The sequence below is a fragment of the Sphingopyxis sp. GW247-27LB genome, from assembly GCF_002277025.1.
In the GTDB taxonomy this organism is placed as follows: domain Bacteria; phylum Pseudomonadota; class Alphaproteobacteria; order Sphingomonadales; family Sphingomonadaceae; genus Sphingopyxis.
The window spans coordinates 1-110,652 of the sequence record NZ_NIWD01000016.1 but is presented as its reverse complement, the minus strand read 5'-3'; the positions used below and the strand labels follow the sequence as shown (position 1 = coordinate 110,652).

At 67.2% G+C, this 110,652-nt stretch carries 113 protein-coding genes and 4 tRNA genes (1 of these 117 only partly in view); 56 read left to right on the top strand and 61 right to left on the bottom strand.

Going from position 1 to position 110,652, the window contains the following annotated elements; genetic code table 11:
* Together CD928_RS21765 and CD928_RS21760 are read left to right on the top strand one after the other, a co-directional pair.
* Nucleotides 1-336, top strand: the 3' portion of a protein-coding gene (locus CD928_RS21765) for a glycine zipper 2TM domain-containing protein (RefSeq protein WP_095389224.1). It extends 33 nt beyond the left edge of the window; the window shows 336 of its 369 coding nt (coding positions 34-369); its start codon lies beyond the left edge, outside the window; the stop codon is at nt 334-336.
* Between the two features lie 106 nt (nt 337-442).
* A tRNA-Pro gene (locus tag CD928_RS21760) sits at nt 443-519 on the top strand.
* A 45-nt stretch (nt 520-564) separates the two neighbouring features.
* Here the strand turns inward: CD928_RS21760 and CD928_RS21755 are convergent.
* Nucleotides 565-1,131 carry an SRPBCC domain-containing protein gene (locus tag CD928_RS21755; protein ID WP_176473666.1) on the bottom strand — a complete coding sequence of 189 codons (567 nt, stop codon included), beginning with the start codon at nt 1,129-1,131 and terminating at the stop codon, nt 565-567.
* Nucleotides 1,132-1,343: 212 nt separating this feature from the next.
* Between CD928_RS21755 and CD928_RS21750 the strand changes: the two genes are divergently transcribed.
* Nucleotides 1,344-1,715 carry a PRC-barrel domain-containing protein gene (locus CD928_RS21750; protein ID WP_095389188.1) on the top strand — a complete coding sequence of 124 codons (372 nt, stop codon included), beginning with the start codon at nt 1,344-1,346 and terminating at the stop codon, nt 1,713-1,715.
* Between the two features lie 2 nt (nt 1,716-1,717).
* The gene (locus CD928_RS23530; protein WP_095389187.1) at nt 1,718-1,885 is read left to right on the top strand and encodes a hypothetical protein; all 168 of its coding nucleotides are present in this window, start codon (nt 1,718-1,720) and stop codon (nt 1,883-1,885) included.
* Nucleotides 1,886-1,979: 94 nt separating this feature from the next.
* On the opposite strand, the gene CD928_RS21740 is transcribed toward CD928_RS23530, so the two are convergent.
* Nucleotides 1,980-2,267 (bottom strand): hypothetical protein, encoded by a 288-nt coding sequence (locus CD928_RS21740; protein ID WP_095389186.1) that lies wholly within the window; start codon nt 2,265-2,267, stop codon nt 1,980-1,982.
* Between the two features lie 156 nt (nt 2,268-2,423).
* A complete protein-coding gene (locus CD928_RS21735) occupies nt 2,424-3,797 on the bottom strand; it encodes a M28 family peptidase (protein WP_095389185.1) in 1,374 nt (457 codons plus the stop codon).
* A gap of 132 nt (nt 3,798-3,929) precedes the next feature.
* Here CD928_RS21735 and ettA point away from each other — a divergent pair, with 132 nt between their 5' ends.
* A complete protein-coding gene (gene ettA, locus CD928_RS21730) occupies nt 3,930-5,609 on the top strand; it encodes an energy-dependent translational throttle protein EttA (RefSeq protein WP_095389184.1) in 1,680 nt (559 codons plus the stop codon).
* Between the two features lie 5 nt (nt 5,610-5,614).
* Complete coding sequence (locus CD928_RS21725) at nt 5,615-6,064, top strand: PaaI family thioesterase (protein ID WP_095389183.1); 450 nt, start codon at nt 5,615-5,617, stop codon at nt 6,062-6,064.
* Nucleotides 6,065-6,074: 10 nt separating this feature from the next.
* Here CD928_RS21725 and CD928_RS21720 read toward each other — a convergent pair whose 3' ends face one another.
* From CD928_RS21720 to CD928_RS21710, 3 genes are read right to left on the bottom strand one after another with little or no spacing between them, the layout of a single operon-like run.
* Nucleotides 6,075-6,785, bottom strand: a complete 711-nt coding sequence (locus tag CD928_RS21720) for an NYN domain-containing protein (protein ID WP_095389182.1) — start codon at nt 6,783-6,785, stop codon at nt 6,075-6,077.
* The gene (gene putP / locus CD928_RS21715; protein ID WP_095389181.1) at nt 6,778-8,220 is read right to left on the bottom strand and encodes a sodium/proline symporter PutP; all 1,443 of its coding nucleotides are present in this window, start codon (nt 8,218-8,220) and stop codon (nt 6,778-6,780) included. The genes CD928_RS21720 and putP overlap by 8 nt, the downstream gene beginning before the upstream one ends.
* 50 nt (nt 8,221-8,270) lie before the next feature.
* Nucleotides 8,271-8,909 carry a carbonic anhydrase gene (locus tag CD928_RS21710; protein ID WP_095389180.1) on the bottom strand — a complete coding sequence of 213 codons (639 nt, stop codon included), beginning with the start codon at nt 8,907-8,909 and terminating at the stop codon, nt 8,271-8,273.
* A gap of 40 nt (nt 8,910-8,949) precedes the next feature.
* On the opposite strand from CD928_RS21710, the gene lipA reads away from it, so the two are divergent.
* Both lipA and CD928_RS21700 read left to right on the top strand, forming a co-directional pair.
* Nucleotides 8,950-9,912, top strand: coding sequence for a lipoyl synthase (lipA, locus tag CD928_RS21705; protein WP_095389222.1), 963 nt, complete (start codon nt 8,950-8,952; stop codon nt 9,910-9,912).
* Between the two features lie 2 nt (nt 9,913-9,914).
* Nucleotides 9,915-10,355 carry a type II toxin-antitoxin system RatA family toxin gene (locus tag CD928_RS21700; RefSeq protein ID WP_095389179.1) on the top strand — a complete coding sequence of 147 codons (441 nt, stop codon included), beginning with the start codon at nt 9,915-9,917 and terminating at the stop codon, nt 10,353-10,355.
* Between the two features lie 27 nt (nt 10,356-10,382).
* On the opposite strand, the gene CD928_RS21695 is transcribed toward CD928_RS21700, so the two are convergent.
* From CD928_RS21695 to CD928_RS21680, 4 genes are all read right to left on the bottom strand, one after another.
* Nucleotides 10,383-11,528 (bottom strand): cell wall hydrolase, encoded by a 1,146-nt coding sequence (locus CD928_RS21695; RefSeq protein ID WP_095389178.1) that lies wholly within the window; start codon nt 11,526-11,528, stop codon nt 10,383-10,385.
* A gap of 9 nt (nt 11,529-11,537) precedes the next feature.
* Nucleotides 11,538-12,458 (bottom strand): cysteine synthase A, encoded by a 921-nt coding sequence (gene cysK / locus CD928_RS21690; protein ID WP_095389177.1) that lies wholly within the window; start codon nt 12,456-12,458, stop codon nt 11,538-11,540.
* Complete coding sequence (locus CD928_RS21685) at nt 12,455-13,126, bottom strand: alpha/beta hydrolase (protein WP_095389176.1); 672 nt, start codon at nt 13,124-13,126, stop codon at nt 12,455-12,457. Before CD928_RS21685 ends, cysK begins: the two co-directional genes overlap by 4 nt.
* Before the next feature lie 129 nt (nt 13,127-13,255).
* On the bottom strand, nt 13,256-14,560 hold the full coding sequence (locus CD928_RS21680) for an MFS transporter (protein ID WP_095389175.1): 1,305 nt from the start codon (nt 14,558-14,560) through the stop codon (nt 13,256-13,258).
* A gap of 127 nt (nt 14,561-14,687) precedes the next feature.
* Here CD928_RS21680 and CD928_RS21675 point away from each other — a divergent pair, with 127 nt between their 5' ends.
* Nucleotides 14,688-16,433 (top strand): DUF885 domain-containing protein, encoded by a 1,746-nt coding sequence (locus CD928_RS21675; RefSeq protein ID WP_095389174.1) that lies wholly within the window; start codon nt 14,688-14,690, stop codon nt 16,431-16,433.
* Nucleotides 16,434-16,550: 117 nt separating this feature from the next.
* On the opposite strand, the gene CD928_RS21670 is transcribed toward CD928_RS21675, so the two are convergent.
* Entirely contained in the window at nt 16,551-17,843 is a 1,293-nt protein-coding gene (locus tag CD928_RS21670; protein WP_095389173.1) for an RsmB/NOP family class I SAM-dependent RNA methyltransferase, read from the bottom strand.
* Nucleotides 17,844-17,925: 82 nt separating this feature from the next.
* Between CD928_RS21670 and CD928_RS21665 the strand changes: the two genes are divergently transcribed.
* Nucleotides 17,926-18,132, top strand: coding sequence for a DUF1674 domain-containing protein (locus CD928_RS21665; protein ID WP_095389220.1), 207 nt, complete (start codon nt 17,926-17,928; stop codon nt 18,130-18,132).
* A 17-nt stretch (nt 18,133-18,149) separates the two neighbouring features.
* On the opposite strand, the gene CD928_RS21660 is transcribed toward CD928_RS21665, so the two are convergent.
* From CD928_RS21660 to CD928_RS21650, 3 genes are all read right to left on the bottom strand, one after another.
* The gene (locus CD928_RS21660) at nt 18,150-18,710 is read right to left on the bottom strand and encodes a cytochrome b (protein WP_095389172.1); all 561 of its coding nucleotides are present in this window, start codon (nt 18,708-18,710) and stop codon (nt 18,150-18,152) included.
* Nucleotides 18,711-18,723: 13 nt separating this feature from the next.
* Nucleotides 18,724-19,503: a SapC family protein gene (locus CD928_RS21655; RefSeq protein WP_095389171.1), complete on the bottom strand. Its 780-nt coding sequence runs from the start codon at nt 19,501-19,503 to the stop codon at nt 18,724-18,726.
* A 110-nt stretch (nt 19,504-19,613) separates the two neighbouring features.
* Nucleotides 19,614-21,038, bottom strand: coding sequence for an FAD-binding oxidoreductase (locus CD928_RS21650; protein WP_095389170.1), 1,425 nt, complete (start codon nt 21,036-21,038; stop codon nt 19,614-19,616).
* Between the two features lie 183 nt (nt 21,039-21,221).
* Here CD928_RS21650 and CD928_RS21645 point away from each other — a divergent pair, with 183 nt between their 5' ends.
* Together CD928_RS21645 and CD928_RS21640 are read left to right on the top strand one after the other, a co-directional pair.
* Nucleotides 21,222-21,752 (top strand): hypothetical protein, encoded by a 531-nt coding sequence (locus CD928_RS21645; protein ID WP_095389217.1) that lies wholly within the window; start codon nt 21,222-21,224, stop codon nt 21,750-21,752.
* A gap of 113 nt (nt 21,753-21,865) precedes the next feature.
* Complete coding sequence (locus tag CD928_RS21640) at nt 21,866-23,224, top strand: DEAD/DEAH box helicase (RefSeq protein ID WP_095389169.1); 1,359 nt, start codon at nt 21,866-21,868, stop codon at nt 23,222-23,224.
* A 43-nt stretch (nt 23,225-23,267) separates the two neighbouring features.
* Here CD928_RS21640 and CD928_RS21635 read toward each other — a convergent pair whose 3' ends face one another.
* Nucleotides 23,268-24,284 (bottom strand): NADP-dependent oxidoreductase, encoded by a 1,017-nt coding sequence (locus tag CD928_RS21635; protein ID WP_095389168.1) that lies wholly within the window; start codon nt 24,282-24,284, stop codon nt 23,268-23,270.
* A 95-nt stretch (nt 24,285-24,379) separates the two neighbouring features.
* On the opposite strand from CD928_RS21635, the gene CD928_RS21630 reads away from it, so the two are divergent.
* A tRNA-Ala gene (locus CD928_RS21630) sits at nt 24,380-24,455 on the top strand.
* Between the two features lie 68 nt (nt 24,456-24,523).
* On the opposite strand, the gene CD928_RS21625 is transcribed toward CD928_RS21630, so the two are convergent.
* Nucleotides 24,524-25,408, bottom strand: coding sequence for a DUF4349 domain-containing protein (locus tag CD928_RS21625; RefSeq protein ID WP_176473665.1), 885 nt, complete (start codon nt 25,406-25,408; stop codon nt 24,524-24,526).
* Nucleotides 25,409-25,482: 74 nt separating this feature from the next.
* Complete coding sequence (locus tag CD928_RS21620) at nt 25,483-27,795, bottom strand: ATP-dependent helicase (protein WP_255247294.1); 2,313 nt, start codon at nt 27,793-27,795, stop codon at nt 25,483-25,485.
* Between the two features lie 157 nt (nt 27,796-27,952).
* Between CD928_RS21620 and CD928_RS21615 the strand changes: the two genes are divergently transcribed.
* Together CD928_RS21615 and CD928_RS21610 are read left to right on the top strand one after the other, a co-directional pair.
* On the top strand, nt 27,953-28,414 hold the full coding sequence (locus CD928_RS21615; protein ID WP_095389166.1) for a hypothetical protein: 462 nt from the start codon (nt 27,953-27,955) through the stop codon (nt 28,412-28,414).
* A 120-nt stretch (nt 28,415-28,534) separates the two neighbouring features.
* Nucleotides 28,535-29,818, top strand: coding sequence for an MFS transporter (locus CD928_RS21610; RefSeq protein ID WP_095389165.1), 1,284 nt, complete (start codon nt 28,535-28,537; stop codon nt 29,816-29,818).
* Between the two features lie 110 nt (nt 29,819-29,928).
* Here the strand turns inward: CD928_RS21610 and rsmD are convergent, their stop codons facing one another.
* Together rsmD and CD928_RS21600 are read right to left on the bottom strand one after the other, a co-directional pair.
* On the bottom strand, nt 29,929-30,471 hold the full coding sequence (gene rsmD, locus CD928_RS21605) for a 16S rRNA (guanine(966)-N(2))-methyltransferase RsmD (protein ID WP_095389164.1): 543 nt from the start codon (nt 30,469-30,471) through the stop codon (nt 29,929-29,931).
* Entirely contained in the window at nt 30,468-31,316 is an 849-nt protein-coding gene (locus CD928_RS21600) for a pseudouridine synthase (RefSeq protein WP_095389163.1), read from the bottom strand. The genes rsmD and CD928_RS21600 overlap by 4 nt, the downstream gene beginning before the upstream one ends.
* A gap of 155 nt (nt 31,317-31,471) precedes the next feature.
* On the opposite strand from CD928_RS21600, the gene CD928_RS21595 reads away from it, so the two are divergent.
* The 4 genes from CD928_RS21595 (at nt 31,472) to CD928_RS21580 (ending at nt 34,981) form a co-directional block, all read left to right on the top strand.
* Nucleotides 31,472-31,909: a response regulator gene (locus tag CD928_RS21595; RefSeq protein WP_095389162.1), complete on the top strand. Its 438-nt coding sequence runs from the start codon at nt 31,472-31,474 to the stop codon at nt 31,907-31,909.
* Between the two features lie 73 nt (nt 31,910-31,982).
* Nucleotides 31,983-32,723 (top strand): DUF1223 domain-containing protein, encoded by a 741-nt coding sequence (locus CD928_RS21590; RefSeq protein ID WP_095389161.1) that lies wholly within the window; start codon nt 31,983-31,985, stop codon nt 32,721-32,723.
* 83 nt (nt 32,724-32,806) lie between these two features.
* The gene (locus tag CD928_RS21585) at nt 32,807-34,228 is read left to right on the top strand and encodes an MFS transporter (protein WP_095389212.1); all 1,422 of its coding nucleotides are present in this window, start codon (nt 32,807-32,809) and stop codon (nt 34,226-34,228) included.
* 9 nt (nt 34,229-34,237) lie between these two features.
* Nucleotides 34,238-34,981: a PLDc N-terminal domain-containing protein gene (locus CD928_RS21580; RefSeq protein WP_095389160.1), complete on the top strand. Its 744-nt coding sequence runs from the start codon at nt 34,238-34,240 to the stop codon at nt 34,979-34,981.
* A gap of 19 nt (nt 34,982-35,000) precedes the next feature.
* Here the strand turns inward: CD928_RS21580 and CD928_RS21575 are convergent, their stop codons facing one another.
* The 9 genes from CD928_RS21575 to purB form a co-directional block, all read right to left on the bottom strand.
* Nucleotides 35,001-36,317, bottom strand: a complete 1,317-nt coding sequence (locus CD928_RS21575; RefSeq protein WP_095389159.1) for a folylpolyglutamate synthase/dihydrofolate synthase family protein — start codon at nt 36,315-36,317, stop codon at nt 35,001-35,003.
* Between the two features lie 118 nt (nt 36,318-36,435).
* Nucleotides 36,436-37,287, bottom strand: a complete 852-nt coding sequence (gene accD, locus CD928_RS21570; RefSeq protein ID WP_095389158.1) for an acetyl-CoA carboxylase, carboxyltransferase subunit beta — start codon at nt 37,285-37,287, stop codon at nt 36,436-36,438.
* Nucleotides 37,284-38,072: a tryptophan synthase subunit alpha gene (gene trpA, locus CD928_RS21565; RefSeq protein WP_095389157.1), complete on the bottom strand. Its 789-nt coding sequence runs from the start codon at nt 38,070-38,072 to the stop codon at nt 37,284-37,286. The genes accD and trpA overlap by 4 nt, the downstream gene beginning before the upstream one ends.
* Nucleotides 38,069-38,449, bottom strand: a complete 381-nt coding sequence (locus CD928_RS21560; RefSeq protein ID WP_095389156.1) for an endonuclease domain-containing protein — start codon at nt 38,447-38,449, stop codon at nt 38,069-38,071. The genes trpA and CD928_RS21560 overlap by 4 nt, the downstream gene beginning before the upstream one ends.
* A 44-nt stretch (nt 38,450-38,493) precedes the next feature.
* On the bottom strand, nt 38,494-39,705 hold the full coding sequence (gene trpB, locus CD928_RS21555; protein ID WP_095389155.1) for a tryptophan synthase subunit beta: 1,212 nt from the start codon (nt 39,703-39,705) through the stop codon (nt 38,494-38,496).
* A complete protein-coding gene (locus tag CD928_RS21550; RefSeq protein WP_095389154.1) occupies nt 39,702-40,331 on the bottom strand; it encodes a phosphoribosylanthranilate isomerase in 630 nt (209 codons plus the stop codon). The genes trpB and CD928_RS21550 overlap by 4 nt, the downstream gene beginning before the upstream one ends.
* A 113-nt stretch (nt 40,332-40,444) precedes the next feature.
* On the bottom strand, nt 40,445-41,119 hold the full coding sequence (gene pyrF / locus CD928_RS21545) for an orotidine-5'-phosphate decarboxylase (protein ID WP_095389153.1): 675 nt from the start codon (nt 41,117-41,119) through the stop codon (nt 40,445-40,447).
* The gene (locus CD928_RS21540) at nt 41,116-41,457 is read right to left on the bottom strand and encodes a lipopolysaccharide assembly protein LapA domain-containing protein (protein WP_095389152.1); all 342 of its coding nucleotides are present in this window, start codon (nt 41,455-41,457) and stop codon (nt 41,116-41,118) included. Before CD928_RS21540 ends, pyrF begins: the two co-directional genes overlap by 4 nt.
* 72 nt (nt 41,458-41,529) lie before the next feature.
* Complete coding sequence (gene purB, locus CD928_RS21535; RefSeq protein ID WP_095389151.1) at nt 41,530-42,846, bottom strand: adenylosuccinate lyase; 1,317 nt, start codon at nt 42,844-42,846, stop codon at nt 41,530-41,532.
* A 201-nt stretch (nt 42,847-43,047) separates the two neighbouring features.
* On the opposite strand from purB, the gene CD928_RS21530 reads away from it, so the two are divergent.
* Entirely contained in the window at nt 43,048-43,635 is a 588-nt protein-coding gene (locus CD928_RS21530; RefSeq protein ID WP_095389211.1) for a calcium-binding protein, read from the top strand.
* An 83-nt stretch (nt 43,636-43,718) separates the two neighbouring features.
* Here CD928_RS21530 and rnk read toward each other — a convergent pair whose 3' ends face one another.
* Together rnk and radC are read right to left on the bottom strand one after the other, a co-directional pair.
* Nucleotides 43,719-44,123 (bottom strand): nucleoside diphosphate kinase regulator, encoded by a 405-nt coding sequence (gene rnk, locus CD928_RS21525; RefSeq protein WP_095389150.1) that lies wholly within the window; start codon nt 44,121-44,123, stop codon nt 43,719-43,721.
* 224 nt (nt 44,124-44,347) lie between these two features.
* On the bottom strand, nt 44,348-45,046 hold the full coding sequence (gene radC, locus CD928_RS21520; RefSeq protein ID WP_095389210.1) for a DNA repair protein RadC: 699 nt from the start codon (nt 45,044-45,046) through the stop codon (nt 44,348-44,350).
* Nucleotides 45,047-45,200: 154 nt separating this feature from the next.
* Here radC and CD928_RS21515 point away from each other — a divergent pair, with 154 nt between their 5' ends.
* From CD928_RS21515 to CD928_RS21480, 8 genes are all read left to right on the top strand, one after another.
* Nucleotides 45,201-48,353, top strand: a complete 3,153-nt coding sequence (locus tag CD928_RS21515) for a YdbH domain-containing protein (RefSeq protein ID WP_095389149.1) — start codon at nt 45,201-45,203, stop codon at nt 48,351-48,353.
* Nucleotides 48,350-48,565 carry a YnbE family lipoprotein gene (locus CD928_RS21510; protein WP_095389148.1) on the top strand — a complete coding sequence of 72 codons (216 nt, stop codon included), beginning with the start codon at nt 48,350-48,352 and terminating at the stop codon, nt 48,563-48,565. The genes CD928_RS21515 and CD928_RS21510 overlap by 4 nt, the downstream gene beginning before the upstream one ends.
* Before the next feature lie 64 nt (nt 48,566-48,629).
* Nucleotides 48,630-48,992 carry a YdbL family protein gene (locus CD928_RS21505; RefSeq protein ID WP_095389209.1) on the top strand — a complete coding sequence of 121 codons (363 nt, stop codon included), beginning with the start codon at nt 48,630-48,632 and terminating at the stop codon, nt 48,990-48,992.
* Between the two features lie 229 nt (nt 48,993-49,221).
* Nucleotides 49,222-49,560 carry an AtpZ/AtpI family protein gene (locus CD928_RS21500; RefSeq protein WP_095389208.1) on the top strand — a complete coding sequence of 113 codons (339 nt, stop codon included), beginning with the start codon at nt 49,222-49,224 and terminating at the stop codon, nt 49,558-49,560.
* 47 nt (nt 49,561-49,607) lie between these two features.
* Complete coding sequence (locus CD928_RS21495) at nt 49,608-50,390, top strand: F0F1 ATP synthase subunit A (protein WP_095389207.1); 783 nt, start codon at nt 49,608-49,610, stop codon at nt 50,388-50,390.
* A gap of 41 nt (nt 50,391-50,431) precedes the next feature.
* Nucleotides 50,432-50,662 (top strand): F0F1 ATP synthase subunit C, encoded by a 231-nt coding sequence (locus CD928_RS21490; RefSeq protein WP_067108963.1) that lies wholly within the window; start codon nt 50,432-50,434, stop codon nt 50,660-50,662.
* Between the two features lie 90 nt (nt 50,663-50,752).
* A complete protein-coding gene (locus CD928_RS21485; RefSeq protein WP_095389147.1) occupies nt 50,753-51,250 on the top strand; it encodes an ATPase in 498 nt (165 codons plus the stop codon).
* A complete protein-coding gene (locus tag CD928_RS21480) occupies nt 51,243-51,779 on the top strand; it encodes a F0F1 ATP synthase subunit B (protein WP_095389146.1) in 537 nt (178 codons plus the stop codon). Before CD928_RS21485 ends, CD928_RS21480 begins: the two co-directional genes overlap by 8 nt.
* A gap of 92 nt (nt 51,780-51,871) precedes the next feature.
* Here CD928_RS21480 and CD928_RS21475 read toward each other — a convergent pair whose 3' ends face one another.
* Nucleotides 51,872-52,300, bottom strand: a complete 429-nt coding sequence (locus tag CD928_RS21475) for a surface-adhesin E family protein (protein ID WP_095389145.1) — start codon at nt 52,298-52,300, stop codon at nt 51,872-51,874.
* A 200-nt stretch (nt 52,301-52,500) separates the two neighbouring features.
* Here CD928_RS21475 and uvrC point away from each other — a divergent pair, with 200 nt between their 5' ends.
* From uvrC to CD928_RS21440, 7 genes are read left to right on the top strand one after another with little or no spacing between them, the layout of a single operon-like run.
* The gene (gene uvrC / locus CD928_RS21470; RefSeq protein ID WP_095389206.1) at nt 52,501-54,435 is read left to right on the top strand and encodes an excinuclease ABC subunit UvrC; all 1,935 of its coding nucleotides are present in this window, start codon (nt 52,501-52,503) and stop codon (nt 54,433-54,435) included.
* A gap of 12 nt (nt 54,436-54,447) precedes the next feature.
* Nucleotides 54,448-54,840: a PaaI family thioesterase gene (locus CD928_RS21465; protein ID WP_095389144.1), complete on the top strand. Its 393-nt coding sequence runs from the start codon at nt 54,448-54,450 to the stop codon at nt 54,838-54,840.
* On the top strand, nt 54,828-55,565 hold the full coding sequence (gene recO, locus CD928_RS21460; protein WP_095389143.1) for a DNA repair protein RecO: 738 nt from the start codon (nt 54,828-54,830) through the stop codon (nt 55,563-55,565). The genes CD928_RS21465 and recO overlap by 13 nt, the downstream gene beginning before the upstream one ends.
* A gap of 48 nt (nt 55,566-55,613) precedes the next feature.
* Entirely contained in the window at nt 55,614-56,660 is a 1,047-nt protein-coding gene (gene leuB / locus CD928_RS21455; RefSeq protein WP_095389142.1) for a 3-isopropylmalate dehydrogenase, read from the top strand.
* A gap of 13 nt (nt 56,661-56,673) precedes the next feature.
* Complete coding sequence (locus CD928_RS21450; RefSeq protein WP_095389141.1) at nt 56,674-57,882, top strand: PLP-dependent aspartate aminotransferase family protein; 1,209 nt, start codon at nt 56,674-56,676, stop codon at nt 57,880-57,882.
* A gap of 17 nt (nt 57,883-57,899) precedes the next feature.
* Nucleotides 57,900-58,301 carry a Co2+/Mg2+ efflux protein ApaG gene (gene apaG / locus CD928_RS21445; RefSeq protein WP_095389205.1) on the top strand — a complete coding sequence of 134 codons (402 nt, stop codon included), beginning with the start codon at nt 57,900-57,902 and terminating at the stop codon, nt 58,299-58,301.
* Nucleotides 58,298-59,092 carry a LysR family transcriptional regulator gene (locus tag CD928_RS21440; protein ID WP_095389140.1) on the top strand — a complete coding sequence of 265 codons (795 nt, stop codon included), beginning with the start codon at nt 58,298-58,300 and terminating at the stop codon, nt 59,090-59,092. Before apaG ends, CD928_RS21440 begins: the two co-directional genes overlap by 4 nt.
* Before the next feature lie 3 nt (nt 59,093-59,095).
* On the opposite strand, the gene CD928_RS21435 is transcribed toward CD928_RS21440, so the two are convergent.
* The 4 genes from CD928_RS21435 to parE form a co-directional block, all read right to left on the bottom strand.
* The gene (locus tag CD928_RS21435; RefSeq protein WP_095389139.1) at nt 59,096-60,409 is read right to left on the bottom strand and encodes a serine hydrolase; all 1,314 of its coding nucleotides are present in this window, start codon (nt 60,407-60,409) and stop codon (nt 59,096-59,098) included.
* Nucleotides 60,409-60,990, bottom strand: a complete 582-nt coding sequence (locus CD928_RS21430; RefSeq protein WP_095389138.1) for a hypothetical protein — start codon at nt 60,988-60,990, stop codon at nt 60,409-60,411. The genes CD928_RS21435 and CD928_RS21430 overlap by 1 nt, the downstream gene beginning before the upstream one ends.
* Nucleotides 60,987-61,511 carry an RNA polymerase sigma factor gene (locus CD928_RS21425; protein ID WP_217983812.1) on the bottom strand — a complete coding sequence of 175 codons (525 nt, stop codon included), beginning with the start codon at nt 61,509-61,511 and terminating at the stop codon, nt 60,987-60,989. Before CD928_RS21425 ends, CD928_RS21430 begins: the two co-directional genes overlap by 4 nt.
* An 81-nt stretch (nt 61,512-61,592) precedes the next feature.
* On the bottom strand, nt 61,593-63,572 hold the full coding sequence (parE, locus tag CD928_RS21420; RefSeq protein WP_095389204.1) for a DNA topoisomerase IV subunit B: 1,980 nt from the start codon (nt 63,570-63,572) through the stop codon (nt 61,593-61,595).
* A 171-nt stretch (nt 63,573-63,743) separates the two neighbouring features.
* Here parE and CD928_RS21415 point away from each other — a divergent pair, with 171 nt between their 5' ends.
* Complete coding sequence (locus CD928_RS21415) at nt 63,744-64,565, top strand: outer membrane protein (protein ID WP_095389136.1); 822 nt, start codon at nt 63,744-63,746, stop codon at nt 64,563-64,565.
* Nucleotides 64,566-64,829: 264 nt separating this feature from the next.
* Here the strand turns inward: CD928_RS21415 and CD928_RS21410 are convergent, their stop codons facing one another.
* Nucleotides 64,830-65,192 carry a PaaI family thioesterase gene (locus CD928_RS21410; RefSeq protein ID WP_255247293.1) on the bottom strand — a complete coding sequence of 121 codons (363 nt, stop codon included), beginning with the start codon at nt 65,190-65,192 and terminating at the stop codon, nt 64,830-64,832.
* A 32-nt stretch (nt 65,193-65,224) separates the two neighbouring features.
* Nucleotides 65,225-65,905, bottom strand: a complete 681-nt coding sequence (locus CD928_RS21405; protein WP_095389134.1) for a GcrA family cell cycle regulator — start codon at nt 65,903-65,905, stop codon at nt 65,225-65,227.
* Between the two features lie 125 nt (nt 65,906-66,030).
* Between CD928_RS21405 and CD928_RS21400 the strand changes: the two genes are divergently transcribed.
* Entirely contained in the window at nt 66,031-66,903 is an 873-nt protein-coding gene (locus CD928_RS21400; RefSeq protein ID WP_095389133.1) for an ABC transporter permease, read from the top strand.
* A 66-nt stretch (nt 66,904-66,969) separates the two neighbouring features.
* On the opposite strand, the gene hspQ is transcribed toward CD928_RS21400, so the two are convergent.
* Nucleotides 66,970-67,302 (bottom strand): heat shock protein HspQ, encoded by a 333-nt coding sequence (hspQ, locus tag CD928_RS21395; protein ID WP_176473668.1) that lies wholly within the window; start codon nt 67,300-67,302, stop codon nt 66,970-66,972.
* Between the two features lie 243 nt (nt 67,303-67,545).
* Here hspQ and CD928_RS21390 point away from each other — a divergent pair, with 243 nt between their 5' ends.
* A complete protein-coding gene (locus tag CD928_RS21390) occupies nt 67,546-68,151 on the top strand; it encodes a Yip1 family protein (RefSeq protein ID WP_095389131.1) in 606 nt (201 codons plus the stop codon).
* A 136-nt stretch (nt 68,152-68,287) separates the two neighbouring features.
* Nucleotides 68,288-68,848: a peroxiredoxin gene (locus tag CD928_RS21385; protein WP_095389130.1), complete on the top strand. Its 561-nt coding sequence runs from the start codon at nt 68,288-68,290 to the stop codon at nt 68,846-68,848.
* A gap of 4 nt (nt 68,849-68,852) precedes the next feature.
* Here CD928_RS21385 and CD928_RS21380 read toward each other — a convergent pair.
* Nucleotides 68,853-68,942, bottom strand: a tRNA-Ser gene (locus CD928_RS21380).
* A gap of 104 nt (nt 68,943-69,046) precedes the next feature.
* On the opposite strand from CD928_RS21380, the gene CD928_RS21375 reads away from it, so the two are divergent.
* From CD928_RS21375 to CD928_RS21355, 5 genes are all read left to right on the top strand, one after another.
* Nucleotides 69,047-70,225 carry a CaiB/BaiF CoA-transferase family protein gene (locus CD928_RS21375; protein ID WP_095389129.1) on the top strand — a complete coding sequence of 393 codons (1,179 nt, stop codon included), beginning with the start codon at nt 69,047-69,049 and terminating at the stop codon, nt 70,223-70,225.
* A 72-nt stretch (nt 70,226-70,297) separates the two neighbouring features.
* Complete coding sequence (yghU, locus tag CD928_RS21370; protein WP_095389128.1) at nt 70,298-71,179, top strand: glutathione-dependent disulfide-bond oxidoreductase; 882 nt, start codon at nt 70,298-70,300, stop codon at nt 71,177-71,179.
* Nucleotides 71,180-71,383: 204 nt separating this feature from the next.
* Nucleotides 71,384-71,824 (top strand): TadE/TadG family type IV pilus assembly protein, encoded by a 441-nt coding sequence (locus CD928_RS21365; protein WP_095389127.1) that lies wholly within the window; start codon nt 71,384-71,386, stop codon nt 71,822-71,824.
* Between the two features lie 5 nt (nt 71,825-71,829).
* On the top strand, nt 71,830-73,458 hold the full coding sequence (locus CD928_RS21360; protein WP_095389126.1) for a pilus assembly protein TadG-related protein: 1,629 nt from the start codon (nt 71,830-71,832) through the stop codon (nt 73,456-73,458).
* Between the two features lie 83 nt (nt 73,459-73,541).
* Complete coding sequence (locus tag CD928_RS21355) at nt 73,542-74,423, top strand: PAS domain-containing protein (RefSeq protein WP_095389125.1); 882 nt, start codon at nt 73,542-73,544, stop codon at nt 74,421-74,423.
* Here CD928_RS21355 and CD928_RS21350 read toward each other — a convergent pair.
* A complete protein-coding gene (locus tag CD928_RS21350; RefSeq protein ID WP_095389124.1) occupies nt 74,420-75,496 on the bottom strand; it encodes an MBL fold metallo-hydrolase in 1,077 nt (358 codons plus the stop codon). The two genes, CD928_RS21355 and CD928_RS21350, sit on opposite strands and share 4 nt — an antisense overlap.
* A gap of 178 nt (nt 75,497-75,674) precedes the next feature.
* Between CD928_RS21350 and CD928_RS21345 the strand changes: the two genes are divergently transcribed.
* Together CD928_RS21345 and CD928_RS21340 are read left to right on the top strand one after the other, a co-directional pair.
* Nucleotides 75,675-76,868, top strand: coding sequence for an acyl-CoA dehydrogenase family protein (locus CD928_RS21345; RefSeq protein WP_095389123.1), 1,194 nt, complete (start codon nt 75,675-75,677; stop codon nt 76,866-76,868).
* A 106-nt stretch (nt 76,869-76,974) separates the two neighbouring features.
* Nucleotides 76,975-78,114, top strand: a complete 1,140-nt coding sequence (locus tag CD928_RS21340) for an acyl-CoA dehydrogenase family protein (RefSeq protein ID WP_095389122.1) — start codon at nt 76,975-76,977, stop codon at nt 78,112-78,114.
* A gap of 33 nt (nt 78,115-78,147) precedes the next feature.
* Here the strand turns inward: CD928_RS21340 and CD928_RS21335 are convergent, their stop codons facing one another.
* From CD928_RS21335 to CD928_RS21320, 4 genes are all read right to left on the bottom strand, one after another.
* Nucleotides 78,148-80,574: a TonB-dependent receptor gene (locus tag CD928_RS21335; RefSeq protein WP_095389121.1), complete on the bottom strand. Its 2,427-nt coding sequence runs from the start codon at nt 80,572-80,574 to the stop codon at nt 78,148-78,150.
* 1 nt (nt 80,575) lies between these two features.
* Nucleotides 80,576-81,514: a FecR family protein gene (locus CD928_RS21330; RefSeq protein WP_095389120.1), complete on the bottom strand. Its 939-nt coding sequence runs from the start codon at nt 81,512-81,514 to the stop codon at nt 80,576-80,578.
* Complete coding sequence (locus CD928_RS21325) at nt 81,504-82,133, bottom strand: RNA polymerase sigma factor (RefSeq protein ID WP_369679317.1); 630 nt, start codon at nt 82,131-82,133, stop codon at nt 81,504-81,506. Before CD928_RS21325 ends, CD928_RS21330 begins: the two co-directional genes overlap by 11 nt.
* A gap of 164 nt (nt 82,134-82,297) precedes the next feature.
* Complete coding sequence (locus CD928_RS21320; RefSeq protein ID WP_095389118.1) at nt 82,298-85,504, bottom strand: autotransporter domain-containing protein; 3,207 nt, start codon at nt 85,502-85,504, stop codon at nt 82,298-82,300.
* 145 nt (nt 85,505-85,649) lie between these two features.
* Here CD928_RS21320 and CD928_RS21315 point away from each other — a divergent pair, with 145 nt between their 5' ends.
* Entirely contained in the window at nt 85,650-86,330 is a 681-nt protein-coding gene (locus CD928_RS21315) for a hypothetical protein (RefSeq protein ID WP_095389117.1), read from the top strand.
* 43 nt (nt 86,331-86,373) lie between these two features.
* The gene (locus tag CD928_RS21310) at nt 86,374-86,799 is read left to right on the top strand and encodes a GFA family protein (protein WP_095389116.1); all 426 of its coding nucleotides are present in this window, start codon (nt 86,374-86,376) and stop codon (nt 86,797-86,799) included.
* 193 nt (nt 86,800-86,992) lie between these two features.
* Here the strand turns inward: CD928_RS21310 and CD928_RS21305 are convergent, their stop codons facing one another.
* From CD928_RS21305 to CD928_RS21295, 3 genes are all read right to left on the bottom strand, one after another.
* Nucleotides 86,993-87,553, bottom strand: a complete 561-nt coding sequence (locus tag CD928_RS21305; protein ID WP_095389115.1) for a CinA family protein — start codon at nt 87,551-87,553, stop codon at nt 86,993-86,995.
* A 46-nt stretch (nt 87,554-87,599) separates the two neighbouring features.
* A complete protein-coding gene (locus CD928_RS21300; RefSeq protein WP_141237225.1) occupies nt 87,600-88,022 on the bottom strand; it encodes a hypothetical protein in 423 nt (140 codons plus the stop codon).
* Nucleotides 88,023-88,191: 169 nt separating this feature from the next.
* Nucleotides 88,192-89,370: a bifunctional 2-C-methyl-D-erythritol 4-phosphate cytidylyltransferase/2-C-methyl-D-erythritol 2,4-cyclodiphosphate synthase gene (locus tag CD928_RS21295; protein ID WP_095389113.1), complete on the bottom strand. Its 1,179-nt coding sequence runs from the start codon at nt 89,368-89,370 to the stop codon at nt 88,192-88,194.
* 97 nt (nt 89,371-89,467) lie between these two features.
* On the opposite strand from CD928_RS21295, the gene dusB reads away from it, so the two are divergent.
* From dusB to hflX, 7 genes are all read left to right on the top strand, one after another.
* Nucleotides 89,468-90,466, top strand: a complete 999-nt coding sequence (gene dusB, locus CD928_RS21290) for a tRNA dihydrouridine synthase DusB (RefSeq protein WP_095389112.1) — start codon at nt 89,468-89,470, stop codon at nt 90,464-90,466.
* Nucleotides 90,463-91,560 (top strand): nitrogen regulation protein NR(II), encoded by a 1,098-nt coding sequence (locus CD928_RS21285; protein ID WP_095389111.1) that lies wholly within the window; start codon nt 90,463-90,465, stop codon nt 91,558-91,560. Before dusB ends, CD928_RS21285 begins: the two co-directional genes overlap by 4 nt.
* Nucleotides 91,557-92,972 carry a nitrogen regulation protein NR(I) gene (gene ntrC / locus CD928_RS21280; protein ID WP_095389110.1) on the top strand — a complete coding sequence of 472 codons (1,416 nt, stop codon included), beginning with the start codon at nt 91,557-91,559 and terminating at the stop codon, nt 92,970-92,972. Before CD928_RS21285 ends, ntrC begins: the two co-directional genes overlap by 4 nt.
* A 104-nt stretch (nt 92,973-93,076) precedes the next feature.
* Complete coding sequence (locus tag CD928_RS21275) at nt 93,077-95,368, top strand: ATP-binding protein (RefSeq protein WP_255247292.1); 2,292 nt, start codon at nt 93,077-93,079, stop codon at nt 95,366-95,368.
* The gene (locus tag CD928_RS21270) at nt 95,358-96,737 is read left to right on the top strand and encodes a sigma-54 dependent transcriptional regulator (protein ID WP_095389108.1); all 1,380 of its coding nucleotides are present in this window, start codon (nt 95,358-95,360) and stop codon (nt 96,735-96,737) included. Before CD928_RS21275 ends, CD928_RS21270 begins: the two co-directional genes overlap by 11 nt.
* A gap of 28 nt (nt 96,738-96,765) precedes the next feature.
* Nucleotides 96,766-97,356 (top strand): RNA chaperone Hfq, encoded by a 591-nt coding sequence (gene hfq / locus CD928_RS21265; RefSeq protein WP_255247291.1) that lies wholly within the window; start codon nt 96,766-96,768, stop codon nt 97,354-97,356.
* 8 nt (nt 97,357-97,364) lie between these two features.
* Complete coding sequence (hflX, locus tag CD928_RS21260) at nt 97,365-98,693, top strand: GTPase HflX (RefSeq protein WP_095389107.1); 1,329 nt, start codon at nt 97,365-97,367, stop codon at nt 98,691-98,693.
* A 1-nt stretch (nt 98,694) separates the two neighbouring features.
* On the opposite strand, the gene mazG is transcribed toward hflX, so the two are convergent.
* The 10 genes from mazG to CD928_RS21215 form a co-directional block, all read right to left on the bottom strand.
* A complete protein-coding gene (mazG, locus tag CD928_RS21255) occupies nt 98,695-99,480 on the bottom strand; it encodes a nucleoside triphosphate pyrophosphohydrolase (RefSeq protein ID WP_095389106.1) in 786 nt (261 codons plus the stop codon).
* A 67-nt stretch (nt 99,481-99,547) separates the two neighbouring features.
* Complete coding sequence (locus CD928_RS23180) at nt 99,548-99,727, bottom strand: hypothetical protein (protein ID WP_141237224.1); 180 nt, start codon at nt 99,725-99,727, stop codon at nt 99,548-99,550.
* A complete protein-coding gene (locus CD928_RS21250) occupies nt 99,724-100,488 on the bottom strand; it encodes an MBL fold metallo-hydrolase (protein WP_095389105.1) in 765 nt (254 codons plus the stop codon). Before CD928_RS21250 ends, CD928_RS23180 begins: the two co-directional genes overlap by 4 nt.
* Before the next feature lie 13 nt (nt 100,489-100,501).
* Nucleotides 100,502-101,278: a TatD family hydrolase gene (locus CD928_RS21245; RefSeq protein WP_095389104.1), complete on the bottom strand. Its 777-nt coding sequence runs from the start codon at nt 101,276-101,278 to the stop codon at nt 100,502-100,504.
* A complete protein-coding gene (gene metG / locus CD928_RS21240; RefSeq protein WP_095389103.1) occupies nt 101,278-102,876 on the bottom strand; it encodes a methionine--tRNA ligase in 1,599 nt (532 codons plus the stop codon). Before metG ends, CD928_RS21245 begins: the two co-directional genes overlap by 1 nt.
* Before the next feature lie 65 nt (nt 102,877-102,941).
* Nucleotides 102,942-103,919 (bottom strand): DNA polymerase III subunit delta', encoded by a 978-nt coding sequence (locus CD928_RS21235; RefSeq protein WP_255247290.1) that lies wholly within the window; start codon nt 103,917-103,919, stop codon nt 102,942-102,944.
* On the bottom strand, nt 103,916-104,545 hold the full coding sequence (gene tmk, locus CD928_RS21230; protein WP_095389201.1) for a dTMP kinase: 630 nt from the start codon (nt 104,543-104,545) through the stop codon (nt 103,916-103,918). Before tmk ends, CD928_RS21235 begins: the two co-directional genes overlap by 4 nt.
* The gene (locus CD928_RS21225) at nt 104,539-105,762 is read right to left on the bottom strand and encodes a D-alanyl-D-alanine carboxypeptidase family protein (protein ID WP_095389102.1); all 1,224 of its coding nucleotides are present in this window, start codon (nt 105,760-105,762) and stop codon (nt 104,539-104,541) included. The genes tmk and CD928_RS21225 overlap by 7 nt, the downstream gene beginning before the upstream one ends.
* Nucleotides 105,763-105,771: 9 nt before the next feature.
* Nucleotides 105,772-106,743, bottom strand: coding sequence for a septal ring lytic transglycosylase RlpA family protein (locus tag CD928_RS21220; protein WP_095389101.1), 972 nt, complete (start codon nt 106,741-106,743; stop codon nt 105,772-105,774).
* Complete coding sequence (locus tag CD928_RS21215) at nt 106,727-107,794, bottom strand: lytic transglycosylase domain-containing protein (RefSeq protein WP_095389100.1); 1,068 nt, start codon at nt 107,792-107,794, stop codon at nt 106,727-106,729. Before CD928_RS21215 ends, CD928_RS21220 begins: the two co-directional genes overlap by 17 nt.
* Before the next feature lie 167 nt (nt 107,795-107,961).
* Here CD928_RS21215 and CD928_RS21210 point away from each other — a divergent pair.
* A tRNA-Ser gene (locus tag CD928_RS21210) sits at nt 107,962-108,048 on the top strand.
* A gap of 210 nt (nt 108,049-108,258) precedes the next feature.
* On the opposite strand, the gene CD928_RS21205 is transcribed toward CD928_RS21210, so the two are convergent.
* The 4 genes from CD928_RS21205 to CD928_RS21190 all read right to left on the bottom strand — a co-directional run.
* The gene (locus CD928_RS21205; RefSeq protein WP_095389099.1) at nt 108,259-109,395 is read right to left on the bottom strand and encodes a zinc-binding dehydrogenase; all 1,137 of its coding nucleotides are present in this window, start codon (nt 109,393-109,395) and stop codon (nt 108,259-108,261) included.
* Between the two features lie 76 nt (nt 109,396-109,471).
* Nucleotides 109,472-110,215, bottom strand: a complete 744-nt coding sequence (locus CD928_RS21200; RefSeq protein ID WP_095389098.1) for a 3'(2'),5'-bisphosphate nucleotidase CysQ — start codon at nt 110,213-110,215, stop codon at nt 109,472-109,474.
* On the bottom strand, nt 110,208-110,486 hold the full coding sequence (locus CD928_RS21195) for a DUF2061 domain-containing protein (protein WP_095389097.1): 279 nt from the start codon (nt 110,484-110,486) through the stop codon (nt 110,208-110,210). Before CD928_RS21195 ends, CD928_RS21200 begins: the two co-directional genes overlap by 8 nt.
* A gap of 8 nt (nt 110,487-110,494) precedes the next feature.
* On the bottom strand, nt 110,495-110,652 hold a 158-nt coding region (locus CD928_RS21190), incomplete at its 5' end, for an adenylyl-sulfate kinase (RefSeq protein ID WP_141237223.1).

Genomic DNA, 110,652 nt, shown 5'->3' with positions numbered 1-110,652 from the left:
ATCAGCGCGGTGGCTGCGCTGCCCGCCGATGCGGAGGCGCGCGATCGGCACCACCGCCACTCCTCCTATTACGACCGCGATCATGATCGCTGGGATGGCCGCCGCGATTACCGCCGCAGCCATTATCGCGACGGCCGCCGCTATTACCGGTCGCGCGATCATTATCGCTGCCGCCGTTCGAGCGGGACGACCGGGCTGATCGTCGGCGGCGCGGCGGGCGCGCTGCTCGGCCGCGAGGTCGACCGCTATGGCGACCGCACGCCGGGCACGATCGTCGGCGCGGCCGCGGGTGCGCTGCTCGGCCGCGAAATCGACCGCGGCGGGCGCTGCCGGTAAGGGACCAGGCGCACGGGGCCCGGCTCCGTGCGCCACTCGTCCGCTATGCGGCGGGTCGCTTTCCGCTTGCCCTCGGCGGGCGTGAAACCTAAGGGCTGCAGCGGTTCGGGGAGTAGCGCAGCCCGGTAGCGCGCCTGCTTTGGGAGCAGGATGTCGCAGGTTCGAATCCTGTCTCCCCGACCATTTCTTCCCACTATGCGAAAGCCGTGCCGCCGGAAGGCGCCGCCGCTACGGCCTCGGGGCGGTCCAGTCGATCGGCCCCTCGGCGAAGCGCTTGTGGAGCTGCTGGAGCGACAGGCGGTTGCCTTCGCGGAAGAAGCCGATCAGCGCGTCGCCCGCCGGTCCCGCCGGATAGCCGCTTCCCGTCAGGCGAACGCGGGTCGCCGCGTCGCCGACCGGCGTCAGCAGGAAGCGGCTGGTCACCCGGACATAGGCGTCGGCATGGGGAAAGCCATCGGGCGTCCGCGTGGTCCGGAAGCTGACGCTATCGGGCGCCGCGCGTTCGATCCATTGCTGTTCGATCGTGGAGGCCGAGCCCGGCTCGGCCGCGGGGTCATAAGCGGTTTCGAAACGATCCGTAGAGCCCGACACCGCGCGCGCCAGCGGAACCGCCCATGTCCGCCAGCCCTCGATGGTGGCCAGCGCCGTCCAGACCTCCTGCTGCGATGCGGGGATCGTGACCTCGTGGACCAGCGTGCGCGTGCCGTCGGTCTCGACCTCCAGGGTCACGTCGACCTGCTGGGCGGCGGCGGGCGCGGCCGCGAGCAGCAGGAAAGCGGCAATCGCGCCGCGCATGCCGTACGCCCTGAAGGATCGCCGCGCCTGCATGGCGTCCATTGATGGCAGGATCGATCCCGAGTCAAGCGCCTTGGTGGGCTCGCCGGTCCCGCGAAGCCGTGGCGGCTTCGCGACGGGTCGAGGAACAATGGCCTTCATCGCCCGTTGCTCGGAAAGGTGGCGGTGCCACCTCCGTGGCGCCGCCCTCATCCCAGCAAGGAGAAGGAGCCATGACCGACACACTCGAAAAAACCGAAACCCACCGCCTGATCGCTTCCGACAAGGTCGAAGGCACCGCGGTCTATAACCCCGAAAACGACCGGCTCGGCACGATCGCCAATGTGATGATCGACAAGAGATCGGGCAAAAGCGAATATGCCGTCATGGAATTCGGCGGGCTGTTCGGGCTCGGCAGCGACCATTATCCCATTCCGTGGGACATGCTGACCTATGACACCGGCAAGGGCGGCTATGTCGTCAATCTGTCGAAGGACCAGCTGACCGACGCGCCGCGCTATGCGCGCGAGGATGCGCCCGAATATACCGACGATTACGGCCGCACCATCTATGGCTATTACGGCCTCAGCTATCCGATGCTCTGACGATGGAACGCCGCGACGACTCGGGGGCCGGCGGGCCCGTCTATCCGGCGCGCGACGTGCGCGGGGGAGAGATCATCCTCAGGACCCGGCGCCGCCAGCTGGTCTTCATGGGCGGGCTGGTCGCGTTCGTCGTTTTCGCGCTGATCGCGGCGCTGCTTGCTCCGCATTGAGCGAACCCGTCGCGACGGGCGTAAAAAAAAGGCGGCCTTCCCGAAGGAAGACCGCCTCTTTTTCGTTTCGGTCATCGCCCCGAAGGGCTGTGACTTACTTCTTTTCTTCAGCCGGAGCAGCAGCGGCGTCAGCAGCCGGAGCCGGAGCAGCAGCAGCGTCGGCAGCAGCCGGAGCGGTCGCAGCAGCGTCAGCACCGGTGGCAGCAGCTTCGGCACCAGCAGCAGCGGCGTCAGCGCCGGCAGCAGCAGCGTCGGCACCGGCTTCAGCGGTCGCGTCGGCGGCCGGAGCTTCGGTGGTGGTGGCTTCGTCAGCAGCCTTCTCACCGCAAGCGGCGAGGGCGAACATGCTGGCGGCAACGGCGATAGCAGCAAACTTCTTCATGATGTGTGGGCTCCCTAAAATGCCTTTCCGCGCTGGGGAAACTTTCCCGTCCCGCGAGCGGCGGGATTTAGTCCTTCCGCGTGAATCGTCAACAAAAATAATTGAGATGGTGCGCTGCGGCAGAAATCTGTCGTTTCGGCCGCGGCCCGCTTATCCTCAGGGCAATTCGCCGTCGCTGCTGTTGGCGAGCAGTGACAGAGTCGCGGCCCAAACCACGACATTATGGCGCAATTGCGCCGGATCGATCTTGTCGAGCGTATCGTCGGGCGTGTGGTGAAGATCGAAATAGCGGGTGCCATCCTGCTGCAGATCGACCGCGGGAACACCCGCCTGGATCAGTGCGCCGACGTCGGCGCCGCCGTGCGCCTCGCCATGCCCGGTCACGACTCCGAAGGGTGCGACTGCCGCGCCGATCCGCTTCCGGAGGTCCGCCGCGCTCTCGGGCAGCTTGAAATCGACTCGCCAGACGCGATCGGCGCCGAAGTCGGATTCGAGCGCGACGGCGTGCTTCTCCTTGCCGTGGGCGTCGAAATAGGCCTGGCCGCCGAACACACCGACCTCCTCGGCACCCGCCCACAGCAGGCGGATCGTGCGGCGCGGCTGGCCGGCGGTCATGACATGCTTCGCTGCCGCGGTGATGATGCCGCAGCCCGCGGCGTCGTCGATCGCGCCCGTGGCGAGATCCCAGCTGTCGAGGTGGCAGGCGATGATCACCGGGCTCGCCGCGGGGTCGCTGCCCGGCACCTCGGCGATGACGTTGCCCGAGGTCTGCTCGCCGATCATCTTGGGCGTGAGCAGCAGCTTCATCCTGAGCGGCCCGGTCGCGCGGCTGCGCTGGCGGACGAGCTGATCGGCGTCGGGGTTGGAGATCGCCCCGGCGGGGATTGGCGTCACGCCCTCGGCGAAATTGGTCACCCCCGCGTGCGGGTTGCGGTGGTTGTCGGTGCCGATCGAGCGGATGACGATGCCGATCGCGCCCTTCTTGGCGGCAACGGTGGGCCCTACGAAACGGCCGCGCCCGTAAAGCCCGTAGCCGCTGCCGTCCTGCGTCGGTTCCATCTGGTTGTCGATGAAGACGATCTTGCCCTCGACCGCGCTGTCGGGCGCGGCGGCGAGCGCGTCGAAACCGTCGAAATAAGCGACCTCGCCCTCGATGCCCTTGGGCCCGGTCGAGCCGCTGTTGCCGAGCGCGGTGATCGCGAGGGGCTGCGGCAGGAAGGGGCCGGTCAGCCAGGCCTTTTCCTCGCCGCGCTGCCAGACCGGCATCTGATAGGGCTCCTCGCGCACATTGGCGAAGCCCATTTGTGTCAGTGTCTTGAGCGCCCATTTGCGCGCCGCGGCCTCGCGGTCGCTGCCGGCGGGGCGCGGGCCGATCTCGGTCGTCAGTCCCTCGGTGATTTCCCACGCCGGATCGTCGCCCTGCTGGGCGAGGTCCGATGCGCTCGCCTGTTGAAAGGCAAAGGCGCTGGTCGCGGCTAGGCTGGCGGCGGCGAGCCCGGCAGGGCGGGCGAGGGTGCGGTGCTGTGTCATGGACGCCGTCCTAGCCAGCAAGCGCTGCAGGGGGCAAGCGTCGATTGCCAAGCGGGCGCCCATTCGCTAACCGGCGCCCAACTCAGACTCTCCCGGCCGCGCGTGCGGCCCAGCCATATCCGGAGCACATCGATGGCCGCCCAATATAGTTTCGTGATGAAAGGTCTGTCGAAGACCTATCCCGGCGCGCAAAAGCCGACGCTCAAGGATTTGAGCCTGCAATTCTACCCCGATGCCAAGATCGGCATCGTCGGCCCGAACGGCACCGGTAAATCGACCCTGATGAAGATCATGGCGGGGATCGACAAGGATTTCACCGGCGAAGCCTGGCCAGGCGAGGGGATCACCGTCGGCTATCTGGCGCAGGAGCCGCAGCTCGACCCCGCGAAAACGGTCAAGGAAAATGTCATGGACGGCGTCCGTCCCGTCGCCGACATGCTCGACCGCTTCAACGAGATCAGCACGCTGATGGCCGACCCACCCGAGGACGCCGATTTCGACGCTCTGATGGAAGAAATGGGCACGCTCCAGGAAAAGATCGACGCGATCGACGGCTGGACGCTCGACAACCAGCTCGAAATCGCGATGGAGGCCCTGCGCTGCCCGCCCGGAGACTGGAGCGTCGAGAATCTGTCGGGCGGTGAAAAGCGCCGTATCGCGCTCACCCGCCTGCTGCTCGAAAAGCCCTCGATCCTGCTGCTCGACGAACCGACCAACCATTTGGACGCGGAAAGCGTCGCGTGGCTCGAAAAGCATCTCGTCGACTATCCGGGCAACGTCATCCTCGTCACCCACGATCGCTATTTCCTCGACAATGTCGTGAACTGGATCCTCGAGCTCGATCGCGGCCGCTATTTCGTCTACGAAGGCAATTATTCGACCTATCTCGAAAAGAAGGGCAAGCGCCTCGAACAGGAAGCGCGCGAGGACCAAGGGCGCCAGAAGGCGATCAAGGACGAGCTCGAATGGATCCGGCAAAGCCCCAAGGCGCGCCAGGCCAAGTCGAAGGCGCGTATCAAGAGCTTCGACCAGCTCGTCGAGGCGCAGGAAAAGCGCACCCCGGGCAAGGCCCAGATCGTCATCCAGATTCCCGAGCGCCTCGGCGGCAAGGTGATCGAGGTCGCGGGCATCTCCAAGGTCTATGGCGACAAATTGCTCTTCGAGGACCTGTCCTTCACGCTGCCGCCGGGCGGCATCGTCGGCGTGATCGGCCCGAACGGCGCGGGCAAATCGACGCTGTTCAAGCTGATCACCGGTCAGGAGACCCCCGACAGCGGCGCCATCACTATCGGCGACACCGTCCGTCTCGGCTTCGTCGACCAGAGCCGCGACGATCTGAAGCCCGACAATAATGTCTGGCAGGAAATCTCGGGCGGTCACGAACTGATGACCATCGGCAAGCACGAGATGCAGACGCGCGCCTATGTCGGCGCCTTCAACTTCAAGGGCGTCGACCAGCAGAAAAAGGTCGGCCAGCTATCGGGCGGCGAGCGCAACCGCGTCCATCTGGCGAAGATGCTGAAGGAGGGCGGCAACGTCCTGCTGCTCGACGAACCGACCAACGATCTCGACACCGAAACGCTCGCCGCGCTCGAGGAAGCGCTCGAGAATTTCGCGGGCTGCGCGGTGGTGATCAGCCACGACCGCTTCTTCCTCGATCGTCTCGCGACGCACATCCTCGCCTTCGAGGGCGACAGCCATGTCGAATGGTTCGAAGGCAATTTCGAATCCTATGAAGAGGACAAGATCCGTCGCCTCGGCGACGACGCGACGCGCCCGCACGCGACATCGTACAAGAAGCTGACACGCTGACCGGCATGGCGGGCGAGGGGCAAGCACCGATTTCGTCGAGCACGATCCGCCTCGATACGGACGCGCTCAACGCCTTCATGGCGGAGGCCTTCCCGCATTCGCAGCCGGGGTCGCGCGGGCGGGTGGTCTCGGCCGCCCCAGGCCATGTCCAAGCGCGCCTCGACCCCAATGAACAGGCGCTGCGCCCCGGCGGGTTGATCTCGGGCCCGACCCAGATGGGCTTCGCCGACATGGCCGCCTATGCGCTCGTCCTCGCGCATATCGGCCCGGTCGCGATGGCGGTGACGAGCGCGCTCAATTACCAGTTCCTGCGCCCGTGCCGCCCGGGCCCGCTGTTCGCCGACGCGCAGATGCTGCGGCTCGGCAAGCGGCTCGCGGTGATGGACGTCCGCATCTGGACCGACGATGCGGAAAAGCCTGTCGGGCAGGCGAACGTGACCTACGCGATCCCCTGAGCGGTCGCGGCTATCGCACCCGCTTGACCCGCATCGGCCCGCCGTCGATGCGTTCGGTGACGAAATTGGGGATGTCGGCGATCATGTCCGACAATCGCGCATAGCCATAGCTACGGACGTCGAAGCTCGACCGGTTGCCCGCGATCTGCCCGACCTCGCCGAGCAGGGCATATCCCTGGTCGTCGCGTTTCGCCGCTTTCCACGCATTGCCCAGCAGTTCGACGACGTCGGGGTCGATTTTCTTTTTTGCTGCCGCCTTGGTGTCGGGGCCGGGCGACTGCCGCTCGGCGTCGATGAGCACGTCGACGTCGATGAAGCGCGTGCACGCGCCCTGAAAGCCCTCGGGCGTCTTGGCGCTGCCGAAGCCGTAGACCAGGATTCCGTCCTGCCGCACCCGCATCGCGAGCGGCATGAAATCGCTGTCGCTCGACATGATGCCGAGCCCGTCGAGGCGCCCGCGATAGAGCAGGTCCATCGCATCGATCGTCAGCTTCATGTCGGTGGCGTTCTTGCCCTTGGTCAGATCAAACTGCTGCTGCGGCTCGATCCCGAAACGATGAAGCTGGTCGACCCATCCTTTCAGCGCGGGCTTGCGCCAATTGCCATAGGCGCGGCGGATATTGACCGTGCCCAGCTCGGCGAGCGCGGTCAGCACCGGGTCGAGACCTGCGGGCCGCGCATTGTCGGCGTCGATCAGCAGCGCGACATTGCCGTCAGCCATGCGCCGCCGTCTCCGCTTGCGGGGGCTTCGTCACCAGGCTGACGATCAGGATGGCGAGCGTCGCGGCGGCGAAGCCGGGGAGGAGTTCGTAGACCGCCGTATCCCAGCCGCGATCGATCCACAGCATCACCACGGCGGCGCCGGTGACCATGCCGGCGAGCGCGCCCGCGAGCGTCATCCGCCGCCAGGTCAGCGCGAGCAGGATCAGCGGGCCGAAGGCGGCGCCGAAGCCCCCCCAGGCGTGGCTGACGAGCTTGAGCACGCTGCCGTCGGGATTTTGCGCGAGCAGCATCGCGATTGCCGCCACCGCGACGACCGACAGGCGGCCGACCGTCACGATCTCGCGCTCGCCGGCGTCGCGGCGGACGAAGAGGCGATAGAAATCCTCGGTCAGCGACGATCCGGTGACGAGAAGCTGCGCCGAAATCGTGCTCATGATCGCCGCGAGGATCGCCGAGAGAAGGAAGCCGAAGAGAAGCGGGTGAAACAGCGTCTCGCCGAGCAGGATGAAGATCGTCTCGGGGTCCGACACGGCCATTCCGTTGCTCTCGGCAAAGGCGCGGCCGACCAGCCCGACCGCGATCGCGCCAACGAGCGAAATCCCCATCCACGTCATGCCGATGCGCCGCGCGGTCGGAATATCCTTTACCGACCGGATCGCCATGAAGCGCACGATGATGTGCGGCTGCCCGAAATAGCCGAGCCCCCAGGCGGCGGCCGAGACGATGGCGAGCGCCGTCGTTCCGCCGAACAGGCTCGTCATATTGGGATCGATCCCGCGCAGGATCGCGCCGGCGCTGCTTCCCTCGGGCAATCCCAGCAGCGCCGCGACCGGCACGACGATCAGCGCCAGCATCATGATCGTGCCCTGCACGAAATCGGTCAGGCTGACCGCCAGGAAACCGCCGAGCACGACATAGGCGACCACGACGGTCGCGGTGATCCACAGCCCGGCATGATAGTCGAAGCCGAAGGCGGTCTGGAACAGCTTACCCCCCGCGACGAGGCCCGAGGCGCTGTAGATCGCGAAGAAGACGACAATGACCAGGCTCGCGACGAGGCGCAGCAGGTGGCGCCGGTCCTCGAACCGGTTGCCCAGATATTCGGGGATCGTCAACGCGTCGCCATAGCTTTCGGTTTGCGCGCGGAGCCGCGGCGCGACGATCAGCCAGTTGATCCAGGCGCCAATGAACAGGCCGATCGCGATCCAGCTTTCGGCGAGCCCCGACACATAGAGCGCGCCCGGCAGCCCGAGCATCAGCCAGCCCGACATGTCCGACGCGCCCGCCGCGAGCGCGGTCACCGCGGGGCCGAGGCTGCGGCCGCTCAGGAGATATTCGCTGCTGTCGGAGGTCGACTTGCGCCAGGCGTAGACGCCGATGCCCAGCATCAGCACGAAATAGACGCCGATGGCGAAAAGGGTCGCGTTGTTCATGGCCGACCGGTGTAGCGGCTTTCAGCGCGAACGGAAGATGCGATCGCCGCTCAGACGGGGGCGAATTCGCCCGTCGCCTCGTCGAGGACGTGCAACACGCCCTCGTTGATCGCGAAGAAGGCGCCGCGCAGGCTCAGCCGTCCGCGCTTCTCGCGCTCGGCGATGCACGGAAAGGTGCGTAGATTGTCGAGGCTGACCTTGACCCCGGCCAGCTCCATCGCGCGACCGGCGTCGCGGTTGGCGAAATCGGGATAGTCGGTTCGCACCTGAGCGCTCGCCTCGTCGAGCATCGCGATCCAGTCGGCGATGAAGCCGCCGCGACCGGGTTCGGCGCCCTCCATCGTCCGGTGGAGCGCGGCGTGACAGCCGCCGCACATGCCGTGCCCCATCACGACGATTTCCTCGACGTTCAGGAATTGCACCGCGAATTCGAGCGCCGCGGAGACGCCGTGGCGGCCGGGATTGGTCTCGAAGGGCGGAACCAGCGCGGCGACGTTGCGGACGACGAAGATCTCGCCGGGGTGGGTGTCGAAAATCTCGGCGGGCTCGGAGCGGCTGTCCGAACAGGCGATGATCATGACCTTGGGCGACTGGCCTTCTGCCAGCTCCTCCCACCGCTCGCGCTGCTGTTTCCAGCCATTGGCGCGGAAACGGGCGTAGCCGGCGAGCAGGTCATCGAAGTGAGTCATGGCGGCGACCTACGCCGATCCGATCCCATGCACAACAAGCATGGTTGAGAAGCGGCGCGCGCGCGCCTATGTGGGCGCGATGAACGCTCCCGCACCCAAACCGTCCGAACGCGCCCGCAAGCCCGACTGGATCCGCGTCAAGGCGCCGACCAGCCCCGGCTATGCCGAAACGCGCAAGCTGATGCGCGAGCTCAATCTGCATACGGTTTGCGAGGAAGCGGCCTGTCCGAACATCGGCGAATGCTGGACGAAGAAGCATGCGACGGTGATGATCCTCGGCGACACCTGCACCCGCGCCTGCGCCTTCTGCAACGTCAAGACCGGCATGCCGCGCCCCGTCGACCTGCTCGAGCCCGAACATACCGCGATCGCGGCGGCGAAGATGGGGCTGACGCATATCGTCATCACGTCGGTCGACCGCGACGACCTGCCCGACGGCGGCGCGAGCCAGTTCGTCAAGGTCATCCAGGCGCTGCGCCGCGAGACGCCGCAGACGACGATCGAGATTCTGACCCCCGATTTCCGCAACAAGCCCGAAAGCGCGGTCGCGGCGATCGTCGATGCGCGCCCCGACGTCTACAACCATAATCTCGAAACCGTGCCGCGGCTCTATCCGACGATCCGCCCGGGCGCGCGCTATTATGCGTCGCTGCGCCTGCTCGAGAGCGTCAAGCGCCGCGACCCGTCGATCTTCACCAAGTCGGGCATCATGCTCGGGCTCGGGGAGGAGCGGATGGAGGTGCATCAGGTGATGGACGACATGCGCAGCGCCGACATCGATTTCATGACAATGGGCCAATATCTCCAGCCGACGCCCCGCCACGCCAAGGTGATCGACTTCGTGACTCCGCAGGCCTTCGACGCCTATGCGCAGATCGCGCGCGCCAAGGGTTTCCTGCAGGTCGCCTCGTCGCCCTTGACCCGCTCCAGCTATCACGCCGGCGATGATTTCGAGCGCATGCGCGCCGCGCGCGAAGCGCAGCTGGCGCGCGCCGCCGACTGACCTTGCCGCGCCACCACGAAACGCGCGAGCTGCCCTACAGCGCCGAACAGATGTTCGCGCTGGTGACCGATATCGCGCGCTATCCCGAATTCCTGCCGTGGGTCATCGCGCTCCGCGTCCGCAGCGACGGCGAGGAAGAGGCGATTGCCGACATGGTCGTCGGCTTCAAGGGGCTGCGCGAGAGCTTTTCATGCCGCGTCGAAAAGCAGCGACCGAGCCATGTCGCGGTCCATTATATCGACGGCCCGATGCGCCATCTCGACAATGAATGGCATTTCACGCCAACGGAAGGCGGCGGCTGCCGCGTCGATTTCCTGGTCGATTTCTCCTTCCGCAACCGCCTCTTCGAAACGCTCGCCGGGCAGATGTTCGACAAGGCGCTGCGCCGCATGATCGCGGCGTTCGAGGAACGGGCGGCAGCGCTTTATGGGGTCGCGGCCTGAGGACGCGACGGCGGCAGGTGCCGGTCCCTACCGCTTCATGCACTGGCGCGCGTCGTCGCGCTTATACTCGCCGCAGTTCCACAGCGCCTTCTCGAACCCCGCCTTGTCGTCGCGAAGATAGGAAAAGCTCATCGCGGCGCGCTGGGTTTCGCTCATCGCGTCGCTTGCGGGCTTCAGCGTCGGGTTGGTCCAGCCCATGAACTTGCAATAGGGCTTTTCGCCGCACAGCCGCAGCGCGAGGGTCACGAAGCTTTCGGGCGGCGCGCGGCGGTCGAGTTCGACATAGAGCGTGTCGCGCCCGGTCGCCTCGCCCGCGCCGGGAACGAGACGCACTTCCTTGGCGAGCGCGTCGGCATCGGCGAGCGCGGTCGGTGGCCCCAGCGCGAGCGCGTGCAGCGTCGAAATCGCCGCGAGCTTGGCGACCGGAGCGTCATGACCCGACACCGCGCCGCGGAACGCGCCCGGCGTGCCCCAATAGCCCGGCCAGCGGAAGAAGAGGTGGGTGTCGACGATCGCGATCTTTTCGAGGCTGTCGCTCCAATAGGGGCGCACCCAGTCGGTGTGGTAATGGGTCGCGAGCCCGACGCGCGGATCGGTGATCCCTGACAGCATCATCTCGGCGAGCACCTGGGCGCGGCCCCACGCCGCGTCGGAATAGCGCCGGCCCAGCGCGCCGTCGCAGGTAAAGGTGAACTGGCAGCCGGTCGCGCGTTCCGATCCCTGGAACACGACGCCGCAGATCGATTTGGGGAAGGCGGGGTGGCGCACGCGGTTGATCACGACCTGGCCGACCGCCTGCTCGCCCTTGGCGTCGTCGCCCGCCTCATAGAGCATCGCCGCGGCGAGGCAGTCGCGCGCGCGGCCGCGGTTCTCGGCGTCGCCGGGATAGGTGAAGGGGCGCGCCGCGGCGAAGCCCTTGATCACGAGCGGGATGCGCGCGTTGGCGGCGCGGGCGTCGTCGACCGTGACCGGCGCGAGCTCGGTCGGCAGCACTTCGGGCACCACCTCGGCGGGCGGCGCCACCGGATGCGGACGCGCGGCGGTGCCCGGTCCGCCACCAGGCGCGCTCGCGTAGAGAACGGCCGCGATGGCCGCGACCGACAGCAGGACGAACAGCCACCCCGACCATTCGCGCCGCAACGGCAACGTCCATTGGCGCGCGCGCAGGCGCATGACGCGAGGTCAGATCTCGGGCAGGAAGTCGGGCACCGACAGATAGCGTTCGCCGGTATCGTAGTTGAAGCCGAGAATGCGGCTGCCTTTGGGCAGGTCGGGGAGCTTCTGGGCGATCGCGGCGAGCGTCGCGCCCGACGAGATGCCGACGAGCATGCCTTCCTCCGACGCCGAACGCAGCGCCATCGCCTTGGATTCGGGGGCGTCGACCTTGATCACCCCGTCGAGCAATTCGGTATGCAGGTTGCGCGGAATGAAACCCGCGCCGAGCCCCTGGATCGGGTGCGGCCCGGGCTGACCGCCCGAAATGACCGGCGAGGACACGGGCTCGACCGCATAGACCTTCAGATTGGGCCAATGGTCTTTCAGGAATTGCGCGCAGCCGGTGATGTGCCCGCCGGTGCCGACGCCGGTGATCAGCACGTCGATCGGCGTATCCTTGAAATCGGCCAGGATTTCGGGGCCCGTCGTGCGGAAATGGACGTCGACATTGGCTTCGTTCTCGAACTGCTGCGGCATCCACGCGCCGGGCGTGGTTTCGACGAGTTCGATCGCGCGCTCGATCGCGCCCTTCATGCCCTTTTCGCGCGGAGTCAGGTCGAAGGTCGCGCCATAGGCGAGCATCAGCCGGCGGCGCTCGAGCGACATGCTTTCGGGCATGACGAGGATCAGCTTGTAGCCCTTGACCGCGGCGGCCATCGCGAGGCCGATGCCGGTGTTCCCCGACGTCGGCTCGACGATGGTGCCGCCGGGCTTGAGGCTGCCGTCCTTTTCGGCCGCTTCGATCATGGCAAGGCCGATACGATCCTTGATCGAGCCACCGGGGTTGCTGCGCTCCGACTTGATCCAGACTTCGGCGTCGGGAAACAGCTTGGCCACGCGGATATGCGGGGTATTGCCGATGGTTTCGAGGATCGAATTGGCTTTCATCGTCGCTGTGCACCTTCTGGATATGCGAACCGGGGATCGCGCCGGGCGAAGCGATGCGGCCAGTCCCCGGAGCGGGTCCAGAGCGCCTCGTCCGCGAGGGCGGGTGTTGGCGCGGGTTGTAACGATGCGAGCAGATACTGTCCATAAGGCCAGTCGCCGAGCGCCGAATCGGCGTTGATATGGCCGAACGGCCCCGCATTGACGAACCGCGCGCCCCAGTTGCGCGACAGGCGCCAGACATGCGCGGTGGTCGCATAGGGATCGTTCTCGCTCGCGACGGCGATGAAGGTCGGGCGCGGCATAAGCATCGGCGACTGGGTGAAGCTCGCGAGGCGCCCCTGGCGGGGCAGGCGCGAAAGGTCGGGCGGCGCGACGAGCAGCGCGCCGGCGATCTTGGCGCGGGCGAAGCCGTTGGCGGTCGCGAACCAGTGGGCGAAGGCGTGGCAGCCGAGGCTGTGCGCGGCGATGAGCACGGGCGCGTCCTCGGCATCGAGCGCGTCGGCGATCTGCGCAATCCATTCGTCCTGATCGGGGTCGTTCCAGTTGCCAAGCTCGACTCGCTCGGCGTGCGCGAGTTTCTGTTCCCAAAGGCTTTGCCAATGGGCGGGCCCGCTGTTGTGAAGACCCGGAATGGTCAGGATTTTATGGCGAATGCTGGAAGTCTGCATGGCGGTCGCTCCATATCGGAATGAAGGGAAAACCGCGGTGACGGGTGAGGTCGATATAATTCAACTAAAAAAATAGACAATGCTATTTTGACGAAGCGAGGCCGGGCTGCGGCAAGCGGTGGGAGCGGCCTATTTGAACTGCGGCTCGAAGGTCTTGGCGCGCCGCAGCTCGGGAAACAGCCACGACCAGAGCGCGGTGACGCCGACCGCCGCCGCGCCGCCGACGGCCACGGCGCCGACCGGGCCGAGCAGCGCCGCCATCGCGCCGGCGCGCATCTCGCCGAGTTCGTTCGACGCCGAAATCGCGAGCCCCGACGCGGCGCTGACGCGCCCGCGCATATGGTCGGGGGTGTTGAGCTGGATCAGCGTGCCGCGCACGAAGACCGAGAACATGTCGGCGGCGCCCATGATCACGAGCAGGCCGAGCGACAGAAAGAAATGGGTCGACAGGCCGAAGCCGACGGTGACCACGCCGAACACCGCGACCGCCCACAGCATCTTCACCCCCACATTGCGCTCGATCGGGCGGATCGCGAGGCCGAGCGCAACGGCCGCCGCGCCGACCGCGGGCGCCGCGCGCAGGAAGCCGAGGCCTTCGGAGCCGGCGTGCAATATATCGCGCGCATAGACGGGCAGCATTGCGGTAGCGCCCGCGAGTAGAACCGCGAACAGGTCGAGCGTGATCGTGCCGAGCAGGAAGCGCTCGCTCCACACGAACTGCAGCCCGTCGACCATCTCGCGCAGCGGATGGCGCCGCACCTCGGCGGGAGGCGGCTGGACCGGGCGGACGCGGCTGATGGTGAAGGCCGAGAGCGCGAGGAGGATGGCGGCGAAGACATAGACCGACGCCGGATGCGCGGCATAGATCAGCCCGCCCGCGGCGGGACCGATCACCGACGCCGACTGCCAGGCGATGCTGCTCATCGCGATCGCGCGCGGCAGCACCGCAGGCGGCACGATGTTGGGCGCGATCGCGCTCATCGCAGGCCCGGAGAAGACGCGCGCCACGCCGTGCAGCGCGGCGAGGCCGAACAGCAGCGGCAGCGTCAGGGCATCGTTCCGGGTGAGCCACCAGAGCGTCGCGGCGATGAGAAGGTCGATGAGATTGGAGAAGATCGCGACACGGCGCCGCTCGAAGCGGTCGGCCGCCCAGCCCGCGACCGGGGTGAGCACCGCGAGCGGCACGAACTGGAAGAGGCCGAGCAGCCCGAGCTGGAACGACGCTTCCTTGATCGACATGCCATAGTCGGTGCGCGCGGTGTCGTAGAGCTGGTAGCCGATGACCACGACCATCGCGATCGTCGCCATCACCGCGGTGAAGCGCGCGAACCAGAAATAGCGGAAATCGGCGAAGGCGAGCGGGGAGGGGGCCTTGCTGGGCTCGGCGGGCGGAAGCGCCGGATCGACCGACGGGGGAGGGGGGATGGTCGCCATGTGCCGCTCGCCCTAACGCGCTTTTTTGCACCGCACCAGATGCCAAAATCCGTCGTTCGTCGATTAACGGATGCGTGCCGCCGGCGCCAGTGGCAAGCTGCGCCATCGGACAGAGGGAGATCTTGATATGACACGTAAATTCGCCCGCTTCGGCGGCGCCGCGCTCGCGGGCGCGCTGCTCGTGCTCGCTGGCTGCAACGCCAGCGACAACAAATCGGCCACCGCATCCGCGACGTCGAGCGCCAAGACGTGGAGCGAGTTTCGCGACGCCTTCCTCGCCGGCTATTTCCCGCTCAACCCGACCTTCGCCGTCTATCAGGGCAAGCATGAATATGACGGCCAGCTTCCCGACTGGTCGCCCGAAGGTATCGAGAAGCAGGCGGCCTTCCTCGAAAAGACGATCGCCGACGCCAAGGCGTTCGACGGCGACATGACCGATGCCGAGAAGTTCGAGCGCGACTATCTGGTCCATGTCGCCGAGGGCCAGCTCTTCTTCCTGCGCGACACCGATTTCGCGCAGAAGAACCCCGCCTTCTACGTCGGCGCGCTCGACCCCAACGTCTATATCGCGCGGCCTTACGCCGACCCCGCGACGCGCATGAAGGCGTTTATCGCCTATGCGCAGAAGGTTCCCGCCGCCGCGGCGCAGATCAAGGCGAACCTCAAGCTGCCGCTGCCGGCGACCTTCGTGAAGTTCGGCACCGCGGGTTTCGGCGGCTTCGCCGATTATTATACCGGCGATGCCAAGGCGGCCTTCGCCGAGGTGAAGGACGCGGCGCTCCAGAAGCAGTTCGACGAGGCGGCGGCCAAGGCGGCGGCGGCGATGAAGGACCTCGCCGCCTATGTCGGGTCGCAGCCGGGCACCCCCGACGGCTATGCGCTCGGCGCCGACAAGTTCGCGAAGATGATCCTCGCCAACGAAGCCGTCGACACGCCGCTGGATGAGCTCGAACGCATCGGTCAGGCCGACCTCAAGCGCAATCAGGACGCGCTCAAGGCCGCCTGCGCGACCTATGCCGCGGGGGCGACGATCGCCGACTGCATGAAGAAGATGAACGCCGACAAGCCCGAGGGCGGCCCGGTCGCCGAGGCGCGGCGCCAGCTTCCCGAGCTACGCGCCTTCCTGGTCGAAAAGGACCTGGTGTCGATCCCCGGCACCGAGCAGGCGCAGGTCGAGGAATCGCCGCCCTACAACCGCCAGAACAGCGCCTATATCGATATCCCGGGTCCCTATGAGAAAGGCCTGCCGTCGGTCTATTACATCTCCCCGCCCGACCCGGCGTGGGACAAGGCGACCCAAGACGCATTCGTGCCGGGCAAGAAGGACCTGCTCTTCACCTCGGTCCACGAGGTATGGCCGGGCCATTTCCTCAACTTCCTCCATTCGAACCGCGCGGAGAGCATCTTCGGCAAGCTGTTCGTCGGCTATGCCTTCGCCGAGGGCTGGGCGCATTACACCGAGGAGATGATGTGGGACGCCGGGCTCGGCAATGGCGACCCCGAGACGCATATCGGCCAGTTGTCGAACGCGCTGCTGCGCGACTGCCGCTATCTCTCGGCGATCGGGCTGCACACCAAGGGCATGACGGTCGCGGACAGCGAAAAGATGTTCAAGGAGCAATGCTATCAGGACGAGGGCAATGCCCGCCAGCAGGCGGCGCGCGGCACCTATGACCCGCTCTACCTCAACTATACGCTCGGCAAGCTGATGATCCGCAAGCTGCGCGAGGATTGGACAGCCAAGAACGGGGGGGCGGGCAACCGGTCGAAGTGGAAGGCGTTCCACGACGAATTCCTGTCCTACGGCGGCCCGCCGATCCCGATGGTGCGCGCGGCGATGATGAAGGAGGAGGCGCCGAAGGCGGTGTTCTGATCCCTTTGTAATCGTCATTGCGAGGAGCGAAGCGACGCGGCAATCCAGAGTAGGTGTAACCCGCCCTGGATTGCTTCGCTCCGCTCGCAATGACGAAACAGAATAGGGAGCCTCAGCTCACCCCGGCGCGCGCAGCCGCGCGACGAAGAAACCGTCGAGCCCGCCGGCATCGGCGAGCATCGAGGGTAGGGTGCGGACGAAGCCGCTCGCGTCGGGGACGACGCCCCCGGGCAGTTCGCCGGGCCGCGCCGCCTCGATCGCCCAGCCCGGATGACCGGCGAGGAAGGCGGTGATCCGGTCCTCCCCCTCGGCGCGTTCGAGCGAGCAGGTCGCGTAGACGAGCGCGCCGCCGGGCTTCACCCAGCGCGCGGCGCGTGCGAGCAGTTCGGCCTGCAGCTCCGCCATCGCGCCGATCTGCGCTGGCTCGATCCGGTGCAGCACGTCGGGATGGCGGCGGAAGATTCCGGTGGCCGAGCAGGGCGCGTCGAGCAGGATCGCATCGGCGGCGGCATCGGGTTCCCATGTCCGGATGTCGCCCTGCGCGACCTCGGCGGAAAGGCCGGTGCGGGCGAGGTTGCTCTTCAGCCGTTCGAGCCGTTTCGCGCTCGCATCGACCGCGACGACGTCCCAGCCCGCGGCGGCGAGCTGCATCGTCTTGCCGCCCGGCGCGGCGCAAAGGTCGAGGACTCGCCGGCCGTTGCCGGGGCCGAGCAGGCGGGCCGGGATGCTCGCCGCCAGATCCTGCACCCACCAGCCGCCCTCCCGGAAGCCCGGCACATCCTCGACCGCCCGGCCCCGGGGCAAGCGGCGATGACGCGGCGCGAGCGCCGGAAGCTCGGCCCATTCGGCACCCTCGGGCTCGGCCGCGAAGCTGAGGTCGACCGGCGGCGGCCCGCTCCATGCCGCAGAAGCGGCCGCGGCCATGGCTTCACCCCATTGCGCGGTCCAGCGCGCGGCGACCGCGGGCGGCAGGCTCGCCGTCGCGGGCAGCGCCCACGCCTCCTGCTGCGCGCGCGACAGCAGCGCGTGCACCAGCCGCCGCGGCCCGCCGTCGACGAGCGGCAGCGCCGTCGCCACCACCGCGTGCGGCGGGCTTTGGAGCGCGAGCAACTGCGCGAGCGCGATCCGCAGCACGGCGCGCGACTTGACGTCCTCGGGAAGCGGCTGGGTGGTCGCGCCGTCGATCAGCGCGTCGATATCGACCATCCAGCGCAGCGCTTCGGACACGATGGCGATCGCAAAGGCGCGGTCGGCGGGCGCGAGCCCCTGCGTCGCGGCATGGGACGCGATGTCGAGCGAATCGCCGCGGCGCAGGATGGCGTCGATCAGCCGCAACGCGGCGCGTCGCGGCGCAGTGCCGGGCGGGTCGCCGGCATCGGCGCGGCCGCGAGAGCGGCGGCGCTCAGCCATGTCGCGCATGCTTCGGGTGGTTGGCGTGGGTGGGCAAAGACATTATCTGACTCTCGACATTCATTCTCATTCGGGACGGCCCATGACCAAGCAGAGCGAACCCACCATCGGCGGCACGCCGCGCGCCGCGAAGCGTCCCGCGCATGTCCGGGCGCCCGCCGACTGGTCCAACGACCCCGTGCCGGCGCCGAAGCCGCTCGCGGAGGAACCCGACGCCGAGCAGCCTGGCGGACGCAATCCGGTGCGGTATGGCGACTGGGAACTCAAGGGTCTCGCGGTGGACTTCTGACGCGCCGCGCGGCGCGATCAAAAGGGATTCATCCGTGCCGTGACCCCCGAGCGGTCGACGAACTGGTGCTTCAGCGCCGCCAATATGTGGATCACGACCAGCGCGAGCATCGTGAGGCCCAGCAACTCGTGCCGTTCGTGCATCACGTCGGCGAGCGGCTTGTCGGGTGCGACCAGCGACGGCACGGTGAACAGCCCGAAGAAATCGATCGGAGCATCCGCCGCCGACATCCAGACCCACCCCGACAGCGGCAGCAGGACCAGCAGCGCGTAGAAGAGGAAATGGACGATCTTGCTGAGCGGACGCTGCCACGCCGGAACAGCGGCGGGAAGCGGCGGCGCCTTGTGCAGCAGCCGCCAGACGATCCGCACCAGCGTGAGCGCGAGGATCGTGATGCCGAGCGCCTTGTGCACGCCCATCGCGGCGCGGTGCACGTCGCGCGGCATCCCTTCGGTCAGCATCGCAAGGCAGATGTTGGCGATCACCGCGAGGCCGATCAGCCAATGGAGCCAGATGGCCACCTTCGTATAGCGCGGTTCCGTGGTCGTTCCGACGAAGGCGCTTGCGGTGGTGGCCATATGCTCGGTCTCCTCAGGCGGTGGGGGCTTCCGTCACCAGCTGCATCTTGCCGCTTTTTACCTGTTCGGCAAACACTTCGCGCATCAGCTGCAACGAGAAAAGGTGCGCAAAGACCAGGCCGAGCATGCCGTTCTGCATCATCTTGCGCAGCACATCACCGCGCAGTTCGCGCAGCTTGGCCTCGTCGATCATCTGGAAACCGCGATAGATATAGGGCTGGCTGCTGCCCTCGGGCGTGATGCTGACCTCGCCGTCCATCAAAAGATCGGCCTTTTTCAGCTCCTCGATGAACATGCCGGTGCGCTGGCCCGCTTCCTCGAAATTCTTGCAGAATTCCAGGATGCCGTTGGTCGCCTCGGTCGGCTGGCCGTCCTCGAACAGCTTGTCGCCCTCGTCGAACTTGCCGATCGCGCCGGCGGTCGGGTCGAAACAGAGCGACAGCTCGTCCGAATCCGGGCGCAGACGCGCGAGAAGGAAGGGATAGCGGCGGATATAGGCGGGAACATAGACCGGATTGATCAGCTTGCCCTCGGCGTCGACGAAGGTGTTCATGCCTTCGTTCATGCCCATCAGCGCGAGCGGAACCGGATTGTCGCCCGCCGAGAAGACGATCGGGAAGAAGCGGCACGCCGACGAAAATTCGTCGGTCGTCAGCGGCACCGCATGCTGGTTGATCAGGAAGTCGGCGCTGTCCATCGAGCGCGCCCGGAAATCGGCATGGTCGACGCTCGAAAGCGGCGCGAGGTCCTTGTAGAAAAGCGGCAGATTGGCGTTGGCGGGCGCAGTGGCCATGATGAAGCTCCGAAACGGGGACCCGGACGCGGGCCCGAAAAAAGACAATGGGGCGCCTTATTGGCCCGCGCGCCGCGACGCAAGGGCCGATGCGGCTTTGCCCGCCCCCGTCAGTCGATCAGCTTGCCGGGATTGAACAGCCCGGCGGGGTCGAGCCCCGCCTTGACCCCGCGCAGCGCCGCGAGCCGCGCCGGGCTGTCGAGTTCGGCGAGCAGGTCGCGCTTCATCTGGCCGATGCCATGCTCGGCCGAAATCGACCCGCCGAGTTCGATGACATGGCGATAGACGAGGCGGCTGAGATCCTCGCCGTGCGTGGCAAGCCAGGCCTTGCCGTCGACGTCGGCGGGCGGCTGGACATGGTGGTGGACATTGCCGTCGCCGAGATGGCCGAAAGACAGCGCGCGCGCGCCGGGGAAGGCGGCGGCGAGGCGTGCGGGATTTTCGGCGATGAAGCGCGGCATCGCGTCGACCGGAACGCTGATATCGTGCTGGAGCGCGGGGCCTTCGGCGCGCTCGGCCTCCGAGATCGAATCGCGCAGACGCCAGAAGGCTTCGCTCTCGGCATCGTTCTTGGCGATCACGACATCGGCGATCAGGCCGGCCTCAAGCGCTTCGCCGAGCTGCGCCTCCAGCGCCGCGTCGAGGTCTTCACCGCCGTCCCCCGCGAGTTCAACCAGCGCATACCAGCGATGGCTCGCGGCGAGCGGCGCGCGCGTTTGCGGAATATGGCGCAGCACCGCGTCGAGGCAGCTATGCGGGATGATCTCGAACCCTTCGAGCTGGCGGTCCAGCGCGGCATCGAGGCGGCGGAGCAGCGTCAGCGCCATGTCGGGCGATTCGAGCCCGATCCACACCGTCGCGCGCGCGGTCGCCGCGGGCACCAGCCGCAGGCAGGCGGCCGTGACGATGCCCAGCGTCCCCTCGGCACCGCAGAGCAGATGCTTGAGGTCGTAGCCGCGATTGTCCTTCTTGAGCGGCGCGAGGCCGTCGAAGATGCTGCCGTCGGGAAGCACCGCCTCGATCCCCGCGACGAGCGCGCGCATCGTGCCGTGGCGCAGCACCTGCGTGCCGCCGGCGTTGGTCGAGACGAGCCCGCCGATCGTTGCCGACCCCTTGCCGCCAAGCGTCAGCGGAAAGCGCAGGCCGCGATCGAGAGCGGCGTGGTGGAAGGTCTCGAGGATCACCCCGGCTTCGACGACCGCAAGCCGCGCCGTCTCGTCGATCGAACGGATGCGGCTCAGGCGCCGGAGGCTGAGCAGAAGCTGGTCTCCGCTGGCATCGGGCGTCGCGCCGCCGACCATGCCGCTGTTGCCGCCCTGCGGCACGAGCGCGGCCCCTTCCTCGGCGCACAGACGCACGACCGCCGCGACCTCTTCGGTCGATGCGGGCGACAGCATCGCAGCGGCCCGGCCGTGATATTTGCCGCGCCAGTCGGTCAGCCACGGCGCCATGACCTCGGGATCGTCGCTGAAACCTTTGGGGCCGAGCAGGCTTTGCAGCCGGTCGAGCAGGCGAGGGGAAGGGGGCTGGGTCATGGTCGTCGGGTCCGATGGGTGACGCCCGGCTTGACAGCGGGCGCCGAAAGCAATTCATTTGTTGTTCAATCGCGGGCGTTAAAGGGGGCGATGGACGAATAGCATCTTTTCGTCCAGCCGGCATTGGGAGCCAAGGGTGAGCAGCTTTATCGGGATCGGCGCGAAAGGCGCGACATTGCGCGCGTGTTGACGGCGACCGCCCTGCTGCTCGCCGCCGCGGCGCCCGCGGCCGATGCGGATATTCCCGCGCCGCCGCCCCCGCCGCTCGTCGCCGTCGCGCCGCCGCTCGAACCGCCGGTCGCTCGCTATTGGCAGGTGATCATCGAGGAACAGATCATCATCCGCGTGCCCGCCAAGCGCACCCCATTGACCAATTTTTCCGCCAGCCCGGCGCCGCGAGCACGGATGCGCGACGATATGCCGATCGTGTGGAAGGAGAAGAAGGCCCCGAAATGCGTTGCCATGCGCGACATTCGGGGGATGCAGGCGGTGCAGCGCGACAGCATCGACCTGATCACCCGCCAGAACCAGCGGCTCCGCGCGCAACTCAACCGCGGCTGCCAGGCGCTCGATTTCTACGCCGGCTTCTACATGAAGGGGAATAAGGACGGGCGGCTTTGCGAGGATCGCGACGAGATTCACGCGCGCAGCGGCGCACGGTGCGAGATCGACAAGTTCCGCCTGATGGTGGCGGTGCCGCGCGACGACGACTGACGCGGTAATTCACCGCCTTCCTTGACTTTTCGTCGCGCTTTGCCCAAGGGCCGCGGCAGCAACGGCTGACGTGGGCGCCGTGCTGCCCCGTTTTTTCCGGACATGATGACCCTATGAAATTTGCCGACCTCGGCCTTTCCGACGAACTTTTGCGCGCCGTCACCGAAGCGGGCTATGACGAACCGACGCCGATCCAGGCGGGGGCGATCCCCTCCGTGCTGATGATGCGCGACATGATCGGCATCGCCCAGACGGGCACGGGCAAGACCGCCTCCTTCGTGCTGCCGATGATCGACATCCTCGCGCATGGACGCGCGCGGGCACGCATGCCGCGCTCGCTGATCCTCGAACCGACGCGCGAGCTCGCGGCGCAGGTCGCGGAAAACTTTGAGAAATACGGCAAGTATCACAAGCTCTCGATGGCGCTGCTGATCGGCGGCGTGCAGATGGGCGATCAGGTCAAGGCGCTCGAAAAGGGCGTCGACGTGCTCATCGCGACGCCGGGGCGCCTGATGGACCTGTTCGAGCGCGGCAAGATATTGCTCACCGGCTGCAACCTGCTGGTGATCGACGAGGCCGACCGGATGCTCGACATGGGGTTCATTCCCGATATCGAGAATATCTGCACCAAGCTGCCCGCGAATCGGCAGACGTTGCTCTTCTCGGCGACGATGCCGCCGCCGATCAAGAAGCTCGCCGACAAGTTCCTGTCGAACCCGAAGACGATCGAGGTTGCGCGCCCCGCGAGCCGCAACGAGAATATCGAGCAGTTCCTGGTCAAGACCAGCGAGCGCGGCAAGCGCGAGACGCTGCGCGATCTGCTCGACGCCGAGGACGTCAGCACCGCGATCATCTTCTGCAACCGCAAGACGACGGTGCGCGAACTCGCGAAATCGCTGCAGCGTTCGCGCTACGCCGCGGGCGAGATTCACGGCGACATGGATCAATCGAGCCGCATCGCCGAACTCGACCGGTTCAAGAAGGGCGACATCAACATCCTCGTCGCCTCCGACGTCGCGGCGCGCGGGCTCGACGTGAAGGGCGTCACCCACGTCTTCAACTTCGACGCGCCGTGGCATCCCGACGACTATGTCCACCGCATCGGCCGCACCGGCCGCGCGGGCGCCAAGGGCAGGGCGTTCACGCTGATCACACCGTCGGACGACGAGGCGATCGACAATATCCAGAAGCTGACCGGCTACACGATTCCGATCCACGACGCGGGCAAGGCCGAAGCCGCGCCTGCGAAGGACGAAGAGCGCGAGCCGCGCCGCGAGAAGTCGGAACGCGGCGGCCGCGGCAAGCCGAAGCGCGCTGAGGCGGCCGAGAAGCCGGCGGCGACGAAGCCCGCGAAGAGGGCCGACGATCGCAAACCGGCGCCGGCCAGACACCGCCAGCAGGACGATGACGGCCCCGACGACGGCTGGAACGGCCCGATGCCGGACTTCCTGTCGGTGGGTTTCGGAAGCTGACAAAATCCGTCGCCCCCGCCTTCGCGGGGGCGACGGACATATTCTACAACCGGACCAGCATCTTTCCGATATTGGTGCCCGCGAACAGCCCGAGGAACGCGTCGGGCGTCGCTTCGAGGCCGTCGTGCACCGTCTCGCGCATCGTCACCGCGCCGCTGGCGATCAGCCCGCCCATGTCGGCGTAGAATTCCTCCATGCAGTCGAAGAACTGGTCGGTGTAGATGAAACCTTCCATGCGGATGCGTGCGGGAATCGCGCGGATGATGTGCTTCATCGCCTGCGCCTTGCCGTCGTTGTAGACGTCGATCATGCCGCAGATCGCGAAGCGCGCGAAATCATTGGCGGCCCAGAAGGCCGCGTCGAGATGCTCGCCGCCGACATTGTCGAAATAGACGTCGATCCCCGGCTTGCCGAGCGCGGAAAGCGCGTCGCCGAGCCCGTCCAGCACCGGGCCGGTCTTGTAATCGACCACAGCATCGGCGCCCAATTCCTTGACCCAGGCGCATTTTTCGGCGCCGCCCGCCGATCCGATCACGGTCATCTCGCGCGCCTTGGCGATCTGTACCACCGCCGATCCGACCGCGCCCGCGGCGGCGGACACGAACACCGTATCGCCGGGCTTGGCGGCCGCGATGCGCAAAAGGCCGATCCAGGCGGTGCCGCCGGTCAGGCCCATATTGTGAAGGAAGGTCTGCGGCGGCATCCCCGCACCCAGCGCCTCGGCGGGTAGTTTGAAGGGCGACATGTCGAGCCCGATGATGCCGCCGTCGCGCCAGCCGCCCATATGGAGGATCAGGTCGCCGGGCGCGAAGCCGTCCATCCGGCTTTCGACCACCTCGCCGACCGCGCCGCCGGTCATCGGCTGGTCGAGCTGGAAGCTCGCGGTATAGCTTTTCGCGTCGTTCATGCGCCCGCGCATATAGGGATCGACCGACAGCCAGCGATTGCGGACGCGAAGCTGGTCGCGTTCGATCGGCGCGTCGGGTAGCTCGCGCAGCGCGAAATCGTCGGTCGTCGGCAGTCCTTGCGGACGATTGAGCAGATGCCAGGCCCTCGCCATATGTCTCACCCCCCACTTTTTGTCCGGCGGACGGCTCTTTGGTCAGAAAAGCCGTTGCCACTGTCAAGCTGGCTGGTTAAGAGGCCGCCGGTCGCGGGGCCGTAGCTCAGATGGGAGAGCGCTGCAATCGCACTGCAGAGGTCAGGGGTTCGATTCCCCTCGGCTCCACCACGACCCTTCTCCTCCATCGCCGAAGCGTGCCGACCGGGGACAGATTGCACCGTCCCCGGCCGCGGTCGTCATGTCGCGGGCGGCGTCGGCGTCTTGCTGCGGCCTGCGAACCAGCTGCGCACCCGCGCCATCGGTCCCGTGCGCCACAGGAAGAGCAGCAGCGCGAAGAGCAGCGCCCACGGCAGCACCGCGGCGCCGACCACGAGCACGAAGGAGAGAAGCAGGCTCCCACTGCGGACCAGCATGTTCGCCGCATCGCTGAACGGATTGCCATAGCCGATGCCGGGAAGGCCGCCGGTTCCGACATAATCGAAGGCCATCGGTGTCGTCGCGAGCATCGCCTCGCCCGAACGGCGCGTATCGCGCTCGCCGTCGAGCCGCTCGCGCAGCGATGCGATCTGCTGCTGCAGTTCGGTGCGCTCGCGGTCGCCGAGGCCGCCCTGCTTCAATCGCGCCTCGAGGCGCCCGATCTCCGCGCCGATGTCGGCGCTCCGCCGCTGCGAATCGCTGATCTGCGTCCCGACGTCCTCACCGCTGATCCGCGCCTCCGCCAGCACGCCCTCCGCCTTTTCGACGCTGGCGAGCGCGTCGCGGCCGAACTTGCGCGCGATCGCGGGGTCGAGCTTGAATTCCAGCCGCGCCTCGACCGCATTCTCGCGGACCAGCCGATAGGTCATGCCGGTGATGCGGCAGCGCGCGGTGCCGAGCGCCTCGCAGGCGGCGGCATGCTCCTCCTGCACCTTCGCGATGCGATGGTCGTCGAGGCGGAAAGCATAGGCGTAGTTGAAGGCGACGCCGGGCGCCGCGGTGACCGCAACGTCGGGGCCGCCCGCCGCGTCGGCGGCGACCTCGGCCATCGCCGGTGCCTCGCTCGACGTCGCATTGTCGGCGCGCTGTTCCGAGCAGCCGATCAGGGCGAGCGCCATCGCGCCCGCTAAGAGCTTGGATTTCATGAAGACTCTCCCAACACGCGACTCGTTGGCCGCATGGGACGGCATATCATAACTTATATAGTAGACAATAGGATTCAGGCGAGCCGGACGAAGCCGTCGAGTACGCGCTTGCTGCCCGCCTGCTCGAACTCGACCTCCAGCTTGTTGCCGTCGATATCGACGATTTCGCCATAACCGAACTTTTCGTGGAACACGCGCATGCCGATCGCGAGGTCGGCACGCGGCTTGGCGCCGACCGAGGCGGCGGGTGCCTTTTCGCTGGGCGCGGGCGCGCGGGTGATGGTCGAGGAGCCGGCGACCGCACGTTGCCATGCCGGGCCGCGCGTCATCGTGCGCGCCGGGTTCCGCTCGGCGACATGCGCGAAGGGATCCCCCTGCGCCGACCAGTTCGCGCGCCACAGGCTCTGCCCGCCGCCGAAGCTGTTTTCGCTGTCGACGAACTCGGGCGGGATTTCGGCGATGAAGCGGCTCGGGATGCTGCTCATCCACTGGCCATAGATACGGCGATTCGCCGCGTGATAGATGCTCGCGCGCTGCCGCGCCCGCGTGATCGCGACATAGGCGAGGCGGCGTTCCTCTTCGAGGCTCGCGGTGCCGCCCTCGTCCATCGACCGCTGCGACGGGAAGACCCCGTCCTCCCAGCCGGCAAGGAAGACATGGTCGAATTCGAGCCCCTTGGCGGCATGGATCGTCATGATGGTGACGGTTTCGCTGTCGTCGTTCTGGTCGCGGTCCATGACGAGGCTGACATGCTCGAGGAACGCCTCGAGCGACTCATACTCCTCCATCGCGCGGACGAGTTCGGACAGGTTTTCGAGCCGCCCCGCGGCATCGGCGCTGCGGTCGGCCTGGAGCATCGCGGTATAGCCCGATTCGTCGAGGATGAGCTGGGTCAGCTCGGGGTGCGGCAACTCGCTCGCCTTGCCCTGCCAGCCGCGCATCTGCGCGACGAAGTTCGCGAGCTGGCGCCGCGCCTGGGGTGTAAGCTCGTCGGTCTCGGTGATCCGCGCCGCGGCGTGGAACAGCGGCGCGCGCTCGTGGCGCGCGAACTGGTGAATCCGCGCGAGCGCCTTGTCGCCGAGCCCGCGCTTCGGGACGTTGACGATGCGCTCGAAGGCGAGGTCGTCGGCTGCCGACTGGACGAGGCGCAGATAGGCGAGCGCATCGCGGATCTCGGCGCGCTCGTAGAAGCGGAAACCGCCGACGATGCGGTAGGGCATGCCGATCGCGATGAAACGGTCCTCGAATTCGCGCGTCTGGAACTGCGCGCGGACGAGGATCGCGGTGTGGTCGAGCGAGACGCGCTTGCGCTGGAGACTTTCCAGTTCCTCGCCGATCCGCCGCGCTTCTTCGGGACCGTCCCACACGCCGACGACGCGAACCTTGTCGCCTTCGTCGAGCTCGGTCCACAGCGTCTTGCCGAGGCGACCCGAGTTCTGCGCGATCAGCGCCGATGCGGCGGCGAGGATCTGCGGGGTCGAGCGGTAATTCTGTTCGAGGCGGATCACCGTCGCGCCGGGGAAATCCTTTTCGAAGCGCAGGATGTTCGCGACCTCGGCGCCGCGCCACGAATAGATCGACTGGTCGTCGTCGCCGACGCAGCAGATGTTCTTGCGCGCCTGCGCAAGTAGCCGGAGCCAGAGATACTGGCTCGCGTTGGTGTCCTGATATTCGTCGACGAGGACATATTTGAACCGCTGCTGATAGTGTTCGAGCACGTCGCGGTGCGTCTTCAATATCACCAGCATATGGAGCAACAGGTCGCCGAAGTCGCAGGCGTTCAAAGTCTTCAGTCGCGCCTGATAGAGCGCGTAGAAATGCTGCCCCTTGCCGTCGGCATAGGCCTCCTTGTCCGCCGCATCGAGGTCGGGCGGGGTGAGGCCGCGGTTTTTCCACTTGTCGATCAGCCCCGCGAGCTGACGCGCCGGCCAGCGCTTCTCGTCGAGTCCTTCGGCCTGGATCAGCTGCTTGAGGACGCGAAGCTGGTCGTCGGTGTCGAGGATGGTGAAATTGCTCTGCAGCCCCACCAGTTCGGCATGGCGGCGCAGCATCTTCGCGGCGATGCTGTGGAAGGTGCCGAGCCACGGCATGCCCTCGACCGCGTCGCCGATCATCCGCCCGATGCGCTCGCGCATCTCGCGCGCCGCCTTGTTGGTGAAGGTGACGGCGAGGATTTCGGATGGCCACGCGCGGCGCGTCGCGATGATGTGCGCGAGGCGCGCGGTCAGCGCCGCGGTCTTGCCGGTTCCGGCCCCCGCGAGCATCAGCACCGGCCCCTCGGTCGTCAGCACCGCCTGCCGCTGCGGGCCGTTCAATCCTTGCAGATAGGGCGGGTCCGAGGGGTCCGGCGGCGGGATGTCGGGCGGCGAGGCGGGGAGGCTGTTCACGCGCGAACGATTAGGGAACGGCGGCCGTGCTGTCCAGCGCGGCGCGATGGGACGATGATGGGGTTGGGCGCAGGATGTGGGCGACTTTGGACCGGATTGCGGACGTTGACGAGATGGTGCATCTGTCGTTCGGGGAATGACCGCGGGAGAGGCGCCAATGAAAGTCTCATTTTGGAAGAATTTGCGGACCAGGCAGTTCTGGAGACCGGTCGCTCAGAGTCTTTTCCTGATGATAACGGGTGCTTGGCTACTCATTTCTTACATCGCTGCGCGCATGCCGTCGGTCGATCTATTGAAAGATGTGCGTTACGACGTTCAACTGGCATGGTGGATTTCATTTATCGCATGGTGCGCTACGGCGCCTCGTGACAAGCAGGCCTATAAGGACCCAAGCCCTGCGCGCAGCGGTACGGCTGTAGTGGTCGTTTGTGGCGTCGGTGCAGCGTTTTTTCTTTGGCGAGACGCTGGAGGTCGCCAGGGGTTCATCGTTCCGGGGTTGATCTTGCTTGGTACGGCAATCGCTGCGGTGCTTGTCTATCGCTACGCTTCGAGTCACGCCTTGGAAATCGGCGAGGCGCGCTTCGACACGGTGGCGACTTCTCAGCACCGGGATAGCTGATCGCATTTGCCTCAAGCCCTTCTCCCACCTCAAACCCACCCTACGCCTATTCCGCCTTGCGCGAAGCCGGGCAATCCGTCCAAAGCGGCGCCGACAACAGTTGGGAAGGGGCGATCACCCATGGATTTGGCACCCTATCGCGCGCACCGGCGCATCCTGGTCGCGAGCCTCGTCGGCACCGCGGTCGAATTCTACGATTTCTATATCTACGGCACCGCCGCGGCGCTGGTGTTCGGGCCGCTCTTCTTTCCGTCCGAGTCCGAATCGGCGCAGCTGATGCTCAGCTTCATGAGCTTCGGCCTCGCCTTTTTCGCGCGGCCCGTGGGCGCCGTCGTTTTCGGCCATTTCGGCGACCGGATCGGGCGCAAGTCGACGCTCGTCGCCTCGCTGATGCTGATGGGGGGATCGACGCTGCTGATCGCCTTTCTGCCGACCTATGCGATGGCGGGGTGGATCGCGCCGCTGCTGCTGTGCACCCTGCGCTTCGGGCAGGGGTTCGGGCTGGGCGGCGAGTGGGGCGGCGCGGCTCTGCTCGCGGTCGAGAATGCGCCGCCGGGATGGCGCGGGCGGTTCGGCATGGCGCCGCAATTGGGCGCGCCGGTCGGCTTCATCGCGGCGAACGGGCTGTTCCTGCTGCTCGGCCTGTGGCTGAGCGATGCCGAGTTCGCGGCCTGGGGATGGCGCATTCCCTTCCTGGTCTCGGCGGTGCTCGTCGGGCTCGGGCTGTGGGTGCGGCTGAAGATCCACGAAACGCCCGCCTTTGCCGAGGCGATGGAGCGCGAGCCGCCGGTCGGTGTGCCGCTGGGCGCGGTGCTGCGCGAGCATGGCGTGGCGCTGCTCGCGGGCACCTTCGCGGTCGTCGCCTGCTTCGCGATCTTCTATCTCGCGACCAGCTTCGCGCTCGCGCACGGGACGACCGCGCTCGGCTATCCGAAGGAACAATTCCTGCTGATCCAGCTCGGCGCGATCCTGTTCATGGCGGTGGGGATCGTGCTGGCGGGCTATTGGAGCGACGCCGCGAGCGCGCAGCGCGTGCTGAGCTGGGGCTGCACGGCGACGGTGGCGATTGGCTTCCTGTTCGGGCCATCGCTGGCGTCGGGGTCCTGGCCCGTCGTCGCGCTGGGGCTGTCGACGTCGCTGTTCGTGATGGGGCTGGTCTACGGCCCGCTCGGCGTGTGGCTGCCGGCGCTGTTCCCGGTGCGGGTGCGCTATACCGGGGCGTCGGTGGCGTTCAACGTCGGCGGCATATTGGGCGGCGCCGGCGCGCCGATCGCCGCGCAATGGCTGAGCGACCAGGGCGGGACGAGTTTCGTCGGCCTCTATCTGGGGGTGGCGGGGCTGCTGAGCCTGCTGGGGTTGTTGCTGGTCCGGTCGCGTATAGAGCCGTCATTGCGAGGAGCGTAGCGACGAAGCAATCCCCAGCCATCCTTTCGGGCATTGCGATAGCTGGAGATTGCTTCCCTCGGCTTTCGCCGAGGTCGCAATGACGGGTACGCGTTTCGTCGAAGTCGACTCTAGACGCGCCGCAGCAGAGTGAGCCGGGCCTTGCCGACCTTGCGCTCGGCATCGACTTCGAAACCGGCGATCTCGACCGCCTCCTTATCGGCCGTCTCGATCGAGACCCAGCTTTCGGGACCGACCCAACCGAGCCGGTTAAGCTTGTCGAGCGCGACGCTGCCCGCCCCGGTGCCATAGGGGGCGTCGAATAGCAGCAGGTCGAAGGCGCGCGGCGCGGGACCGAGACCCAAGACCGAACCTGCACGGACGTCGGCGCGGTTCGCCGCGCCGAGGGTGGCGAGATTCTTGCGCAGCGCATCGAGCGCATCGCGGTCCTGCTCGCCGAACAGGCAGTGGGCGGCGCCGCGCGACAGCGCCTCGATGCCGAGCGCGCCCGACCCCGCGAAGAGATCGGCGACATGGAGTCCCTCGAAGCTGCCGAGGCGGCTCGCGAGCATCGAGAAGAGCGTCTCGCGCGTGCGGTCGGCGGTGGGGCGGGTGGCGTCGTTTTTGGGCGCGAGCAGCTTGCGGCCGCGCCATTCGCCGGCGATGATCCTCATTTGTCGAGCCGGCGCCGGAACTGGAACAATTCGTCGCGCGGGACGATCTCGACCTCTCCGACCGCGAGGTCGCCGACGGTGAACTGGCCGTAGCGCGTGCGGATCAGGCGGCTGACCTGGAGCCCCAGATGTTCGAGAACGCGGCGCACCTCGCGGTTCTTTCCCTCGGTCAGCGTCAGCTCGATCCACTGGTTGCGCCCGGTACGGCGTTCGAGATTGGCGTCGATCTTGCCGTAACGGACGCCATCGATGGTGATGCCTTCGACCAGGTCCTCGAGCTGCGTCTGGCTGATATCGCCAAAGGCGCGCGCGCGATAGGTGCGCTCGACCCCGCTCGCGGGCAGTTCGAGCTGGCGCTTGAACTCGCCATCATTGGTGAGGAGCAGCAGCCCCTCGGTATTATAGTCGAGCCGCCCGACCGGCATCAGGCGCGGCAGCCCCTTGGGCAGGATGTCGTAGATCGTCTTGCGCCCCTTGGGATCGCGCGCGGCGGTCAGGCACCCCGAGGGTTTGTGGAAGCGGTAGAGGCGGGTCGAGACGGGTTTGGCGACCGGATTGCCGTCGACGGTCAGCCCGTCGAGTGACGACAGCAGCGGCGCGGGCTGGGCCACGACCTCGCCATTCAGCGCGATGCGGCCCTCCTCGATCATCCGCTCGACGTCGCGGCGCGAGCCGACGCCGGCGCGCGCGAGCAGCTTGGCGATGCGCTGCGGCCCTTCCTCGCGCTCGGGTTCGGCCGCCTTCGGCTTGCGCGGCGCCGCCACGCGCGCGGCGCGGCGGCCCTTCGGGGCATCGCGGTCGGGCGATGGTCGGGACGCGGATCGGGGCGGGCGACGGGTCGTCATCGGAACGGAAGCGCTTTCTTGTCGTTTTTCGGGGAGAAAAGTGTTGCGTTGTGATCACGCTCATAGCCGGAAAAGTGTCGCTTCGTCGATGGCAAGCAGAAGCGATATTGCAGGACGGACAGGAGCGCGTCATGGCGCGGTGGAACGGAGTTTCTATGCTCTTTGCGTCTCGCCCGTCGTGCATCAAGCGGCTGCTGGTCATCGAGGATGATCCGCTGGTCGCGTTCGATTACGAGCACACGCTGCAGCAGAGCGGCTACGCCGTCGTCGCGACGGTCGATTCGGGCGAGGCGGCAGTGGCGGTAATGGCGGCCGAGGCGGTCGACGCGATCGTGCTCGACCTGGGACTTGCGGGGCATATGAGCGGACGCGAGGTGGCGCGGCTGGCGCGCGACCGCGGCATCGCGGTGCTGCTCGTCACCGGCCAATGCCCCGAGGACGCCGCCGACATCGCGCTCGCCTGCCTGAACAAGCCGCACAGCACCGCGGCGCTCGTCGGCGCGCTGCGCGCGATCGAGACGATGATCTGCAAGAACAAGGCGCCGCGCAAGGTCAGCGGACTGCAGACCTATTGGCGGCCCGAGGCAGCCTAGGCCCCCGCTCTGGATTTTTCCGGTCCCCCGATGCTATCCGTCGCTTGCGACGGGGCGGACGGGAGATGACGGGATGAAAAGCCTGCTCGGCCTCGGAGGCGTGCTGCTCGCAGCGGCGGCGCTGCTTCTGGGCCTTTCGCACATCAGCGCGACCGCGAACCATGCGCCGGGCACGGCGCAGCGGCCGGTGCTGGTCGAGCTGTTCACGAGCCAGGGCTGCTCGTCCTGCCCGCCCGCCGACCGGCTGCTCGGCGAACTCGACGCGGCGGGCGCGGCGGTGGCGCTGAGCCGCCCGGTGACGAGCTGGGACGAACTCGGGTGGAAGGACACGCTGGCACGCGGGGGCAACGACCGGTTGCAGCGCGACTATGCGGCGCGCGCCATTCCCGGCAGCGGCGCCTATACGCCCGAGGCCGTCGTCGGCGGCGCGGCAGCGACAGCCGGAACCGACGCCCCGGCGCTGCGCGGCCTGATCGCGGCGCAGCGCGAGGCCGGGACGACGACGCTCGCGCAGAAGGGCGGCGAAGTCGTGGCCTCGGCCCCGCGCGCCAATGTCGAGCTGCGTTTCGTCGCGATCCGGCACAAGGCCGCGGTCAAGGTCGACAAGGGTGAGAATCGCGGGCGTACGCTCGGCTACACCAACGTCGTCCTCGCCGAGGAGATCGCCCCATGCGACCCATCGCTCGCCTGCCGCGCCCCATTCCCCGAACGCCTCGCGCACAGGAAAGGCGCCGATCGCTGGGCCGCGGTGCTGCAGGACCGCGACGGCGGCGCGGTGCGCGCGGTGCGCTGGATACGCCCGGCCGCCGATTAGCGGCTTCCAATTTGCTCGCGAGACTTTAGGCCTGTTGTCATGCAGAGGAGAGCCGTTCGATGGGGACGGCCGAGGGAGGAACGATGCAGCTTGGCCTCGACAGCCTGATCCTGGTGGCGGTGATCGCGGCGATCATTGGCCTAGCCTATGTGATCCCGTCCTTCGCCCCCTATCGCAAGCCGATGCCGATCGTCGCCTTTTTGCTCGGTATATCGAGCGGTTTCCCCCTGACCTTGCTTCTCGCGACGATGACATTCTGGCTCTCGAAGGTCGGCATCGACAAATCGACGATCGGCTTCGCGATCGGCCTGACCACACCCTATACGCTGAAATTCCTGTGGGCGCCGCTGGTCGACCGGTTGCCGATTCCCGTTTTGACCCGCCTGTTCGGGCAGCGGCGAAGCTGGCTGTTCGTGATCCAGGCGCTGCTGGTCGTCGCGATCTGGCAATTGGGCGCGAGCAATCCGACCAACGACCATCTGGCGCCCTTCGCGATCTGGGCGATCGTCGTCGCTTTCCTTTCGGCGACGCAGGATATCGTCATCGACGCCTACCGCATCGAGATATTGAGCGATGCCGAACTGCCGCACGGAACGGCGATGAACCAGTTCGGCTATCGCACCGGTAATCTGATCGCGGGGGTCGGCACGATAGCGCTGGCTTCGCCCGAGGGGTTCGGGCTCGGCTGGGCGGCCGCCTATGCCTTCACCGGCCTCGCGGTGCTGCCCGCGGTCATCGGCGCGCTTTTCGCGGGCACCGGACGCTTCCATCCGTCGCAGGCGCGCGGCGGCGCGCAGGGTTTCGGCGCGTGGCTTAATGAAACGGTGGTCAGCCCGTTCCGCGAATTTCTCGGACGCCACGGCGCGGTCCTGATCCTGCTCTTCGTGCTCATCTACAAGGTTGGCGATGCGATGGGGCAGGGAATGCTCAATCCGATGATCGTCGAGCTGGGGTTCACCGACACCGAATTCGTCGCGATCAACAAGGGCGTCGGCTTCGTCGCGCTGATCATAGGGTCGGCGTGCGGCGCGCCTTTCATCGCCTGGCTCGGCATGGGGCGGGCGCTGCTCGTTTCGGGCCTGCTGATGATGTTCAGCAACCTGCTGTTCGCGGCCCTGGCGTCGGTCGGCCACTCGCCGCTGATGCTCGCGCTGGCGGTGGGGACCGAGAATTTCACCAGCGGGATCGGGCTCACCGTCTTCGTCACCTATCTGTCGGGCCTGTCGAGCCTCGCCTATACGGCGACGCAATTCGCGCTGCTGTCCTCCTTCGCCGCGGTCGGGCGAACGTGGCTCGCGGCGCCGGGTGGCTATATCGCCGAGACATTGGGCTGGGTCGGCTTTTGGTTGTTTACCGTCGCCATCGCCGCGCCGGGCATGATCCTGCTGTGGCTGCTTTGGAAGCGCGGCTTCGTCGTCCAGACGGTGCGCCAGCCGAGCACCGAGGACGACGGGCACGAGGCCGCCATCCCGGAAGAGGCCAAGCCGAAACCGGCGGCGAGCTGAACGAAGCGCGTGCATTTCCTGATTATCTCGATCGCGCTGCAACTGCTCTGCATCGTCCATGTGTTCCGCACGGGCCGCAACACCGCGTGGATCATGGCGATCGCGTTTCTGCCACTGGTGGGTATCCTCGCCTATTTCATCGTCGAAATCCTGCCCGGTCTGCCGCGCGACCGGCGGGTGCGCGAAGCACGGACGAAGATCGCCGACCGGGTGGACCCCGAGCGCCACATTCGCGAGGCGCGCGATGCGGCCGAGTTCAGCGATACCGCCGGGCATCGGCTGGAATATGGCGATGCGTTGATGGCACGCGAGCGCTTCGACGAGGCGCTCCGCGAGTTTCGTGCGGCCGAGCGCCTGTCGCCGCACGTCGACCGGGCGATCGGGATGCGGATCGCCGAGGCGGCCTATGGTGCCGGCCGTTATGGTGAAGGGCTTGCGGCGATCGAACGCTTGCCCGAAACCATTTCCCGGACCGAACTCGACCGTCGCGCGCTGCTTCGCGCCAAGATCGCCGAGGCCGATGGTCGGGCCGACGAGGCGCTGGCGATCTATCGCGATATCGTCGGGCGCGTTCCCGGCGACGAGGTGCGTTGCCGCATGGCGGCGCTGCTGATCGCGGCAGGCGACCGCGCGGGGGCGAAGGCTCTCCTCAAGGAGGTCGTGCAGCGCATGAAGCGCACGCCGCCGGTGACGCTCAAAGCCGAAGTCGCGATGTACGATTGGGTCAAGCGGACGCTCGCCGAGCTCGGCTGAAGACGGCCCCCGTTCGGATTCATTCGGGAAGCTCGCCGTTGGCTTTCAGCACTTCGCCCGCGAGGTAGAGCGAGCCCGCGATCAGGACGATTTCATTGGCTGGGTCGACAGTCAGGCCGGCGAGTGCAGCCTCAACCGAGGTGGCCGCTCGCGCGTCGGGGCCGAAGGCGGCCGCATCATGGTGGTCGTGGCCGGGGACCGGAACCACGCTGATCGAGGCGAGGCGGGACGCGAGCGGGGCGAGGATCGCGTCGGGGTGCTTGTTCGCGAGCATGCCGGTGACAAGGTGGATGCGGCGGGGCTCGGTCTCGAAATGGCGCGCGAGCTGGATGCCCGCGTCGGCATTGTGGGCGCCGTCGAGCCACACGTCGGTTGCCGGAGGAAGCAGCGCGGTGAGCGGCCCGGTTTCGAGCCGCTGCAGCCGCGCGGGCCAGAAGGCGCCCGCGACGCCGTTCCTGATCGCTTCCGCGTCCGGCTTCGCGCCCGGCGCGAGGTGGAGCATGGCGATGGCGAGGCCCGCGTTGCGCATCTGGTGCGCGCCGGCCATGCGGGGGCGCAGCAGGCCGGGCAGCGCGCCGTCCATCGACGTCCAGCGGAACGCGTCGCCGACCGGCTCGACCGACCAGGCCTCGCCCTCGACGAAGGGGGCGACGCCGGCGGCTTCGGCGCGCGCCGCGATGACATGGCCGAGCGGCGGCGGATAGGCGAGGGTGGCGAGCGCGGCGCCCGGCTTGACGATGCCGGCTTTTTCCCACGCGATCCGCATCGCGGGTTCGGACGGGGTGCCATCCTCGGGCGCGAGCAGGAAGGCTTCGTGATCGATGCCGAGCGAGGCGATGCCGCACGCCGCGGGCGGCGGGATGATGTTGGTCGCGTCGAGGCGGCCGCCGAGCCCGACCTCGACGATGCAATCGTCGGCGGGAATGCGCGCGAAGGCGAGGAAGGCGGCGGCGGTGGTGACCTCGAAGAAGCTCGCCTGCAGGTCTGCGGCATTGTCGAGGACTTCGGCGAGGAGCGCGGCGAGCAGCGCATCGTCGATCAGCTCGCCCGCGAGGCGGATGCGTTCGTTGAAGCGGACGAGGTGCGGGCTGGTATAGGCGTGGACGCGGCGCCCCTGCGCCTCGAGGATCGCGCGGAGATAGGCGCAGGTCGATCCCTTGCCGTTGGTCCCCGCGACGTGGAAGGTGCGAGGCAGGCGCTCCTGCGGATTGCCGAGGCGCGCGCACAGCTCGGCGATGCGCTCGAGTCCGAGGATGTCGCGCCCCGGCGACAGCGCGGCTAGGCGGTCGAGCTGGGCCTGGACGGCGGGGTCGGTGCTATGGGCGTGGTCGGGCATGGCGGGCGGACCTAGCAGAAACTCGTCATTGCGAGCGAAGCGAAGCAATCCAGAGCGGGTTTATTCAGCTCTGGATTGCCGCGTCGCGTCGCTCCTCGCAATGACGATGCAGAAAAGTTTACGCCGCCTTTTCGGGCGCCAGATAACCGATCAACCGCCCCAGCGTCGCGGGCAAATCTTTCCGGTGCACGACCATGTCGATCATCCCGTGGTCGAGCAGATATTCGGCGCGCTGGAAGCCTTCGGGCAGCTTTTCGCGGATCGTGTTCTCGATCACGCGCTGGCCCGCGAAGCCGATCAGCGCCTTGGGTTCGCTGATCTGCACGTCGCCGAGCATCGCATAGCTCGCGGTGACGCCGCCCGTGGTCGGGTCGGTGAGGAGGACGATATAGGGCAGGCCGGCGCGGCGCAGGCGGGCGAGCGCGACGGTCGCCCGCGGCATCTGCATCAGCGACAGCGTGCCTTCCTGCATGCGCGCGCCGCCGGCGGCGGTGATCGCGACATAGGGGCAACCGCGCTTGATCGCCTGCTCGACCCCGGCGACGAACGCCTCGCCGACCGCGACCCCCATCGACCCGCCCATGAAGGCGAAATCCTGCACGCCGATGACGACCGGGCGGCCGTCGATGCGGCCGAAACCGTTCTGATAGGCGTCGCGGTCGCCGGTCTGCGCGCGCGCGGCCTTGATGCGATCGACATATTTCTTGGTATCGCGGAACTTCAGCGGATCCTCGGGCGCCGCGGGGGCGGGAAGGATTTCGTGGAGGCCCCCGTCGAACAGTTGCGCGAACCGCTCCTTGGCGCCGATGCGGTCGTGATGGTCGCAGCGCGGGCAGACATTGAGATTGTCCTCCCACTCCTTGACGAACACCATCTGCTGGCACTGGCGGCACTTGTGCCACAGATTGTCCGCGGTATCGCGCTTCGCGGTAAAGGGCAGGGCGTTGCGGACGCGGTCGAGCCAGCTCATGCGGCGATCTCCTTTGCGCCGTGGATAGCATCGGCGAGGGTGCGGGTGAAGGCTTCGACATGCGGCGCCGCGGCGTCGCCATGCTCGGCGATGATGTCGATGAAGGCCGATCCGACGACGACGCCATCGGCGACCTTCGCGATCGCAGCGGCCTGTTCGGGGGTGCGGACACCGAAGCCGACCGCGACGGGCAGGTCGGTCGCGGCCTTCAGGCGCGCCACCGCATCCTCGATGCTCGTCTGCGCGGCCTGCTGAAGCCCGGTGATTCCGGCGACCGAGACATAATAGAGAAAACCGCCCGCGCCGTTCAGCACGTCGGGCAGGCGCGCGGCGTCGGTGGTCGGGGTCGCGAGGCGGATGAGGTCGACCCCGGCGGCGCGCAGGCTCGGGCCGAGTTCGGCGTCCTCCTCCGACGGGATGTCGACGCAGATGACGCCGTCGACGCCGGCCTTCGCGCATTCGGCGGCGAACCAGTCGCTCCCCCGGATCGTCATCGGATTGGCATAGCCCATCAGCACGAGCGGAACGTCGGGGTGGCGCGCGCGAAAAGCGGCTGCGTGTCCGAAAATGTCGACGGTCGTCGTCCCCTTGCCGAGCGCGCGCAGGTTCGCGGCCTGGATCGCGGGCCCATCGGCCATCGGATCGGTGAAGGGCATGCCGAGCTCGATCACGTCGGCGCCCCCCGCGACCAGCGCGTCGAGATTGGCGGCGGTGTCGCCATCGCCGGCGGTGATGAAGGTGACGAGCGCGGGCCCCTTGGAAAAGGCCGAGGCGAAGCGAGTCATATAGCCCTCTCCCCTKMAGGGGAGAGGGTTGGGAGAGGGGGAGTCAGGAACACCATCAGTTGCTCCAGCACACCGTCCATATTCGTCAGCACGTCGCGGTTGGTAAATCTGATCACCCGATAACCCTGTTCTTCGAAATAAGCCGTCCTGGACCGGTCATATGCTTCCTGACCCGCATGGGTGTCACCGTCGATCTCTACCACCAGCATCGGCTCTCTGGACGAGAAATCGGCGATATACGGACCAATGACCTTCTGTCTGCGAAACTTGATTCCCTGAAAACGTGCCGCACGCAGTTCAAGCCACATGCGGGTTTCGGGCTCGGTCTGTTCGCGGCGCATCTGCTTGGCGAATTCGATCAGCCTTCGGTCCCGCATTCGTCCCCCTCTCCCAACCCTCTCCCCTGAAGGGGAGAGGGCTTTTAGAGTTCCACCCCCAGCGCATCCGCCACCGTGAAGATATCCTTGTCCCCCCGGCCCGAGCAGTTGACGATGATGATTTGGTCCTTGTCCATCGTCGGCGCGATGCGTTCGGCGGCGGCGATGGCGTGCGCAGACTCCAGCGCGGGGATGATCCCCTCCAGCTTCGTCAGCTTCTGGAAGCTCGCGAGCGCCTCGGCGTCGGTAACCGGCTCATACCGCACGCGGCCGATCTCGTGGAGCCAGGCGTGTTCGGGCCCGATGCCGGGATAGTCTAGCCCCGCCGAGATGCTGTGCGCTTCGGTGATCTGACCGTCCTCGTCCTGAAGCAGATAGGTCTTGTTGCCGTGGAGGATGCCGGGGCGCCCACCCGCGAGGCTCGCGGCGTGCTTCTTGTCGAGCCCTTCGCCCGCGGCTTCGACCCCGACGATCTCGACGCCGTCATCGTCGAGGAACGGGTGAAAGAGCCCGATCGCGTTCGATCCGCCGCCGACCGGGGCGATCAGCATGTCGGGCAGGCGGCCTTCGGCCTCCAATATCTGCGCCCGCGCCTCGTCGCCGATCACCGACTGGAAGTCGCGGACGAGCTCGGGGTAGGGGTGCGGACCTGCGACGGTGCCGATGATGTAGAAGGTGTCGTGGACGTTCGCGACCCAGTGGCGCAGCGCCTCGTTCATCGCGTCCTTCAGCGTCTTCGCGCCCGATTCGACCGCGACCACCTCGGCGCCGAGCAGCTTCATGCGGAACACGTTGGGCTGCTGCCGCGCGACGTCGACCGCGCCCATGAAGATGGTGCAGGGCAGGCCGAACAGCGCCGCGACGGTCGCGGTCGCGACCCCATGCTGGCCCGCGCCGGTCTCGGCGATGATCTTCGTCTTGCCCATCCGTTTCGCGAGCAGGATCTGGCCGATGCAATTGTTGATCTTGTGCGCGCCGGTGTGATTGAGATCCTCGCGCTTGAGATAGATTTTCGCGCCGCCGAGACTGGCGGTCAGCCGCTCGGCGAACCACAACGGGCTCGGGCGGCCGACATAATGCTTCAGCAGATAGTCGAACTCGGCCTTGAACTCATTGTCCTGCTGCGCGGCGCGATAATGACGCTCGAGGTCGAGGATCAATGGCATCAAGGTTTCGGCGACATAGCGGCCGCCGAACTGGCCGAAGTGGCCGCGTGCGTCGGGTCCGGAGCGGAGGCTGTTGGGTCGGTCGGTCATCGTCCCGCCGCTTTAAGGAACGCGGCGATCTTGTCCACATCCTTGACGCCCGGCGCGCTTTCGACGCCCGAGGAAACGTCGAGGAGCGGCGCACCGGTCGCGGCGAGGGCCTCGGCGGCGTTGGCGGGGGTCAGCCCGCCGGCGATGCCCCAGTCCATCGTGTGGCGATGGTTGACGAGCAGGGTCCAGTCGAAGCGCGTTCCGGTGCCGCCGGGCAGCGCCTGCGCCGGCGCATCGAACAGCAGCCGGTCGATGATCCCTTCATATTGCCGCGAGCGTTCGAGCGTCCCCGCGTCCTTGAGCCCGACCGCCTTCCACGCCTCGACCGGCACATGCTGCTTGACCGCCGCGATCCATTCGGGAGTCTCGGTGCCGTGGAACTGGATGATGTCGGGCCGCACCGCGCTATAGGCCGCCCCGGTGACTTGCGGCGACGCGTTGACGAGGAGCAGCGCGACCTTCACCGCCGACCCCGCGCGCCGGCGAAGCTCGGCCGCGGTCTTGAGATCGACGTGGCGCGGGCTCGGCTCGTAATGGACGAGCCCGATGTGCGTGGCGCCGAGCCGGATCGCGGCATCGAGCGTTTCGGGCGTGGAAAGGCCGCAGATTTTGACGAATGGGGGCATGGATTATCTCTGGTAACCCGTTCGCATCGAGCGAAGTCGAGATGCCCCTCGAACTTGCGCCGTTCCGATGGGTGTCTCGACTTCGCTCGACACGAACGGAAGTGGGAGGTGCCTTAAAGCGTCGCCTCGATCGCGCGCGCCGCGAGGTCGGGGTCTTCCGACTGGCTGATCGGGCGCCCGACGACGAGGATCGACGCGCCGTCGGTCATCGCCTGCGCCGGAGTGACGATCCGCTTCTGGTCGCCCGCGGTGCCGTTGGAGGGGCGAACGCCCGGGACGACGAAAAAGCCGCTTGGCCAGGCCTTGCGCGCCGCCTTCACTTCCTGGCCCGAGCAGACGATCCCGTCGAGCCCGGTTTCGCGAGCCAGCCCCGCGAGCCGTACCACCTGGTCGTGCGGCGAGCCGCCGACGCCGATGTCTTGGAGGTCGGGGGTGTCGAGGCTGGTCAGCACGGTCACTGCGACGACCTTCGTGTTCAGCCCCGCCGCAGCCTTCGCCTCCTCGAGCATCGCGCGGCCGCCGGCGGCGTGGACGGTCAGCACCGCGGGTTCCAGCGGGCGCAGCGCCTGAATCGCCTTGGCGACCGTGTTCGGAATGTCGTGCAGCTTGAGGTCGAGGAAGATCGGCAGGCCGAGCTTGCCCATTTCGTGGACGCCGTGATGGCCGTTGGCGCAGAAGAATTCGAGGCCCAGCTTCAACCCGCCGACATGGTGACGGACCCGCTGCGCCAGCGTCAGCGCGGCGTCGAGATGCGGGGTGTCGATGGCGAGATAGAGCGGCGATGTCATTGCGGATCCAGCGGGGAAGGAGGGATGTCGTTGACCGGGGCCGGCGCCGATGCGGGGGCCGGCGCCGGGTCGGTGGAACGGTTCGCCATCGCGCGCAGGTCGGCGAGCTGGCGCTCGCTGCTGTCGAGCCGCCGCTTCATCGACCAGCGCGCGGTGCGCAGGGCGATCCACATCGGCAGGCTGCCGAGCAGGAAGGCGACAACGATCAGCACCGGCAATTTGGTGTCGAGGACCTGGCCCGGCCAGATCGTCACCGTCACCGGGTTCCAGTTCGCCATCGCGAACAGGACGAGCACGATGGTCAGGAAGACCCAGATGATCGTACGCAGGATTCCCACTTGGCGTTGCTCCTCGTTCGGCCCCTCGCATCTCCTATGCGAGTTTCGCGCGGGTTTCCAGCCCAACCAAGCCTAGGACGTGCCGAATACGCGCGCGAAGATCGTATCGACCTGCTTCAAATGATAGCCGAGGTCGAACAGCTCGGTCAGCTGGTCCGCCGACAGCCGCGCGGTAACGTCGGGATCGGCCTTGAGCAGTTCGAGCAGCGAGAGCTGGCCGTCCGATTCCCACACTTTCATCGCGTTGCGCTGGACGAGGCGATAGCTGTCCTCGCGGCTCGCTCCCGCCTGAGTCAGCGCCAGCAGCACACGCTGTGAGTGGACGAGGCCACCCATGCGGTCGAGGTTCTTCTGCATGCGTTCGGGATAGACGAGCAGCTTGTCGACCACGCCGGTCAGCCGTGCGAGCGCGAAGTCGAGCGTGATCGTCGCGTCGGGACCGATGAAGCGCTCGACCGACGAATGGCTGATGTCGCGTTCGTGCCACAGCGCGACATTCTCCATCGCCGGAATCGCGGCGCTGCGGACCATGCGCGCGAGGCCGGTCAGATTCTCGGTGAGCACCGGGTTGCGCTTGTGCGGCATCGCCGACGACCCCTTTTGGCCGGGCGAGAAATATTCCTCGGCTTCCAGCACCTCGGTGCGCTGGAGGTGCCGGATTTCGACCGCGAGCCGCTCGATCGACGAGGCGATGACGCCCAGCGTCGCAAAGAACATCGCGTGGCGGTCGCGCGGGATGACCTGCGTCGAGACGGGTTCGATCGCGAGGCCGAGCTTCGCGGCGACGTGCGCCTCGACGCGCGGGTCGATGTTGGCGAAGGTGCCGACCGCGCCCGAAATGGCGCAGGTCGCGATCTCGGCGCGCGCCGCGAGGAGGCGCGTCTTGCAGCGCGAAAATTCGGCGTAGGCTTCGGCGAGCTTGAGGCCGAAGGTCACGGGTTCGGCGTGGATGCCGTGGCTGCGGCCGATCGTCGGAGTCAGCTTGTGCTCGACGGCGCGGCGCTTGATCGCGTCGAGCAGCGCATCGAGATTAGCGAGCAAAATATCGGCCGCCTGCGTCAGTTGCACCGCAAGGCAGGTATCGAGCACGTCGCTCGACGTCATGCCTTGGTGCATGAAGCGCGCTTCCTCGCCGACATTTTCGGCGACCCAGGTCAGGAAGGCGATGACGTCGTGCTTGGTCACCGCCTCGATCGCATCGATCGCATCGACGTCGATCGCCGGATTCGTCGCCCACCAGTCCCACAGCGCCTTGGCCGCCGACTTCGGTACCGTACCCAGTTCGGCGAGTGCGTCGGTCGCGTGCGCCTCGATCTCGAACCAGATGCGATAGCGATTCTCGGCCGACCAGATAGCGGTCATGGCGGGCCGGGCGTAACGCGGAACCATTGGATTTCCTTCCTTTTATGGCGACCTGTCGCGGAATAGGCGCGAAATCGCGACCAGCCGCCCCCTAGCAGGGGCCGGGCGCTTCGCCAATCACCCGGGATCGGCAACTTTCGGCGGATCGGACAGGTTGCCTCTATGCCCCTTCAAAAAGGTGGCGGGTCGCATCCGAGACAGCACCGCCATCGCTACAGGAGATACATGATGCTGAAACAGATGCTTTTGATCGGCGCCGCCGCGGTGAGCTTCCCCGCTCTGGCGCAGGAAACCCCGCCTGCCGGCGACGATCCGACGAGCCAGCCGGCTCCGGCGGATCCCACCACCGACACGGCCCCGGCGCCCGACAGCACGACGCCGCCCGCGCCGACCGAACAGCCGGCCCCGACGCCCGACACGTCGACTCCGCCGTCGGATACCGCCACCCCGCCGGCCGACACCACGACGCCTGCTGATCCGACCACGCCCACGGATCCGACCACGCCGACCGACCCGTCGACTCCCCCTGCGAGCGAGCCGGCTCCGGCCCAGGGCACGGCGGCGACGCCGGACCAGGTCGCGCAGATCGTGAACCAGGAGTTCCCGACCTACGACACCGACGCCAACAGCGAGCTCAACGAAACCGAGTTCGCGACCTGGATGAAGAAGCTCCGCACCGCGACCGACCCAACGGTCGATCCCGAATCGGAGCAGGTCAAATCCTGGGTGAGTCAGGCCTTTTCCGCCGCCGATGCCGACAAGTCGGGCGGCATCAGCAAGGAAGAGCTGACCGGTTTCCTGTCGCGCGGCGCTTGATCCCAACGGATCGACGCCCTTGACTGGGTGGTGCGGCCGTCGGAGCAATCCGGCGGCCGCATCCGCGATTCCCCGGTTTCATATTACGCCGCGCGCCGCACCTTGACGATCGACAGCCGGCGCTGCTGGCCGTCCCGGTCGGGCCACAGGATAGACTGACCTTCGCGCATCCCGATCAGGCCGGCGCCGACCGGGGTCATGATCGAGACCCGCCCCGCCGCGATGTCGGCGTCGGCGGGATAGACGAGTTCGACGGTGCGCGATGCGCCGTTCGCCTCGTCGACGAATTCGACCTGGGCGTGCATCGTCACCACATCGGCGGGGATTTTATTCGCGGGATGAATCTTCGCGCGGTTGATCTCTTCGATCAGAAGTTCGCTGACCACGGGCGAACGTTCCTGCTGGGCCAGCGCGAGGTCGGTCAGCGTATCGGCTTCGGTGTCGATCATATGGATGGGCGGCCGCTTGGCCGGGCTGCGGGTTGTCATCGTAGGGACTTTCGGATCGGGCAGGCGCACGCCTGCCGCATGGCGTTGATCAGGAGAAAGAAAGGCTGGCCCCGGGCTCGGGGCACGATGCGCCGGACCCGGGGCTAGAGGCCCGCGAGGCGTTGACCCGCATGCGAGTGGAGTCGGGACAGGGCGCGCAGCGTCGGCATCGCGGCATGATGTCCGCCTTGCCCGCACAAGTCAAATGGAGCGCGCATGAGACCTCAAAGCAGTCCGTGCGCGCGGAGGCTGCGATACTCCGATCCGCCGATGATGATATGATCGTGGACGACGATTCCCAGCTTGGCCGCGGCTTCGGCGATGTCGCGGGTGATCGCGATATCCTGCCGGCTCGGTTCGGGGCTGCCGCTCGGGTGATTATGCACGAGGATGATCGCCGCCGCGCCGAGTTCGAGCGCGCGCTTGATCACCTCACGCACATAGATCGCCGACTGGTCGATCGACCCCTCGCTTACCAGCTCGTCGCGGATCAGCATGTTGCGCGCGTTGAGATAGAGGACGCGAACACGCTCGACGTCGATCGGTCCCATATCGGCGCGCAGCCAGTCGAGCAGCGAATCCCAGCTCGAGAGCAGGGGCTTTTCGCGGAACTCGCCCTTCAGCATCCGAAGGCTTGCTGCCTGGACGATCTTCAGCGCCGCGATCGCGGTGTCTCCCATGCCTTCGACCCGCCGCAGCGATTCGGGGTCGGCACTGACGAGCTGCGCGAGCGATCCGAATTCGCGCAGCAGCGCCTTGGCGAGCGGCTTGGTGTCGCGGCGCGGAATCGCGAGCGCGAGCAGATATTCGACGAGTTCGTAATCGGCCATGCCCTCGACATCGCCGCCGAGCAGCCGGGCGCGCAGGCGGGCGCGGTGGCCCGCATGGTCGGGAAGGGGCGCGGGCGCGTCGGCATCGGCCATGCCCATGGGAATAACCGCCTTGTGGGGTGCACTCAACGGTCATAGAAAAGAACGACAGCGTTGCGGACCAATCTCCTGCGGCAAAAGGGGATTTCCGGGCGCGCGCTTGCGGGAACGGGTTTCGCGGTCGAAGGACGGAAAATAGTTGCAGGCCATGACCGACCCCGAAGCGCCGCCGCCGCCCAAGCGATTGTTCAAGAAGCGCTGGCTGACCGCGGGCGCCGTCGCCGCGCTGGCGCTGGGCCTGTGGCTCGCTCGCGAACCGATCGCCGATCGCTTCATTCGCGACCAGCTCGACAGCCGCGGTATTCCCGCGCGCTACACGATCGACGAGATCGGCTTTCGCACCGAACGCCTCAGCAATGTCGTGATCGGCGATCCGGCGCGGCCCGACCTGACCGCGAAGCGGGTCGAAGTGTCGCTCGGCTATGGCTTTTCGGGCCCCTATGTATCGGAGATTCGGGCCGACGGCGTGCGCCTCTACGGCCGCTTCGTCGATGGCCAGCTTTCGCTGGGCGCGCTCGACAAGTTCCGCGATCCGACCGACACGACGCCCTTCACCTTGCCCGACCTCTCGGCGGTCCTCACCGATGCCCGCGCGCGGGTCGAAACGCCGTGGGGCAATATCGGCGCCGTGCTCAATGGCGGCGGCAATCTCAGGAACAATTTTGCCGGCAAGCTCGCGCTCGTCGCGCCGACGCTGGCCGCTGCGGGGTGTGCCGCGGACGGCGTCAGCTTCTATGGCGACGTGCGGGTCCGCGACGTCCGCCCGACGCTCAAGGGGCCGCTGCGCGGGAAGCGCCTGACCTGCGCGGACGGCAGCGTCAGCGCGCACAGCCCGCAGATCGCGCTCGACGTATCGCTCGCCGAAAATTTGCAAAGCTGGCGCGGTACCGCCGATGCGAGCATCGCCAAGCTCGCCGCGGGTGCGGCGCAAGCCGACAGGCTGGGGGTATGGGCCCGCTTTACGGGCAGCGCTGCGCGCACCGACCTCGACCTTACCGCCGAGATGGCCGAACTGCGCGCGCTCGATTTCGCCGCGCACCGCGTCGACCTGTCCGCCAAGGCGGTGGTCGGCCGCGCGGCGCCGCAAGCCCAAGGCGAGATTCGCTTTGCCGAGGCAAGCGCGGGCACGGCGCTACGGCGTTCGATCGCCGCGAGTGCCAGGAGCCTCGACGGGAGCCCGCTCGGCCCGCTTGCCACGAAGGCGACCGCCGCCTTGTCACGCATGCTTACCGACACGGGCGGCAGCAGTTCCTTCGCGCTCGCCGGCGAGGGCAGGACCGCGCGCTTCGAACTGATCGCGCCGCAGTTCCAAAGCGAGAGCGGCGCGCGGATCACGGGCAGCGCCGACAGCCGTATCGCATGGCTGCTCGCGACGCCGAGCCCGGCGATGACGATCTCGGGCGACTGGACCTTCGGCGGCGGCGACCTGCCGTCGGGATCGCTTGCGCTCGATCGCAGCGCCGACGGAACGACGCGCGGCGAGGCACGCTTCGACGCCTATACCGCTGGCGGCGCGCGGCTGGTGCTCGATCCGGTCCGTTTCTCGGGCGGCCGCGACGGGATGGTGCGCTTCGCGACGCGCGCCGCGCTGTCGGGCCCACTCGCCGACGGCCGCGTCGAGGGGCTGACGATCCCGCTCGCCGGAGCGATCGCGCCGACCGGCGACATCGCGCTCGGCGGCGGCTGCACGCGCGTCGGCTTCGAGCGGCTCGCGGCGGCAGGCCTCCGCTTCGGCCGCAGCGGCATCGACCTGTGCAGCCGCCCCGGCGCCCCGCTGCTCAGCGCCGGGCCGAACGGCCTGCGCGGCATCGTCCGGATTCCGGGCATCGCGCTGCGCGGGGCGAGCGGCTCATCGCCCTTTGCCTTCGATGCGGGGCGGGGCGAGGTCGACCTCGCCGCGATGCGCTGGACGCTTGCCGGCGCCGATGTGCGGCTAGGGGAGGGCGACAGCGTCACGCGCTTCGCCGCCACGCGCATTTCAGGGCGCGGCACTGCGGGCGGCATGCAGGGCGATCTGACGGGCGCGAGCGGCAAGATCGGCGCCGTGCCGCTCAACCTCTCCGACATTGCCGGCCAATGGCGCTGGCAAGGCGGAGCGCTGACGCTCGACGGCGGGCTGCTGCTCACCGACGCCGCGCCCAATCCGCGCTTCTTTCCGCTGACGAGCGATGCCGCGACGCTTCGCTATGCGGCGGGCCGCATCGACGCCACCGCGAGCTTTCACGAGCGCAAGTCGGGACGGAAGGTCCTCGATACCGTGATCCTCCACGAGCTGGGCTCGGGCACGGGCCATGCCGACCTGAAAGTCCCCGAGCTGCGGTTCGACGAAGGCTTCCAGCCCGACCAGCTCACCCGGCTCGCACTCGGCGTCGTCGCCAATGTCCAGGGCTCCGTGGTGGGCGACGGGCAGATCGATTGGACCCCGGCGGGGGTCACCAGCCGCGGCACCTTCGCCACCGCGAACACCGACCTCGCCGCCGCCTTCGGCCCCGTCAAAGGGCTGACGACGACGCTGACCTTCGACGATTTGGTGGGGCTCCACTCGGCGCCTTCGCAGATCGCGACGGTGGCGGAAATCAATCCCGGCATTCCCGTCACGGCAGGGACGATCGAATATCGGCTGCTCGGCGACAACCGTGTCCGAATCGAGGGCGGGCGCTGGCCTTTCGCCGGCGGCGAACTGGTGCTCCACCCCGCGACGCTCGATTTCAACGCCACCGAACCGCGGCGCCTGTCCTTCGATATCGTCGGCGTCGAGGCCGCGGTCTTTCTGCAGCAGTTCGGTTTCGAGAACATCAACGCGACGGGCAAGTTCGACGGAACGCTGCCGGTCGAATTCGACGGGCTCGGCGGGCGCATCGTCGGCGGGCGCATCGATTCGCGCAGCGGCGGCGGGACGCTCGCCTATGTCGGCGAGCTGTCGAATCACAATCTGGGCACCATCGCCAATTTTGCCTTTGGCGCGCTGCGCAGCCTCCAATATGACGACCTGACGATCATCCTCAATGGGGACCTCGACGGGGAAATGGTGACCGATATCCGCTTTGGCGGCGTGGGGCAGGGCGAGGGCGCGACGCGGAACTTCCTGACCCGCCAGGTCGCGAAACTGCCCTTCGTCTTCAACGTCAAGATCCAGGCGCCCTTCCGCCAGCTCATCTCCTCGGCCAAGGGCTTCTATGACCCGACGCTGGTGATCGAACAGAATCTCCCGACCCTGCTGCGCGTGCAGCAACAGGTCGATGCCGCCAAGGCGGGCGCCGAACCGCCCGTTCAGCCCCCAGAAAGCGAGCCCGTGCCATGACGATATCCAACAAGGAAAGAAGGAGGCTGACCATCGGTGGCCGGTATCTGGCGATCCTCTGCGGGCTGGCGGGCCTTACCGCCTGTGTGCAGATCGACACGCCCGACAAGCCGATCGAGATCAACCTCAACATCAACATCAAGCAGGAAATCGTGTACAAGCTCGATGGTGATGCGAAGAAATTGATCGAGCAGAACGAGGATATCTTCTGATCGAGCGAATAGATGGGGTAGAATGACAATGCGTTGGAAACACTGGAAATCTGGCGGAATGGCGATGGCCGCGATCACGGTGACCGCCGCGATCGCCGTCGCGGTGCCTTCGGCGATGGCGCAGCGCGATCCGGCCTATGAAGCGGCGCGCTCGGCGGGGCAGATCGGCGAGCAGCCCGACGGCTATCTCGGCTTCGTGTCGAGCCCGACCGCGGCGGTGCGCGATATCGTCAACGACATCAACATCAAGCGCAAGGCGGCCTACACCTCCAACGCGCCGCAGGGCAGCACCGTCGAACAGTTCGCCTTCGCGACGGGATGCAATCTGATCGCGAAGACCAAGCCGGGCGAAAAATACAAGGCGCCCGACGGCCGCTGGCTGACGCGCGACAACGGCCCGCCGGTGCGCGATTCGCGCTGCCCCTAAGATATTGTTTTCAAGGGCGCCCGCGGGCGTCAATGCCGCCGCGCCCCTAAACGCGGCGGCATTTTTGTGCGCCCGCGGGCAGTCATTTTTGTGCACCCGCGCACAAGCATTGACTTCATGGGGCGGCATTCCTAAACGGGCCGCGCCTTAGGGGTCCCCCGATTTTTCGGGCCTTTTTTCGCAGGCAGAATCGGAGGTTTCCGCTTCTGTTTCAGGAGGATGGCGCATGATGACGGGGAACGGCAGCGATCCGGAACCAGCTTCGGAGGATTCGCGCCTGGTCTCGCTCGAAGAGCGATTGGACCGGGCCGAAGCCGCAGAAGCGAAACGGGCCGGGGTCGCGGCACCCGAATCCGATGCCAATTACCGGCTCGGAAACCGGGTGCTGGCGGAGCTGCTGGGCGGATTGCTGGGCGGAGCGTTGATCGGCTGGCTGATCGACCGGTTCGCGGGCACGTCGCCCTGGGGTTTGTTGGGGATGTTGGCCCTCGGGATCATCGTCGCCTTCCGGAATATCTTCCGGATCGCCAATGCCGCATCGCACGGCAAGGGCGGTTCGGAACCATGAGGTTCAGCCCCGCGGCCCAGGCCCAGGGATAATGTGGAGTGACGAGCGTGTCCGCTGAGGCCGGTAAATTCGACCCGATGCACCAGTTCACCGTCGAACCGATCGCGAAGCTGTTCGCGGCGGGCGGACGGGAAGTATGGCTGACCACCAGCGCCGTCTGGATGCTCGCCGCCGCCGTCATCCTCTGGCTGTTCATGCTCGGCGGCATGAAGCGCCAGCTCGTTCCGGGCCGCTGGCAGATGGCGGTCGAAGGCTTCACGGGCTTCATTTCGTCGATGATGTCGACGAATATCGGGCCCGAAGGGCGCAAATATACGCCCTACGTCTTTTCACTCTTCATGTTCATTTTGTTCTGCAACATCCTGGGAATGGTGCCTTTTGCCCTCGGCGGCCTGCATCCGCTGACGGTCACCAGCCACTTCACCATCACCGGGGTGCTCGCGGTCCTTTCCTTCGCGATCGTGCTCGTCGTCGGTTTCTGGCGGCACGGCCTGCACTTCTTCTCGCTGTTCGTTCCGCACGGCACGCCTTGGCCGATGATCCCCTTCATCGCGCCGATCGAGTTCGTGTCCTTCATGGTGCGCCCGTTCAGCCTCGGCCTGCGACTGTTCGTCGCGATGACCGCCGGGCACGTCCTGCTCGAAGTGTTCGCCAACTTCATCGTCCAGAGCTCGGGTGCCGGCGCCGCAATCGGCCTGCCGGTCGGCATCGCCAGCATGGCGCTGATGATCGGCATCAGCGCGCTCGAACTGCTCGTCGCCGGCATCCAGGCCTATGTTTTCGCTCTGTTGACCTCGCTCTATATCAACGACGCGGTCAACCTTCACTAATCCCGTTTAAAACCAAACGATTATATCAAGGAGTTAAATTCATGGACGCACAAGCAGCGACGCTCATCGGTGCCGGTCTCGCCGCGATCGGCGCCGGCATGGCCGCGATCGGCGTGGGCAATGTTTTCGGTAGCTTCCTGGAAAGCGCGCTGCGCAATCCGGCCGCTGCCGACGGCCAGCAGGGCCGCCTGTTCATCGGCTTCGCCGCCGCCGAGCTTCTGGGCCTGCTGTCGTTCCTGATCGCGATCCTGCTGTATCTGAAGGCAGCCTGATCCGGCGCCGCGCCGATCCCGGTTCGCGGGACGGCGCGGCATCGCATCCGGGTGCGGATTCCGGTCCAGTCGTCAAGCGAAAGAAGATAGATGCCACAGATTAACCAGCTGGCTGAAAACTGGTATTTTGCCTCGCAGCTTTTCTGGCTCGCGCTGATTTTCGGCGCGGTGTTCGTGGTGATCGGTCTGGGCATGTATCCCAAGATCGAAGCGACGGTCGATGCGCGCGATCGCAAGATCGCCGACGATCTGGCGGCGGCGAAGGCGGCGCACGCTTCAGCCGACGGGCTGGAAGAACAGTATCGCCAGCAGAGCGACCTCAGCCGCGCAGCGGCGCAGGCCGCGGTGCAGGACGCCAAGGACAAGGCGGCGCGCGACGCCGAGAAGCGCCTTGCCAAGGTCGACGCCGAGCTGGCGGACAAGCTCGCGGCTGCAGAGGCAGACGTCTCCGCGGCGCGCAAGTCGGCGATGGCCGAGATCGAGGCTGTCGCGGCCGAAGCGGCGGGCGACCTGGTCGCCAAGCTTTCGGGCGTGAAGGTCGCCGCGGCAGATGCGAAGCAGGCGGTGAAGGCGGTGCTCCATGGTTGAACTCATCCTCTCCGAAGCCGCGGGCGCGGCGCATGGCGGCGGCGCGGCCTTCCTGTCGTCACCGAGCTGGTGGGTCGCGCTCGCGATGACCATCTTCCTGCTCGTGCTGGTCTGGAAGAAGGCTCCCGCGGGGCTTGGTGCGATGCTCGACAAGCGCATCGACGAGATCCGCAAGCAGCTCGACGAAGCCGAGCAGCTTCGCCTCGACGCCGAATCGTTGAAGGCTGAGTATGAAGCCCGGCTCGCCGACGCCACGCGCGAAGCCGAAGAAATGCGCGCGCGTGCCACCACCGAAGCCGAAGCGTTGGTCGCCAAGGCGAAGGCCGACGCGACCGCGCTGATCGCGCGCCGCAAGCAGATGGCCGAAGACCGCATTGCAGCGGCCGAAGCAGGGGCGCTCGCCGAGGTCCGCACCGCGGCCGCCAAAGCGGCGACCGACGCCGCGGCGACGCTGATCGCGGCCAAGCACGACGCCAAGGCCGACAAGGCGCTGGTCGATCAGGCAATCGCGGCGGTCTCCAAGGGCTGACCGTCCGATATTGCCGGCACGAGACGCCCGCGGATTGCCGCGGGCGTTTTGTTATGGAGGTGCCCGGCTAACGGCGAATATCGCGCGCTGCCCTAGAAATTGGCCGCGGCATCGTCGAATGGATTGGCGACCTGCGTCCCGCCGGTGCGGTAGCAGACGAACTCCATCACCGCTTCGTTGATGCTGTCCGGCGCGGGCACCTTCTGCTCGTTGATCGTTTCCGACGCCTCAGTGTCGATATAGGCGCCCCTGGCGCCATAATAGCTGTACTGCAGCGTGCGGAAATAATTGCCGGTGCAATCGAATTCCTGCCGGATCTTCACGCCCCAGATGTCGCCGTCGAGCGGCGTCGAATAGACGCTCTGGATGTCGCCGATCATCTTGTTGTCGAGCGGACGCAGGCTCGAAAGATCGACATAGGTCCGGGTATTTTCGTTCCCCCCGACAAGATACCAGCTTTCGGCGGCCGCTTCGGTCGGAACGAGCGGCAACAGCGCGACGGCGGCCAACAGCAAACGCATGAGAATCCCCCCACTTGATCAAGCGCCCGCCGAACTCTGCCATAGGTGCGGGGCGGCGGGAAGAGGGCTGAACGGCGGCGCGAAGCAAAATTAATTCGGGGGTCCGACGTGACTGATATCGATCGCGCGGTAGCGAAAAGCAGCGGCGCATTACCTCCGACGCTATGGCGGCCCGCATTGCCTTCGCCTACATGGGGATCATGGTTCGCCCCAATGCTCCCGACCGGTTCAACGAAGAAAAAGCCACCTATGTGATCCGCGGCAGTGGCGAGGACGGCGACAAGCCCGACCTCGAACGCGGCGCGGGGGTCATTCGCGGTGTGGTGCGGAAGCTGCCCGTGCGTCCCGGCGTCTACCGCATGCTCGATGCGCGGGGCGACGTTCTCTATGTCGGGAAGGCTCGCGCCCTCAAGAACCGCGTCACCAACTACACCCAGGTCGCGCGCCTGCCGCAACGTCTCCAGCGCATGGTGGCGCAGACGCGGGCGATGGAGATCGTCACGACGAACAGCGAGGCCGAAGCGCTGCTGCTCGAGGCGCAGCTCATCAAACGCTATCGCCCGCCCTACAATGTCCTGCTGCGCGACGACAAAAGCTTCCCCTTCATCCTGCTGCGCATGGACCACGACTTCCCGCGGGTGCAGAAGCATCGCGGCGCGCGGCGCGCCAAGGGGCGCTATTATGGGCCTTTCGCGAGCGCCGGATCGGTGAACCGCACGCTCAACGCGCTGCAAAAAACCTTCCTGCTGCGCAGCTGCACCGACAGCTTCTTCGCCAACCGGTCGCGGCCGTGCCTGCTCTACCAGATCCGCCGCTGTTCGGCGCCGTGCGTCGATCGCATCTCGAAGGAGGATTACGCCGGACTGGTCGGCGATGCCCAGGATTTCCTCGAAGGCCGCTCGACCGCGGTGCAGAAGCGGTTGGGCGACGCGATGACGCAGGCGGCCGAGGCGATGGATTATGAACTGGCGGCCGTCCTGCGCGACCGGCTCAAGTCGCTGACTTTCATCCAGGGCAGCCAGTCGGTCCACGCCGACGGGCTCGGCGACGCCGACGTCTTCGCCCTCGCGGCGAAGGGCGGCCAGCTCTGCATCGCGGGCTTCTTCATCCGCGGCGGGCAGAATTGGGGGCATCGCAGCTTTTTCCCGGCGCATGTCGCGGGGGTTCCCGAGGAAGAGGTGATGGCGAGCTTCCTCATGCAATTCTACGAGGGCGTGCCGCCGCCGAAGCTGATCCTCGTCGACCGCGAACCCGCCGAATGCGCGCTGCTCGCCGAGGCGCTCGGCGAGACGGCGGGGCGCAAGGTCGAGATCGGCGTGCCGCAGCGTGGCAACCGGCGGCGCCTGCTCGAACAGGCAGTGCGCAACGCCGGCGAGGAACTCGACCGGCGGCTCGCCGAGAGCAGCAGCCAGGCGAAGCTCGGCCGCGAACTCGCCGAGCTGTTCGATCTCGACGAGCCGCCGCAGCGCATCGAAATCTACGACAACAGCCATATCCAGGGCACCAATGCCTTGGGTGCCATGGTCGTCGCGGGGCCCGAGGGCTGGATCAAGGGCGCTTACCGCAAGTTCAGCATCAAGCGCACCGAGACGCGGCCCGGAGACGATTTCGCGATGATGCGCGAAGTGTTCCAGCGCCGCTTCGCACGCGCGATCGAGGAGGACCCCGAACGGACGAAGGGCGAATGGCCCGACCTGGTGCTCATCGACGGCGGCAAGGGGCAGGTGTCGGCGGTGTCGGCGGTGTTCGCCGAGCTCGGGATCGACGATCTGCCCTATGTGGGGGTCGCCAAGGGCCCCGACCGCAACGCCGGGCGCGAGACCTTCTACCTGCCCGACGGGCGCGAGTTCACCCTGCCGCCGAACAATGCCGTGCTTTTCTACATTCAGCGGCTGCGCGACGAGGCGCACCGCTTCGCGATCGGCGCGCACCGGGCGAAGCGCGCGAAGGCGATGGGAAGCTCGCCGCTCGACGAGGTGCCGGGCATCGGTCCCGCGCGCAAGAAGGCGCTGCTCATGCATTTCGGCACCGCGCGCGCGATCCGCAGCGCGAGCCTCGAGGATCTGAAGCGCGCTCCGGGGGTCAGCGCGGGCGTCGCGCAGGCGGTGTATGATTTCTACAATCCGGGAAGCTGAGAGGAACGGGACATGGATTTCGCAGCCGCGATGCCGCTGGCAAAGACGCTCGGCGTCACCATCGACGAAGGCACGAAGGATCGCGTCGCGGGCACGCTTCCCGTGCGGCCCGACATCTGCACCGCGGGGAACATCGTCCATGGCGGCGCGATCATGGCCTTTGCCGATTGCCTCGGCGCGGTCGGCGCCTTCCTGACCTTGCCCGAAGGCGCGAGCGGCACGACGACGATCGAGAGCAAGACCAATTTCCTCGGCGGCGGACCGGTGGGATCGGTTCTCGTCGGTGAAGCGACGCCCGTGAAGATCGGCAAGCGGCTGTCGGTCTGGCAGACGCGTATCCGCACCGAGGAGGGGACCGAAGTCGCGCTCGTCACCCAGACGCAGATGGTGCTTTGGCCAGCCTGAGCACCGAGGCGATCGTCTGCGCGGTTCGCGCGCATGGCGAGCATGGTGCGATCCTGCGCGCGCTGACGCGCGACGCCGGGCTGGTTGCGGGCTATGTCCGCGGCGGACGGTCGCGGCGGGTGCGGCCGATCCTGGTGCCGGGCAACCTCGTTGCGCTCGAACTGCGTGCGCGCACCGAGGATCAGCTCGCGGGCGCCACCGCCGAATTGTTGACGAGCCGCGCGCCGTTGCTCGCCGAACCACTACCCGCCGCGGCGATCGACTGGGTGACCAGCGTGACCGCGGCGATCCTGCCCGAGAGCCAGCCCTATCCGGTGCTCTATACGGCGTTGTCGGCGGTTCTTGACGCGATCGGGGCAGCGGCGTCGGCGCGGCAATGGGCAGCCGCGCTTGCGCGATACGAACTGCTGCTGCTCGCCGAGCTCGGCTTCGGGCTCAACCTCGAGGAATGCGTCGCGACCGGATTGGAAACCGATCTCGCCTTCGTCAGCCCCAAATCGGGCGGGGCGGTGAGCGCGAGTGCGGCCGCCGGATACGAGGAGCGTCTGTTCCGTCTGCCCCCCTTTATTCGCGGCGCGGACAGCGACCCGGCGCTGGGCGACGTGCTCGACGGGCTGGCGATCACCGGCCATTTTCTCGACCGCGATCTGATCGAAGGACGCAACCGTGACTTGCTGACGGCGAGGGAAAGATTGGTGGGCCGGCTCAAGAGGGCGGTTGCGTGACTCGCCGCCGCTCCTTAAGCGGCTCGCGAGACACGAAAGGGCGAAGCGTTGAAAATCCTGCTGCTGGCTGGCGATGGTATCGGTCCCGAGATCATGGCGGAGGCCGAAAAGGTCCTCGCGGCCCTCGCGCTGCCGGTGACGCTCGACCGTGCGCTCGTCGGGGGCGCGGCCTATGAAGCGACCGGACACCCGCTACCGCCCGAGACGCTGGCGAAGGCGAAAGCGGCCGATGCGCTGCTGTTCGGTGCGGTCGGCGACCCGCGCTTCGACAATGTGGAGCGGCACCTCCGCCCCGAACAGGCGATCCTCGGCCTGCGCGCCGAACTCGGCCTGTTCGCCAATCTGCGCCCCGCCAAGCTGTTCGCGGGACTCGAAGACAGCTCGGCGCTGCGCCCCGAGGTCGCCTCGGCGATCGACCTGCTGATCGTCCGCGAACTCAACGGCGACGTCTATTTCGGCGAGAAGGGCACCCGGACCACGGCGAGCGGCGAGCGCGAAGGCTATGACGTCATGTCGTACAGCGAAAGCGAAGTGCGGCGGATCGCCCAAGTCGCGTTCAAGGCGGCGCAGGGACGGAACAAGCGGCTCTGCTCGGTCGACAAGGCGAACGTCCTCGAAACCTCGCAGCTCTGGCGCGACGTGGTGACCGAGGTCGCGGCCGACTATCCCGATGTCGCGCTCAGACACATGTATGTCGACAATGCCGCGATGCAGCTCGTGCGCAATCCGGGGCAGTTCGACGTGGTCGTCACCGGCAATCTGTTCGGCGACATCCTGTCCGATCAGGCGTCGATGTGCGTCGGGTCGATCGGGCTGCTCGCATCGGCTTCGCTTGGCGCGGGGCGGTTGGGGCTGTACGAGCCGATCCACGGCAGCGCGCCCGACATCGCGGGGAAGGGGATCGCCAACCCGCTCGCGATGATCCTGTCGCTCGCGATGCTGCTCCGCCATTCGGGCGGCGACGAGGCGAGCGCGGCGCGGATCGAGGCGGCGGTCGCGGCGGTATTGGCGGACGGATGCCGGGGCGCCGACCTCGGCGGTGACATGACGACGACCGCGCTCGGCGATGCGGTGGTCGCGGCCCTGAACGGATAGGCGGACGGAAACGATGAAGAAGAAGACGGGTTTCGATCGCGGCACGACGAAGAACTGGCACCCCGCGACACAGGCCGTGCGCGGCGGGACATGGCGCAGCGAGCATGGCGAGACGTCGGAGGCGCTCTTCCTGACCTCGGGCTACAGCTATGACAGCGCCGAGCAAGTCGCGGCGCGCTTCAGCGGCGACGCGCAGGGCATGACCTATTCGCGCCTGCAGAACCCGACCGTCCAGATGCTCGAAGAGCGGATCGCGTTGATCGAAGGCGCCGAGGCGTGCCGGGTGCAGGCGAGCGGCATGGCGGCGATGACCACCGCGCTGCTCTGCCAGCTTTCCGCCGGCGATCATATCGTCGCGGCGAAGGCAGCCTTCGGGTCGTGCCGCTGGCTCGTCGATACGCTGTGCCCGCGCTTCGGGATCGAATCGACCGTCGTCGACGGCCGCGACAACGACGCATGGGAAAAGGCGATCCGGCCCAACACCAAGGTCTTCTTCTTCGAGACCCCGGCCAATCCGACGCTCGACATCGTCGACATGGCGCATGTCTGCGGCCTCGCCCGCGCCCACGGAATCACCAGTGTCGTCGACAATGCCTTTGCGACCGCCGTGCTCCAGCGCCCGCTCGATTTCGGCGCCGATGTCGTCGCTTATTCGGCGACCAAGCTGATGGACGGCCAGGGCCGCGTTCTCGCCGGCGCGGTGTGCGGAACCGGGAAATTCATCAACGACGTGCTGCTGCCCTTCCAGCGCAACACCGGCCCCAACCTGTCGCCGTTCAACGCCTGGGTCGTGCTGAAGGGCCTCGAAACGCTCGACCTGCGCGCGCGGCGCCAGTCGGAGAATGCGCTCGCGGTCGGCAAGGCGATCGAGGGGCGCGTTTCCCGTATGCTCCACCCGGGACTCGCCAGCCACCCGCAGCACGGGCTCGCGATGCGCCAGATGGAGGCGTGCGGGCCGATCTTCGCCTTCGAGCTGCCCGGCGGCAGCGCCCAGGCGATGGCCTTCCTCAACGCGCTCGAACTGGTCGACATCAGCAACAATATCGGCGACGCACGCAGCCTCTGCTGCCATCCTTGGACGACCACCCACTATGGCGTCAGCCCCGACGTGCGGCTCGACATGGGGGTCGACGAAGGCCTGCTGCGCATCAACATCGGGCTCGAGGACGTGCGCGATGTCATCGCCGACCTGGAGCAGGCATTGACCAAGGTCGGGCTATAGGCGACGCTGTGGAGACGATGATCGACTCCTTCTTCCCCTTCGCGGCGACCACCGGGCCGGTCACGGTGCGCGTGTCGGTCAGCTATCTGCCCGAACAGTCGCACCCGGCGCTCGGGCGCTGGTTCTGGGCCTATCACGTCCGGATCGAGAATCAGGGCGAAACGGCGGTGCAGCTGATCAGCCGGCATTGGCGGATCAGCGATGGTCAGGGCCAGGTCAGCGAAGTCGAAGGCGAGGGGGTCGTCGGCGAACAGCCGCTGATCGCGCCCGGCGGCGCGTTCGACTATGTCTCGGGCTGTCCGCTGCCCACTCCCGAAGGGTCGATGGTCGGCAGCTATATGATGGAGATCGGCGACGGGTCGCAGATGCTCGTCGCCATTCCGCATTTCCCGCTCGTGGCACCGGCGACCGCGTCGTGAAGCGCACCCATCTTCCGCTCAACGCGCTGCGCGTGTTCGATGCCGCCGCCCGGCACCTGAGCTTCACGCGCGCCGCCGACGAGCTGGCGGTAACCCCCGCCGCGGTCGGGCAACAGATCCGCGCGCTCGAGGACATGCTCGGCGTCGTCCTGTTCCGCCGTACCCCCAAGGGGCTCGAGCTGACGGGCGAGGCCAATGCCGGGCTCGACGCGCTCCGCCAGGGCTTTTTGCAATTCGAGGAATCGGTGCGCGCGATGCAGGCGGGGCAGTCGTCGCAGTCGCTGACGATCGCCGCGCCGCGCGATCTGACCGCCAAATGGCTCGCGCCGCGCCTGGCGCGCTACAGCCAGCAGGCGCCCGACGTACGCTTCACGCTCGTTTCGGCCGACGGCGGGATCGATTTCACCGAGGCGAACCTCGACCTCGCGATCTTCTGGACCGACGGCTCGGGCGAGCATGAGGGTGTCGCGCTCGCCGAGGCGGCGATGGTCACCGTCGCGGGCCCGGGAAGCGACAGCGAGACGCGCATCGCCTGGCCCGGCTGCCCGGTCGAGGAGGGCGAACCCGCGTTGCGGCTCGGCGATGCTGGGCTGGCGATCGATGCCGCCGCCAACGGGCTCGGGCAGGCCAATGTCCCCGCGATGCTGGCCGAGGCCGATATCGCCGCCGGGCGCGTGCGCGTCGTGCGCGAACCCTTTGCCGCAAAGCGCGGCTATTGGCTGGTCGCCCCGACGCCGCAGTGGCGGCAGGCGAAGGTCAAGGCGCTGGTCGCGGCACTGACGGCGGGCTGATCGCTATCTAGCCGCGAGCGCGAGCAGGCGCGTGACCATCCCGTTCGGCGTTTCCGCCGCGACGTCGGCATCGGGATTGTTCCAGCTCGCGGTGACGACGAACCATTTCCCGTCGGACTTGCGCTGCCCGAGCAGGCTCATCGACAGTACGCCGAGTTCGGAGCCGCCCTTGTAGCCGAGATAGCGCCAGTCGGCCGACGCGGCGGGGCCGACCCCGTTGTTGATCGCCATCGCCGCCATCGCCTGCGGATCGTTTTGCGCCTTGAGGTCTCCGAACGCCCGCGCCAGATCGTTCGGCGTCGCGAACCATTCGAGGCTGTCGATGAAGCGCGGCTTGCCGCCGAAGCTGACCCCGTCGACATTGGCGAGCACCAACCGATCCGCGTTCGTATCGATCAGCCGCCGCTGCGCCGCGTCGTCGCCCGCGACGAACTGGGTGCGCAAGTCGGCGAAATTATTGCCCTTGAGCGCGAACGCCTCGACCGTGGTCAGGAAGGGGATGTTGCGCGACGGATCGCTGTGCCCCGCCGCGCGCATACGCGCCTCGATCGCCTCGCGCCCGAGCAGGTGGATCAGCGTATCGGTCGCGCCATTGTCGCTGACCGAGATCATCCAGTTGGCGAGCGTCTGCAGCGTGACGGGCATATCCTTCGGCCAGTTCGCCGTCGCCGCCGAAGAGAAGCTGAGGTGCGCGAGCGGGACGACGTCGGACCATTTGCGCTTGCCGGCCGCCACCTCGGCCGCGAGCTCGTCGAGGATATAGAGCTTGAACGTCGATCCGATCGCGAACTGCCTGTCGGCATTCGCGGCGGCGAGCGGCCTGATCGCCTGGCCGTCGAGTTCGACCACGAGGAAACCGGTCGTGCCCGGCAGCGCTGCCATTTCGCCGGCGATGCGGTCGAAGCTGTCGTCGGCCATGACGACGTTCTGGATGCGTAGCCCCTCAACGCGCCGATCGGTTCCCGCCCCCACGGCGAGCGCAATCGTGCCGACACCCTTTTCGAAGCGCAGTTTCACCATGCCTTGCCGGCCATCGGTCGAGCTGGCCGATTCGACCGCCACCGGCTGACCATATTGCGCGATCAGATTGGCGGTGATCGTCTTGAACTGCGCTTCGGGCACCGCCTGCTGGAACGAGAGGGTGAAATATTCGGCATAGGCGATCTTTCCGGTGAGCAGGTCGACGAGCTGCGCTGCGCGCATGTCGAACGCCGTTTCGCCCGCCTTTGCGGTCTCCGGCGTGGGCTGCGCCCATGCGGAAGCCGGAATTTGGGTCGCCGCGGCTGCGAGCAGGATCGCCGTCGGAAAGCGGGGCATCAGCTATCTCCTTTGGAAGAGGGGGTGTCGTCGATCCGCGCGATCTGGTCGCGCAGCATGGCGGCGGCGCGCCGGTTGAGCAACCAGATGCCGAGAAACACCAGGGCGTGGATCGCTGCCAGCGCCGCGAAGCCGAGCGGCGAGAGGGACGCGACGAACGCAATCCCCGTCAGAAAGACCGCGAGTCCGGGGATCAGCGGCGCCAGATACCAGCGTCCGACCCGTGCCAGCATATGTTCCTCGGTGACGAGGCGGGTGCGGTAATAGGTCCGGACGTCGGCCGCTTCGGCATCGGGATCGAGTCGCGAGCTACGGCGTGCGAGTTGCCAGCCGACGAAAAGCGCGCCGGCGATAACAAGCAGACTGCCGGTCTTGAGCCAATATCCGGGCAGGAAGATCGCATAGAGGCCGAACACCGCCGCCACGATGCCGATCGCGATATATTCGCGGCGGTTGCGGCGCGCGACGCCATCGCCCAACCTGCCGGCGCGGCGTTTTATCTCGGCAAGCGACAAAGGCGCGATTTCGGCAGCACCGCTCTGCCACAGCGCGTGCAGGCTCCGGTCGTCGGGCGGGCTCATACAGGCTCTCCTTCGCGCGCGAAGCGGCGCGTCAGCATGGATTTGAAACGGTGAATCCGGGTCGTCACCATATCGGGCGTAACGCCCGTGATCGCGGCGATCTCAGCGCCGGCAATGCCTTCCAGATAGAGAAGCAATATCTGGCGGTCGGGCGGATCGAGCCGCTCGACGATCGACAGGATCAGCGCCATCGCCTGGCCGCTTTCGGCAGCGTCGAAGGGGGAGGGCGCGGCATCGGCGATCTCGATGGCATCGAGGCTCGACCAGCCGGGCGCGTTGCGGCGGCGATGCGCCAGCATATGCGATGTCGCGCGATTGTGCGCTACGCGCCACACCCAAGTGCTCAGCGCGCAGCGGCCGTCGAAATGGGCGAAGCTCTGCCACAGCGCGACCTGTACATCCTGCTCGAGGTCGCGGCGGAGGTCGGGATCGGCTTCATAGCCACGCGCCATGCGGGCGAGACCGGGGCCGAAGCGCTCGATGGCTTCGGCAAAGGCGCGATCCTGTTCGCGTTCGTCCACATCGCGCTCCGGAATTTCGTGTCGCATGTTCCTTTAGTCGGCGGCGACGGAAACTTCTGACAGAGCGCGCGGAAATTTTCCTCAGGCGTCGATCGCCGCCTCGTCGAGCGTCGCGGCGTTGGCCTGGATGAACTGGAAGCGGTGCTCGGGGTGCTTGCCCATCAGCCGGTCGACCAGATCCTTGACCAGATGGCGCTCCTCATACTCCTGCGGCAGCGTGACCCGCAGCATCGAGCGCGTCGCCGGGTCCATCGTCGTTTCCTTGAGCTGGCCCGGATTCATCTCGCCCAGGCCCTTGAAGCGGCCGACCTCGACCTTCTTGCCCTTGAAAAGGGTCGCCTCGAGCTCGGCGCGATGCTCGTCGTCGCGGGCGTAGGCCGAGGTCGACCCGGCGGTCAGCCGATAGAGCGGCGGCTGCGCCAGATAGACATGCCCCTCGCGCACGATATCGGGCATCTCCTGAAAGAAGAAGGTCATCAGCAGGGTCGCGATATGCGCGCCATCGACGTCGGCGTCGGTCATGATCACGATCTTCTCGTACCGCAGCCGGTCGGCGTCGCAGTCCTTGCGCATCCCGCAGCCGAGCGCGAGCGCGAGGTCGGCGATTTCCTGATTGGCGCGGATCTTGTCGGCGCTGGCGCTGGCGACGTTCAATATCTTGCCGCGGATCGGCAGGATCGCCTGCGTCTTGCGGTCGCGCGCCTGTTTGGCGCTGCCGCCGGCGCTGTCGCCCTCGACGATAAACAATTCCGTGCCTTCGGGGCCGTCGTTCGCACAATCGGTGAGCTTGCCGGGCAGGCGGAGCTTGCGCGCGCTGGTCGCGGTCTTGCGCTTCACCTCGCGTTCGGCCTTGCGCTTCAGCCGCTCTTCCATCCGCTCGAGGATCAGGCCCAGCAGCGCGCGGCCGCGGTCCATATTGTCGGAGAGGAAATGGTCGAAATGGTCGCGGATCGCGTTCTCGGTGAAGCGCGCGGCCTCGGGGCTCGACAGCCGGTCCTTGGTCTGGCTCTGGAACTGCGGGTCGCGGATGAACACCGACAGCATCATCTCGCCGCCGTTGAACACATCGTCGGCGGTGATTTGCGTCGCCTTCTTCTGCCCGATCAGCTCGCCGAACGCGCGCAGTCCCTTGGTCAGCGCGGCGCGCAGCCCCGCTTCGTGGGTGCCGCCGGCGGGGGTGGGGATGGTGTTGCAATACCAGCTATAGCTGCCGTCGGACCACAGCGGCCAGGCGATCGCCCATTCGGCGCGGCCTTGCCCGTCGGGGAAATCCTGCCGTCCGGTAAAGGGTTCGGCGGTCGCGCATTCGCGGCTGCCGATCTGCTCCTTCAGATGGTCGGCGAGCCCGCCGGGAAACTGGAACACCGCCTCGGCGGGGGTGTCGTCGCCGATCAGTTCGGGCGCGCATTTCCAGCGGATTTCGACCCCCGCGAACAGATAGGCCTTCGAGCGCGCCATGCGATAGAGGCGCTGCGGCTTGAAGCGGCCATGCTCGCCAAAGATTTCGGGGTCGGGGATGAAGGACACGCTCGTGCCGCGGCGATTCGGCGTCGGGCCGAGCTCCTCGAGCCCGCCGAGTGGAGCCCCGCGCGAGAAACGCTGGCGATAGAGCTGCTTGCCGCGCGCGACTTCGATCTCGGTTTCGGTCGACAGCGCATTGACGACGCTGACGCCGACCCCGTGAAGCCCGCCCGAGGTCGCATAGGCCTTGCCCTCGAACTTGCCGCCCGAATGGAGCATGGTCATGATGACCTCGAGCGCCGATTTGCCCGGGAATTTCGGATGCGGGTCGATCGGCATGCCGCGCCCGTTGTCGATCACCGTCAGCCGGTTGCCGACGTCGAGCTCGATCTCGATGCGGCTCGCGTGACCGGCGACCGCCTCGTCCATGCTGTTGTCGATCACCTCGGCGGCGAGGTGGTGAAGCGCGCGTTCGTCGGTCCCGCCGATATACATGCCGGGGCGGCGGCGGACCGGTTCCAGCCCTTCGAGCACCTCGATCTGCGAAGCGTTGTAGCTGTCGGCGGCCGGGGTGCTGCTGTCGAACAAATCGTGACTCATGCCATGGCTATAGGGGGTGTCGAAGGCCGCTGGCAAGGGCGGTTTTCAGCGGCTTTGCGGCCGTTTGGCGCAAGAACGGCTCGTCCCGTTTTCCGCACGGGGAGGAACTTCGGCGCAAAGGGGCGGGTTTTCCGGAAGGCTGCAAGGCCATCAAATATCGGAGTAAAACATATGAAGTTCACATCTCTCCTCATCGCCACGGCCGCCGGATCGCTCGCCGTTCCCGCCATGGCCCAGGATCGTGACACCGCGGAGGATTTCAACGGCCCCTATATCGGCGTCGTCGGCGGATACACGATGCAACCGAATGACGGCCATGAAACGCTGACGTTCGACACAGACCTCGACGGCACCTATGGCGACCCCGTCAATACCGCGGGCGGCACCAACGCCTTCTCGCCCGGATTCTGTGGTGGCGGCGCCACGGGCACCGCGAACCGCGACTGCACCAATGACAAGGATGGCGCCGAATATATGGCCCGCCTCGGCTACGACAAGCGGATGGGCAATTTCGTCGTCGGCGCCGTTCTCGAAGGCGGCCGCAGCGAGGCGCGCGACCGCGTGTCGGGCTTCTCCACGACGCCTGCGAGCTACACGATGAGCCGTGAGGCCGACTGGCAGGCCGGCGCCCGCCTGCGCGCGGGCTACACCCCCGGCGGCGGCGTGCTCTTCTATGCCACCGGCGGCGGTGCCTATGCGAAGATGGACAACCGCTTCGCGACGACCAACAGCGCGAACAGCTTTGCCGACAACGGCAAGACCAACGCCTGGGGCTATTCGGCGGGCGGCGGCGCGGAAGCGATGCTGACCAGGAATGTCTCATTGGGCCTCGAATATCTCTACACCGACCTCAACGACGATGATTACACCGTCCAGGTCGGGCAGGGCACCGCGCCCGACGCCAACCCGTTCGGCGAAGACACCGACATCAAGCGCAGCGACCCGCATTTCCGCACCCACAGCGTGCGGGCATCGGTCAACTTCCGCTTCTGATCGATCGGAAACGACAGGGAAGGGCGCCGGATCGAAAGATCGGGCGCCCTTTCTTGTGGGGGTTTCGCCTGCAAATGTGTCCGCTTCCGACCGGTTGCGGTCATATCCGACATGTACCCCGGCGAAAGCCGGGGCCCAGGGCGTCGTCGCGCGGTGCTGGCTTTCTACTGCCCTAGACCCCGGCTTTCGCCGGGGTACACAATGGAATGGAAACGTCCACTCACCACACCCAAAACGGTCGCGCGGAGGAGCTATTCCACCGACCTACTGCCCCAGCGGCGCCGCGAAGATCGCGAAATTGCCGTTAGCGCTCGCGACCAGGCGGTCGTGCTGGAACAGGCGCGCGTCGATATTGGCGATCCGCTTGCCCCGATGAAGCACCGAAGCATCGCAGGTCAGCAGACCTTCGCCGACCCCGACATGGTAGTTGAACTTGATCTCCAGCGTCGCGCACCAGAGGTGGTCGGGCAACTCGCTGGTCAGCGCGCCGCCCATCGCCGTATCGGCGAGCGAATAGGCGACGCCGCCATGCGCGACGCCCTGCGGGTTGAAATGGCGTCCGCGTTCGACGTCGATCGCCATCCGGCACCGCCCGTCGCCGCGCTTGACCATCTGAAAGCCGAGCATGCGCGCGAATTCGAATTCCTGCCCGAACGGCCTCACCGCACGCGCGGTCCGCCGAAGGGCGGGGGCGGGGGCGGGCGACGCGTGCCGCGCGGCAGCTGCGCCTGATAGGCGCGGCCGCAATGCTCGACGCAATAGGGGAAACCGGGGTTCACCGCCTGCCCGCAGAAATGGAAATCGGGCTCGCCCGGATGCCCCATCGGCCAGCGGCAGATGCGGTCGTTGAGGTCGAGCAGGCTCGTCTTGTCGGCGATCTCGGGGCTCGGCTTCGCGGGCACCAGCCGGCGCGGCGGCGCGGGCGGAATCGGCGCCTGTTGGTCGCCGGGTCCCTGGCGGATGAAGCCGCCGGGGCCGATCGAAACGATGCGCGGCGCATCGGGCTTCGCGGGCGCAGCTTCGGCGTCGGCGTCTTCGGACGCCGCGTCGGGAGCGGTTTTGGGTTCGGGCCGCGGGGTCGCCACCGGGCGCGACGCGACGGGAGCGGCCGCACGCGGGGCCGGCGCGGCCGCCTTGGGCGTGGCGGGCGCCTTGGCGGGTTTCACGACCTTCTCGGTCGCCTTCACCGGCGACGGGCGCGATTTCAGCCCCAGGCGGTGCGCCTTGCCGATCACCGCGTTGCGGCTGACCCCGCCGAGCTCGTCGGCGATCTGGCTGGCGGTCAGGCCTTTTTCCCACATGCTGCGCAGCTGTTCGATGCGCTGGTCAGTCCATGACATGCTTCACATTCCTCATTGTCTCACGCCGCGGGCGGCGCAGCGATCCTTTCGGGCCGTTCCGGACGGATCGGCGCGGCGGCTGCCCAGCTTGCGGTAAGGTCGGGGAGGCGATAGGCGAGAACGCCATGAACGACCAGCCCCAAATTACGCGCGCCGACTCGGGCCCCGCCACCGCGACACCAGCCTTCGCCGAGCCGGGGGTGCCGCACATCCGCACGCTCAACGTGCCCGGTATGCAGGCCCTTTATGTCAAGGAGGTGCGGCGCTTTTTCAAGGTCCAGCTGCAAACAATCTGGGCCCCGGCGGTCACCACGCTCCTCTTCCTGGTCATTTTCACCGTCGCGTTGGGCGGGTCGGGGCGCACCGTCATCGGCGTTCCTTTCGCCGATTTCGTCGCGCCGGGCCTCATCATGATGGCGATGCTTCAGAACAGCTTCGCCAATGCGAGCTTTTCGCTGCTCGTCGGCAAGATCCAGGGCACGATCGTCGATTATCTGATGCCGCCGCTCGGTTTCGGCGAACTGATCCTCGCGCTCATCGGCGCCGCGATCAGCCGCGCGGTCCTCGTCGGGCTGGCGCTGTGGGCCGCAATGCTGGCCTGGCCCGGCGTTCATGTCGTGCCGCAGCACCCCTGGGCGGTCGCCGCCTTCGGCCTGCTCGGCGCGGCGATGATCGGCTTCCTCGGCCTCATCACCTCGGTATGGGCGGAGAAGTTCGATCATGCCGCCGCGGTGACCAATTTCGTGGTCACGCCGCTCGCGCTGCTTTCGGGCACCTTCTATTCGATCGACCGGCTCGCGCCCTGGTTCCAAAGCGTCGCGCACGCCAACCCGGTCTATTATGCGATCATGGGCTTTCGCTACGGCTTCATCGGCACGGTCGATTCGACGATCCACCATCCGGTGCTGACCGCGCTCCTCGCGCTCGTCGCCGTGAACATCGTGCTGGGCGCGCTGACCTACCGCCTGCTCGCGTCGGGATGGAAGCTCAAGGCCTGAGGCGGCTCATGATCCCCCTGTCACGCTGCGATGGGGAGGTGGCAGCTCGCCGGGTGCGTCGGTCGCTCAGTGGCGGTGAATGGCGCGGAGGCGGTAGCGCCCCTTGTCGAGCCCTTCGAACATCGCCTCGATCTGTGGATGGTCGACCGGGCCATGTTCGGAATCGCCGACCAGATTCTGCTGGCTGACATAGGCGATGTAGGAGGAATCGTCGTTTTCCGCGAGCAAGTGATAATAGGGCTGTTCCTTCGCGGGGCGGATCGCCTCGGGGATCGCTTCATACCATTCGTCGCTGTTCGCGAAGACCGGGTCGACGTCGAACACGACGCCGCGGAAATCGAACATCCGATGCCGCACGATATCGCCGGGCGCGAAGCGCGCGCGCTCGATCAGCGGCATGACGGTGCCTTGATCGCCCTTGGCGTGGAAGTCCGAAGAAGTCTTTGCTGTCATATCGTCAATTTATGCCCGTTTGCGGATGATTCAAGGCGTTATCGCCCTGTCTCGCACCGCGATTCCCGACCTTTGTTGTGATCTGCGCCATAGAATCGCGGCCCATTCCGCGTTAGTTTCCCCATACGACATCCGCCGAGGTCAAAGGGCGCGGATCGTCCGTTTTTCGCAACAAGGGAAAGGCGCAACATGACCGATATACTGCAGCGCGCGAAGGATATGATCGTCAAGCCGAAGGAAACCTGGGCGGTGATCGACGGCGAAACGGCAACCGTCCAGACGCTCTATATCCCCTATGTGCTGGCACTGGCGGCGATCGGCCCGCTCGCCCATCTGATCGGTGGCCAGGTCTTCGGCTATCATTTTCTCGCGATCACGGTTCACCCGCCGCTGGGCGCCGCCATCGCGTCCGCGCTGCTCTCCTATGTGCTCACGCTGATCGGCGTCTATGTCGTCGCGTTGGTGATCGACGCGCTGGCGCCGACGTTCGGCGGGCAGAAGAACCCGATCCAGGCGCTGAAAGTCGCGGTCTATTCGGCCACCGCAGGCTGGGTCGCGGGAATATTCGCGGTGGTTCCGGCGCTGAAGATATTGGGGCTGCTCGGGCTTTATAGCCTCTATCTCCTCTATCTCGGCTTGCCGCGCCTGATGAAGGCGCCCGAGGACAAGGCGGTCGCCTATACGGTGGTCGTCGTGGTCGTGGCGGCGATTCTCTATCTCATCATCGCCGCGATCGTCGGCGCGTTGGCGATGCAGCAAAGCTCCGCCCTGGCCGGCAGCGTCAGTCTGCGCTGACACGCGCGGCTGGTAAAAGCGCCGTAATTTTTTTATCATTCCGGCCCTCGATCGCAACCTTGCGGCGCGTGACGACGAATAGGGAGGAGGGACGTCCAGACGGCGTCCTTCCCCCCGTTCGAGTTGGGGGACCCCTATGAAAATCCAGAAGAAGATCGCGATGTCGTTGGGCCTCGGCCTGCTGCTGGCGACTATCCCGGCGCAGGGCATTGCGGCGCTCCAGCAGGGCGCGAAGGCACCCGACTTCACGCTGAACGCCGCGCAGGGCGGCAAGCCCTTCAGCCTGTCCTTGAAGCAGACGCTGAGGAACGGGCCGGTCGTGCTCTATTTCTTCCCCGCCGCCTTCACGCCGGGCTGCACGGTGGAGGCCCATCTTTTCGCCGAGGCGAACAGCCGATTCAACCAACTCGGCGCGCGCGTCGTCGGCGTCACCGCGGGCAATATCGATCGCGTCGCGGAATTTTCCAAGTCGGAATGCCGCAGCAAATTCGCGGTCGCAGCCGATCCGGGCGCCAAAGTCGCGGCGAAATACGACACCACGATGCCGGGTCCGGGGCAGACGACGCTCTCCGACCGAACGTCGTTCGTGATCGCGCCGGACGGGACCATCCTGCTCAGCTACACCGATCGCAATCCGCGCGCCCATATCGAAAAGACCATGGCGGCGGTTCGTGCGTGGAACGCCAGGCGCGGTTAAAAAATGGAGGAGAGTGAGGGATTCGAACCCTCGGTACCGTTGCCGGCACTTCGCATTTCGAGTGCGACGCTTTCGACCACTCAGCCAACTCTCCTCGCTGAGGCAGACGCCCCTAGCGGCGGTCCGCCGATCATGCAAGCCTCTCTTGGCAAATTTGCCGCCTGATTCGCGGGCGCGCCGAGAAGAAGAGGGGGCGACGTGCCGCTGACCGGACTGAAAGTGCTCGATTTCGGGCGTTATATCGCGGGCCCCTATTGCGCGGCGCTGCTCGCTGACTATGGCGCCGACGTGATCCGGATCGAGGCACCGGGCGGCAACGACGACCGCTACACCGTCCCCGTTGCCGCCGACGGGTCGGGCGCGATGTTCCTCCAGATGAACCGGAACAAGCGCTGCCTGACACTGAGGCCGGGCACCCCCGAAGGCCGCGAGATCGTGCGCCGCCTGGTCGCCACCGCCGACGTCGTCGTCGCCAACCTGCCGCACGATGCGCTGGTCAAGCTCGGCCTCGACTATGACAGCCTGTCCGCGATCAATCCGCGCATCATTCTGGCCGCGGCCTCAGCCTTCGGAAGGGAAGGGCCGCTCGCGGAACGCGTAGGCTTCGATGCGGTGGGGCAGGTGATGTCGGGCGCGGTTCATCTGACCGGTACGCCTGACCAACCCTTTCGCGCACAGGTCAATTATGTCGATTTCGGCACCGCGCTGCATTGCGCCTTCGGGGTGATGCTCGCGCTCCGCGAACGCGAGGCGACGGGGAAGGGGCAGTGCGTGTCGGGGTCGCTGTTCGCGACCGCGCTCGCCATGTCGAACGCGCTGACGATCGACCATGCGTTGAACGGCATCGAGCGCCAGCCGATCGGCAATCGCAGCTACAGTTCGGGGCCGACCGACCTGTTCCGCACCCGCGACGGCTGGATCGTCACCCAGATCGTCGGCGCTTCGATCTTTCGCCGCTGGGCCGAGCTGGTCGGGCGGCTCGACCTGATCGACGACCCGCGCTTCGCGAGCGACATATTGCGCGGCGACAATGGCGAAGAGCTGAGCGCGATCATGCAGGCCTGGTGCATCGAGCGGACCAGCGATGCGGCGATCACCCAACTCGCCGCCGCGCGCGTCCCGGCGGCGCCGGTGGTCAAGCCCGCCGGCGCCTTGTCGCATCCGCAGGTCGCCGCGATGGGGCTCGTCGAACCCGCGGCCTATCCCGGCACCCCCGCCCCCGCACCGGTCATCCGCGCGCCGGTGCAGCTTTCGGCGAGCGCCAAGGTGCCGCCCACGCGCGCGCCGCAGGTCGGGGAACATAGCGACGCGATCCTTGCGGAGTTGGGATATGACGCCGAAACGATTTCGGCTTTACGCGCGGCAGGGATTATTTGAGCCCCGACGGGTGGACGGCGTCGCGGCGGATGCTTAAATACCGATCAGTATGAAATTACGGGAGCTGCCGCGATGACCGACCAGAGCGAATATGTGCCGCCGAAAATCTGGACCTGGGACAAGGAAAGCGGAGGGCGCTTCGCCAATATCAACCGTCCCGTCGCCGGCCCCACCCACGACAAGGACCTTCCCATCGGCCTGCACCCGCTCCAGCTCTATTCGCTCGGCACGCCCAATGGCGTGAAGGTCACGGTGATGCTCGAGGAACTGCTCGCGGCGGGGCATGGCGGCGCCGAATATGACGCCTGGCTGATCAATATTGGCGAGGGCGACCAGTTTTCGAGCGGTTTCGTTGGCGCCAACCCGAACAGCAAGATCCCCGCGCTCGTCGATCGCAGCGGCGCCGAGCCGATTCGCGTGTTCGAATCGGGCGCGATCCTGATCTACCTTGCAGAGAAGTTCGGCGCCTTCCTGCCGACCGATTCCGCGAAGCGCGCAGAGACGCTGTCGTGGCTGATGTGGCAGATGGGCAGCACGCCCTTTCTCGGCGGCGGCTTCGGTCACTTCTATGCCTATGCGCCGACGAAGCAGGAATATCCGATCAATCGCTATGCAATGGAGGTGAAGCGCCAGATGGACGTGCTCGACCGCCGACTGGCCGAGAGCGAATATCTGGGCGGCGCCGACTATAGCATTGCCGACATGGCGGTGTGGCCGTGGTACGGCGCGCTCGCCAAGGGTCTGGTCTATGATGCGGGCGAATTTCTGCAGGTACAGGATTACAAGCATGTCCAGCGCTGGACCGACCAGATCGCCGCGCGGCCCGCGGTCAAGCGCGGGCGAATGGTCAACCGCGTGACCGGCGACCCCGCGAGCCAGCTCCACGAGCGGCACGATGCCTCGGACTTCGACCTGCGCACCCAGGACAAGATCGCGCCCGAGCCGGCGGAATAGCCGGCGAGCGGACTGATCGACCGTCATTCCGGCCTGTGCCGGAATCACGAAATTCGCGGAGAGTGAATGGCCATCGTTCCGTAACCAAGGCGCAACCCGGGTGGATTTCAGGGCTCCGCCTCGTTTCGACTCTTCGTAAAATACGCAAAACGGCGCGCTCGTCGCTGCGACCTGTCTTTTAGCCGAAGCCGTCATGCTGGCGGCATGACCTATCCGACCATCATAGCTTCGCCGCTGGCCATCGGCCGCCTCGCCCGCAACGCCCGCGGGGCGGCGATGGTGGAGATGGCGCTCGTCCTGCCGATCTTCCTCGCGCTGCTGATGGGCATCCTCGTCTACGGCCAATATTTCATGCTCGCGCACAGCGTCCAGCAGGCGGCGAATGACGGCGCGCGCGCCGCGATCACCGGACTCGACGCCGCCGACCGGCTTGCGGTCGCGACGCGCGCGGTCGACCGCAGTCTCGCCGGGGTGCGCGGAGTGTCGCCCGCGACCCGCTCCGTCGCCGTGTCAGAAACCGCCGAAGCGGTGACCGTCGCGGTGACCTTCACCGTGCCCGAGGGCGCCTTCATCCGGTCTTCGTTCGTGCCGTCGCCGGGCAATGTGATCCGCGCCGACGCAACCTTCGAACTGCCTGCGGAGTGACCAGCATGCCGCTTTCTTCCTTTCGCTCGCTCGCCGCCGACACTCGCGCCGGCATCAGCATCGCCAGCGCCTTCAGCCTGACCGCACTGATCGGGTCGGCGGCGCTCGCGGTCGATGTTGGTGCGCTCTACCTCGACCGCCGAGAACTCCAAGGCATAGCCGATGCCGCGGCGCTCGCCGCCGCTGCGGCCGATCCCGACCAAAAACGCGCGGCCGCCGAGCGGATCATCACGGCGAATTGCGACTGCGGCATCCGCATCGATGCGTTCACCGAGGGCAGTTACACCGCCGACGCCACGATCGCCGCCGAGCAACGTTTCGCCGCGGGCGGCGCGTCGCCCAACGCGGTGCGGATCACGCTGGCGCGCAGCCATCCGCTCAGTTTCGCGCGTCTCTTCGCCGGCAGCGATGCACGCGACGTCCATGCGACCGCGACCGGGGCGCGGCGCGGCTATGCCGCCTTTTCGCTCGGCTCGCGCGTCGCGGCGGTGCACGGCGGGGTACCCAACGCCTTGCTGTCGGCGCTGACCGGGAGCCAGCTCAACCTTTCGCTGATGGACTATCAGGCGCTTGCCAGCGCCGACGTCGACCTGCTCGCCTTTTCGGAAGCGCTTCGCACCCAGATCGGCGCCGACGCGCTGACCTTCGGCCAGACCCTCGACAGCTGGGTCACCATGCCGCAAATCCTCTCGGCACTGGCGAGCGCGAGCGACGGACAGGCGGCCGCGGCCGTCGGACAGATCGCCGAAAGCGCCGTGCCGACCAGTCTTATCCCCTCGCGCGCGATCGACCTCGGCCCACGCGCGTCGAGCATTCGCGCCGATGCCGCCAATCCGGTGAAGGTCAATCTGCTCAGCCTGATGCGCGCGATGCTGCTGCTCGGCAACGCCAACCGTCAGCTCGATCTGTCGCTTGCCAGCGATCTGCCGGGTGGATCGGGGATCGACGTCGCGCTGATTGTCGGTGAGCCGCCCGCGAACTCGCCGCTGATCGCGGTCACCGACGATCAGGTGGTGATCGTCCGCACCGCGCAGGTCCGGCTCAAGATCGGCACGCGCATCGCGACGCCCCTCGCAAGCGTCAATCTGCCGATTGTCGCCGAACTCGGGTCGGCCTCGGCGCGGATCACCGACATCGATTGCAGCAAGGGCGCGAGCGATGCGGTTGCGCTCTCGGTCACCACCTCGCCCGCGATGGTCGCGATCGGGTCGGTCGGCGCCGCCGATTTCCAGAATATGCAGCGCCCGCTCGAGCCGCGCCCCGCGCGTCTCGTTGGCCTGCCGCTGATCAGTATCGACGGCGGGGCAAAGCTCGATGCCTCCGATCTTTCCGAGCAGCCGCTCTCCTTCTCGCGCGACGATATTGCGGCCGGGACGGTAAAGACCGTCGAAAGCGGCGGCCTGGTTGCGGGCGCCGCCCAATCGCTCGGCAATCAGCTCGAACTAAAGGTCAATGTCCTCGGGCTCGGGCTCAACGCCAAGGCGCTGTCGACGCTGGTCGACACGACGGTGGGCGCTGCCGCGCCGGTGCTCGACGGCGTGCTCGAAAGCCTGACCGACGTGCTCGGCGTCCACCTCGGCGAGGCCGATGCACGCGTCAACGCGCTGCGCTGCGGCCACGCGCGGCTCGTTTGATCGATCCGCCCCGGCGCGGGAATGGACTGGTTTTCTGGCCGTAAGTGCGCCGACGCAGCCCATAAGGGACGCTGGAGGTGGGCATGGCATCGAAACATGATCCCCGGCGCGTCCCGGCGGCCGAATTCATCCGCGATTTCGCGAACTGGCGCATGCAGGCGGCGCGCGAGCCCGTCGTCGTGACCCACCACGGCAAGGACGCGCATGTGCTGATCTCGCTCGACGACTACCGCAAGCTCGATGGAAAGGAAGCCGCGACCGTAGATGTTCTGCGGGATTCGCAATCGGCCTTGCTCGACGCGGTCCGCGATGCCGTGCTGGTCGTCGACCGGCAGCGCCGCATCGTCGCGGTCAATCCCGCCGCGTCCGACATGCTCGAATGCGCCGCCCCGGCACTGATCGGCAACACGCTGACCAGCGCGCTTCCGGGCCTTGAGAGCAACCTGCTCTTCCCGCATGTCGCGCGGATGATCGACCATCGCCAGCGTTTCGCGGGCGAGGTGCCGGGGCTGCTGCGCCCGCGCCAATGGCTGCGCGCGGATCTCGTTCCGTTGCCGGTCGGCGGCGCGCTGATCCTGCGCGACGTCAGCGAGGGGATCGGCGACCTTGCCGAGCGCGATGCGCTGCGCGCGCTCGCGACCGCGATCGATGCCGACGGTGGCGTCGGTCATGCCCGCATCTCGGTTCGCGAGGCGATCGAGGCGGCCAGCCCCGCGCTCGCCGCGATGGTCGGCGTCGACGAGGCCGCGATGCGGCGGGTGCGCTTTTCGGCCTTGCTCGCACTCGGCGAGCGTCATGCCTTCGCCGAAGCGCTCGAAGACCTGTTCCGCACGGGCGCGCCCGCACGTATCGCATCCGAGCTCGTCACCCGCGAGGGTGCGGTGCTCCCCGTCATCCTGTCGATCGCCGAACGCCGGGGCGCTTATGCCAGCGACGGTGCGCTGATTCTCGTCACGCGACGCTAAAACCAGCTCCCGCGCTCGATTTCCCGGCTTCCTGCGGGCAAGGAGAAATATTGCCCATCCTCGCCGACGACGATCGGTCCATCGAAATGGCTCTCCGCCCCGTCGAGGAACGCCGCATAAAAGGCGCGCGAGGGCAGGGGCGGGACGATATGGCTCAGCACCAGCATCTTCACCCCTGCACGCCGCGCACTGTCAGCGGCCTGTGCGGGGCTGGCGTGATAATCGAGGATGTCGTGCATGATCTGCCCCGTCATCGGGCGCCCCGCCGCTTTCAACCGGTCGGAAAGCTCTTGCACCATCTCGGGCTGCAGCGCCTCGTGGATCAGCAGGTCGGCACCCTTCGCCGCGGTTTCGAGCGAGGCCGAAGGCGCGGTGTCGCCGCTGATCACCACCGACCGCCCCTTATAGTCGAAGCGATAGCCCACCGCGGGCTGCACCGGACGATGATCGACCGGGAAGGCGGTGACCTTGAGCCCATCGGCTTCATAGACGACCGTCGCCGCCGCCGGCATCGCGAAGGGCATGGCGGTCGCACCCGCCGCCGCCGGCGGAGTGACGACCGCGCCGTGATGCGCGGTGCGGTAACGGTTGTCGGCGGCATAGGCCGCGTTGAAGCCCCCGATCACCGCCTCGACGCCGTCGGGGCCGTAGACGGGAAGGGGCGCCGTGTTGCCGCTCGCGGTCCAGCGGAGCAGCATCATCGGGCCCAGCCCGTCGATATGGTCCGAATGATAGTGGGTCAGGAACAGCGCGCGGATCTTGCCGTTGGGCAGCCCCATCATGGAAATGTTGCGCGCCCCGCCTTCGCCCGCATCGACGACGAACATCGCCTTGCCTGCGATCACGACGGTGCATGCTCCCGCGCGATCGCGGCTCGGCAGCGGCGATCCTGTACCGCAGAGCGCGACATGCAGCCCGTCGGGCAGGTCGGCAAGCCGATCGCGCGCGGCAGCTTGCGCCGCTCCGCGCTCGAACAGCCAGAGGCCGATCGGCCGCTGGAACAACAGCACCACCGCCGCGACAACTGCCGCGAACAGCACGATGAACAGCGCGATGCGCCTGCCTTTGGTCATTGATCACCCCCCACCCGTTTCCGGCATCATGGGGAAGGGAAGGGCGCTGGACAAGCCGCGATGTTCGGCGCAATCTTTTCGCCATGTTGACACGCCGGAAGGTTGCGGGTCGCAACTTACCGTTTACGTAAACGTGAGTGCTTATTATAAGAGCCCATTGCCCAAGGGAGAATCGTCAATGGACATGGAGTTCAGCCCCGAAGACCTCGCCTTCCAGCAGGAAGTGCGCAGCTTCATCGCCGAAAACTACCCCGCCGAACTGCGCGGCAAGCAGGACGAGGGCGACGAGCTCACCAAGGAGGATTTCCTCTCCTGGCACCGCATCCTCCACAAGAAGGGCTGGGTCGCCCCCGCGTGGCCGGTCGAATATGGCGGCACCGGCTGGACCCCGACGCAGCGCTTCATCTTTTCCGAGGAAACCGCGCGCGCCGACTGCATCCGGCTGATGCCCTTCGGCCTATCGATGGTCGGCCCGGTGATCTACACCTTCGGTACGCCCGAGCAGAAGGCGCATTTCCTGCCGCGCATCCTGTCGGGCGAGGACTGGTGGTGCCAGGGCTATTCGGAGCCGGGTTCGGGTTCCGACCTCGCCTCGCTCCGCACCGCGGCGGTGCGCGACGGCGACGACTATATCGTCAACGGGCAAAAGACCTGGACGACGATGGCGCAGCACGCCGACTGGGGCTTTTTCCTCGTCCGCACCGACAAGGAAGCGAAGCAGCAGGAAGGCATCAGCTTCCTCCTGATCGACATGAAATCGCCCGGCATCACCGTGCGCCCGATCATCACGCTGGGCGGCGAGCATGAGGTGAACGAGGTCTTCCTTGAGGATGTCCGCGTGCCGCAGTCGCAGCGCGTCTATGAAGAGAACAAGGGCTGGACCTGCGCCAAGTTCCTGCTCGCGCACGAACGTACCGGCATCGCGGGCGTCGCGGCGTCGAAGCGCGGGGTCGAACGCGTCAAGGCGATCGCAAGGACCGAGCTCGACGGCGACCAGCCGCTGCTCGCCAACGCTTTCTTCAAGCGCAAGGTCGCCGAGCTCGAGATCGACCTGACAGCGCTCGAATTTACCGAATTGCGGGGCCTCGCGGGCCCCAACGCGGGCAAGGGGCCAGGGCCCGAGTCGAGCCTGCTCAAGATCAAGGGCAGTGAAATCCAGCAGCGACTGACCGAGCTGACGCTGGAGGCGGTCGGCCACTACGGCGCGCCCTATTTCAGAGGGTTTGGAGAGGGCGACAACGAGCATCCGATCGGGCCCGACTATGCCCATCGCGCCGCGCCGACCTATTTCAACATGCGCAAGACGACGATCTACGGCGGGTCGAACGAGATCCAGCGCAACATCATCGCGAAGATGGTTTTGGGACTCTGATGAGAGCGTCGCCCCCGCGAAGGCGGGGGACGCAATCGGCCTTGCCCATCACCGCAATATAGAACGACAGCGGCCCCCGCCTTCGCGGGGGCGACGGGGAAAAGAAATGGATTTCACCTACACCGAAACGCAGGACATGATCCGCGACACGCTGGCGCGCTTCCTGAGCGACACCTACGGCTTCGAGACGCGCCAGAAGTTCATCGACAGCGAGGTCGGGCGCGACCCCGCGATCTGGACCGCGCTGGCGCAGGACCTCGGCATGCTCGGCGCCTCCTTCGCCGAGGAGCATGGCGGGCTCGGCGGCGGCGCGCTCGAAAATGCGATCATCATGGAGGAACTGGGCAAGGTCATCGCGATCGAGCCCTATCTGCCGACCGTCGTAATCGCAGGCGGCGCGCTCAAGGCCGTCAGCGGCGCGCAGGCCGACGCGATGATCCCGGAGATCATCGCGGGCAATGCGATTGTCGCCTTCGCCTATGCCGAACCGCAGGGCCGCTACGACCTCGCCAACCTCAAGACCACCGCGAAGAAGGACGGCGCGGGCTGGGTACTCAATGGCCACAAGGGCGTCGTCTATGCCGCGCCCTGGGCGACGCACCTGCTCGTCACCGCGCGCACCGGTGGCAATCAGCGCGACAGGGATGGCGTGTCGCTGTTCCTGATCGACGCGAAGCTGCCCGGCATCGTTCGCCGCGACTATCCGACCGTCGATGGCAACCGCGCCTCGGAAATCTATTTCGAAAATGTCGCGATCCCCGGCGACGCGCTGCTCGGCGGCGAAGGAACGGGCTTGTCGCTTATCGAACAGATCGTCGACGAAGCCACGGTCGCGGTCTGCGCCGAGGCGACCGGCGTGATGCAGAAGCTCCACGAAGGCACGCTCGAATATACGCAGCAGCGCAAGCAGTTCGGGGTGCCGATCGCCAAGTTCCAGGTCCTCCAGCACCGCATGGTCGACATGTTCATGGAGGTCGAGCAGGCGCGCTCGATGACGATCATGGGCACGCTGAAGCTCGACCTGCCCGAGACGGAACGCATGGCGGCGGTGTCGGCGGCGAAAAACAAGGTCGCCCGCGGCGCGAAATTCGTCGGCCAGAACGCGATCCAGACCCACGGCGGCATCGGCATCACGCAGGAACTGGCCATCGGTCATTATTTCAAGCGCGCGACGCTGATCGAAGGCCTGTTCGGCAGCGCCGACTATCATATGGACCGCTACGAGCGGCTGGCGCTGGCCGACTGACGAAAAGCCCCTCCTCTTCGGAGGAGGGGCCCTTCAATAGGCCACGTCGACCGCGATCCGCAGCGTCCGGGGGCGCAGCGGGGTCAGATAGCCCGCGCTCCCCTCGACGAAGGGCGTGCCGAGCGCGAAGCGGTTGCCGCGGGCGTCGAACAGGTTCGTCAGCGTCAGCGACAAGCCGCGCCGCTCGTTTCCGATGCGCGCCGCGAGCCCCGTGTCGACATAATCGCCCTGGCCTTCGCCGAGGATCGGCCCGATCCCGAGCCGCGACGGCCCGACATAATGGGCCCAGCCGTTGACGCGGAAATCCTCGTCGCCGATCGGGATCGCATAATTCACCGCGCCGCGAACGGCGTAGCGCGCAATGTTGGGGATTTGCCCAAGCCGCGCCAGCAGCGCGGAAAACTGGGGCGCCTGACCATCGGCGGCAAATCGCGTCGCGATCGTCCGCAATTCGCCCGCGAACAGTTCATCGACCCGGCTGTGGTTGTAGACCGCGCCGACCTCCAGCGACAGCGACGGCAAAGGCTGCACCGCGAAGGCGCCCGAAATGCTCGTGATGCGCCCATCGCCGATATTGGCCGTGCTGGGGAAGCCGTTCGAATCGATGAAATCGGCCTGGATGTCGCGCCAACGGCTGTAGGATATTGAAATATGGGCGTCGAAGGGGCTCTGGCCCTTCTCGCCGAAGCGCACGCCGCCTTCCCATGTGCGGACCTGGTCGTTGCGGAATCGCCGCACGAAGCTGCTATCGATCGCAAGCCCGCCGGGACGGAAACCCTCCTGATAGCGGGCGTAAAGCGTGACATTGCGCACAGGCTTCGCGAGCACCGAGAAGGAGGGAAGAAGGTCGGTCTCGGTTCGGTGCGCGGTGATCGCCCGTTCGGCCATCGCGATCGCGAAAGGCACATCCTCGCCGCTGCCGCCGAGCCGCGCGTGCGAAACCCGGAGGCCGCCGGCGACGAGCAGCTTCGGCATCAGTTCGACCGTCGCCTCGCCATAACCGGTGAATTCGGTGATGCGGTTGGTCACCCCCGTCAGCGGTGCCTGGAAAGAGAGTTCGCCATATTCGCGCTGCTGGCGCGTCCTGTTGTCGACGAAGCTCGCGCCGACCACCCAGCCCAACCCCTCGTGGAAGGGCCGCGAGAGCCGCGTCTCGCTGACGAACATGCGCGTCCGGTTCGACTGGTCGAGCACGCGCGGCTCGCCATCGGCGCCGCTTGCGTCGAACCGCTCGAACAGGCGATGACTGATGAAGGCGTTCGACGACTGGAAGTGCAGGTCGCCCCAATCCTTCGCGACAACCAGCGTCGCCATGCCGTAGCGCGCGCGGGCGTTCTGCTCGACCAGCGAATAGCGGGTCAGCGGCGGCGCATCCTTGTCGGCGTATTGCGCGTCTTTCGAGGTCGTGGCCTGATAGACGCCGCCGAGATCGACGGTCCAGTCATCGCCCACGTCGAGGCGGAAGGTGCCGCGACCGCCGCGGACCTCGACGCGATTGACGTCGTCCTGGCCGCGCAGCGGATTGTCGATATAACCGCCGTCGGTCAGCATATAGCCGACGAGGCGCAGCGCATGGCGGTCGCCGACCGGCACATTGGCGATGGCGCCGAGGTCGCCGCCCGGGTCGCCGTGCTGGGTCACCGAGGCGCCGGCGATCGCCTGCAATTCCATCCGATCGGGGGTCGGCGCCTTCGGCACGACCCGGATGATGCCGCCGAGCGACCCCGCGCCATAGAGCGTGCCCTGCGGGCCTTCGAGAATCTCGACGCTGTCGACGTCGTAGAGGCGGAGATCGGGGTCGGGCGCGTTGTAGCTCAGGCGGATGTCGCCCAGATATTGGCCGACCGTCGACTGGGTCGGGCCGGTGAAGCTCGAATCGGCAATGCCGCGGATGAACAGCTTGTTGCGCCCCGATCCCAGATGGGTCGAGGAGACGGTCGCCATGCGCGCGAGGATCGATTCCATCCCGCGCTCGCCGCCGAACGCCAAATCGCCGCCATCGAGAACGGTGGCGACGCCCGCAAAATGCGAATGGGGAAGATCGGTCTTCGACGCGGTGACGATAATCTCGTCCCCAGGCGGCGCGACGCCATCAGGGGCCGGGCCCGGGCGCGTCGCGTGGCGCGGCGGCGAGGTGGCGCGGCGGGCCACGCGCGGCGAGGGCGGGCGCCGCTCGATGCGCCAGCTCGTTTCGCTCACGCGCACCGCGCGCGCATCGGAGCCCGCGAGCATGCGGCGGATCGCATCCTCGACGCTCATCCGCCCGCGCACGGCCTTGACGCGGCCGTTCCACAGGTCGGCGTCGGCGACGCTGATGCTGACCCCCGCCTGGCGGCTCAGCACCGGCAAGGCGGTCGACAAATTACCCGCCGGAACGTCGAACCGATGCTGCTCCGCCGCCTGCGCCTGGACGGAGACGCACAGCGCGGTGGCCGCGATCAGGGGAAAGCGGCCCGTCATCTCAGCGCGTCAACACCCAGCCGTCGCCCCGCCGTTCGGCGCGTGTGCCCGACAGGGCGGCGAGGTCGGCGACGGTGCGGCCGCGGTCCTCGGCGATGATCAGCGCGCCGCGGAAGGACAGATCGCTCGCCTCGGGCGCGATGCGGATCTCCATTCCTGCAGTGCGCCGCAGATCGTCGGCGACGTCGGTCAGCGGGGTTCCGTTGTAGACGAGCAGGCCGGTGCGCCAGCCGCCGACGTTGGCGACCTCGACATCATGAACCTTGGGCGCCTCCTGGCCATCGTCGGTAGCGTCGAGTCCCTGTCCGGCGACGACGCGGACATTCTCGCGCCGCGGATTATAGGCGACGACGCCTTCGGACACCGCCACCGACGTTCCCGCGTTCCGCCGGACGACGTTGAAAGCGGTGCCGAGGTCGACGATCTCGGCCTTGCCCGCTTCGACGACGAAGGGGTCGCCGTCGCGGTGGACGACATGGAACATCGCCTCGCCGCGTTCGAGCCGGGCGAAGCGTGGGCGATCGTCGTCGAGCGTCACCAGCGACGCGCCATTGATCTCGATCTTCGATCCGTCGGCGAGCGTGATGGTGCGGTGCTCGCCCGCCGCGGTCTCGATGCGGTTCGCATCGCCGAGCAGATTGAAGCTCGAAACGCTCACCACCGCGACGAGCGCGGCAGCGACCGCCCCGCCGAACCAGGCGCGGCGCGACGGACGGCGGCGCACCGGCGTTTCTTCCCACACGACCTGCGGCTTCGCGGCCGGGGGCAGCGCATCGAGGTCGGCGTCGAGGCTGGCGATCGCGTCATAGGCGTCGGCGTGGCCGGGATCCTCGGCCAGCCAGTCCGCGAAGGCGTCCCACTCGGCAAAGCCGGGGTCGCGCTGGCGGATCATCCAGTCGATGGCCCGCGCTTCGATGTCAGGGTGCAGGTCAGGGCGCATCGAACTGCCTCCTCACTGCGGCGAGCGCGGCATAGACCTTGCGCAGATCGGCCTCGACGGTGCTCAGGCTGATACCCATTTCGGCGGCGATTTCGCGCTGTTGCGCGCCGTCGACGCGAAACCGGCGAAAGATGCGCGCGGGGCGTTCGCCGGTCGCGGCGATCGCTTGTTCGACGAGTGCGAGCTGCTCGCGAGAGATCAGGGTGCTTTCGGCCGAGGGTTTCTGGACGGCGGCGCTTTCGCCCCACGCCTTGTCGCGCAGATCGCTCTGGCGCGCCGAGCGATAGCGGTCGAGCATGAGATTGTTCGCAGCGCGCATCGCATAGGCCAGCGGATCGGCGACCGGCCCCATGCGGCGCTCGGTCAGGCGCATCCAAAGGTCCTGAAACAGATCCTCCGCCGCATCGCCCGCGCCGCGCACCACCAGGAAACGCACGATGCGTTCACGGTTGGCGAGCAATACGCCTTCGATGCCTTGCGCGGCGTCGGTTCGATCGGTCGCCTGGGTCATGCTTCGCTTGGTTAGGAACGCCGTTCGTTGTGAGCCGGTACCCGCACCCCTGGCCCGGTACGTCCCCCTGATGGCGCCCTCATATAGCGGCTCGGCGAGCGCGCGCAACCGCGGCGCGGGAATGAAGGGGTGGGGGGAGGCTGCCAGAGCGAGCATCGGTCGATCTATCCAAAAGGGCCCTAGGCAAGGGGGAAGCAGGGTGAGGAGGGCTTCCCCCTTGCGGGCGGGACCGACCCGGGGGGCTTTGGGTCGATCCGCAGTTCGTGCCGGCCTTACAGGCCGACCTTGAGGCTGGCGCGGAACGACCAGCCGAAGTGGCTTTGCTGTTCCTCCGCGGAGACTTCGCCGCCAACCTGGAAAGCCGAGTTGCCGGCGATCGCGCGCAGGCGCCCGACCCAGCCGCTCGTGCGTTCCTCGGGAATCAGGGTGAAGGCGTCGCCGTCCTTGAACGAGGCGACCGTCGCGCCCAGCGAGCCGCCGACGAGCTGGCGCCGGCCGGCTTCGACCTCGAAGCGCGTCCAGCCGTCATATTCGTCGTTGCCGCCGAAATCGAGACCGACCGCGACCGTCCCGGTCACCGCCAGCTCGTCGCTGCTGCGGCCGAGCACATTGAGGTCGAGTGCGTCGCCGCCACCGGTTTCGGTGTAGCCGTCCTCCTTCAGCTTGTAATAATCGACCGCGACCATCGGGCGGAACGACAGGTTGCCGCTCGTCCGCGCGTCATAGGCCAGCGAGCCCGACGCCGAATAGAGCGTGCCGTCCCATTTCCCGCGCATCGTCTTGTCGATGTCATCGGCACCGGCTTCGGCGCGGAAGTTGCGGGTGCCCTTCATCTTGATTGGCGCGCCCGACACGCGGGCATTGGCCATGAAGCCGTCCGACCGCAGGCGCCAGTGCAGCGCGCCCTCGAACTGGCTCGTGCTCACCTCATTGTCGTTGCTGCCGTTGCCGTCCTTGCCGCTGAGGAAGGCGACCGAGCCGCCGAAATTGCCGAGGTCGGTCTTGATCTCGGCGCCGAGCGAGATGCCCCAGCCGGTGACGTCGTAGCTCGCGGTGTCGCCGATGCCCTTCGAGGTACCCCACACGGCCTGGTTCACCCAATAACCCCATTTGCCCTCGTCCTGGAACGGTGCGTTGGGATCCTGGAGGTAGCGCGCCAGCGCGCGTGAGCCGGTGGTGACGGTTTCGAACACGCCGCCCTCATGCTCGGGCAGCATCTGCTGGAGCTGGCCGCGGAACTGCTCGCCGTCGGCGATGCGCAGGAACACGCCCTCGATATCCTCGTCGGCGCCCAGCGCCTCGAACGCCGCGTCGAACGCGCTCGCTTCGGAGCGGTTGAGCCCGAGTTCGCTGACGCTCTTGCGCGACACGTCGACGACCAGCGTGTTCCCGCTCGCCGTCAGCTCGCCCTTGTAGAGGAAGGGGAGGAGCGTCGTTTCGGCGGTCAGATTGTCGGCGCCCGTCAGCGAGCCCGCCGACAGCACGACATGCTCGCCCTCGGCGCCGTCGATGCTGGTGAGCTGGAGCGCGAGCTTCGAATCCTCGTCGAAGCTCGCATTGCCGGTCACCGTCAGCGCGGTGCCGCCGTCGCCGCCGTCGAGCGTCACGCCCAGCACGCCCTCGCCGGCGACCGAAAGCGAGGAAATCGTCGCCGCACCCTGGACGTCGAAGACGCCGCCGTCGACGCTCACGCCAAGCCCCGCCGAATTGGCGAGCGTGCCCGAAAAGACCGATGCACCGCCGATGCTCAGCGTATCGCTGCCGCCGCCGAAATCGGCGAGCCCGGTGAAGCGCGACGAACCCTCCATCGCGATGCTGTCGTTGCCGCCGCCGAAGGTCGCGTTGCCGGTATAGGCGGCGTCGCCCGATAGTTTCAGCTGGTTGTTGCCGGCGCCGAAGCTCGTGTTGCCCTTCACTGTGCCGTCCGCGATATCGAAGACGTCGCTGCCGCCGCCGAAGCGAACGTCGCCGACGATGCTCGGCGCGGTCTTGCCTTCGCCGACCGCGATCTGCTTCACCGTCGCGCCGCCCGCATTGGCGACGAGGTCGATCGCGATATTGTCGGCGGCGTCCTTGCCGCCGGTGGCGCTGATCGCACCGCTGTTCTCGACCAGATCGACATTGCCCGACAGGTCGACGATCGCGCGCGCGGTGGCGTCTTCGCCGCCAACCTTGGCGCTGACCGTGCCGCTGTTGCGGATCAGGCCAACGTTGCTGCCGGTCTCGACCAGAATCGCGGTTGCGACCGAGTCAGCCGCCTTGCCGCCGGTGGTCGCGTCGACCTTGCCCGAAACGCGGATTTCGGGAACCGTCGCGCCCGCGCCGATTCGCATCGCGGTGGCCGAGGCATCCTTCGAAATCGCGTTCACCGCGCCGCCGACGCTGACGCCGCCCGAAATATCGACCGCGCCGCCAAGGCCGCCGATCTGGAGGCCCGTCGAATCGACGCCGGTGTAGACGCCGCTGCCGACGACCCCGCCATTGATGATCAGACCGAAATTGGTGCCGGTCCCGGCGACCGCGCCGATCGTGATGTCGCGGCTCGCCGAGCCAACCTGCATCGCCGGAGCCGACCCGAAGGAGCGCACGGCAGCCGAGCCTTCCTTGGCGTCCTCGATGCCGTCGTCATCCTCGTCCTTGTCGGTTTCGCTCGAGTCCTTGGGCGGGACCGACAGGATGATGCCGCCGGTCACGTCGCCCTCGATCGACAGCGCCGGGCCGCCCTGCAGCAGGTCGTCGGCGTCGAGCTTCGACGGGTCGGCGGGCGCGGTGGTGTAGCGATAGCCGCTCGCGGTCAGTTCGCCCTGCACCTCGAGCGCGCCGGTGATGTCGCCGGTGAGCTGCGCCGCCATCGCGTTCTCGCCGATCGCGGCAATCTTGCCGGCGAGGCGCACGTTGCCGGTGACGTCCTGCAACCCGACGCCAAGCGCATTGTCGCCGAGCACCGAGATGGTGCCGTCATTGGTGAATTTGCCGGTCAGCGGACCGCCAAGGCGGATACCCGCCGAATCATTGCCCTCGATCGTGATCTCGCCCGAATTGACGATGTTACCGGTGAAGGCGCCACCGGTCGCGATGCCGGTGCGATTGCTGCCGACCGCGAAGGGACCGTCGATGTCGCCGTCATTGTCGATGTCGGTCGGGGCATAGGGTTCGTTGATGATGATCTTGCCGGTCGCGGCGTTGGTGATCGATCCCGTCACGCCGGCGTTGGCGAAGATGCCCGTCGCGCCATTGACGTTGCCGATCTCGATCGTGCCTTCGTTGACGACCTTGTTGTTGCTGTCGATCGTGACCGCGGTCCCGCCGGTCGGCTTGATCGAGCCGTCCTTGGTGATCTTGATGTCGTCGGGCGCGCCCGACTTGATAGTCGAGGTCTTGACCGGCGTCGTCGTGGCGGTGGAGATCGTGGTCTCGGCGTGGGCGGGCATGGCGGCCATCGCGGCCAGGCAGGTCGACGCCAGCAAAGTCTTGCGCATGAAATTCCTCTTGTGATCGGTTCGGGACGTCCTCCCGGGGACAATCGCAAGACGGAGCCCGCGCCGCCGGGCCTTGAAACTATTTTGTCGGCGCGATGAAGGCGTCGTTCAGCGCATCGTCAGGCGCAGCGGCTAGGCTGGCGGCATGACGAACAGATTCCGCATCCGCGCCCGTCCTCTGGCCCTCGCGCTGCTCGCCGGCGCGCTCTCCGTTCCCGCCTGGGGTCAAATGGCGCAGGGCTCAGCGCAGGATTGGGAAATCGGCCCGATCATCCGCGGAAAGAATTATTCGGTCGGCATGCCGCTGCGTCCGGCGCAGGGAAGGGGACAGGGCTGGTCGTTCGATTTCCCCCGCGAGTCGGACGGGCGCGGGCGCGGCGGGCATGTCCATTATGTTACCTTCGATCCGGGCAGTCTCGCCGGCAAGACGAAGATCAGCGTCCGCTACCGCGTCGATGCCGCTCCCGGGGTTCGCTTCGTCCCCTTGCAATTTCCCGACCGCACCGCCGCCATCACCCTCTATTTCCAGCGCCGCGGCGACAATTGGACCGCGAAGGGCCGCTATCAATATTATCGCTGGTTCGCGCCGCCCGCGACCATGCAGACGATCGCGCCCGGCGTGCACGAGTTGACGGTGCGGCTCGACGATCCAAGCTGGGGTTCGGTGATGAGCCGAACCGCCGGCATGAACCCGCGCGAGTTTCGCGAGGCGCTGGGACAGTCCTCCCGCGTCGGGCTGGTGTTCGGATCGGTCGGCGGGCGCGGTCACGGCGTCTACGCGACGGGTCGCGCGCGCTTCACGCTGCTGAGTTTCCGCATCTCCTGAGCGCCCTATGTTCGCCCGCTGAGCGGTGATATGGGTCGTGGCGATGGAACGCCACGCCTCCTGCCATTGCGGCCAGCTCGTCCTCCGCTGCGCGGGCGAGCCGTCGAAGGTCTCGATGTGCCATTGCCTCGACTGCCAACGGCGAACCGGGTCGCTATTCAGCGTCGCCGCCTTCTTTCCGCGCGAACGCGTCGAGCGGACGGCGGGCTCGGTCAAGCGCTTCGTCCGGCCATCGGCGAGCGGCTTCGACGTCGCCTTCCACTTCTGCCCCGAATGCGGATCGTCGCTCTGGTGGGAGCCCGAGCGCATGCCCCATCTGATCGGCGTCGCGGCGGGCGCCTTCGCCGATCCCGGTTTCCCGATGCCCGAACAGACGGTGTGGTGCGAAGACCGGCACCCGTGGCTGGAGCTTCCACCCGCGATCGCCGCGCACGCCAGAAATCCGGTGAAAACCGCGACGAGCGAATGACGGCGGCCGACCGGTTGCGGCCATACCTTCTCCCCTCCCTTCTAGGGAGGGGCTGGGGGTGGGTAGCCGCCGAAGGCGGCGTTCTTTTGCGGGCTCGCTCCGCTCGCGCACCCACCCCTAACCCCTCCCTAAAAGGGAGGGGAATGGCTCAAATCCACCCCCAAGCCGACAAAGCGCTGTTCTTGCGCTGCCCTCAAGCCGGAAGCTCGATGTCCTCGGACGGCCGCAGCGAATCCTTTTCGGGCTGAAGCAGGTCGAGTGCGAAAAGCGTCGCTGCGTGGCGGATAGCGGCGCGATCGGTCGACTGGAACTGGACGCGCTGGGTGAAATAATCGTCGGGATCCTGCCCGCGCAGCGCGCGCGCGAAGACGACCTGGCCGACCGGCTTCTTTTCCGATCCGCCGCCGGGGCCCGCGATTCCGGTGATCGCGACCGCGACGTCGGCATCGCTTTTGGCGAGCGCGCCCGCGGCCATCGCCCACGCGGTCGCGAGCGACACTTCGCCGAAGGTTTCGAGGATCTCGCCGCTGACCTCGAGCTGGGTTTTCTTGGCGTCGGCCGAATAGGTGATGAAGCCCGCTGAAAACACGTCGCTGCTCCCGGCGATGTCGGTCAGCGCGGCGCAAACCATGCCGCCGGTGCAGCTTTCGGCCACCGCCACGCGCCGCCCCGCCACGCGGTTGTTGGCGAGGACCTGCGTTGCGAGATCGTCGCGCGACGCTTGACGTGATGCTTCGGTCGTTGCTTCAGTCATGGGGAAAGCCTTTGCAAAGCACATGTTTCTCCTGGGCCGCGGGCATCTAGCCCGGTTCGGCTTCGTTTCGCGCACAGCTGGCCATCTGCTTGTCGCCGCGCGCCGCCGCGGTCAGCGTGACTGCGATCAGATGGACCGTTTGTGCGGTACTCAGCGGGGCGAGCGCCTCGCTGATATCGTTGACCTCGGCGCAAGTGTCGGGCTTGATATCGATGCCGAGCGTCTCGACGAAGCCGTCGTCGACCAGCGACCGAAACGCCTCGTCGGACAGATTCTCGACATCCTTTTCGTCCGCGCCGCTGCCGATCTTGACGAAGCCCGATCGGGCGAGCGGCCATGCTGCGTCGGCCTGTTGCCGCAATTCGGCGGCGCGCGCGCCGAGTCCGGTTCGCAAATAGCTGGTCGGAGGCAGGTGCGAGCCGCAGGTTTCGACGACCCGATCGATCACCTGCGGAAGAAAATAGGCCACGAGACCGTTCATTTCGGCCGGCGTGATACAGGTTTTCGTCGCCGCTTGCCCCGATGTCGACCCCACCAACGCGACCACGGCCGCCGCCCCCACTGCCATTCGCTTCATACTGCCCCCTTTGCCCTTGGCTTTCGCATATTTAGCGTCATGCGCGCGCCCGTGCGAGCGCTCAATTCTCCGGCAGCGACAGGGTCGCGATCGCCTGCGCGGCGATCCCTTCGCGGCGTCCGGTGAAACCCAGCCGCTCGGTCGTCGTGGCCTTGACGCTCACCCGTTCGAGCCGAACCGACAGGATTTCCGCGATCCTCGCGCGCACCCGGTCCCGATGCGGGCCAATCTTGGGGGCCTCGGCAATGATCGTCAGGTCGACATGGTCGATCCGCCCCCCGGCTTCCTCCACCCGCCGCGCTGCGAAATCGAGAAAGCGCCAAGACGCGGCACCGCGCCATTCGGGATCGCTCGGCGGGAAATGGGTGCCGATGTCACCGTCGCCGAGCGCGCCGAGGATCGCGTCGGTCAGTGCGTGGAGCGCGACGTCGGCATCACTATGGCCTTCAAGTCCATGACTATGCTCGATTTCCAGTCCGCCGATCCATAAAGGTTTACCCGCGACGAGGCGGTGGACATCATAGCCCATGCCGACCGCGGTTCGCCTCATCGCCTTTGCCTCCAGCAGTCCTTCGAGGATGGCCCTATCCTCGGCATATGTCAGTTTGTGGAGCCGCGCATCGCCCGCGACCGCCGCGACGGGCACGCCGAGCCGCCGCACGAGCTGCGCGTCGTCGGTCGCGGTCTCGCCCGCCGCTGCCGCATGGGCAAGGCGTAGTGTGCCGAGCCGGAAAGCCTGGGGGGTTTGGACGCGCGCCAGCGCGCCGCGGTCGACCACATCGCCCGCCTCGTCGCCGGCCTGCCGGACTAAAGTATCAGGGACGGGCAGGGTGGGGATCGCGGCTTCGGCGCTGTCCAGCGCCGCGAGCAGGCGGTCGATTACCTCGGCGGTCACCCCGGGCCGCGCCGCATCGTGCACGAGGACGAGCGCCTCATCCTCCCAGTCCACGAGCGCGGCAAGGCCGTTCGCCACCGATTGCTGGCGCTCGACGCCCGGAGACGCGGAAATCCAGCCTTCGGGCAGAGGAAGCGCGGCCGCCATGACGTCATCGCCGGCTATCAGCGCGCCGCCGGACACGCGGGGATGCGCCGCAAGGGCATCGAGGCTCCAGCGCAGCACCGGCTTGCCGCCGAGCGGCTCGAGCTGCTTGGGCCGCGCAAAGCCGGCGCGCGTGCCGCGTCCGCCGGCGAGCAGAATCACGGCGACGCGCGGGGCTGGCGAAGGCGCGGACTCGGTCATAAGCCGCGCCGGTTAGCGCAGCATCGGCTTGCGGGAAAGCGCCTTAACGTGTAGGGGCTGCTCAAAATTTAGGCAATTTCGACGAAAGCTCCCCGCCATGGCGCCGCTGCGGCCCATCCAGATCGGCAATATCACCATCGCGGATCCCGTAATCCTCGCGCCGATGACGGGTGTCACCGACCTGCCGTTCCGCAAGATGGTGCGCCGATACGGCTCGGGGCTCAACGTCACCGAGATGATCGCGAGCCAAGCGGCGATCCGAGAAACGCGCCAGTCGGTGCAGAAGGCGGCGTGGGACCCGGTCGAGGAGCCGGTGTCGATGCAGCTCGTCGGCTGCACCCCCTACGAAATGGGCGAGGCGGCGAAGCTCAACGAGGATCGCGGCGCCGCGATCATCGACATCAACATGGGCTGCCCGGTGCGCAAGGTCACCAACGGCGACGCGGGGTCGGCGCTGATGCGCGACCTGACGCTTGCTGCTGCGCTGATCGAGGCCTGCGTCAAGGCCGTGTCGGTGCCTGTAACGGTCAAGATGCGCATGGGCTGGGACCATGACAGCCTCAACGCCCCCGAACTCGCGCATATCGCCGAGGATCTGGGTGCGAAGTTGGTGACGGTGCACGGCCGCACCCGCAACCAGATGTATCGCGGCACCGCCGACTGGGGCTTCGTCCGCCGGGTCAAGGACGCGGTGTCGGTCCCCGTCATCGTCAACGGCGACATCTGCTCGACCGACGACGCGCGCACCGCGCTGGCGCAGAGCGGCGCCGACGGGGTGATGATCGGCCGCGGTGCCTATGGCCGGCCGTGGCTGCTCGGCCAGGTGATGGCGGCGCTGCGCGGCGAGGGCGAGCGCCCCGATCCCGGAATCGACGAACAATATGCGATCATCACAACGCATTATCGCGCGATGCTCGATCATTATGGCGAGATGACCGGGGTCAATATGGCGCGCAAGCATCTCGGCTGGTACGTCAAAGGGCTGCCGGGCTCAGCCGAATTCCGCAACAAGGTGAACCAGATTCCGGACAGCCGTGATGTGCTCGACGCGCTCGAGCGCTTCTACGGCCCCTTCCTCAGCAGGGCCGCGGCGTGAACGCGCCGACGTCGAGCATTCCGGCCTTCGACCATCACGAACTCATCCAGTCGCATCCCGTCGCGACGCTGCTGATCGACCGCGGCGGCGTGATCCTGTTCGTCAACGCCGCCGCCGAGCAATTGTGCAACATGAGCCGTTCGGCGATGGTCGGCCGCGTCGTCTATGACGTCATCCGCATGGACCGCGGCTATCGCCAGCGGATGAGCGACCCCGCGACCTCCGCGCTGTTCGCGCACCGCGCCGAAATTTCGGTCGGCGATCGCAAGACGGTGTTCGCCGACCTGCAGATGGTTCCCTATGGCGCGAGCGGCCACCGCATCCTCGCGCTCGTCCCCTCGCAAAGCGAGGCCGAACTGATGGGCGGTGCGATCGGGCGGTCGGGCCGCGCGGCGGGGGCGGCCGCCTCGATGCTCGCGCACGAGATCAAGAACCCGCTCGCGGGAATCAAGGGTGCCGCGCAGCTGCTCGCGCGCAAGGCCGACGCCGATGGCGAGCGTTTCACGACACTGATCTGCGCCGAGGTCGATCGCATCACGACGCTGATCGACCAGATGGAGCATTTCTCGCGCGGTCAGCCGATCGTCTGCGACGCGATCAACCTCTACCAGCCGATCCACCAGGCGATGGAGGCGGCACGCGCGCGGCAGGACCATGGGGTCCGTTTCGCCGAGGATTTCGATCCGTCGCTGCCGCTCGTCCACGGCAATCATGACGCCATGGTGCAGATATTGCTCAACCTCCTCACCAATGCCTGCGAAGCGCTCGGCGGGCAGGGCGACGGAGTGGTTCGTATCGCGACCGCCTATCGGCACGGCCTGTCGATCGACAAGGACGACGGCCGCGGGCGTATCGCGCTGCCGATCGAGGTGAGCGTCAGCGACAACGGCCCCGGCGTTCCCGCCGACATCCGCGGCGACCTGTTCGATCCCTTTGTGACCACCAAGCGCGAGGGCAGGGGGCTCGGCCTCGCGCTCGTCGCCAAGCTCGCGCGCGACATGGGCGGCACCGTGCAGCACGTCCGCGACGGCGACTGGACGCGCTTCCGGGTGCATTTGCCCGCGGCGCCGGCGGCGAAGGGACGGAGAGCATGACCGGGGCCAAGACCATCCTGCTGGTCGAGGACGATCCGGCGATCGCGATGATCATCCGCGAAACGCTCGCCCCCGAGTGCGGCCGCCTCGCCGCGGTGACGAGCGTCGCCGAGCGCAACGCCTGGCTCGCCGACAACAACGCGGACCTGATCATTACCGACGTGGTCCTCCCCGACGGCGACGGGATCGACTCGCTGCCGGGGGCGGGCGTCGATCCCCGCACGCCCGTGATCGTGCTGTCGGCGCAGAACACCCTCGACACGGCGGTGCGCGCCACGGGCATCGGCAGCTATGATTATCTCCCCAAGCCCTTCGACCTCGACGAGCTGATCGCGAGCGTGCGCGCTGCACTCCAGCGCCGCGCCGAGCCGGTGGAGCCCGCCGATCCGGCGCAGGCCGACAGCCACGGGCTCGTCGGCCGCGCGCCGGCAATGCAGGCGGTCTATCGAACCATCGCGCGGCTCGCCTCCAACGACCTCGCGGTGCTGATCCTCGGCGAATCGGGGACGGGCAAGGAGGTCGTCGCGCGCGCGATCCACGCGACGGGCCTGCGGCGCTCGGGCCCCTTCGTCGCGATCAACATGGCGGCGATTCCGCGCGAGCTGATCGAGGCTGAGCTGTTCGGACACGAAAAGGGCGCCTTCACCGGCGCGCACAGCCGCAACGCGGGGCGGTTCGAGCAGGCAGCGGGCGGAACCTTGTTCCTCGACGAGATCGGCGACATGCCGATCGAGGCGCAGACGCGGCTGCTGCGCGTGCTCCAGAGCAATGAATATTCGACCGTCGGGGGCAGCCAGTCGCTCAAGGCCGATGTCCGCGTCATCGCCGCGACCCACCGCGACATGCACACGCTCGTCGCCGACGGACGCTTTCGCGAGGATCTTTTCTACCGCCTCAACGTCATCCCCGTCACTCTGCCGCCGCTGCGCGACCGGCGCAGCGACATCGCCGCGCTCGTGCGCCACTTCGTCGAAGCGGGTCGGCACTTCGGGCTGCCGGTTCGCGAATTCGCGCCCGCCGCCATGCAGATGCTCGAACGCCACGACTGGCCGGGCAATGTCCGCGAGCTCGGCAATGTCGTCCAGCGGCTCGCAGTGCTGTCACGCGACGCCGTGGTGACCGTCCGCGATGTCGAGGGCGTACTGCGCGAGCAGGGCGAGGGCGTCCCCGCCGGGCCCGCCGACCTCATCGCGCGCGCGGTCGACGACTGGGCGCGCGAGCAGCTTGCGGGCGCAGAGGCCGACGGCGACATCCACGCTCGGCTCGAAGCGATCGTCGAGGCGGCGCTGCTGCGCCGCACGCTACGCGAGGTGCGCGGCAACCAGCTCGAGGCGGCGCGACGTCTTGGCATCAACCGCAACACGCTGCGCAAGCGGCTCGGGCAGCTCGATATCGACCCCTCGCACCCCTGACGCGCAGGTCTTGGGGGCAAAATGAGCCGCAAAACGCGTTGAATCGTGATGGCACGCGATATTGTGTGTTCTCTATGCAACAGGTTTGTCGTATCGACGCAACAATGGCGAAGTCGGCTCCCCTGGCTCTCGATATCGATTCGGACGGTCAGGCGGCGCGCTCGGGGGTCTGGCGCTTTGCCGCCCCCGAATATTATACGCTGGCGCTGATCGTCAGCATCGGCATCGCCACCTATATCTTCGTCACGGGCGATGCACAGAGTGAGCGGCTGCTGACGCCGGCGCTGGTCGCGGCGATCATGGTCGCAAATCTCGTGCCCGCGATGGCGCTGATCGTCCTGATCGGCAGCCGCGTCGCGCGGTCGCGCGCCGTGCATTCGATGGCAGGGGGCAGCGGACGCCTGCACGTCCGTCTCGTCGCGCTCTTCTCGCTGATCGCGGCGGCGCCGACGCTCCTCGTGGTGATCTTCGCCTCGCTGCTGTTCCAGTTCGGGGTCGATTTCTGGTATTCGGACCGCTCGCGCGGCATGTTCGAGAATGCAGCCGGCATCGCCCAGGCCTTCTACGAGGACAGCCAGAAATCGCTCGGCGCCAACACGATCGTGATGGCGAAGGATTTGAGCCGCTATCTCGACGATTTTCCGATCGACAGCGACGCCTTCAACGACCGCTACCTTCAGCAGGTCGTGCTGCGCGAGATGAACGAATCGGCGATCATCGAGATCGGCGCCGACGGGATCGCGCGGACGCCGATCATGATGAACCCCGACAATCGCACTGCGGAGGGCCGTATATCCTCCGCGATCGTCAAGCGGTTGAACGCGGGGGAGCCGGTTGTCATCACCCGTCAGGCCGATCGGCTCGAGGCCGCGACGCGTCTGCCGAACCGGGACAACGTCTATCTTTACACCTCGCGCGGCGCGAACACGCTGGGTCTGGGGCAGTTCGACCGCGCCAACACCGTGCTTGCGGACTATAATGCGCTCTTCGATCGTTCGCAGTTGCTGCAGTTGCAGTTCAACGGCGCGCTCTATCTGGGGTCGCTGCTGCTGCTCGCGCTGGCCGTGATCGGCGCGATCGTCGTCGCCGACCGCATCGTCCGCCCGCTCGGGACGCTCGTCGGCGCGGCGCGGACCGCGGCGGGCGGCGACCTGTCGGTGCGCGTGACGCCGACGGCGCGCAACGACGAGATCGCGGTGCTGACGCGCGCCTTCAACCGGATGACCGAACAGTTGCAGGGCCAGACGAGCGCCCTCGTCAGCGTCAACGAACAGCTCGAGGCGCGGCGCGTTTTCATCGAGGCGGTGCTCAGCGGCGTCACCTCGGCGGTCGTCTCGGTCGATCGGAAGCATCGCATCCTGCTCGCGAACGCCGCCGCCGAGCGGCTGGTCGGCACCGCGGGGGAAAATCTCACCGGCAAGCCGCTCGTCGAGGTTGCGCCCGAACTCGAACAATTGCTCGCCAGCAACGAGCATGAGGCGATCGTCCAGCTCGCGCGCAAGGATGCCGAGCCCGCGACCTTCGCCGCCAAGGCTGTGGCGCAGGGCGACGGCTTCGTGCTCAGCTTCGAGGATATCACCCAGCAGCTCGCCGACCAGCGCCGCGCCGCCTGGTCCGACGTCGCTCGCCGCATCGCGCATGAGATCAAGAATCCGCTGACCCCGATCCAGCTCGCCGCCGAACGCCTCCAGCGCCGCTTCGGCGACAAGGTCGAGGGCGACGAGGCGACCTTCCGCCGGCTCACCGACACGGTGATCCGCCAGGTGCACGACATGCGCCGGATGGTCGACGAATTTTCGAGCTTCGCGCGCATGCCGAAGCCGACCTTCGGGGTCGAGGACGTTCGCGACATCCTGAAACAGGCGGTGTTCCTGTTCGAGGTGGCGAAGCCTGACATTCAGTTCGCGGTGACGGTCCCGAACGAGATCGAGCCGCTCGTCTGCGATCGCCGCCTGCTGTCGCAGGCATTGACGAATATCGTCAAAAATGCTGTCGAAGCAATTGAAGAACAATCGAAATCATCGGATGCTTCTCCGGCAGGACATATCGCGGCTTCGCTCGACATCGACCAGCAAAACGCGATCCGCATCCGCATCGCCGACGATGGGATCGGGCTGCCCGAAGCGCGCGACGCGATCGCCGAGCCCTATATGACGACGCGTCAGGGCGGCACCGGTCTCGGTCTCGCGATCGTCAAGAAGATCGTCGAACAACATTATGGCGAACTGGAATTTTCCGACAATCCGGCGGGACAGGGGACGTGCGTGACGCTAACCCTCCACCCCGACCGGTTGCGCCATCTGGCAGGGAAGGGGGGCGACGCGAGCGCGGGACAGGGGGAATCGGTCCCGGGCCGGATCAGGAATCGACAGGACAGGGAAGACCATGGCGCTTGATATTTTGATCGTCGATGACGAACGCGACATTTGCGAACTGGTCGCCGGCGTCATGGAGGACGAGGGCTATGAGGCGCGCACCGCGTCCGACAGCGACGCCGCGCTCGACGCGATCCGCCAGCGCCGTCCGTCGCTGGCGCTGATCGACGTCTGGCTGCAGGGCTCGCGGCTCGACGGCCTCGGGCTCGTCGAAGCGATCAAGGCGTTCGACCCGACGCTGCCGATCATCGTCATTTCGGGCCACGGCGGGCTCGATACCGCGGTCGCGGCGATCCGCCGCGGCGCGTTCGATTTCATCGAAAAGCCCTTCGAGGCCGAGCGACTGCTCCACCTCGTCGCGCGCGCGACCGAGAATGAGCGGCTCAAGTTCGAATATGAGCGCCTGCGCGAGCGTGCCGGCCCCGCCGACGAACTCACGGGGACCAGCGCCGCGATCAACAATGTCCGCGCGACGCTGAAGCGCGTCGCGGGTACGGGCAGCCGCGTGCTGATCACCGGCGCCCCCGGCGTCGGCAAGGAGGTCGCGGCGCGCGTGCTCCACGGCTGGAGCGGGCGGCAGAACGCGCCGTTCCGCGTCATTTCCTCGGCACGCATGGATCCCGAGACGGTCGAGGCCGAATTGTTCGGCGCCGAATCCGACGACGGATCGATCCGCGTCGGCCTGCTCGAACAGGCGCATGGCGGAACGCTGTTCCTCGATGAGGTCGCCGACATGCCGCTGACGACGCAGGGCAAGATCCTGCGCGTGCTGACCGACCAGAGCTTCACCCGCGTCGGCGGGCGCACGATGATCCGCGTCGACGTCCGCATCATCTCGGGATCGGCGCGCGAACTCACAACCGAAATCGCCGAGAGCCGCTTTCGCGAGGATCTCTACTATCGGCTCAACGTCGTTCCGGTTCATATCCCGCCGCTGCGCGAGCGCCGCGACGACATCGCGAGCCTGTGCGACCATTTCGTGCGTCGCTATGCCGCCGACCGCCGCGTGCCGCCGCCCGAGATCAGCGCCGAGGCGATGGCCGCGCTCCAGGCGCACGACTGGCCGGGCAACGTCCGCGAGTTGCGCAACGTCATCGAGCGCGTGATGATCCTCGCGCCGAGCGACCGGTTGAGCCGGATCGACGTCGACATGCTACCGGGCGAACTGGTCCGCGGCGGCGCCGATATCCTGCCGGGCGCCGAATCGATCACCGCGATCCCGCTCAAGGAGGCGCGCGAGAATTTCGAGCGCGAGTATCTACGCATCCAGATCAACCGTTTTTCGGGCAATATCTCGCGCACCGCGACCTTCATCGGCATGGAACGCTCGGCCTTGCACCGCAAACTGAAGCTTTTGGGATTGACCGATAATCCCGAAAGCGACGGGTGAAGGCTTTGCCCTAGACCTGTGCGGCGCTTTGCCGCATATTGCAGTCGCCAAGATGAACAGGAGCGGGGCACAAGCCCCGCCAAGCGGTATCCGCCGCCAAGAACAGGAGGCCAATGTGTCCGATAAAAACCAGAATCTCCAGGATCTCTTCCTCAACGCCCTGCGCCGCAGCAAGACACCCGTGACGATGTTCCTCGTCAAGGGCGTGAAATTGCAGGGAATCATCACCTGGTTCGATAATTTCTCGCTGCTGCTGCGCCGCGACGGTCAGTCGCAACTCGTCTACAAGCATGCGATCTCGACCGTGATGCCGTCGCACGACTTCGACCTCGCCTCGCTGGGCGATGATGTGCGCGACGCGCCGCCGAGCAAGGGCAAGGCGCTGCAGGACGTGTTCCTGAACGCGGTGCGGCGCTCGGACGAGTCGGTGACGATGTTCCTCGTCAACGGCGTGATGCTCCAGGGCGATATCGTCGCCTTCGATCTGTTCTGCATGCTGCTCGAGCGCGAGCGGCAGGTGCAACTCGTCTACAAGCATGCGATCTCGACGGTGCAGCCGAACGGCCCGGTCAATCTGACCGACAATGGCGATGGCGACGCGGACGGCGCCGACGCCTGACCGACCGTATGAACCCCGACGACGTGGAGGTGACGCGCGGCGCGCGCGCCGTGCTGGTCGTGCCCGAATGGCGCGGGCAGGGGCTTTCGCGCGACCTCGACGCGCGCGTTGCCGAGGCGGCGGGACTGGCGGTTGCGATCGGGATCGAGGTCGTCGCGGTGCATCCTCTGCGCCTGCGGCAGACGCGCGCGGCGACCTTGATCGGGGTCGGGCAGATCGAGGCGGTGAAGCCCGATATTGCCGAAAGTGCCGCGCAACTCGTCATCGTCGATGCGGCGCTCTCCGCGATCCAGCAGCGTAATCTGGAAACCGAGTTCGGGGCAAAAGTCATTGATCGAACAGGATTAATTCTGGAAATCTTCGGCGAGCGCGCGGCGACGGCCGAGGGGCGGCTGCAGGTCGAGCTCGCGCATCTCGACTATCAGGCGGGGCGTCTGGTGCGCAGCTGGACCCACCTCGAGCGCCAGCGCGGCGGCTTCGGCTTTCTGGGCGGACCGGGCGAGACGCAGATCGAGGCCGACCGGCGGATGATCCGAAACCGCATGGCGCGCATCCGCCGCAGCCTCGAGGATGCCCGCCGCACGCGCCAGCTGCAGCGCGCCAAACGCCAGCGTGCGCCGTGGCCGGTGATCGCGCTCGTCGGCTACACCAATGCCGGAAAATCTACCTTTTTCAATCGCCTGACCGGTAGTGACGTCATGGCGGAAGATATGCTGTTCGCGACACTCGACCCGACGATGCGCGAAATCCGCCTGCCGGGGATCGACAAGGCGATCCTGTCGGACACGGTGGGTTTCGTATCCGACCTGCCCACCGAACTGGTCGCCGCGTTCCGCGCGACCTTGGAGGAAGTGACGACCGCAGACCTGATCGTCCACGTCCGCGACATCACCCATCCCGACAGCGAGGCGCAATATGCCGATGTTGCCGCCATCCTCGATTCGCTGGGGGTGAACGGGCCGCAGGACGGGGAAGGGGATGCGCCCGCCGCCATCGCGCAGATCGAAATCTGGAACAAGATCGACACCGCGAGCCCCGAGCATCGCGCCGAAATCGAGGAGATGGCGGCGCGGCGGCGTGACGTCGCGGTGATTTCGGCCGAGACCGGCGAGGGCGTCGACGCGGCGCGCGCGCTGATGGCGGCGGACCTGACCGCGCGGCACGAAGTGGCGCGCGTCTTTCTGCGCTTCGACCAGGGCGAGGCGATGGCATGGCTCCACGCGCGCGGCGACATATTGTCCGACGAGGTCGAGGAAGGCGGGCACCGGTTGACGGTGCGGCTCGACCCCGCCGATCGGGCGCGGTTCGAGCGGTTGTGGCCTTCCAGCCAGGGCTGATCTAGCCCCGCTCGGCCTTCTTCACCGCGACCCAATGCGCTTCCTGCGCGTCCAGCGGCAGGCCGGCCAGGCTGCCGCCGGCGCGGGTCTCCATGGCGGCAAAGCGCCGCGCGAATTTGGCGTTGGCTTCGCGCAGCGCGTCTTCGGCATCGACGCCGAGCTTGCGCGCATAGTTGACGACCGCGAAGAGCAGGTCGCCGATCTCCTCGTGCCGCGCGGCGTCACCGTCGGCTTCGGCGACTTCGGCGAGTTCCTCGGCGATCTTGTCGCGCGGGCCGTCGGCATCGGGCCAGTCGAAACCAACGCGCGCGGCGCGGCCCTGCAACTTCTGCGCGCGCAGCAGCGCCGGCAGCGACAGCGCCACGCCGGCGAGCGCGCCTTGCGGGCCGTCGGCGGCGCGCTCGGCCGCCTTGATCGCTTCCCATTGCTGACGAACGTCCGCCGTCGTGACGTCACCGAAGATATGCGGATGGCGCCGTTCCATCTTGGCGGAAATCGCGTTCGCGACATCGTCGAAGCCGAACAGGCCACGGTCGGCGGCGATCTGGGCGTGGAAGACGACCTGGAGCAACAAGTCGCCGAGCTCGTCGCAGATCGCGGCGGAATCGCCGCCGGCGATCGCGTCGGCGACCTCATAGGCTTCCTCGATCGTGTACGGTGCGATCGTTTCGAAATCCTGCGCGAGATCCCATTCGCAGCCGCCATCGGGATTGCGCAATTGCCGCATGATCGCGAGCAACCGGTCGATAGGGGGATTGGGGGGACTGGCCGCGTCGCTCGACATCATTTTATCCGATAATATATATTATGTTAAATTATCATACAGCCGGACAGGAAAACCCCTCTCGGCGCCCTCATCCCGCCGCGAGCTGATAAGTCCGGATCGCGATGAACACGAGCCCGAAGATCGCCAGCCAGGCGAGTCCCATCTTGAGCCAGTCGGCCAATTTGAGCTGGCGCGCGACGAGCGCGCTGACCACCAGCGTGAACGCCATCGCGAACCACAGCATGTCGGCGCCCGATTCCATCGTCATAGCTGCACCTCCAACCCGTCATAGCCCGGCTCGACGCCCCGCGGCAATTCGTCGGCAAGGTCGTCATAATCCATCGTATTGTCCATATGGGTGATGATCGCGCGCGGATGGCCGACCTTGGCGAGGCCTTCAAGGCTCATCGCGAGATGCGGATGCGTCGGATGCGGATAGCGGCGCAGCGCGTCGATCACGAACAGGTCTACACCCTGAAAGAAGTCGACCATCTCATCCGTAAAGCGCGAAAAATCCGTGGCATATCCGATCTTGTGGGCACCATCACTGAAGATCAGCCCGCTCGCCTTGATCGGACCGTGCGGCATTTCGAGCGCCGACACCTCGATCGGGCCGATCGACTGATGGTCGAGAAGCTCGATCGGGTCGACCGACGCAGGATAGCCCGCATTGCCGGCGAAAGCGTAGGTGAAGCGCCATTTCAATATGTCGAGCACATGGTCGCGCGCATAGGCGGGCACCGCCGAGCCGCGCAGGTGCATGATTTGACGGAGATCGTCGAGCCCGTGGGTGTGGTCGGCGTGCTCGTGGGTCCAGATCACCGCGTCGACCTCGCCCACGCCCGCGTCGAGCAGTTGCATCCGCATGTCGGGGCTGGTGTCGACGAGCAGGCGGAAGCCGCCGAGCGAGACCATGATCGAGGCGCGGCTGCGCAGGTTGCGCGGGTTGTCGGGGTCGCACTGGCCCCAGTCGTTGCCGATCCGCGGCACCCCCGACGAGGTGCCGCAACCGAGAATGCGCAGCTTCATGCCCGATGCGACGTCATGGCTGCGCCTTGTTGAAAAGACGGTAGAAATTGGCGCTGGTCGCCGCCGCCAGCGCGTTCGGCTCCTCGCCGCGCAACTGCGCAAGATAGGCCAGCGTGTCGGCCACGAAGGCGGGTTCGCCGGGCTTGCCGCGGTGCGGAACAGGGGCGAGGAAGGGGGAGTCGGTTTCGACGAGCAGCCGGTCCTGCGGCAGCCACCGCGCGGTCGCCTGCAGATCGGCGGCGTTCTTGAAGGTCACGATCCCCGAAATCGAGATATAAAGCCCGAGATCGAGCGCCTTCCGCGCGAAATCATCGCTCGCGGTGAAGCAGTGGATGACGCCGGGATAGGGCGCCCTGCCCATCTCCTCGCCGAGCAGCGCGAGCGTGTCGGCCTCGGCATCGCGGGTGTGGACGATGATCGGCAGCCCGGTCTGCTGCGAGGCATGGATGTGGCGGCGGAAGCTTTCCTGCTGCCGCGTCCGGTCGCTCTTGTCGTAATAATAATCGAGCCCGGTCTCGCCGATGCCGATCACGCGCGGGTGCGCGGCGCGCTCCACCAGCTTGGCGGTATCGACGTCGGGGTGCTGATCGGCGTCGTGCGGATGGATGCCGACGCTCGCCCAGACATCGTCGTTCGTTTCGGCGGCGGCGAGCACCTCGTCCCACTCGCTCTCGCGCGTCGCGATGTTGAGCATCGCGGTCACGCCGCGCGCGCGCGCGCGATTCAGCACCTCGCTCTGCTGTTCGGCGAGCCCCTTGTAATTGAGGTGGCAGTGCGAATCGACGAGCATCAGGCGGCCGCCTCCTCCCCTTCTCCCCCATCTTCGTCGGCGGGCAGATCGAGCCGGGGGAAGATCGGGACCGGCTGGCCAACCACGAAGCCGCTCGCGGCGAGCTTCGCGAACCAGCCCGTATCGGCGAGCGCCGCGAAATCGCGCGCGTCGGCGGCGATGCCCATCTGATCGAGCAACGCGTCGGCGGCCGCCGGGACTACGGGACGGATCGCGATCGCGAGCGCGCGCACCGCCTGGAACAGCGTCATCAGCACCGCGCGCATCCGCTCGGGATCGGTCTTGCGCAGCGCCCAGGGCGCGGTCGCGTCGACATATTGGTTGCAGGCGAAGACCGCGCGGATCCAGTCCTCGATCCCGACCGAGAAAGCGAGCTGCTCGAACTCGCGCGGCAGGCGCGTCCGCGCCATGTCGAGCAGGTCGGCGAGCAGCGCCTCATCCTCGGGCGCCGCCTGATAATCTGCGGACAGATTGCCGCTCAAATTCTTGAAAATCATCGACAAGCTGCGCTGCGCGAGATTGCCGAAGCTGTTCGCGAGGTCGGCATTGGCGGTGCGCACGATCGCTTCGGCCGAATAGCTGCCGTCCTGGCCGAAGCTGACCTCGCGGAGCAGATAATAGCGCAGCGCGTCGACCCCGAACCGCTCGGCGAGGTCCATCGGATCGACGACATTGCCGAGCGATTTCGACATCTTCTCGCCGCGGTTGAGGAGGAAGCCGTGACCGAACACCTGTTTCGGCAGCGGCAGGCCGGCGCTCATCAGGAAGGCCGGCCAGTAAACCGTATGAAAACGCACGATATCCTTGCCGATCATGTGAATGTCGGCGGGCCAGAAGCGCGCGAAGTCGCTGCCGGCATCGGGGTAGCCGAGCCCCGAGAGGTAGGTGGTGAGCGCATCGACCCAGACATACATCACATGCCCCGGCGAATCCGGCACCGGCACGCCCCAGTCGAAGCTGGTGCGCGAGACGCTGAGATCCTTGAGACCACCCTCGACGAAGCGCAGCACCTCGTTGCGGCGGCTTTCGGGGCGGATGAAATCGGGATTGTCGCGATAGAGCGCGAGCAGCCGGTCCTGATAGGCCGAAAGGCGGAAGAACCAGCTTTCCTCGACCGTCCATTCGACCGGGGTATTCTGTGGCGACAGCTTGGCGCCCCCTTCCCCCTCGCTCAGTTCGCTTTCGTCGTAGAAAGCCTCGTCGCGAACCGAATACCAGCCTTCATAGCGGTCGAGATAGAGATCGTCGTTCGCCGCCATCGCGCGCCAGATCGCCTGCGACGCCGCGTGATGCGCGGGGTCCGACGTGCGCATGAAGTTGTCATAGCTGATATTCAGCTTGGCGTACATCGCACGGAAATATCCCGACATTTCATCGGCGAGATCGATCGTCGCACGGCCCTGGTCGCGCGCGGTCTGATACATTTTCAGCCCATGCTCGTCGGTGCCGGTGACCAACCGGACGTCGCGGCCGCGCGCGCGCTGGAACCGCGCCATGACGTCGGTCGCGATCGCCTCATAAGCGTGGCCGATGTGCGGGCGACCGTTGGGATAGCTGATCGCGGTGGTGATGTAGAAGGGAGTCTGGGTTTCGGACATGCGCGCGCCTTAGCGGGTGCGAGGCACGAGGGGAAGTATCCCTCGTCCCCGCCTTTGCTGGGGTGTTATCGGGCGGCACCCTCGCGTGGTGCCAGTTCCGCCAGGCAGTTGCCGATCTCGAAGCCGACCATCGCGCCGTCGTAGGAACCGCGGATCGCGTCGCGCACCGTGCGTTGCACGCGATCCCACTGCGCGAGCACCGGCGCGATCTCGGCGACCGGGCGTTCGCGCGCGAGGCGGGTGAGCAGGCCGGGCACGATATCGATGACGAGTTCGAGCCGCTCGCGGTTGCTCGTCCCGCCGACCTCGCGCGCGAGCGCTTCGCGCAGGCGGTTGCCGGGATCGCCCGAGGTCGCAATCGCGAGCAATTTCCTCTCCATCGCCGCGACGTCGCTGTCGATCAGCGCGAGCGCCTTGCCCGGCACGCCGCCCGACGCGCCCGCGATCGCCCGCACCTCGGCCGCATCGAGCATTGGGCGCATCTCGTGCAGCCAGGACGCCATGACGTCACGCTCAACGGGTTGAAAACGCAGCGTTCTGCACCGCGACCGGATCGTCGGCAGCAGGCGTCCGGGCGAATGGCTGACAAGCAGGAAGAGCGTTTTGGCGGGCGGTTCCTCGAGCGTCTTGAGGAGCGCGTTGGCACCGTCGGTCTCGAGATCGTCGACCGCGTCGACGATGATCACCCGCCAGTCGCCGAGCGACAGCGACAGGTGGAGGCGGCGGATCATCTGACGCACCTGGTCGATCGTGATGTTGCGCGCGAGCTCCTTGCTCTTGTCCTTCGGCTGCCGCGCGAGGGTGAGGATCTCGGGATGATTGCCGGCATCGACGAGGCGGCCCGCGGCGGCATCGCCCGGATCGTCGAAGGGTAGCGGCTGACCGCCCCCGCCGCCATCGTGCGTGACGAGAAAGCGCGCGGCGCGCGCGGCGAAAGCGGCCTTTCCCATCCCCTGCGGCCCGGCGAGCAGCCAGGCGTGGTGGAGGCGCCCCGCCGCCCAGGCTTCGACGAAGGCGCTCTCGGCATCGCGGTGGCCGATCATGGCAGCCAGTCCGCGAGGTCGGCAAGGATCGCCGCGGTGACGGCCTCCGCGGGGCCATCGGCGTCGATCATGCGCCAGCGTTCGGGTTCGGCCGCCGCCATCTCGGCGAAACGCGCGGCGAGGCGCGCCTGATAGTCGGCGGGTTTGCTGCCCATGCGGTCGGCGCCCGCGGCGTCGCGCACCGACAGGCGGCGCGCGGCCTCGCCGGCGCTCACGCCAAGCAGAAAAGTGCGGTCGGGGAGCAACCCTTCGGATCCGACGCCATGGAGCGCGAGGATATCGGCGTCGGTCAGGCCGCCGCCGCCCCCCTGATAGGCGCGGCTCGAATCGACGAAACGGTCGCAGATGACCCAGGCGCCGCGCGCGATCGCGGGGCGGATCGTGCGCGCGACATGGTCGGCGCGCGCGGCGGCGAAAAGCAGCGCCTCGGCACGCGCGTCCCAGCGGTCTTCGGCGCCTTCCATCAGCAGCGCGCGGATCGCTTCGGCGCCCGCGCTGCCGCCGGGTTCGCGCGTCGCGACGACCTCGATCCCGCGCGCGCCGAGTGCGGCGGCGAGCGCGCGGAGCTGGGTCGACTTGCCGCCCCCTTCCCCGCCCTCGAGCGTGATGAAGCGCCCGTTCACCAGCCGGCCAGCCGGTAGAGGCCGGTGCGTGCGCGATCGAACCAGCCGCCCTTCCCCACATCGTTCGCGGCGAACAGCGGCGTAACCTGCGGCGGCAGGCCGTCGGGGGCGACGACGAGCTCGGCGATCCGGCTGCCGCGCGCGACCGGCGCGGCGAGCGGTGCCCGCGCGCGCATCGTCGCGCGAAAGCCGCCCGCAAAGCCCTTGGGGACGGTCATCCGTACCGGAATCGCTGCTTCGGCGGCGACGCTGGGCTGGGCGCCCTGCCCGACATCGAGTCGCCCGACCTTGCCGCCCGCGGGAACGATCTCGCGGCCTTCCCACGCTTCGAATCCCCAAGTCATCAGCCGCTCGGCCTCGTCGCGCCGCGCCTTTTCGCTCTTCATCCCCGCGACGACCATGATCAGCCGCCGTCCGCCGCGCTTCGCCGAGCCGAGAAAGCAATAGCCGGCTTCCGCCGTGTGCCCGGTCTTGAGCCCGTCGGCGCCGTCGAAGCGCCCGAGGATCGGGTTGCGGTTCGGCTGGACGATCGGCGTGCCGTCGGGCGCCTTGCCGTGCTGGAGCTTCGGAATCGAGAAATAGCGGGCATAGCCACCCGGGTGGTCGCGGATCAGCCGGTCGGCGAGCGTGATGAGGTCGGCGGCGCTGACCTTGGTCACGCCGCCGTCGGGCCAGCCGTTGGGGGTCCCGAACCGGCTGGACGTCATGCCAAGTGTGGCCGCCATATCGTTCATTCGGCGGACGAAAGCCTCTTCGCTGCCGTCGACACCGACCGCGAGCGCGGCGGCGGCATCATTGCCCGACACGGTGATCAGCCCCTTGAGCAGTTCGTCGACCGACACCGTCTCGCCCGCGCGCAGGAACATCGTCGAGCCGCCGTTGCTGCCGTTCCACTTCTTCCACGTCGCCTCGCTGACCGTGAAGCGCTTGTCGCGCGACAATTTGCCGCTGTCGATCAGGTCGAGCACGACATAGGCGGTCATCACCTTCGCCATCGAGGCGGGTGCGAAGCGCTTGTCGGCGCCGCGCTCGAAGAGGATCGCCCCCGAATCGAGATCCTTGAGCATCACGATCGGCGCCTGCGTGGTGTAGAGCGGGCGGCTCGCCGGCGCATGCGTGGGGGCGGCACCCGCGGGCGCGGCGGACGGCGCGACAGCAAGCGCCAGCGCGGCCAGCACGAGCCCCGCTCCGCTTCGCTCGAGGATGGTCCGACGCCGCATGCGAGGCCGTCAGCGGTCGCGCGTGATCACGGCGTCGCGGAATCCCTTCGCATGGGCCTTGCCGAGCGCGGCCTTCGCGTCGGCCTCGCTCGCGAAGGGGCCCATGCGGACGCGCCAGAGATTGCCCGCCTTGCCGACGCTGCCGCCGACCACCTTCGCGGTGGCATTGGCGCGAGCTTCGGTGCTGAAGGTCGCGACCTGGACTGCATAGCTGCCCGAAGTCGCGGCGGGCGCGGGTTTGGGCGGAGCCGATGCGGTGGGCGGCGCCTTGCCGCCCGGGCCTTCGACGATGAACCGGTCGTCGCCGGGCTTGGTGCGTGGGGGCGGCGCAGCGGGCGCCGCCGGCTTCGCGACTCCGGCAGCGATCGCGGCGGGCGACGGCTTGCCGGTCAGCTTGCTGCGCAGGATGGCGAGCAGCGAGTCGGGCGTCGGGATTCGCGCGGGAACCGCCTTGCCGGCGCGAAGCTGCGCGCGCTCGGCCGCGGGCGGGCTGGTGCGCCGCACGCGCACGCCGGCGACGCCGGGCTTGAGGCCGAGTTGCTCGGCCGCACCACGCGACAGGTCGATCAGCCGGTCGTTCGCCATTGGCCCGCGGTCGTTGACGCGGACAAGGATCGTGCGTCCAGTGTCGAGCGCGGTGACCTCGACATAGCTCGGCAGCGGCAGCGTCTTGTGCGCGGCGCTGATTGCCGCGGGGTCGAAGGTCTCGCCGTTGGCGGTCGGCTTGCCGGCGAGTTCGTCGCCGTACCAGCTCGCATAGCCGACCTCGTCATAATCGGCGATGTCGGCAGGGGTATAGGTGACGCCGTCGACGGCGTAGGGCGCTCCGATCTTGACCGGACGGTCGGGGACGAGCGTCTCCGCCGGCGCGGGCGCAGGCCCCGCGACGGGGCCGCCCTCGCGCTTGCCATCGAAACTTCCACAACCCGCGAGCATCAACGCCGCTCCGGCCAGTACCCCGCCCCTAACGATCGATCTCATCCGCCAGCAACCCCACAGAAAGCGCGTAAAAGTTGGAACAATTATAGTCGAGTATCGCACGATAATTGCCCGTCAGCAAATAGGCGGTCTTTCCCGGGCCATCGGGTTCGAGCAGGGTGGCCTGGATTTGCCCGTCGGGCCAGCGCCCGTCGATCGGCTGGAATCCGTCGGCGCGCCACTCGGCCAGGCTGCGCCAGCGGCTGTAGCGCGCGAAGACGCGCGGGCAGCGCGTCGGCTGAAGACGGGTCGCGAAGCGGTTGCGATCGAAGCTCGCGGGAACGCGCACCGCGACCCCCCACGGCTGCCCCGCGCGCCAGCCGGCGCGGCGGAGGTAGGAGCCGATCGATTCGATCGCGTCGGCCTCGCTCGACCAGATGCGCGCGACCCCGTCGCCGTCGCCGTCCTCGGCCACAGCCAAATAAACCGAGGGCAGGAACTGCGGATAGCCGAAAGCCCCCGCCCAGCTTCCCTTCAGCACCTCGCGCGGCACGCCCTTCTGCACCATTTCGAGCGTCGCGAGGAATTCAGGCTCGAACAGGCTGCGGCGGCGCCCCTCATAGGCGAGCGTCGCCAGCGCCTCGGGCAGGTCGAAATTGCCGGTGACCGCGCCATAGGCGGTCTCGTGGCCGAAGATCGCGATCATGATGCTGGTCGGCACTCCGGTGCGCTGCTCGATGCGCGACAGCAGCGGCAACAGCCGGTCGTGGACACGCCGCCCGCCGCCTATCCGCGCGGCATCGACATGCTTCGCCTTGTAGGGCGCGAAGGCCGGGATCGGCGTATTGGGGCTTGGCGGCGCGCCGAGATTGTCGCGGTCGAGCGCGACGACGCGCGCATTGTAGCGCAGCCCCGCGGTCACCCGGTCGAAGGTCGCGCGTGACACGCCGCGCGCCTCTGCCTTGGGCCACAGTGACTGGACATAGGCGTCGAAGCCGGTGCCGCCGCTATCCTGGGCATGGAGCGGCGCCGAAGCAGTGAGCGTCCACGCCGAGAGCACGACCCCCGCGAAATGAAAAAGTCGCCCGATTCTGAAACTCTTGCTGCGCATCATGTCCCACCCATAGAGCCTCTTGCCGTCGGGCTCCAAGCAAAGAGTGACACAGGTGGCCGCAGCTTGGCCATCCCGGCTGTCGATAGCCCGAGTCAATTGCGCGCCGGACGGAGGCTGTCCGCTTTGGACTTGCCGCCGCGCGGGCGAACGCTATGGCGGCAGGCGTAGGACAGGTGGCCGAGTGGTTTAAGGCAGCGGTCTTGAAAACCGCCGTGGGTGCAAGCTCACCGTGGGTTCGAATCCCACCCTGTCCGCCGGTCTGTCGGGGCAGTTGGCTTGGCGGCCGCTTTGGGGTGGATTTGAGCCATTCCCCTCCCTTTTAGGGAGGGGTTAGGGGTGGGTGCGCGAGCGGAGCGAGCCTACGAAAGAACGCCGCCTTCGGCGGCTACCCMCCCCCAGCCCCTCCCTAAAAGGGAGGGGAGAAGATATGACCGCAACCGGTCGTTAACCGCCGCACCCCTCCCCTACCCGTGCGGGCGGATCAGATATTTTTCGCCGGTTCGCTTCGCATTGTAGCCGGCGATCGTATCGAGCGCGAGCGCGTCGGTCAGCGAGATTTCGTGGCTGTAGTGGCTCTTGAAGGTGGTGGTGAGCTCGTCGACCACGCGCTGGCGCAGCCGCATGTTCACCTCCATCCCCGCTTTCTGGAGGAAGGGGGTCAAGAGGAAGCCCGACAGCGACCAGGTCAGCCCGAAGCTGCGGTTGAGGATGGTGGGGCCAAGGTCGAGCGCGCCATAGATATAGACCTGCTTGAACGTGTCCGAGCCGTAGCGGCTGTAGGTCGTCATCCGCTTGACCGCGGCGACCTCCATGCAGGCGAGAATCTGCCCGGCCAGCTTGCCCCCGCCGATCGCGTCGAAACCGCAGGTCGCGCCGGTCTCGGTCAGCGCGGCGGTGAGCTTGTCCATGAAGTCATCGTCGCTGCTGTTGACGATGTGCGTCGCACCGATGTCCTTCAGCAACGCGACCTGCGCCTCGCTGCGCACGATGTTGACGAGCGGAATGCCGTCCTTCGCGCAGATCTTGACCAGCATCTGGCCGAGGTTCGACGCCGCCGCGGTGTGGACCAGCGCGCTGTGCCCCTCCATCCGCATCGTTTCGGTGAAGGCCAGGCTGGTGAGCGGATTGACGAAGCAGGAGGCGCCGTCGCGTGGGTCGGTGCCGTCGGGCAGTAGCATGCACATCTGCGCGGGCAGACAGCGATATTCGGCGTAGATCTCGCCGCCGATCAGCGCGACCGTCTTGCCGAGCAGCGCCTGCGCCTCGGGCGACGACCCCGCCTTGACGACGAGGCCGCAGCCTTCGTTGCCGATCGGCAGCGCGTCGCCGATCCGCCCGCCCATCGCGCGCATGCCGGGCGCGGGAATGTCGGCGGTGACGACCGGCAGCCCGTCGCGGGTCGAGGCGCGTGCGGTCGACATGTCCGCCGCGCCCAGCAGCAGCCCGAGGTCGGAGGGGTTGATCGGGGTCGCCAGCACCTTCACCAGCACCTCGTGCGGCGCGGGTTCGGGCATCGGCCGCCGTTCGAGGAAGACCTCCAGCTCGCCCTCGGGCTTCACCAGCGTGAGCATGACGAGGTTGGTATCAGGCAGGTCGGTCATCGCGCGTCTCCCATGCGTTCGGTTTCTCGATGCAACGGGTTACGGCGCGGCGGGCGTGCTGGCAATGGGTGTCCGGTCAGGCCGGCGAATATTCGGCGGCGAGCCGCAACACATCGGCCGCCAGCTCCTTGCGGCAGATCAGAAGGTCGGGAAGATAGGTATCGGCATTGTTGTAGCGAAGCGGTGATCCGTCGGCGCGGCTGACGTGCAGCCCCGCGGCCGCCGCGACCGCGACGGGCGCGCAATTGTCCCATTCATACTGGCCGCCGGTGTGGAGGTAGATATCGGCCTCGCCGCGCACGACCGCCATCGCCTTCGCCCCTGCCGAGCCCATGGGCAGGAGTTCGGCGCCGAGCGCTTCGGCGACATGCACCGCCTCGGCCGCGGGCCGGGTGCGGCTGACGAGCATCCTGGGCGGCGTGTTCGCCGGGCGGAGCGGCAAAGGCGCGCCCGACGTCAGCGTGACCCCCAGCCCCGGCAGCGCAACCGCGCCAACCGCCGCGACGCCGTCGACCGCGAGCGCGACGTGGACCGCCCAGTCGCTGCGTCCCTCGCCATATTCGCGGGTGCCATCGAGCGGATCGACGATCCATACGCGCGATTGCGACAGCCGCGCGTCATGATCCTTCTCTTCCTCCGACAGCAGCCCGTCACCGGGCCGCGCGGCGCGCAGTTCGTGGCACAGCATCGCGTTCGCGGCGGTGTCGCCGGCCTGGCCCAGCGCCTTGCCCTGCAAATCGCCGGCGCGGCGCAGGTCGAGCAATATGTCGCCCGCCGCTGCCGCGAGGCGTGCGGCCAGTTGGTCGTCGCTTTCAGACATGCTCGGCCATCAATCCTTCTTCGCCGTCGACTGCGTCTTCGCCCGGCCCCCGCTTGTCCATCCCCCAGCCGACGCGCGCCCAGGCGCGTTCGTGGAGGTAGTAGAGCAGCATCTTGGTGAGCACCTCGGTGCTCGCGATCGCGCCCGCGGCCTTGACGCTCGCGGTGAAGAAATAGCTCAGCAGAAAGGTGTCGATGCTGCCGAGCGCGCGCCAACTCATCGCCTTGAGCAGCGACCGGCTGTGCGCCTCCCTCCCCCGAAACAGCAGCATCGCCGCCGCTACCCCAACAGCCGATTGACGATGAGGTCGGCAGCCTGTTGGGGTGTCATGTTGGTGGTATGGATGTGGATTTCGGGTTTTTGGGGTGTTTCGTAGGGACTATCGATGCCGGTGAAGTTTTTGAGCTGGCCGGCGCGGGCCTTTTTGTAGAGCCCCT

What these genes read in the sequence shown, in the direction of transcription:
- CD928_RS21585 (WP_095389212.1), top strand. Translation starts at nt 32,807, where the DNA reads ATGCAGCTTGGCCTCGACAGCCTGATCCTGGTGGCGGTGATCGCGGCG.
- CD928_RS21330 (WP_095389120.1), bottom strand. Translation starts at nt 81,514, where the DNA reads ATGCGCCCTGACCTGCACCCTGACATCGAAGCGCGGGCCATCGACTGG.
- CD928_RS21695 (WP_095389178.1), bottom strand. Translation starts at nt 11,528, where the DNA reads ATGCGCCTGCGCGCGCGCCAATGGACGTTGCCGTTGCGGCGCGAATGG.
- CD928_RS21635 (WP_095389168.1), bottom strand. Translation starts at nt 24,284, where the DNA reads ATGGCGAGGGCCTGGCATCTGCTCAATCGTCCGCAAGGACTGCCGACG.
- CD928_RS21350 (WP_095389124.1), bottom strand. Translation starts at nt 75,496, where the DNA reads ATGACCAAAGGCAGGCGCATCGCGCTGTTCATCGTGCTGTTCGCGGCA.
- CD928_RS21740 (WP_095389186.1), bottom strand. Translation starts at nt 2,267, where the DNA reads ATGAAGAAGTTTGCTGCTATCGCCGTTGCCGCCAGCATGTTCGCCCTC.
- CD928_RS21335 (WP_095389121.1), bottom strand. Translation starts at nt 80,574, where the DNA reads ATGACGGGCCGCTTTCCCCTGATCGCGGCCACCGCGCTGTGCGTCTCC.
- CD928_RS21515 (WP_095389149.1), top strand. Translation starts at nt 45,201, where the DNA reads ATGACCGACCCCGAAGCGCCGCCGCCGCCCAAGCGATTGTTCAAGAAG.
- CD928_RS21550 (WP_095389154.1), bottom strand. Translation starts at nt 40,331, where the DNA reads ATGCCCCCATTCGTCAAAATCTGCGGCCTTTCCACGCCCGAAACGCTC.
- CD928_RS21625 (WP_176473665.1), bottom strand. Translation starts at nt 25,408, where the DNA reads ATGAAATCCAAGCTCTTAGCGGGCGCGATGGCGCTCGCCCTGATCGGC.
- trpB (WP_095389155.1), bottom strand. Translation starts at nt 39,705, where the DNA reads ATGACCGACCGACCCAACAGCCTCCGCTCCGGACCCGACGCACGCGGC.
- CD928_RS21685 (WP_095389176.1), bottom strand. Translation starts at nt 13,126, where the DNA reads ATGCAGACTTCCAGCATTCGCCATAAAATCCTGACCATTCCGGGTCTT.
- CD928_RS21755 (WP_176473666.1), bottom strand. Translation starts at nt 1,131, where the DNA reads ATGCGCGGCGCGATTGCCGCTTTCCTGCTGCTCGCGGCCGCGCCCGCC.
- lipA (WP_095389222.1), top strand. Translation starts at nt 8,950, where the DNA reads ATGGTTGAGAAGCGGCGCGCGCGCGCCTATGTGGGCGCGATGAACGCT.
- CD928_RS21510 (WP_095389148.1), top strand. Translation starts at nt 48,350, where the DNA reads ATGACGATATCCAACAAGGAAAGAAGGAGGCTGACCATCGGTGGCCGG.
- CD928_RS21400 (WP_095389133.1), top strand. Translation starts at nt 66,031, where the DNA reads ATGAACGACCAGCCCCAAATTACGCGCGCCGACTCGGGCCCCGCCACC.
- CD928_RS21250 (WP_095389105.1), bottom strand. Translation starts at nt 100,488, where the DNA reads ATGAAGCTGCGCATTCTCGGTTGCGGCACCTCGTCGGGGGTGCCGCGG.
- CD928_RS21345 (WP_095389123.1), top strand. Translation starts at nt 75,675, where the DNA reads ATGGACATGGAGTTCAGCCCCGAAGACCTCGCCTTCCAGCAGGAAGTG.
- CD928_RS21340 (WP_095389122.1), top strand. Translation starts at nt 76,975, where the DNA reads ATGGATTTCACCTACACCGAAACGCAGGACATGATCCGCGACACGCTG.
- putP (WP_095389181.1), bottom strand. Translation starts at nt 8,220, where the DNA reads ATGAACAACGCGACCCTTTTCGCCATCGGCGTCTATTTCGTGCTGATG.
- ntrC (WP_095389110.1), top strand. Translation starts at nt 91,557, where the DNA reads ATGACCGGGGCCAAGACCATCCTGCTGGTCGAGGACGATCCGGCGATC.
- CD928_RS21275 (WP_255247292.1), top strand. Translation starts at nt 93,077, where the DNA reads ATGGCGAAGTCGGCTCCCCTGGCTCTCGATATCGATTCGGACGGTCAG.
- CD928_RS21675 (WP_095389174.1), top strand. Translation starts at nt 14,688, where the DNA reads ATGACACGTAAATTCGCCCGCTTCGGCGGCGCCGCGCTCGCGGGCGCG.
- uvrC (WP_095389206.1), top strand. Translation starts at nt 52,501, where the DNA reads ATGGTTCGCCCCAATGCTCCCGACCGGTTCAACGAAGAAAAAGCCACC.
- CD928_RS21205 (WP_095389099.1), bottom strand. Translation starts at nt 109,395, where the DNA reads ATGACCGACCTGCCTGATACCAACCTCGTCATGCTCACGCTGGTGAAG.
- CD928_RS21450 (WP_095389141.1), top strand. Translation starts at nt 56,674, where the DNA reads ATGAAGAAGAAGACGGGTTTCGATCGCGGCACGACGAAGAACTGGCAC.
- CD928_RS21590 (WP_095389161.1), top strand. Translation starts at nt 31,983, where the DNA reads ATGAAAAGCCTGCTCGGCCTCGGAGGCGTGCTGCTCGCAGCGGCGGCG.
- rsmD (WP_095389164.1), bottom strand. Translation starts at nt 30,471, where the DNA reads ATGAGGATCATCGCCGGCGAATGGCGCGGCCGCAAGCTGCTCGCGCCC.
- parE (WP_095389204.1), bottom strand. Translation starts at nt 63,572, where the DNA reads ATGAGTCACGATTTGTTCGACAGCAGCACCCCGGCCGCCGACAGCTAC.
- hflX (WP_095389107.1), top strand. Translation starts at nt 97,365, where the DNA reads ATGAACCCCGACGACGTGGAGGTGACGCGCGGCGCGCGCGCCGTGCTG.
- mazG (WP_095389106.1), bottom strand. Translation starts at nt 99,480, where the DNA reads ATGATGTCGAGCGACGCGGCCAGTCCCCCCAATCCCCCTATCGACCGG.
- CD928_RS21435 (WP_095389139.1), bottom strand. Translation starts at nt 60,409, where the DNA reads ATGCCCCGCTTTCCGACGGCGATCCTGCTCGCAGCCGCGGCGACCCAA.
- CD928_RS21365 (WP_095389127.1), top strand. Translation starts at nt 71,384, where the DNA reads ATGACCTATCCGACCATCATAGCTTCGCCGCTGGCCATCGGCCGCCTC.
- CD928_RS21720 (WP_095389182.1), bottom strand. Translation starts at nt 6,785, where the DNA reads ATGGCTGACGGCAATGTCGCGCTGCTGATCGACGCCGACAATGCGCGG.
- CD928_RS21600 (WP_095389163.1), bottom strand. Translation starts at nt 31,316, where the DNA reads ATGACGACCCGTCGCCCGCCCCGATCCGCGTCCCGACCATCGCCCGAC.
- yghU (WP_095389128.1), top strand. Translation starts at nt 70,298, where the DNA reads ATGACCGACCAGAGCGAATATGTGCCGCCGAAAATCTGGACCTGGGAC.
- CD928_RS21670 (WP_095389173.1), bottom strand. Translation starts at nt 17,843, where the DNA reads ATGGCTGAGCGCCGCCGCTCTCGCGGCCGCGCCGATGCCGGCGACCCG.
- CD928_RS21465 (WP_095389144.1), top strand. Translation starts at nt 54,448, where the DNA reads ATGGATTTCGCAGCCGCGATGCCGCTGGCAAAGACGCTCGGCGTCACC.
- purB (WP_095389151.1), bottom strand. Translation starts at nt 42,846, where the DNA reads ATGGTTCCGCGTTACGCCCGGCCCGCCATGACCGCTATCTGGTCGGCC.
- CD928_RS23530 (WP_095389187.1), top strand. Translation starts at nt 1,718, where the DNA reads ATGGAACGCCGCGACGACTCGGGGGCCGGCGGGCCCGTCTATCCGGCG.
- CD928_RS21225 (WP_095389102.1), bottom strand. Translation starts at nt 105,762, where the DNA reads ATGCGGCGTCGGACCATCCTCGAGCGAAGCGGAGCGGGGCTCGTGCTG.
- dusB (WP_095389112.1), top strand. Translation starts at nt 89,468, where the DNA reads ATGGCGCCGCTGCGGCCCATCCAGATCGGCAATATCACCATCGCGGAT.
- CD928_RS21610 (WP_095389165.1), top strand. Translation starts at nt 28,535, where the DNA reads ATGGATTTGGCACCCTATCGCGCGCACCGGCGCATCCTGGTCGCGAGC.
- accD (WP_095389158.1), bottom strand. Translation starts at nt 37,287, where the DNA reads ATGAGCTGGCTCGACCGCGTCCGCAACGCCCTGCCCTTTACCGCGAAG.
- CD928_RS21660 (WP_095389172.1), bottom strand. Translation starts at nt 18,710, where the DNA reads ATGGCCACCACCGCAAGCGCCTTCGTCGGAACGACCACGGAACCGCGC.
- CD928_RS21305 (WP_095389115.1), bottom strand. Translation starts at nt 87,553, where the DNA reads ATGACTGAAGCAACGACCGAAGCATCACGTCAAGCGTCGCGCGACGAT.
- CD928_RS21405 (WP_095389134.1), bottom strand. Translation starts at nt 65,905, where the DNA reads ATGTCATGGACTGACCAGCGCATCGAACAGCTGCGCAGCATGTGGGAA.
- CD928_RS21650 (WP_095389170.1), bottom strand. Translation starts at nt 21,038, where the DNA reads ATGACCCAGCCCCCTTCCCCTCGCCTGCTCGACCGGCTGCAAAGCCTG.
- CD928_RS21415 (WP_095389136.1), top strand. Translation starts at nt 63,744, where the DNA reads ATGAAGTTCACATCTCTCCTCATCGCCACGGCCGCCGGATCGCTCGCC.
- CD928_RS21310 (WP_095389116.1), top strand. Translation starts at nt 86,374, where the DNA reads ATGGAACGCCACGCCTCCTGCCATTGCGGCCAGCTCGTCCTCCGCTGC.
- CD928_RS21360 (WP_095389126.1), top strand. Translation starts at nt 71,830, where the DNA reads ATGCCGCTTTCTTCCTTTCGCTCGCTCGCCGCCGACACTCGCGCCGGC.
- CD928_RS21200 (WP_095389098.1), bottom strand. Translation starts at nt 110,215, where the DNA reads ATGTCTGAAAGCGACGACCAACTGGCCGCACGCCTCGCGGCAGCGGCG.
- CD928_RS21220 (WP_095389101.1), bottom strand. Translation starts at nt 106,743, where the DNA reads ATGAGATCGATCGTTAGGGGCGGGGTACTGGCCGGAGCGGCGTTGATG.
- CD928_RS21355 (WP_095389125.1), top strand. Translation starts at nt 73,542, where the DNA reads ATGGCATCGAAACATGATCCCCGGCGCGTCCCGGCGGCCGAATTCATC.
- CD928_RS21575 (WP_095389159.1), bottom strand. Translation starts at nt 36,317, where the DNA reads ATGCCCGACCACGCCCATAGCACCGACCCCGCCGTCCAGGCCCAGCTC.
- CD928_RS21500 (WP_095389208.1), top strand. Translation starts at nt 49,222, where the DNA reads ATGACGGGGAACGGCAGCGATCCGGAACCAGCTTCGGAGGATTCGCGC.
- CD928_RS21385 (WP_095389130.1), top strand. Translation starts at nt 68,288, where the DNA reads ATGAAAATCCAGAAGAAGATCGCGATGTCGTTGGGCCTCGGCCTGCTG.
- trpA (WP_095389157.1), bottom strand. Translation starts at nt 38,072, where the DNA reads ATGACTCGCTTCGCCTCGGCCTTTTCCAAGGGGCCCGCGCTCGTCACC.
- hspQ (WP_176473668.1), bottom strand. Translation starts at nt 67,302, where the DNA reads ATGCCGCTGATCGAGCGCGCGCGCTTCGCGCCCGGCGATATCGTGCGG.
- CD928_RS21725 (WP_095389183.1), top strand. Translation starts at nt 5,615, where the DNA reads ATGGCGGGCGAGGGGCAAGCACCGATTTCGTCGAGCACGATCCGCCTC.
- ettA (WP_095389184.1), top strand. Translation starts at nt 3,930, where the DNA reads ATGGCCGCCCAATATAGTTTCGTGATGAAAGGTCTGTCGAAGACCTAT.
- CD928_RS21390 (WP_095389131.1), top strand. Translation starts at nt 67,546, where the DNA reads ATGACCGATATACTGCAGCGCGCGAAGGATATGATCGTCAAGCCGAAG.
- CD928_RS21615 (WP_095389166.1), top strand. Translation starts at nt 27,953, where the DNA reads ATGAAAGTCTCATTTTGGAAGAATTTGCGGACCAGGCAGTTCTGGAGA.
- CD928_RS21530 (WP_095389211.1), top strand. Translation starts at nt 43,048, where the DNA reads ATGCTGAAACAGATGCTTTTGATCGGCGCCGCCGCGGTGAGCTTCCCC.
- CD928_RS21750 (WP_095389188.1), top strand. Translation starts at nt 1,344, where the DNA reads ATGACCGACACACTCGAAAAAACCGAAACCCACCGCCTGATCGCTTCC.
- CD928_RS21410 (WP_255247293.1), bottom strand. Translation starts at nt 65,192, where the DNA reads ATGCTCGGCTTTCAGATGGTCAAGCGCGGCGACGGGCGGTGCCGGATG.
- CD928_RS21295 (WP_095389113.1), bottom strand. Translation starts at nt 89,370, where the DNA reads ATGACCGAGTCCGCGCCTTCGCCAGCCCCGCGCGTCGCCGTGATTCTG.
- CD928_RS21270 (WP_095389108.1), top strand. Translation starts at nt 95,358, where the DNA reads ATGGCGCTTGATATTTTGATCGTCGATGACGAACGCGACATTTGCGAA.
- cysK (WP_095389177.1), bottom strand. Translation starts at nt 12,458, where the DNA reads ATGAAAGCCAATTCGATCCTCGAAACCATCGGCAATACCCCGCATATC.
- CD928_RS21235 (WP_255247290.1), bottom strand. Translation starts at nt 103,919, where the DNA reads ATGATCGGCCACCGCGATGCCGAGAGCGCCTTCGTCGAAGCCTGGGCG.
- CD928_RS21505 (WP_095389209.1), top strand. Translation starts at nt 48,630, where the DNA reads ATGGCCGCGATCACGGTGACCGCCGCGATCGCCGTCGCGGTGCCTTCG.
- radC (WP_095389210.1), bottom strand. Translation starts at nt 45,046, where the DNA reads ATGGCCGATGCCGACGCGCCCGCGCCCCTTCCCGACCATGCGGGCCAC.
- CD928_RS23180 (WP_141237224.1), bottom strand. Translation starts at nt 99,727, where the DNA reads ATGACGATGGAATCGGGCGCCGACATGCTGTGGTTCGCGATGGCGTTC.
- rnk (WP_095389150.1), bottom strand. Translation starts at nt 44,123, where the DNA reads ATGACAACCCGCAGCCCGGCCAAGCGGCCGCCCATCCATATGATCGAC.
- CD928_RS21315 (WP_095389117.1), top strand. Translation starts at nt 85,650, where the DNA reads ATGACGAACAGATTCCGCATCCGCGCCCGTCCTCTGGCCCTCGCGCTG.
- CD928_RS21680 (WP_095389175.1), bottom strand. Translation starts at nt 14,560, where the DNA reads ATGGCGACCATCCCCCCTCCCCCGTCGGTCGATCCGGCGCTTCCGCCC.
- CD928_RS21195 (WP_095389097.1), bottom strand. Translation starts at nt 110,486, where the DNA reads ATGCTGCTGTTTCGGGGGAGGGAGGCGCACAGCCGGTCGCTGCTCAAG.
- CD928_RS21640 (WP_095389169.1), top strand. Translation starts at nt 21,866, where the DNA reads ATGAAATTTGCCGACCTCGGCCTTTCCGACGAACTTTTGCGCGCCGTC.
- CD928_RS21655 (WP_095389171.1), bottom strand. Translation starts at nt 19,503, where the DNA reads ATGGCCACTGCGCCCGCCAACGCCAATCTGCCGCTTTTCTACAAGGAC.
- CD928_RS21490 (WP_067108963.1), top strand. Translation starts at nt 50,432, where the DNA reads ATGGACGCACAAGCAGCGACGCTCATCGGTGCCGGTCTCGCCGCGATC.
- CD928_RS21480 (WP_095389146.1), top strand. Translation starts at nt 51,243, where the DNA reads ATGGTTGAACTCATCCTCTCCGAAGCCGCGGGCGCGGCGCATGGCGGC.
- pyrF (WP_095389153.1), bottom strand. Translation starts at nt 41,119, where the DNA reads ATGACATCGCCGCTCTATCTCGCCATCGACACCCCGCATCTCGACGCC.
- apaG (WP_095389205.1), top strand. Translation starts at nt 57,900, where the DNA reads ATGATCGACTCCTTCTTCCCCTTCGCGGCGACCACCGGGCCGGTCACG.
- metG (WP_095389103.1), bottom strand. Translation starts at nt 102,876, where the DNA reads ATGTCCGAAACCCAGACTCCCTTCTACATCACCACCGCGATCAGCTAT.
- CD928_RS21710 (WP_095389180.1), bottom strand. Translation starts at nt 8,909, where the DNA reads ATGACTCACTTCGATGACCTGCTCGCCGGCTACGCCCGTTTCCGCGCC.
- CD928_RS21485 (WP_095389147.1), top strand. Translation starts at nt 50,753, where the DNA reads ATGCCACAGATTAACCAGCTGGCTGAAAACTGGTATTTTGCCTCGCAG.
- CD928_RS21595 (WP_095389162.1), top strand. Translation starts at nt 31,472, where the DNA reads ATGCTCTTTGCGTCTCGCCCGTCGTGCATCAAGCGGCTGCTGGTCATC.
- CD928_RS21475 (WP_095389145.1), bottom strand. Translation starts at nt 52,300, where the DNA reads ATGCGTTTGCTGTTGGCCGCCGTCGCGCTGTTGCCGCTCGTTCCGACC.
- CD928_RS21215 (WP_095389100.1), bottom strand. Translation starts at nt 107,794, where the DNA reads ATGATGCGCAGCAAGAGTTTCAGAATCGGGCGACTTTTTCATTTCGCG.
- CD928_RS21245 (WP_095389104.1), bottom strand. Translation starts at nt 101,278, where the DNA reads ATGCTCGTCGATTCGCACTGCCACCTCAATTACAAGGGGCTCGCCGAA.
- CD928_RS21430 (WP_095389138.1), bottom strand. Translation starts at nt 60,990, where the DNA reads ATGAGCCCGCCCGACGACCGGAGCCTGCACGCGCTGTGGCAGAGCGGT.
- CD928_RS21735 (WP_095389185.1), bottom strand. Translation starts at nt 3,797, where the DNA reads ATGACACAGCACCGCACCCTCGCCCGCCCTGCCGGGCTCGCCGCCGCC.
- CD928_RS21320 (WP_095389118.1), bottom strand. Translation starts at nt 85,504, where the DNA reads ATGCGCAAGACTTTGCTGGCGTCGACCTGCCTGGCCGCGATGGCCGCC.
- CD928_RS21665 (WP_095389220.1), top strand. Translation starts at nt 17,926, where the DNA reads ATGACCAAGCAGAGCGAACCCACCATCGGCGGCACGCCGCGCGCCGCG.